The 104734-nt window shown below is 52.1% G+C and carries 97 protein-coding genes, 2 tRNA genes, 1 pseudogene and 1 riboswitch; of the genes and pseudogenes, 19 read left to right on the top strand and 81 right to left on the bottom strand.

Annotated features, from left to right (window positions below):
- The 3 genes from acpS to OEV59_06190 all read left to right on the top strand — a co-directional run.
- On the top strand, nucleotides 1–415 hold a 415-nt coding region (gene acpS / locus OEV59_06180; protein ID MDH4227324.1), incomplete at its 5' end, for a holo-ACP synthase.
- Between the two features lie 85 nt (nucleotides 416–500).
- Nucleotides 501–586, top strand: a riboswitch (cyclic di-GMP riboswitch).
- Between the two features lie 87 nt (nucleotides 587–673).
- Nucleotides 674–1171: a hypothetical protein gene (locus OEV59_06185; GenBank protein ID MDH4227325.1), complete on the top strand. Its 498-nt coding sequence runs from the start codon at nucleotides 674–676 to the stop codon at nucleotides 1169–1171.
- A 163-nt stretch (nucleotides 1172–1334) separates the two neighbouring features.
- Entirely contained in the window at nucleotides 1335–1574 is a 240-nt protein-coding gene (locus OEV59_06190) for an Lrp/AsnC ligand binding domain-containing protein (protein MDH4227326.1), read from the top strand.
- A gap of 263 nt (nucleotides 1575–1837) precedes the next feature.
- Here the strand turns inward: OEV59_06190 and xerD are convergent, their stop codons facing one another.
- The 15 genes from xerD to ispG all read right to left on the bottom strand — a co-directional run bounded on the left by xerD (nucleotide 1838) and on the right by ispG (nucleotide 22901).
- The gene (gene xerD, locus OEV59_06195; GenBank protein MDH4227327.1) at nucleotides 1838–2767 is read right to left on the bottom strand and encodes a site-specific tyrosine recombinase XerD; all 930 of its coding nucleotides are present in this window, start codon (nucleotides 2765–2767) and stop codon (nucleotides 1838–1840) included.
- A gap of 10 nt (nucleotides 2768–2777) precedes the next feature.
- Nucleotides 2778–5411: a [protein-PII] uridylyltransferase gene (gene glnD, locus OEV59_06200; GenBank protein MDH4227328.1), complete on the bottom strand. Its 2634-nt coding sequence runs from the start codon at nucleotides 5409–5411 to the stop codon at nucleotides 2778–2780.
- A 15-nt stretch (nucleotides 5412–5426) separates the two neighbouring features.
- Nucleotides 5427–6722: an N-acetylmuramoyl-L-alanine amidase gene (locus OEV59_06205; protein ID MDH4227329.1), complete on the bottom strand. Its 1296-nt coding sequence runs from the start codon at nucleotides 6720–6722 to the stop codon at nucleotides 5427–5429.
- Between the two features lie 2 nt (nucleotides 6723–6724).
- A complete protein-coding gene (gene mutS, locus OEV59_06210) occupies nucleotides 6725–9316 on the bottom strand; it encodes a DNA mismatch repair protein MutS (protein MDH4227330.1) in 2592 nt (863 codons plus the stop codon).
- Between the two features lie 11 nt (nucleotides 9317–9327).
- The gene (locus OEV59_06215) at nucleotides 9328–11556 is read right to left on the bottom strand and encodes an alpha-amylase/alpha-mannosidase (protein MDH4227331.1); all 2229 of its coding nucleotides are present in this window, start codon (nucleotides 11554–11556) and stop codon (nucleotides 9328–9330) included.
- 4 nt (nucleotides 11557–11560) lie between these two features.
- Nucleotides 11561–12655, bottom strand: a complete 1095-nt coding sequence (locus OEV59_06220; protein MDH4227332.1) for a PQQ-binding-like beta-propeller repeat protein — start codon at nucleotides 12653–12655, stop codon at nucleotides 11561–11563.
- A gap of 145 nt (nucleotides 12656–12800) precedes the next feature.
- A complete protein-coding gene (locus tag OEV59_06225; protein MDH4227333.1) occupies nucleotides 12801–13448 on the bottom strand; it encodes a histidinol phosphate phosphatase domain-containing protein in 648 nt (215 codons plus the stop codon).
- A complete protein-coding gene (locus tag OEV59_06230; GenBank protein MDH4227334.1) occupies nucleotides 13445–15001 on the bottom strand; it encodes a DUF4388 domain-containing protein in 1557 nt (518 codons plus the stop codon). Before OEV59_06230 ends, OEV59_06225 begins: the two co-directional genes overlap by 4 nt.
- Nucleotides 15001–16059, bottom strand: a complete 1059-nt coding sequence (locus OEV59_06235; protein ID MDH4227335.1) for a hypothetical protein — start codon at nucleotides 16057–16059, stop codon at nucleotides 15001–15003. The genes OEV59_06230 and OEV59_06235 overlap by 1 nt, the downstream gene beginning before the upstream one ends.
- 16 nt (nucleotides 16060–16075) lie before the next feature.
- A complete protein-coding gene (locus OEV59_06240; GenBank protein ID MDH4227336.1) occupies nucleotides 16076–16570 on the bottom strand; it encodes a bifunctional nuclease family protein in 495 nt (164 codons plus the stop codon).
- A complete protein-coding gene (miaB, locus tag OEV59_06245; GenBank protein MDH4227337.1) occupies nucleotides 16561–17931 on the bottom strand; it encodes a tRNA (N6-isopentenyl adenosine(37)-C2)-methylthiotransferase MiaB in 1371 nt (456 codons plus the stop codon). Before miaB ends, OEV59_06240 begins: the two co-directional genes overlap by 10 nt.
- A gap of 93 nt (nucleotides 17932–18024) precedes the next feature.
- Complete coding sequence (locus OEV59_06250) at nucleotides 18025–19440, bottom strand: Glu/Leu/Phe/Val dehydrogenase (GenBank protein MDH4227338.1); 1416 nt, start codon at nucleotides 19438–19440, stop codon at nucleotides 18025–18027.
- Between the two features lie 745 nt (nucleotides 19441–20185).
- Nucleotides 20186–20548: a hypothetical protein gene (locus OEV59_06255; protein MDH4227339.1), complete on the bottom strand. Its 363-nt coding sequence runs from the start codon at nucleotides 20546–20548 to the stop codon at nucleotides 20186–20188.
- Nucleotides 20549–21012: 464 nt separating this feature from the next.
- Complete coding sequence (locus OEV59_06260; protein MDH4227340.1) at nucleotides 21013–21738, bottom strand: hypothetical protein; 726 nt, start codon at nucleotides 21736–21738, stop codon at nucleotides 21013–21015.
- 83 nt (nucleotides 21739–21821) lie between these two features.
- Entirely contained in the window at nucleotides 21822–22901 is a 1080-nt protein-coding gene (gene ispG / locus OEV59_06265; protein ID MDH4227341.1) for a flavodoxin-dependent (E)-4-hydroxy-3-methylbut-2-enyl-diphosphate synthase, read from the bottom strand.
- Nucleotides 22902–23051: 150 nt separating this feature from the next.
- On the opposite strand from ispG, the gene OEV59_06270 reads away from it, so the two are divergent.
- Nucleotides 23052–24125, top strand: coding sequence for a sensor domain-containing diguanylate cyclase (locus tag OEV59_06270; GenBank protein MDH4227342.1), 1074 nt, complete (start codon nucleotides 23052–23054; stop codon nucleotides 24123–24125).
- A 130-nt stretch (nucleotides 24126–24255) separates the two neighbouring features.
- Entirely contained in the window at nucleotides 24256–26454 is a 2199-nt protein-coding gene (locus tag OEV59_06275; protein ID MDH4227343.1) for a fused MFS/spermidine synthase, read from the top strand.
- 92 nt (nucleotides 26455–26546) lie between these two features.
- Here the strand turns inward: OEV59_06275 and OEV59_06280 are convergent, their stop codons facing one another.
- The 6 genes from OEV59_06280 to OEV59_06305 form a co-directional block, all read right to left on the bottom strand.
- A complete protein-coding gene (locus OEV59_06280; GenBank protein MDH4227344.1) occupies nucleotides 26547–27029 on the bottom strand; it encodes a cytochrome c in 483 nt (160 codons plus the stop codon).
- A gap of 94 nt (nucleotides 27030–27123) precedes the next feature.
- Nucleotides 27124–27573, bottom strand: coding sequence for a D-aminoacyl-tRNA deacylase (gene dtd, locus OEV59_06285; protein ID MDH4227345.1), 450 nt, complete (start codon nucleotides 27571–27573; stop codon nucleotides 27124–27126).
- A gap of 49 nt (nucleotides 27574–27622) precedes the next feature.
- Complete coding sequence (locus OEV59_06290) at nucleotides 27623–28042, bottom strand: secondary thiamine-phosphate synthase enzyme YjbQ (GenBank protein ID MDH4227346.1); 420 nt, start codon at nucleotides 28040–28042, stop codon at nucleotides 27623–27625.
- 24 nt (nucleotides 28043–28066) lie between these two features.
- Nucleotides 28067–28693, bottom strand: a complete 627-nt coding sequence (locus OEV59_06295) for a hypothetical protein (protein MDH4227347.1) — start codon at nucleotides 28691–28693, stop codon at nucleotides 28067–28069.
- Nucleotides 28694–28766: 73 nt separating this feature from the next.
- Nucleotides 28767–28840: transfer RNA gene (locus tag OEV59_06300), tRNA-Gly, on the bottom strand.
- Between the two features lie 68 nt (nucleotides 28841–28908).
- The gene (locus tag OEV59_06305) at nucleotides 28909–30060 is read right to left on the bottom strand and encodes a hypothetical protein (GenBank protein ID MDH4227348.1); all 1152 of its coding nucleotides are present in this window, start codon (nucleotides 30058–30060) and stop codon (nucleotides 28909–28911) included.
- 195 nt (nucleotides 30061–30255) lie between these two features.
- On the opposite strand from OEV59_06305, the gene OEV59_06310 reads away from it, so the two are divergent.
- The 6 genes from OEV59_06310 to OEV59_06335 all read left to right on the top strand — a co-directional run bounded on the left by OEV59_06310 (nucleotide 30256) and on the right by OEV59_06335 (nucleotide 36085).
- The gene (locus tag OEV59_06310; protein ID MDH4227349.1) at nucleotides 30256–31746 is read left to right on the top strand and encodes an aldehyde dehydrogenase family protein; all 1491 of its coding nucleotides are present in this window, start codon (nucleotides 30256–30258) and stop codon (nucleotides 31744–31746) included.
- Between the two features lie 76 nt (nucleotides 31747–31822).
- Entirely contained in the window at nucleotides 31823–32320 is a 498-nt protein-coding gene (locus OEV59_06315; GenBank protein ID MDH4227350.1) for a ferritin family protein, read from the top strand.
- Between the two features lie 23 nt (nucleotides 32321–32343).
- Nucleotides 32344–32592, top strand: a complete 249-nt coding sequence (locus OEV59_06320) for a hypothetical protein (protein ID MDH4227351.1) — start codon at nucleotides 32344–32346, stop codon at nucleotides 32590–32592.
- A 21-nt stretch (nucleotides 32593–32613) separates the two neighbouring features.
- Nucleotides 32614–33912 carry an aspartate aminotransferase family protein gene (locus tag OEV59_06325; protein MDH4227352.1) on the top strand — a complete coding sequence of 433 codons (1299 nt, stop codon included), beginning with the start codon at nucleotides 32614–32616 and terminating at the stop codon, nucleotides 33910–33912.
- Between the two features lie 30 nt (nucleotides 33913–33942).
- Nucleotides 33943–35238 carry a GTPase gene (locus OEV59_06330; GenBank protein MDH4227353.1) on the top strand — a complete coding sequence of 432 codons (1296 nt, stop codon included), beginning with the start codon at nucleotides 33943–33945 and terminating at the stop codon, nucleotides 35236–35238.
- Nucleotide 35239: 1 nt separating this feature from the next.
- Nucleotides 35240–36085: a proline dehydrogenase family protein gene (locus OEV59_06335; GenBank protein ID MDH4227354.1), complete on the top strand. Its 846-nt coding sequence runs from the start codon at nucleotides 35240–35242 to the stop codon at nucleotides 36083–36085.
- Nucleotides 36086–36087: 2 nt separating this feature from the next.
- On the opposite strand, the gene OEV59_06340 is transcribed toward OEV59_06335, so the two are convergent.
- The 15 genes from OEV59_06340 to OEV59_06410 all read right to left on the bottom strand — a co-directional run bounded on the left by OEV59_06340 (nucleotide 36088) and on the right by OEV59_06410 (nucleotide 49166).
- A complete protein-coding gene (locus OEV59_06340; GenBank protein ID MDH4227355.1) occupies nucleotides 36088–38340 on the bottom strand; it encodes a GAF domain-containing protein in 2253 nt (750 codons plus the stop codon).
- A 4-nt stretch (nucleotides 38341–38344) separates the two neighbouring features.
- Nucleotides 38345–38755 (bottom strand): DUF4388 domain-containing protein, encoded by a 411-nt coding sequence (locus OEV59_06345; GenBank protein ID MDH4227356.1) that lies wholly within the window; start codon nucleotides 38753–38755, stop codon nucleotides 38345–38347.
- 227 nt (nucleotides 38756–38982) lie between these two features.
- The gene (locus OEV59_06350; GenBank protein ID MDH4227357.1) at nucleotides 38983–40239 is read right to left on the bottom strand and encodes a glutamate-5-semialdehyde dehydrogenase; all 1257 of its coding nucleotides are present in this window, start codon (nucleotides 40237–40239) and stop codon (nucleotides 38983–38985) included.
- A gap of 10 nt (nucleotides 40240–40249) precedes the next feature.
- Nucleotides 40250–41413 carry a glutamate 5-kinase gene (proB, locus tag OEV59_06355; GenBank protein MDH4227358.1) on the bottom strand — a complete coding sequence of 388 codons (1164 nt, stop codon included), beginning with the start codon at nucleotides 41411–41413 and terminating at the stop codon, nucleotides 40250–40252.
- 4 nt (nucleotides 41414–41417) lie between these two features.
- The gene (obgE, locus tag OEV59_06360; protein MDH4227359.1) at nucleotides 41418–42431 is read right to left on the bottom strand and encodes a GTPase ObgE; all 1014 of its coding nucleotides are present in this window, start codon (nucleotides 42429–42431) and stop codon (nucleotides 41418–41420) included.
- 110 nt (nucleotides 42432–42541) lie between these two features.
- On the bottom strand, nucleotides 42542–42796 hold the full coding sequence (gene rpmA, locus OEV59_06365) for a 50S ribosomal protein L27 (protein ID MDH4227360.1): 255 nt from the start codon (nucleotides 42794–42796) through the stop codon (nucleotides 42542–42544).
- Between the two features lie 18 nt (nucleotides 42797–42814).
- Nucleotides 42815–43126: a 50S ribosomal protein L21 gene (gene rplU / locus OEV59_06370; protein MDH4227361.1), complete on the bottom strand. Its 312-nt coding sequence runs from the start codon at nucleotides 43124–43126 to the stop codon at nucleotides 42815–42817.
- A gap of 88 nt (nucleotides 43127–43214) precedes the next feature.
- Nucleotides 43215–45311, bottom strand: a complete 2097-nt coding sequence (locus OEV59_06375; GenBank protein ID MDH4227362.1) for an LTA synthase family protein — start codon at nucleotides 45309–45311, stop codon at nucleotides 43215–43217.
- A gap of 35 nt (nucleotides 45312–45346) precedes the next feature.
- Complete coding sequence (locus OEV59_06380) at nucleotides 45347–45742, bottom strand: bacteriohemerythrin (GenBank protein ID MDH4227363.1); 396 nt, start codon at nucleotides 45740–45742, stop codon at nucleotides 45347–45349.
- A 262-nt stretch (nucleotides 45743–46004) separates the two neighbouring features.
- Nucleotides 46005–46388 carry a rhodanese-like domain-containing protein gene (locus OEV59_06385; GenBank protein MDH4227364.1) on the bottom strand — a complete coding sequence of 128 codons (384 nt, stop codon included), beginning with the start codon at nucleotides 46386–46388 and terminating at the stop codon, nucleotides 46005–46007.
- A 212-nt stretch (nucleotides 46389–46600) separates the two neighbouring features.
- On the bottom strand, nucleotides 46601–47143 hold the full coding sequence (locus OEV59_06390) for a ferritin family protein (protein ID MDH4227365.1): 543 nt from the start codon (nucleotides 47141–47143) through the stop codon (nucleotides 46601–46603).
- Between the two features lie 47 nt (nucleotides 47144–47190).
- Nucleotides 47191–47361 (bottom strand): hypothetical protein, encoded by a 171-nt coding sequence (locus OEV59_06395; protein ID MDH4227366.1) that lies wholly within the window; start codon nucleotides 47359–47361, stop codon nucleotides 47191–47193.
- Nucleotides 47362–47451: 90 nt separating this feature from the next.
- On the bottom strand, nucleotides 47452–48591 hold the full coding sequence (locus OEV59_06400) for an SAM-dependent methyltransferase (protein MDH4227367.1): 1140 nt from the start codon (nucleotides 48589–48591) through the stop codon (nucleotides 47452–47454).
- 30 nt (nucleotides 48592–48621) lie between these two features.
- Nucleotides 48622–48741 carry a rubredoxin gene (locus OEV59_06405; GenBank protein ID MDH4227368.1) on the bottom strand — a complete coding sequence of 40 codons (120 nt, stop codon included), beginning with the start codon at nucleotides 48739–48741 and terminating at the stop codon, nucleotides 48622–48624.
- 2 nt (nucleotides 48742–48743) lie between these two features.
- Entirely contained in the window at nucleotides 48744–49166 is a 423-nt protein-coding gene (locus OEV59_06410; protein MDH4227369.1) for a ferritin-like domain-containing protein, read from the bottom strand.
- A 362-nt stretch (nucleotides 49167–49528) separates the two neighbouring features.
- Between OEV59_06410 and OEV59_06415 the strand changes: the two genes are divergently transcribed.
- Complete coding sequence (locus OEV59_06415; protein ID MDH4227370.1) at nucleotides 49529–51163, top strand: sensor domain-containing diguanylate cyclase; 1635 nt, start codon at nucleotides 49529–49531, stop codon at nucleotides 51161–51163.
- Nucleotides 51160–51633, top strand: coding sequence for a hypothetical protein (locus OEV59_06420; protein MDH4227371.1), 474 nt, complete (start codon nucleotides 51160–51162; stop codon nucleotides 51631–51633). Before OEV59_06415 ends, OEV59_06420 begins: the two co-directional genes overlap by 4 nt.
- 126 nt (nucleotides 51634–51759) lie before the next feature.
- Here the strand turns inward: OEV59_06420 and OEV59_06425 are convergent, their stop codons facing one another.
- Entirely contained in the window at nucleotides 51760–52407 is a 648-nt protein-coding gene (locus OEV59_06425) for an HAD-IA family hydrolase (protein ID MDH4227372.1), read from the bottom strand.
- 151 nt (nucleotides 52408–52558) lie between these two features.
- On the opposite strand from OEV59_06425, the gene OEV59_06430 reads away from it, so the two are divergent.
- Nucleotides 52559–55177, top strand: coding sequence for a PBP1A family penicillin-binding protein (locus OEV59_06430; GenBank protein ID MDH4227373.1), 2619 nt, complete (start codon nucleotides 52559–52561; stop codon nucleotides 55175–55177).
- 21 nt (nucleotides 55178–55198) lie between these two features.
- A complete protein-coding gene (locus tag OEV59_06435) occupies nucleotides 55199–55933 on the top strand; it encodes a metallophosphatase family protein (GenBank protein MDH4227374.1) in 735 nt (244 codons plus the stop codon).
- A 36-nt stretch (nucleotides 55934–55969) separates the two neighbouring features.
- On the opposite strand, the gene OEV59_06440 is transcribed toward OEV59_06435, so the two are convergent.
- Nucleotides 55970–56281 carry a hypothetical protein gene (locus OEV59_06440; GenBank protein MDH4227375.1) on the bottom strand — a complete coding sequence of 104 codons (312 nt, stop codon included), beginning with the start codon at nucleotides 56279–56281 and terminating at the stop codon, nucleotides 55970–55972.
- A gap of 95 nt (nucleotides 56282–56376) precedes the next feature.
- Between OEV59_06440 and ccsB the strand changes: the two genes are divergently transcribed.
- From ccsB to OEV59_06455, 3 genes are read left to right on the top strand one after another with little or no spacing between them, the layout of a single operon-like run.
- Entirely contained in the window at nucleotides 56377–57261 is an 885-nt protein-coding gene (gene ccsB / locus OEV59_06445) for a c-type cytochrome biogenesis protein CcsB (GenBank protein ID MDH4227376.1), read from the top strand.
- A 37-nt stretch (nucleotides 57262–57298) separates the two neighbouring features.
- Nucleotides 57299–58726, top strand: coding sequence for a cytochrome c biogenesis protein ResB (locus OEV59_06450; GenBank protein ID MDH4227377.1), 1428 nt, complete (start codon nucleotides 57299–57301; stop codon nucleotides 58724–58726).
- Complete coding sequence (locus OEV59_06455) at nucleotides 58723–60975, top strand: DEAD/DEAH box helicase (GenBank protein ID MDH4227378.1); 2253 nt, start codon at nucleotides 58723–58725, stop codon at nucleotides 60973–60975. Before OEV59_06450 ends, OEV59_06455 begins: the two co-directional genes overlap by 4 nt.
- A gap of 24 nt (nucleotides 60976–60999) precedes the next feature.
- Here the strand turns inward: OEV59_06455 and OEV59_06460 are convergent, their stop codons facing one another.
- The 34 genes and pseudogenes from OEV59_06460 to OEV59_06625 all read right to left on the bottom strand — a co-directional run bounded on the left by OEV59_06460 (nucleotide 61000) and on the right by OEV59_06625 (nucleotide 94336).
- Nucleotides 61000–61488, bottom strand: a complete 489-nt coding sequence (locus OEV59_06460; protein ID MDH4227379.1) for an HIT domain-containing protein — start codon at nucleotides 61486–61488, stop codon at nucleotides 61000–61002.
- Nucleotides 61485–61775 carry an integration host factor subunit beta gene (locus tag OEV59_06465; protein MDH4227380.1) on the bottom strand — a complete coding sequence of 97 codons (291 nt, stop codon included), beginning with the start codon at nucleotides 61773–61775 and terminating at the stop codon, nucleotides 61485–61487. The genes OEV59_06460 and OEV59_06465 overlap by 4 nt, the downstream gene beginning before the upstream one ends.
- A gap of 10 nt (nucleotides 61776–61785) precedes the next feature.
- Nucleotides 61786–62664: a signal peptide peptidase SppA gene (sppA, locus tag OEV59_06470; protein MDH4227381.1), complete on the bottom strand. Its 879-nt coding sequence runs from the start codon at nucleotides 62662–62664 to the stop codon at nucleotides 61786–61788.
- A 71-nt stretch (nucleotides 62665–62735) separates the two neighbouring features.
- Entirely contained in the window at nucleotides 62736–62936 is a 201-nt protein-coding gene (locus tag OEV59_06475) for a hypothetical protein (protein MDH4227382.1), read from the bottom strand.
- A 36-nt stretch (nucleotides 62937–62972) separates the two neighbouring features.
- Nucleotides 62973–64562 carry a 30S ribosomal protein S1 gene (locus tag OEV59_06480; protein MDH4227383.1) on the bottom strand — a complete coding sequence of 530 codons (1590 nt, stop codon included), beginning with the start codon at nucleotides 64560–64562 and terminating at the stop codon, nucleotides 62973–62975.
- A 98-nt stretch (nucleotides 64563–64660) separates the two neighbouring features.
- Nucleotides 64661–65529, bottom strand: a pseudogene (locus OEV59_06485) (4-hydroxy-3-methylbut-2-enyl diphosphate reductase).
- Between the two features lie 2 nt (nucleotides 65530–65531).
- On the bottom strand, nucleotides 65532–66260 hold the full coding sequence (cmk, locus tag OEV59_06490) for a (d)CMP kinase (GenBank protein MDH4227384.1): 729 nt from the start codon (nucleotides 66258–66260) through the stop codon (nucleotides 65532–65534).
- Complete coding sequence (gene aroA / locus OEV59_06495; protein MDH4227385.1) at nucleotides 66203–67492, bottom strand: 3-phosphoshikimate 1-carboxyvinyltransferase; 1290 nt, start codon at nucleotides 67490–67492, stop codon at nucleotides 66203–66205. Before aroA ends, cmk begins: the two co-directional genes overlap by 58 nt.
- 690 nt (nucleotides 67493–68182) lie before the next feature.
- Nucleotides 68183–69055, bottom strand: coding sequence for a prephenate dehydrogenase/arogenate dehydrogenase family protein (locus OEV59_06500; GenBank protein ID MDH4227386.1), 873 nt, complete (start codon nucleotides 69053–69055; stop codon nucleotides 68183–68185).
- Between the two features lie 21 nt (nucleotides 69056–69076).
- Nucleotides 69077–70090 carry a 3-deoxy-7-phosphoheptulonate synthase gene (aroF, locus tag OEV59_06505; protein MDH4227387.1) on the bottom strand — a complete coding sequence of 338 codons (1014 nt, stop codon included), beginning with the start codon at nucleotides 70088–70090 and terminating at the stop codon, nucleotides 69077–69079.
- Between the two features lie 92 nt (nucleotides 70091–70182).
- Nucleotides 70183–71289 (bottom strand): histidinol-phosphate transaminase, encoded by a 1107-nt coding sequence (gene hisC / locus OEV59_06510; protein MDH4227388.1) that lies wholly within the window; start codon nucleotides 71287–71289, stop codon nucleotides 70183–70185.
- 5 nt (nucleotides 71290–71294) lie between these two features.
- A complete protein-coding gene (gene pheA, locus OEV59_06515; GenBank protein MDH4227389.1) occupies nucleotides 71295–72380 on the bottom strand; it encodes a prephenate dehydratase in 1086 nt (361 codons plus the stop codon).
- An 88-nt stretch (nucleotides 72381–72468) separates the two neighbouring features.
- A complete protein-coding gene (locus OEV59_06520; protein ID MDH4227390.1) occupies nucleotides 72469–73425 on the bottom strand; it encodes an acetyl-CoA carboxylase carboxyltransferase subunit alpha in 957 nt (318 codons plus the stop codon).
- An 18-nt stretch (nucleotides 73426–73443) separates the two neighbouring features.
- On the bottom strand, nucleotides 73444–76977 hold the full coding sequence (locus tag OEV59_06525; protein MDH4227391.1) for a DNA polymerase III subunit alpha: 3534 nt from the start codon (nucleotides 76975–76977) through the stop codon (nucleotides 73444–73446).
- 75 nt (nucleotides 76978–77052) lie between these two features.
- Nucleotides 77053–77577, bottom strand: a complete 525-nt coding sequence (locus tag OEV59_06530) for an inorganic diphosphatase (protein MDH4227392.1) — start codon at nucleotides 77575–77577, stop codon at nucleotides 77053–77055.
- Between the two features lie 10 nt (nucleotides 77578–77587).
- Nucleotides 77588–78265 (bottom strand): TIGR04282 family arsenosugar biosynthesis glycosyltransferase, encoded by a 678-nt coding sequence (locus OEV59_06535; protein MDH4227393.1) that lies wholly within the window; start codon nucleotides 78263–78265, stop codon nucleotides 77588–77590.
- 54 nt (nucleotides 78266–78319) lie between these two features.
- Nucleotides 78320–79252, bottom strand: coding sequence for a transglutaminase domain-containing protein (locus OEV59_06540; protein MDH4227394.1), 933 nt, complete (start codon nucleotides 79250–79252; stop codon nucleotides 78320–78322).
- Nucleotides 79253–79362: 110 nt separating this feature from the next.
- Nucleotides 79363–80196: a substrate-binding domain-containing protein gene (locus tag OEV59_06545; protein MDH4227395.1), complete on the bottom strand. Its 834-nt coding sequence runs from the start codon at nucleotides 80194–80196 to the stop codon at nucleotides 79363–79365.
- 92 nt (nucleotides 80197–80288) lie between these two features.
- Nucleotides 80289–81179: a selenium metabolism-associated LysR family transcriptional regulator gene (locus OEV59_06550; protein ID MDH4227396.1), complete on the bottom strand. Its 891-nt coding sequence runs from the start codon at nucleotides 81177–81179 to the stop codon at nucleotides 80289–80291.
- Nucleotides 81169–81426, bottom strand: a complete 258-nt coding sequence (locus tag OEV59_06555) for a DUF3343 domain-containing protein (protein MDH4227397.1) — start codon at nucleotides 81424–81426, stop codon at nucleotides 81169–81171. Before OEV59_06555 ends, OEV59_06550 begins: the two co-directional genes overlap by 11 nt.
- Before the next feature lie 172 nt (nucleotides 81427–81598).
- Nucleotides 81599–82852 carry a serine hydroxymethyltransferase gene (locus tag OEV59_06560; protein MDH4227398.1) on the bottom strand — a complete coding sequence of 418 codons (1254 nt, stop codon included), beginning with the start codon at nucleotides 82850–82852 and terminating at the stop codon, nucleotides 81599–81601.
- A gap of 100 nt (nucleotides 82853–82952) precedes the next feature.
- On the bottom strand, nucleotides 82953–84785 hold the full coding sequence (locus OEV59_06565) for a hypothetical protein (GenBank protein MDH4227399.1): 1833 nt from the start codon (nucleotides 84783–84785) through the stop codon (nucleotides 82953–82955).
- A gap of 27 nt (nucleotides 84786–84812) precedes the next feature.
- Nucleotides 84813–85256: a ribose 5-phosphate isomerase B gene (gene rpiB / locus OEV59_06570; protein MDH4227400.1), complete on the bottom strand. Its 444-nt coding sequence runs from the start codon at nucleotides 85254–85256 to the stop codon at nucleotides 84813–84815.
- 31 nt (nucleotides 85257–85287) lie between these two features.
- Nucleotides 85288–86526 carry a beta-ketoacyl-ACP synthase II gene (gene fabF / locus OEV59_06575; protein ID MDH4227401.1) on the bottom strand — a complete coding sequence of 413 codons (1239 nt, stop codon included), beginning with the start codon at nucleotides 86524–86526 and terminating at the stop codon, nucleotides 85288–85290.
- Between the two features lie 139 nt (nucleotides 86527–86665).
- Nucleotides 86666–86899 (bottom strand): acyl carrier protein, encoded by a 234-nt coding sequence (gene acpP, locus OEV59_06580; GenBank protein ID MDH4227402.1) that lies wholly within the window; start codon nucleotides 86897–86899, stop codon nucleotides 86666–86668.
- Nucleotides 86900–87005: 106 nt separating this feature from the next.
- Nucleotides 87006–87761: a class I SAM-dependent methyltransferase gene (locus tag OEV59_06585; GenBank protein MDH4227403.1), complete on the bottom strand. Its 756-nt coding sequence runs from the start codon at nucleotides 87759–87761 to the stop codon at nucleotides 87006–87008.
- Between the two features lie 26 nt (nucleotides 87762–87787).
- Nucleotides 87788–88621 carry an FkbM family methyltransferase gene (locus tag OEV59_06590; protein MDH4227404.1) on the bottom strand — a complete coding sequence of 278 codons (834 nt, stop codon included), beginning with the start codon at nucleotides 88619–88621 and terminating at the stop codon, nucleotides 87788–87790.
- A gap of 64 nt (nucleotides 88622–88685) precedes the next feature.
- Nucleotides 88686–89621: a glycosyltransferase gene (locus OEV59_06595; GenBank protein ID MDH4227405.1), complete on the bottom strand. Its 936-nt coding sequence runs from the start codon at nucleotides 89619–89621 to the stop codon at nucleotides 88686–88688.
- 68 nt (nucleotides 89622–89689) lie between these two features.
- Complete coding sequence (gene fabG / locus OEV59_06600; GenBank protein ID MDH4227406.1) at nucleotides 89690–90430, bottom strand: 3-oxoacyl-[acyl-carrier-protein] reductase; 741 nt, start codon at nucleotides 90428–90430, stop codon at nucleotides 89690–89692.
- A gap of 45 nt (nucleotides 90431–90475) precedes the next feature.
- Nucleotides 90476–91417 (bottom strand): ACP S-malonyltransferase, encoded by a 942-nt coding sequence (gene fabD / locus OEV59_06605; protein ID MDH4227407.1) that lies wholly within the window; start codon nucleotides 91415–91417, stop codon nucleotides 90476–90478.
- Nucleotides 91418–91450: 33 nt separating this feature from the next.
- Nucleotides 91451–92449 carry a ketoacyl-ACP synthase III gene (locus tag OEV59_06610; GenBank protein ID MDH4227408.1) on the bottom strand — a complete coding sequence of 333 codons (999 nt, stop codon included), beginning with the start codon at nucleotides 92447–92449 and terminating at the stop codon, nucleotides 91451–91453.
- A 67-nt stretch (nucleotides 92450–92516) separates the two neighbouring features.
- Complete coding sequence (gene plsX / locus OEV59_06615; GenBank protein MDH4227409.1) at nucleotides 92517–93539, bottom strand: phosphate acyltransferase PlsX; 1023 nt, start codon at nucleotides 93537–93539, stop codon at nucleotides 92517–92519.
- Nucleotides 93540–93597: 58 nt separating this feature from the next.
- Complete coding sequence (gene rpmF, locus OEV59_06620) at nucleotides 93598–93783, bottom strand: 50S ribosomal protein L32 (GenBank protein ID MDH4227410.1); 186 nt, start codon at nucleotides 93781–93783, stop codon at nucleotides 93598–93600.
- A gap of 25 nt (nucleotides 93784–93808) precedes the next feature.
- Entirely contained in the window at nucleotides 93809–94336 is a 528-nt protein-coding gene (locus OEV59_06625) for a DUF177 domain-containing protein (protein MDH4227411.1), read from the bottom strand.
- 124 nt (nucleotides 94337–94460) lie between these two features.
- On the opposite strand from OEV59_06625, the gene OEV59_06630 reads away from it, so the two are divergent.
- Nucleotides 94461–94534: transfer RNA gene (locus tag OEV59_06630), tRNA-Gln, on the top strand.
- Between the two features lie 67 nt (nucleotides 94535–94601).
- Here OEV59_06630 and OEV59_06635 read toward each other — a convergent pair.
- From OEV59_06635 to OEV59_06675, 9 genes are all read right to left on the bottom strand, one after another.
- A complete protein-coding gene (locus OEV59_06635) occupies nucleotides 94602–95672 on the bottom strand; it encodes a chemotaxis response regulator protein-glutamate methylesterase (GenBank protein ID MDH4227412.1) in 1071 nt (356 codons plus the stop codon).
- Nucleotides 95663–96133 carry a hypothetical protein gene (locus tag OEV59_06640; protein MDH4227413.1) on the bottom strand — a complete coding sequence of 157 codons (471 nt, stop codon included), beginning with the start codon at nucleotides 96131–96133 and terminating at the stop codon, nucleotides 95663–95665. The genes OEV59_06635 and OEV59_06640 overlap by 10 nt, the downstream gene beginning before the upstream one ends.
- Nucleotides 96134–96155: 22 nt before the next feature.
- Nucleotides 96156–98201 carry an ATP-binding protein gene (locus tag OEV59_06645; protein MDH4227414.1) on the bottom strand — a complete coding sequence of 682 codons (2046 nt, stop codon included), beginning with the start codon at nucleotides 98199–98201 and terminating at the stop codon, nucleotides 96156–96158.
- A gap of 6 nt (nucleotides 98202–98207) precedes the next feature.
- Nucleotides 98208–99614, bottom strand: a complete 1407-nt coding sequence (locus OEV59_06650) for a response regulator (GenBank protein ID MDH4227415.1) — start codon at nucleotides 99612–99614, stop codon at nucleotides 98208–98210.
- Between the two features lie 67 nt (nucleotides 99615–99681).
- The gene (locus OEV59_06655; GenBank protein MDH4227416.1) at nucleotides 99682–100161 is read right to left on the bottom strand and encodes a hypothetical protein; all 480 of its coding nucleotides are present in this window, start codon (nucleotides 100159–100161) and stop codon (nucleotides 99682–99684) included.
- Complete coding sequence (locus OEV59_06660; protein MDH4227417.1) at nucleotides 100137–100907, bottom strand: ParA family protein; 771 nt, start codon at nucleotides 100905–100907, stop codon at nucleotides 100137–100139. Before OEV59_06660 ends, OEV59_06655 begins: the two co-directional genes overlap by 25 nt.
- Nucleotides 100907–101668 (bottom strand): chemotaxis protein CheW, encoded by a 762-nt coding sequence (locus tag OEV59_06665; protein ID MDH4227418.1) that lies wholly within the window; start codon nucleotides 101666–101668, stop codon nucleotides 100907–100909. Before OEV59_06665 ends, OEV59_06660 begins: the two co-directional genes overlap by 1 nt.
- A gap of 25 nt (nucleotides 101669–101693) precedes the next feature.
- Complete coding sequence (locus tag OEV59_06670; GenBank protein MDH4227419.1) at nucleotides 101694–103292, bottom strand: methyl-accepting chemotaxis protein; 1599 nt, start codon at nucleotides 103290–103292, stop codon at nucleotides 101694–101696.
- A 41-nt stretch (nucleotides 103293–103333) separates the two neighbouring features.
- Nucleotides 103334–104734 (bottom strand): methyl-accepting chemotaxis protein (locus tag OEV59_06675; GenBank protein MDH4227420.1); only part of this gene is annotated, 1401 nt, incomplete at its 5' end.

Raw genomic sequence — 104734 nt, forward strand, 5'->3', positions numbered from 1 at the left:
CACGAATTACGATACCGCAGCTGCAATTTATCGCCCGGCGGTTCTTTTATATATGGCGTATCATATCGGCCTGGACATAGTGAATATCGAAAGATTTCGCCGCTTAAGCGGTGATACTGCTTTTCTTTCCCGTGTTTTTACCCCGAATGAATTATATTATGCCGAATCAAAGAAGGCGCCTTATAAGCACCTTGCCGGACGTTTTGCCTTAAAGGAAGCCTTTTTAAAGGCCCTTGGTACCGGTATGGCAGAGGGCATATCCTGGCAGGATATAGAGGTAAGAAGAGAGCCGGGCAGGGGGCCGGTGGTCGAGTTCAAGGGCGATTTGAACCGCTACGGAAGCGGCATAACCGCTATAAAGGCATCGCTTGCGTATACCGGCACGGCTGCCCTTGCAAGTGTTGTTCTTGCGTAGGGGCCAAGGGGCGATAAAAAAAATCTTGACAAATATTTTCAGGTATATTATACTTTGAAGCGTAGAGACAATTGAATAGGTAATCATCTGCTCAGAGCAAACCGCGGGAAACTGCGGGACGCAGAGCCCCGAGGCTAAAGCCTAATAAGCCACGCCAGTCGAGCCGCCAGATGTCATGTTGTTTAATGACAATCGTTGGCGGCTATTTCTTTTTTACCCGATAAAGCCGTCCACGACCTACAACGGAGGACGCGCATCATGGACAACTCAACGTATATAAGGCAGGGCATAGAACTTCTCGCAAGCAAGCAGTACAGCGAGGCAATCACTCATTTCGAAAAGCACTTTGCTTTTGCCCAGCATCCGCTGGCAATGTCTTTCTACGGCCTGTGCATAGCAACTGTCGAGGGGCGTATTAATTACGCAAAAACACTATGTCTTATGGCCTTGAAGCGCGATCCCAAGAACCCGGACATGTATTACAACTTTGGCAAGGTGCTGTTTCTCGAAGGTAAAAAGGCCCACGCAATCAAGATATTTTTCAAAGGCCTTAAATACACCAAGGACGGCACGCATCCGCTAATCGACAACGAGCTTATAGCCATAGGCAAGCGGCGCAGGCCCTTTATATCGTCGCTTCCAAGGGCGCATTTTATCAATAAGTACGTAGGCAAAATGACCTACTTTATTTCGAACAAGTTCGGAGCATCTGCGGCGTCCCGCGCCGTAGACGTTCCGTTAACAGCCAAGGGCTGATACACTCCTTCCTATAGAAGGCCCTGGCTCCCGCGAGAGCGTCCGGAGTAGCTGCCTCCGGACGCTTTCTTCCTTTTTAAGCCCCGTAAGCGTCTTTGTTCAAGACATTGATTTAAGCAGGTATTGTGGTATATTGGAAGTACCGCAAAGGAGGCTTTTTCTTATGGCCGTAGACGCTTATATATTCATAGAATGCGAGCACGGCAAGGCGCTCGAGGTCGTTAGCCGCGTAAAGGACATCGGCGGCGTAAAGGACGTAAAGGCAGTTACCGGGCCTTATGACGTCATAGCGCTTGTGTCGGCATCGAACGTGGATGTGCTTGGCGGCGTTGTCATAGGCAAGATCCAGCGCGTTGGCGGCGTAAAGAGGACGCTTACGAACATCGTTGTAGAGAGCGAATAAGATAGTCGTCCGTTTAAGGAAGTCTCAAGTCGCATCAAATAATCTTTAGAGATATAAAATCCGATAAGGCTGCGTGGCATATAACAGCACAGGTGCTAAAGCAGAAGTAAGCACCTTAATAAGCCATCCAGATGGTCTGCGGCACCTGCGAGACCTAACAAGGCACGTGTCGCATAATGTATATTATGTCAAATAGGCTAAATGGTTGAATCACGGCAAAACAGTGTGTATTTAAAGGGTTTTTCCTGCCCTATCCTCTGGGCCTATCCTCTTGGATGGAACTTCTTATGGAGCTTCTTTAGCATCTCGCCGTGGACATGCGTGTATATCTGAGTTGTCGATATATCGGCGTGCCCAAGCATCTGCTGTAAAGAACGAAGGTCTGCGCCGCGCTCGAGAAGATGGGTTGCGAACGAATGCCGTAATATGTGTGGTTTTGTCTTTTTGGATGAAATTCCGGCAAGTTGCGCGTACTTCTTTATAAGAACCCAGAAGTTCTGCCTGGTCATGGGCTTGCCCCCTCTTCCTGTGACAAAGAGATAATTACTTCTATTGGCTTTGAGAAGCACAGGCCGTGAGTGCTCCATGTACTCGCTAATGCAGCGCATTGCCGTCTGCCCAATAGGCACAAGCCGCTCCTTGGAGCCCTTGCCAAAAGCCCTTAGATACCCGGCCTGCAGGTTTACGCTGTTCATATCGAGCCCGGTAAGCTCAGAGACCCTAAGCCCGGTTGCATAGAGGGTTTCGAGCATGGCCTTGTCCCTAAGGCCCATGGGCGTGGATGCGTCGGGAGAACCAAGAAGCGCCTCTACCTCACTAAGGCTCAGGTACTCTGGAAGCTTCCTGCCAATCTTTGGTATGTCGACTATGTCGCACGGAGAGGACTCTATGCGCCCCTTCTTTAAAAGGTGCTTATAGAACCCTCTAAGCGCTACGAGCGTTCTGGCATAACTCCTCGGGCTAAGCCCGTGTACCTTTAGCTCTGCTATGAAGGCCGAGACATCGGAAGAAGCAGCTTCTGTAATGCTTACAGAGCTGCTGCGAAGGAACACAAGATACTTCTTTAAATCACGTGAATACGACAGCAGGCTGTTTTTGGCAAGCCCCTTTTCCGTGACAAGGGAGTTTAAATAGGCGGATACGATGCGCCCATCCGGCGTGGTAAATACATCCAAAGGCGTCGTGTTGTCCATGGCGCGCCCCCTATGCCTCTTCAAGCGCCTTTGTAAGGGTGTCTTCCAGAGCAGCTACCTTTGCCGGATCCAGTATCTTCTGGCCGAATATGTCGCGTATGTAGAGTATATCGGTCGCTGTCTCGCCTTTGGTCGATATCTTTGCTATGTGGATGAACGCTCCGGCCTTCGTAAGTGTAGAGCTTATAGTATAGAGGAGCCCGAGCCTGTCCTGCGTATGAATATCCAGCACAGTGAACGCGTCCGAGACGTCGTTATCTATCTGCACGCGGGTCTTTGCCTTGGGCTTTGCCTTTTTATCGAGAATCGACGGCTTGATGGTTCCAACAAGCTTCTCTATCTTTACGCGTCCGGTGATGACCTCGGTAAGGTCGCTCTCCATCTTCTTTAACTTTACTTCGTTCGTTAGAAGCTCGCCAAGGACGTTGTTTACGTGGAATGTGTCGAGCGCGATGCCGTTTCTAAGCGTATTGATGGAAGCGCCGAGTATGTTTATCGAGTTCGCGAGCATCACGCCCGTTATCATAGAAAAAAGCCCGTGCACGTCGTCGGTAGCAACGGTGATGTCGGTATACTCCCTCTCACCAACCTGCTTTACGAGCACTGCTACGGGTGTTTTCTTTAGCTTCCTTACGAGCTTTATGTGCGAGGCTATGGTCTTCGGATTTGTCGCTAGAAAATAACGCGGCGGCAGCATCTTAAAGTACTGCGTTACCTCGTCCGTTGTTTTTTCCGTCTTTAGCGTCTCAAGCACCTTCAGGCGTATCTTCTCGATTTTCGGCGCCGTGTCCTCGGGCTCGAAGGAGCCTCTCTCTAAAACCGTAAGCACCCTGAAGTAGAGTTCCTGAAAAAGTGTCGCCTTCCACTGGCTCCATACCTCCGGCCCGACCGCCCTTACGTCTGCGAAGGTGAGCAGGTAGAGAAGGTTTAGCCGCTCGATGCTTCCGACCTTTGCCGCGAAGTCCACTATGAGCTTCTCATCATGCATGTCGCGGTACTGCGCTGTATCGGCTATTATAAGATGCCTGGCTACGAGGAACTTGACCGTTGCCGCATCGTCCTCGTTAAGCCCGAGCCTCTTGCATATCCGGGGCACCATCTCCGCGCCCTTCTCGGCATGCCCCTTGCCCTTGGATTTTCCGATGTCGTGAAAAAGTATGCCAAGGAGCAGCACCGCCCTGCTCTTTACCGAATTATAGAGAGTGGATAAAAGCTGGAACTCGCTCTTATATTCTTTTGCGAGTTTCTCCGCCTCGCGTATTGCGAAGAGCGAATGCGCGTCCACGGTATAGACGTGGTACATGTCGTGCTGCGCCCGGCAGGTGATGTCTGCGAACTCGGGAATGTACTTCTCAAGAAGCCCGACCGAATGCATCTCCGTTAACGCGGCGTACGGGGATTTGGATGCGAGTATGGAGAGAAAGGCCTCCGAAGCCTCAGGAGAAGAACGGAAACCGTCGCCGATAAGGTGCAGGCTCGATGCTATGAGGTCCTTGGTATGCTGCCCGATAACGCATTTGCCGTGTCTGGCTGCTTCCTCAAAGGCAAAAAGCATGGCAACGGGCGAGTCCTTAAATACCGTATCCTCGGCAACTTCAAGCACGTTTCTCTTTATAAAGAACCTTCCGTTTACCTTCCGAGCCTGGCCCTTTTTTTCCGTTCTCTCGCCGCTTGTAAGGCGCGATATCATGGCGCTGCTGATGCGCGAGATATCGAGCGCGTGGCGGTAATACCTGTGCGTGAACTTCTCTACCGCTATGGATTCCTTCGAGTCCTTGAGGCCAAGCACCTGCGCTATGCGTTCCTGATTATCGAAGGTCAATTGGTCGTTCTTGCGCTTCGAATGAAAATGAAGGTCGTTCCTTACCCAGTGAAGGAAATCAAGGGCCTTATCGAGGGTCGTCATATCCGTCTCTGTAAGGGAGCCTGTTTCAACGGCATCGGCCTTTAGCCCGTGCTTTGCCTTTAGTAACCAGAAGGCCGTGTGCGCGTCGCGAAGCCCGCCCTCGCCTTCTTTTACGTTAGGTTCGAGTATGTAGACCGAGCCGCCGTACTTCGAGCGTCGTAAGCGCATCTCTTCGGTTTTTTCGTCGAAAAAGCGCGCGAGGTTCGCGCCCGAGAATAGGCACTTCCACGACTCGGCGTAGAATTCGTCGAATAGTGATGCGTCGCCGCAGATAAAGCGCAGATCAAGGAGCGCGGTCTTTGTCTTTGTGTCAGTGTCGGCAAGGGCCATGCACTCCCCGGAAGACCGTATGCTAAATGCTACGTCAAGCCCCGTGTCCCAGAGAACGTAGAGTATTTCCTTTGATAACGCCTCGAGCCCGGGTGAAACCGTTCCCCTGTGAAGGAACATCAAATCGATGTCCGATCTTATGTTGAGCTCCCCTCTTCCGTACCCGCCTATGGCCGTCACGGCAAAGGAGCCCGCATCAGTAGCGTTCTTCGAGAGTTTTTCTATGAGGGCTCTTAATACCGAATCTACGGCCTTCGTGTACTGGCGCGTGATAGAGAGCCCCGATGCCGATTCCTTATGGATAGCCGAAAGGCGCGTTTCTTCTTCCAAGAGATATTTCTTTATTGCCCCGGCAAGCGCGGCGCGCTCGGTTGTGGCGCTTTCCAGAAGTTCTTCTATTGAGTTCATTTCGGCTTGCGGCGTCTATGAGGCCGTATCAAGGTATTTTACGACTGCGTCGTATATGCTATCTGCTATGAGGGAGAGATAGGCATCGCTTTTAAGGCGCTGTTCCTCGACCTGGTTACTTATAAATGAGACCTCGACAAGGATGCTCGGCATGGTCGTGTGCACAAGGACGTAGAACGGAGCGCCCTTTATGCCGTTGCTTTTCACGTCGTTATATTTTGCAGCCAAGTTCTTTGAGAGATTTTCCTGCACGACCGAGGCAAGGCGTATGGACTCGTCCCTGTTGGCCGTGACCGTTAAGTCTCCTAGTATGTACTTTAGCGTGTCGCTCATCTCTGCCTCGGAGGTCTGGTTCTCTCTTGCCGCAATGAGGAGCTCTTCCTTGTTCAGGCCCTCGAGCTTTAGAAAATACGTTTCTACGCCTTTGGCCTTTCTATTAAAGCTCGCGTTCACGTGTATGGAGACGAATATATCGGCTTCCTTGGTGTTGGCGATAGCGGTCCTCTCATCAAGAGGGATGAATACGTCTTTATCACGCGTAAGAACGACCTTGTGGTTCGTCCCGTTCTTTATCTTATCTTTTATAAGACGGGCAATCTTTAAGGTGATGTCCTTTTCCCGGGTTTTTTTCTTTCCTACTGCCCCAGGGTCTTTTCCGCCGTGCCCCGCGTCTATAACGATTAGCCTTGCCTGCTGTGTTGAGGACGGTTTTATTACCGGCGTGGTCGTTACAGGTTCTGGCTTTGGAGCAGCAGTTGTAACAGGAGGCTTTGGTGTCTCTATTGCCGCCGCAGGTACCGAAGGCGCTGTGACAGGCGTAGTAACCGTAGGCGCGGCCTTTGCCTTCTCCCTTGCAGCCTGCGAGAACTTAGAGCCTGTTCCGGTTATGTCTATGACTATTCTGTAGGGGTTTGGAAGGACAAACACCTTGTACGAATCAATGCTCTCGATATCGAGCACTATGCGCGCGGTGTCTGCCGAGAACTGCCCTGCTCTCACCACCTTTAGAAGCGCGTTGTTTATGGGGATGCTTTTTTCAACACCTTTGGCAAGGGTCGAGTTCTTTATGTCCACGAAAAGGCGGCGCGGCTTGTTTATCGTTTCATCCTCTTTTAAAAGGTGGTCTGTGTACTCCCCGGGCTTTGCATTCAAGTCTACTACCACTCGCGTGTAGTTTGGCCCGGACCAGTAGCGTATGCCCTCGACGCGCAGACCGGTCTTTGCGCCTGATAAGACAGGCATAGGTATTGCCACGAAAATGAGAGCGGCAATAACTGCAGATGCGGCTAGTATCTTTTTGGGCATGGTCATTATCAGTCGCCAGCGAGGTCCTTTAATTCGTTTAGTATGTTTAGCGCCTCGATGGGCGTAATCAAGTCTGCGTCCACTGCCTTGAGGCGTTCCTTTAGGGCATCTGTTTTTTTGTATGACAGAGGAAGATTACCCTGCCTTGCGTCGTCCTTGCCGGCAATCCTCGGAGAGCCGGAAGAGTTAAGTTCGCCGTTCTCGATGTTACGAAGTATTTCCTTTGCCCTCGCGATTACCTCTTTTGGCAGCCCCGCAAGCTTCGCTACCTGTATGCCGTAGCTTTTACTGGCCCCTCCCGGGACGACGCGGCGAAGGAAGGTGATCTTGTCGCCCCATTCCTTTATAGCCATATTATAATTTTTGACGCGCTCCTTTGTCAAGGAAAGCTCTGTGAGCTCGTGGTAATGGGTGGCGAAGAGAGTTTTACAGCCAAGAGAGACTGAGTCGTGAAGATGCTCTGCAACCGCCCAGGCGATGCTAAGGCCGTCGAATGTGGCCGTGCCCCGCCCTATCTCGTCGAGGATGACGAGGCTTCTTGGAGTTGCGTTATTTAAGATGTTCGCTGTTTCGTTCATCTCGACCATGAAGGTGGAATGTCCTTTGGAGATGTCATCCGACGCGCCTACGCGGCTAAAGATCCTGTCCACTATGCCGATAGTAGCCTTCTTTGCCGGAACAAAGCAGCCGCACTGCGCAAGTATCGTGATTAACGCGACCTGTCTTATGAAGGTCGATTTGCCTGCCATGTTCGGGCCGGTTAGTATGACGATTTGCGTGGCCACGGTGTCGAGTGCAGTGTCGTTTGGCACGAACTCGGCCCTTATTCCAGCCTCTATGACCGGGTGGCGGCCTTCCTCTATAGTAAGCTCGGTGCCGCTGTTTATCTTAGGCTTTACGTAGTTATTGTCCTCTGATACCGACGCAAACGATATGAGGGAATCAAGTGTAGCCACGGCCTCGGAGGTCTTCTGTATCCTTTCAACATAAGCGGCCACTGTCTTTACGATATCGGAGAAAAGCTCGGCCTCGAGGCTCTTTGCCTTTTCTTCTGACGTTAGTATTTTCGATTCCCACTCTTTAAGCTCAGGAGTTACGAACCTCTCGGCGTTCGCGAGTGTCTGCTTACGCGAGTACTCTGGCGGCAGACAGGCGTTCTTCATCGCGCTCTGTGTTATCTCGATATAGTAGCCAAAAACGCGGTTATACCCGACCTTTAGCGTATTGATGCCGGTTTTTTTTCTTTCCGAGCTCTCGAGCCCGGCTACCCACTCTTTTCCTCCTCCGCCGATCTTTCTAAGTTCGTCTAACTCGGCCGAGTACCCGTCGGCGATAACGCCGCCGTCCTTTAGCGTTGCAGCTGTGTTTTCTCTAACAGATCTTGCGATGAGCCCTGCTGCCTCCGGCACCGCGTCGATAGAACCGGTAATATTTTTTATCAGCGGCGAAGAAAAGTTTTTACTAAGCAGTTCTTTTAGTTCCCCTGCCCTCTCAAGCGATGCCTTTAGCGCCACCATATCGCGCGGCGAGGACATCCTTACCGCAACCTTTGCGCCAAGGCGCTCGAGGTCATAGGTCTTATCCAGGGTGTCGGCAGCCTCTACCCTCGCCCGCCGCGCCTCGATTAATTCGCCCACAGCGTCGAGCCTGGCCTTTACCCCGGCTTCGTCGATAAGCGGGCTGATGAGCCAAGAGCGAAGCGTCCTTGCGCCCATGCTCGTACGCGTTCTGTCAAGGTGGCTAAGGAGCGAGCCTTTTTTGTCGGTTGACCTTGAGTTTTCAATTAGCTCTAGACTTTTCCGCGTTGCCGCGTCCATCATCAATGCGCTGTCGGTTCTAAGACGGACAAGCTTTTTTACGTGCGTAAGCTCTGTCTTCTGCGCGTCTTTAACGTACAAGAGCAGCGCCCCTGCCGCTACGGTAGCCGCGCCTTCTGTATCAAAGCCAAAACCCTCGAGGCTTACGACCCCGAAGTGCTCCTTTAGTGCCTCTATAGCCGCTTTCTTCGAGAACTTATCCGGCGCTGCTATGATAAGCGGCCCTGCCCCGTTATCTTCCGCTCTTGCAACAGCCGCTTTGTCGCCAACGATTATCTCCGAGGGCGTAAGCTTTGCTATCTCGTCCTCGAGCACTGCGGCGCTCTCGAACTCCGAGGCCCGAAACTCCCCTGTTGATACGTCCATGAAGGCAATCCCGTGCGTCTTGCCGCTCACACTTATTGCGGCGATAAAGTTATTCAACTTCGCATCTACTATTTCGTCCTCGAGCGCCGTGCCCGGGGTGACAACCCGCACGACCTTGCGTTCGACAACGCCCTTTGCCTCTGCCGGGTTCTCGGTCTGCTCGCATATTGCGACCTTGTGCCCTGCCTTCACGAGTTTTGCGACATATAAAGCCGCTGCATGATAGGGCACGCCGCACATGGGGATTTTTTTCTCCTTGTCCCTCGATGTAAGCGCTACCCCCATGACCTTCGAGCCCACGAGCGCGTCCTCGTAGAACATTTCGTAGAAGTCACCCATACGAAAGAACACGACCGCGTCCTTGTGCCTCTCCTTTATCTCGAGGTACTGGCGCATCGCAGGGGTTGCGTTTTCGATATCCATAGCCATCACACTATCCAGTGCGTCTGTTCGTAGTCGGTATCAGGAGCCTCTATCGAGAGATACCCTCTTGCCGGCCAGCGCTCGCTTTTTTTGCCGCTCTCGTAAGAGACCTCTATAAAGAGCCTCAGCTCGTCCCTTGCCTTTGCGCCGAATACGGAAAACGGCACTGCCATCTCGACAACGCTTTGCGACTTGATTGTCTCTAACTGCACGGCATCTCCCCATGTATTGGAGCCGACGTCTTTTTGATATATGTTCGCCGAAGAGCTTGCTCCCTCGACATTCACCTCAATTTTAACCTCGCGCGGGCTAAGCGCCGTTATCTCAAAGCTCCAGGGCTTCTCGTACACGCCGTCGCTGTCAGTGAGTTCTTTTTTGTAATCGAACCTGAGAAACAATCTATCGATGCTAAAGCCGTAGAGTATTTTACCCAGCAGCCCGCCCTTTAGTTCCGAGACCTGGTGCATTGCGCCGCCTGTCTTTTGCGCCTCTATAGCTGCGGCAGAGAGCCATTCGAAATAATTTGTGACCTTGCCGTCTATCACAGGTTCCATAAAGGCGTGCGGCAATGCAGAGGGCACGAACCCGCGTTCTTCGGAGATGATGGGTATGTCGAGTGATGAAGGAGGCTCTTCGCCAAGGAGCGCGTAGACCTTTTTAAGATAAGACCGGAAAAGAAGGTCGAACTGTTTGTCGTTCATGGATGCGTGCTCGTCGCCGTACCACCAGAACCAGTCGCTGCCTTCCGCCGCGTAGAGCGCGTTCCACGCGCCTTGGATGTCCTCGTTCTCAGAGCTCGACCGTAAGGCGTGTTTCTTTATCATGTCTCTTGCGCCGCTTATCGCGTCCCACGCCGAGTTATCCTCCTGATGCCCTATCCAGATCTTGAAGTTCCCGTTTATCCACGACCCGCTCGCTATGCGCTCAAGGGGCTCAGCTGAGCCGTAAGAATTAAGGAACTCGGAAACAGTTACCGTGCGAGCGAAATCGGAGTCGGAAAGACGCGAGTAAAGTTCGCGGAAAAAATCGTTACCGTCGTTAGGATAGGACTCCCATGCGTTCTCGCCGTCGAGTATTACCGATACAAGAGAGCGTGCCGGGTCTTTTGTGACAGCGTGTATCTTTTTAATCCGCTCCATGAAATCAGCGGCAGCGTCCTTTGCCCCGAACTTCGAGTAATCGAAGCCGATTCTGTCGGAGATGACGCGGTCGCGAAATATCATGTTCATGCTGGAAGCGCCCTGCCCGACCCTGTAGGGCTTGTATATCATGTCGGTTGTCGGATGTCCGTACTTATCTCTCTCGGCCCTCTGCCTAAGAGAGGCCTCGAGTATCGCCTCGTCGGTAGCTATCCAATTTATCCCTTCCTCTGCCATTATCTTGACGGCCTCCATACTGACCGAGCCTTCGCTTGGCCACATGCCTTTTGGAGCAAAGCCGAATGTGTCCTTGAAAGACTTGATTGCCCTTCTCACGTGCTCTCTTGCGTCCTCTGGCGTCAGCACGCGTGTTTTAGGGAGCGAAACTCCCGGCATTGCTTCCCTTGCGCTGTCGCTATCGCATAGAAGCGGCAGTATCGGATGAAAGTACGGCGAGACGGTAAGCTCGATTTGCCCCTTCTCGGCCATTTCCTTATACTTGGGGATGATGGCTCGCATGATAGCCGTCTGCTTTATAAGGAGCTTTGCCTTGTCGTCTTCGCTAAAGTTCCTGCCCTTTTCAGTCAGGGCTTTTAAGAATTCGTCCTTTTCGCGAAGCATTGGGTCTATCCATGAGAGGAAAAATAGCACTTGCAGATCGCGGTACTCTTCAGTTGAGAAAAACCTTATTGCTGCCTCGGTATCTTCCCTTAGCCACGAGAACCCTCTCTTCACAAGAAGAGACCAGTACCGGCTAAACGGCCTTATGACAGTTTCCCAGTTGGCCTGGAAAAAACTTTCCAGTAAAAAGAACTTGTCGTCGGCGGTAAGCTCTTCCGAGCTCTTCGCAACGACTGCCCGGTATTTGTCGTTTACCGTATCGGACTCGTAATCCCTTATCTGTTCGATGAGAGACGGAACAAGGTTGAAGGTCTGCTTTATGCTTGGGAAGCCCTCGAGCATGGAGGGCATGTCGAGGTAGTCTTTGGTGCCGTGGAGAAGCACCCATGGAAGTATGTACTCGCCGCTAAAAGGGTCTTTGTATATCGGCTGGTGCATATGCCATACAAAGGCTATGTTGAGCCGTTTATCCATGGCGTCATACGGGGGCCTTGAAGACGTAGAGACGCCCTTTTCTGTCGATGAATGCCGCGCCGCCGTTAAACAGCGCCGGCTCCGATAGCATATATGTCCCGAACTTTTTCTCCCACACAACGGTTCCGTCCGTTGCAGAATAGACCGTGATATACGATACGTCCTTTTCGAGCCTCTTTATGCCAAGCGGCCTGTGCTTGGCGTTTCTGAAGACAAATATATGATTGCCGGACATTGCGAGGAAACTTACGGTCGAATCCTTTGGCATATCGGATATCCAGAGCACCTCTCCGGTAGAGGCCGTCATGGCCGTCATTCGCTCGTTGGTTGCCGCGTAGAACACGCCGTCCTTGATGGCAAAGTCCGAGACCCCGGTTATATCATAGCGTATTTTTTTCTCCCCGCTAATAGCGTCGTATGCAGTGACGTACCCGCCGTAGTCTATGGCATAGACCATGGAGCCGCCAAGCAGCGGGGCGTGTCTTGCGCCCCTGTCAGCCAGGTAATTGCCTGTAGAACGCGCTTGCCAGAGTTCTCGCCCTGTCGAAGCGTCAAGCGCTGCCAGGTATCCATCAGAGAACATTACATAGAGACGTCCGTCTGCGTACGCAGGCGAGTTGACGAGGCGCGGCAGCACTGTTTCGCCAGACGGGCTCGAAGCCCCCCAGAGCTTCTTGCCTGTTGCGGCGTCAAGGGCGTAGAGACGGTTATCTTCGGAAAGCATGAAAACGCGACCCTCGGCAATGACCGGGGCCGCAAGTATCTCGGCCTTGGCGTCCATTTTCCAAAGCTCTGCCCCGCTTTTACGGTCAAGGCAGTGAAATACCGTATTGACCGTTCCAAAACATACCTTATCGCCATCGACCGTAGGCGCTCCGTTTACCGGGCTCTTCGGCTTGAACTTCCACACGGTCTTGCCGCTTGTCAGATCAAAGGCGAAAAACCGGTTACCGGGTGAACCGGCGTAGAGGATGTTATCGTAGACAATCGGGCTCGATGACGTATCGGGAACGCTTAGCTTGAAAAAGCGCTGGTAAAACGTCCTGACCGAGCGTTTCCAGGTCTTTTTTAGCGGCACGTCGATGGGGCCGGGATGCATGGAATCCCTCTTATAATCGCTGTGGTGAGTGCCCCATGCCGTTTCTATAGGTGCTGCGCTTTCCGTGTCAGCCTTAGGCGCTACAGCGCCGGCGCAGCCGGATACGAAGAAAATAAAACATAAGACCAGTACTAAATTAAATCGTCTATCCAAGTATTTTCTCAAGCAAAGTTTCGGCATTTTTTCTGGCTATTTTAAACTCCTCTTCCGTCATATTGGCGCCAATGGCAACGCGTCTGGCAGTATCGACCGTTATAAGGTCGCCCGGCGAATGCGTATCGGTATTTACGATAAGACCGACACCGTGCTTTCTTGCGGCTGCCGCCACGTGGCCGTTTGTGAGGCTGTGGCCTTTTCTGGAGGTTATCTCGAAATATACGCCTGCCTTTGCCGCAAGCACAGCGTCTTCGGCGCTAACGAGCCCCGGATGCGCGAGTATGTCCACCCCTGCCCTTATGGCAGCACTGTTGGTTCCGGCCTCCACAGGCTCTACAATTGTCTCTCCGTGGCAAACGACTATTTTTGCGCCAAGCTTACGTGCCCTGGCTGCAAGCGGCCCTATGGCCTCCGGGGCAACGTGCGTTATCTCAACGCCAGGGACGACCTTTACCCTGCCGCCTTTGTATGATGCCGTGAAGCGAAGCGTCTGCTCTATTACTTCTTCCATATTGGATTCATCCACATGGTCGGTGATTGCAAGCGCCCTGTACCCTGCGGCAGCGGCCCTGGCCGCGAGCTCGGAGGCAATGAGCTCGCCGTCCGAGTTAAAGGTGTGCGTGTGAAAATCTATCATGCGCCTCCGCTTGAGGCGAAGTCGGTTGCCGAGATATGGCTCATGAAGGCCTTGAGCACCTTTATGATGCTCTCCTTCTGGTCCGTGCCGCCCTTTAACACGTTTAACTCGTCCGAGGGCTTCATGGCCGCAAGACGCTTGAAGTTCGCAGTCTGTTCGGCCGATATATCGCTGTTTGCGACAGCGACGTTTAATACCGGCACCCGCCTGTTCGTTACGATGCGTTCCTTGAACTTGTTCATGTCACCGAATGTGGCGGTATTCTCGTCCATGAGTATTATCGCGCCGATAAGGTTCGGATAGAACGTTATCATCAGCGGCACCATCGCGAGGTTGCACGGCACGGAGTAAAAGGCGATATCCAAGTCTCCGTAGACCCTTATGGCCCCTATCTCGCCGAGTATGAAGTCCTCTATCTTCGAGCCGCCTTTAAGGTCCAACGGGCTTCTAAAGTCCGGAAGTTTCGAACACGCGGCCACGAAGTCCTTTGCAAGTGCCGGGGACGGAGATGCCACGAACACGCGGCCAAAGTTCACGTTCAGGTTCTCGCCCCACTTGCCTATGACCTGTTCCTTTATCCTCACGGCCTGTGCAGGAGTCACAATGCTAAGCTTGTCGGTATCAGGGCCGCCGGTGTCCTTTACCTCGGATAAGATATTTCTCTGTATAAGATTCCTTATGGTCGTGTATGCGTCGTAATCCGGGAAGGAGCAGTGGTCGACAAGCTCCTTTACCGTCGAGTAGTACTTCGTAAGGAATATTATTTCTGAAATGGCCGGCTTTAGCCCCTTTGGAAGCGTTGCGGTGTCGACGTTAACCTTGATAAGGGAATTATCGCGCGGGAACTTGTCTTTATCCCTCTCGAACTCATCGAAGAGCCTGGCGCCTTCCATTAGAAGGTTTCCTGTCGGCACGTCGATTTTTTGCGGCACGTTAACAGGCTCCGGCACGAACTCAAAGGCCCCTTTGGGCCACATGAAGAAGCGGTAGAGGGCCTTTTCCTTCTCGGCCTCGGCAACGGTAGCGTTAAACACCTGGCCGCCCTTCATGTATATCTTGCCGACGTGCTTGTCGCCCTGTATGGTAAGGACGCCTTCCTTCTGGTTAAAGTGCAATACCTGAAGAAGATCCACAAGCGACATCTGCGCCAGGTCTCCCCTGATGTGCCCTGCCGCGTCCGCGCCGGAAGCTATAAACATGCCCTGCTTTACTACGCCGTAGAGCTCGCCCCAGTGGAATGGACGTACGAGTATCGTGTCAGTGCCAGGACGGTAGCCCTTTACGTCGGTCTGCTTGTCCGCTATGAAGACAAACGGCACGGACGCCGTCTTAGGGTTGCTTTTTACCATCTGAAGGAGCCTGTCTGCGGTAACGCCTGCGATGTTTACGTCGCATATTATGACGCCAGGGGCACGCTTTATGACCTCTTCCATGGTCTTTGCGCCGTCATTCGTAACGACGTGCTCGAGGGCGTTTTCCTTTAGCCCTTTTGTAATGGAGGAGGTATCCTCGTCGTTTTTCAGCGCGAGCAGTATGTATTTGGTCTCGGCCATTAGAGCTGCTCCTGCAGATACATGTCTCTCTGGAACTTGGTGATAAGACCCTCGACGATATACGGGTTAGCAGTGTGGAAACAGTTATACGTCTCCCCCCAGCTCTCTTTGCATATAAGCGCATAAGCCGCGTGCTCGGTAAGGAAGAACGTAAAGAGCATCTCGGTTACTCGCGGGTCGTTTATGGTAATGGCAATGGCATTACGGATGTCGGCGTTCTTGTCGACGTGCTCGCCGACGAGAAAGACTTTTGTAGAGCTCCTGCCCATGTTCTTTATGGTCTTTAGTATCGGCAGGTCTGCGGATATGTTCTTTGCGCCTATGTAAAGCACGCCGCGCCTGTCGGGGTTTCGTATGATCTCTTTTATGATAGCGTCGTTGATGCGGCCGATATAGTCCATGTTAAAATCGCTATTGCCGCCGGCATCGAAGGTCTGGAAGTCGTAGCCCGAGAGGCTCCCGGAGGTAAGAAGCGCAACTACCTCCCAGAAGAGCTTTGTCTTTAGCTGCTTTTGCTCCCAAAACGATGTCTTTATCTCGTGGAGCCTTGTGGTGGCCATGTTAACGAGCTCGCCGTACCCGACCGAATCCTTCGGGAACGTGGACTGCGACACCACGACAGATGCATGCGGGTCGCCCTTGTGCGTGTAGGGCTCGAGCGCCTTGGTGAGCTTCTTTAGCGTTATCAGGGAGCCGAAGTAATCGGTATTGGGAAGCACCATCAGCACGCGCCGCTCATCGAGCTTTCCGGCAACGTCGCAGTTGCGGATTACCTTGATGACGATGTCGGAAACTATCTTCATGAAGGACTCGAGCTCCGCGCCCTCGGCCTTTCTCGCGCCGCTAGCGAAGCTGTCTACCTGAAGAAGTATCACCGAAAACGACATGCCGTAGCGCTCGGCCCTTACGCTCTCTATCTTTCCGTACTCGTTTACGAAGAAAGAGTCGTAGATGCGCCCTTCGATGCTCTTGGTCATTTCCTCGAGCCTCGATGGCTTTGACGCTGCGGCCTCTTCGGCCTCGGAAAGTTTTTCGAAATCTACGAAATTATCGGACATTATTCTCTCTGCCCCGCTACATCTTGTACTTCCCGAAAGATTCGGGAGTAAGGTTCTCAAGCGTTTCACCGCCGGCCTTAGAGCCGTCGGCGGTCTTCGGCGCCTTGGAATAATCCACCGAGCGCGACTTTTCTATTATGGACGCCTCCACGAATATCGGCGACGACATCCGAAGCGCAAGCGCTATGGCATCGCTTGGCCTCGCGTCCACGGCTATGACAGCTCCGGCGTGGTTTAGATGTATTGTCGCGTAGTAGACGTTTTCCCTCAAGTCGTTTACCTCTATCCTCTTTAGCGAGACATCGACCTTATCGAGCACGTTCCTGAAAAGGTCGTGCGTCATCGGGCGCGTAAACTTCATCTTCTCTACCTCCGAGGCTATCGCGCTTGCCTCGAGCACGCCTATCCAGATGGGAAGCGTATTGTCGGAGTTTACGTCCCTAAGTATCACTATCGGCGCATTTGTCATGGGGTCTACGGTAATGCCAGCCACGCGCATCTCTATAAACACGGCACAATCCCCCTTTCATCCTTTGCTTCTACTGTAACGGCCGCTCCGCGTAGCGAATTCGCGTACGCCTTCTCTATTCTCACGCCGACCTCATCCCCTGCCGCTATCCCCTTTGCCTTCGGAAAGTTTACGGCCCTCGAGCACGGAGACCTTCCGGTTAAATCGTCTGCCGAGACCTTGCTTTCGCCCTCGACAAGAACTTTCACAGTTTTACCTTCGAGCGCCCTGCTCTTTTCAAACGATATGGCGCGCTGGAGCGTCTGTATCTCTTCGAGCCGTATTGCCTTCACGTCCTCGTCTACCTGGGCATCAAATGCAGCTGCCTCTGTGCCCGGGCGCGGCGAGTACTTGAAGGAAAATATATTGTCAAAGCGAACGTTCTTTAAGAGCCTTATCGTTGCCGCGTGGTCCTCATCAGTTTCTCCGGGGAATCCGGCTATTATGTCTGTTGTAAGCGCCATGTCCGGGTAAAGGGTCTTTAGCCTCTCGACCTTTGCCATGTAGGACTCGATTGTATACCCGCGCTTCATTGCCTTTAGCACGTTATTGGAGCCCGACTGCGCCGGAAGGTGCAGCGCCCTCTGGAGCTTTTCTTCTTTGCCAAAAAGCTCGATTAATTCATCCGACATGTCCTTGGGGTGCGATGTGACGAACCTTACGCGCTTTATGCCGTCGACATTCGCGACCATGCGTAGCAGCTCGGGAAAGCTCTTTTCCCCTGCGTAGGAGTTGACGTTTTGCCCGACAAGCGTTACCTCTCTTGTGCCCTTGTTGGAGAGTTGTTTGACCTCGTCGATTATCTCGCTAACGCTTCTGCTTGCCTCCCTGCCCCTTACATACGGCACGATGCAATAGGCGCAGAAGTTGTCGCACCCGCGCATGATGCTAACGAATGCCTTTACTCCCGCTTCTTCTGCAACCTCGTACTCGTCTCTGTCGATGCCTTCCTTAAAGTCCGTGTACGCTGCCCTTATGCCTGTTTCAGCGCCTTTTACTATGTCGCCTATCTTGTGGATGTTGTGCGTGCCAACGACCACATCCAGAAACGGCGCCCTCTTTAGAAGCTCCTCGCCAGATTGCTGCGCAACACAGCCGCTAACGCCGATAAGGAGCCCGGGCTTATCCTTCTTCATGAGCTTATAGCGTCCAAGTGTCGAGTACACCTTGTGCTCGGCCTTGTCCCTTATGCTGCAGGTGTTTACGAGGATTAAATCAGCTTTCTCGGCGTCTTCGGTTGGAATGTAGTTATTCCTACGAAGCCGCTCGAGCATCCTTACCGAATCGTCCTCGTTCATCTGGCAGCCGAAGGTCTCTATGTAGACGCATTTGCTTGATTTTTCGGCTTTTTCGACAATGTCCATAAGTCAATAAATTAACCCGAAACAGGGCTATTAGTCAAGGATTGTAAAAGGTATAGAAAACCCGCACAGATAGGTACAGAACCCGGCCCTGCCTCAGTACACACCCATGGCATGGTAAGCGCGTTCTATTTTCTCTATGGCAATGTAATACGCCGCGGTTCTGTAGTCGGTTATGGCAGGGTTTTGCGCCATGACTTCGCGAATTTCCTGCCATGCTGTACGCATCGTATCGTCAAGGCCAGAGTACACGAGGTCAAGCTCGTCAGCTCCGCGAAGCAGTTCCTTATACGCCCATTCAGGGAGCTTCTTACCGGTGATTTCCTCGATTGCCTTTGTGATGTGCTGGCCCCTTAGCTCGTCGAAGCGCCTGCCCATCCTGCCAAACCGTATGTGCCCGATGTTCCTTACCCATTCAAAGTAGCTGACTGTAACGCCGCCGGAGTTAAGGAACGCGTCCGGGATGACTGTGATGCCGCGCTTTCTAAGTATCTCGTCTGCCTCGAATGTGGTCGGGCCGTTTGCAGCCTCGGCAACTATCTTAGCGTTTATCCTTCCCGCGTTCTCTTCGGTGATTACGCCTTCCATCGCAGCTGGCATGAGTATGTCGCATTCAATCGTCATGGCCCCGGCCCTGTCCTCGCCAAATGAGCCGCCTGAGAAGCCTTTTACTCCGCCTGCCTTGATTATGTGCGCCCTCAGGTCGTCTATGTTGATGCCCTTGGGGTTGGTTATAACGCCATCACGCTCGATTACTGCGATGACCTTGACCCCATCTTCCTCTGAAAGGAACTTTGCCGCGTGGTAGCCGACGTTGCCGAGCCCTTGCACGACCATGCGCTTATTGGAAAGGTCTCCGGAGAGGCCGCATTTCTCGACATCATCGATAAACCTAAAGAGCTCGCGAAGCGCGTACTGTATGCCCTTTCCCGTTGCCTCTGTCCTGCCCCTTACACCTCCAAGGTGCACTGGCTTTCCGGTAACGCACGCGATGTAGTTTATGTCCTCTGGATATAAATTCTTATAGGTGTCCATTATCCAGGCCATTTCCCTCGGGCCTGTGCCCATGTCCGGGGCCGGGACGTTTGTTGCGGGGCTTAAAAAGCCGCGGATTGCGAGCTCTCTTGCGTACGCGCGCGTGATTCGCTGAAGCTCGTCGCGTTCGTATTTTAGCGGGTCTACACAGAGCCCGCCCTTTGCGCCGCCAAAGGGCACGTCAACGATTGCGCACTTGTATGTCATTAAGGAAGCAAGCGCCTCGACCTCGTCCTGATTAACGTCGGATGAGTACCTGATGCCGCCCTTTACAGGGAGCATGTGGGAGCTATGTGTTGCGCGATATCCGGTGAACATCTCGGTCTTGCCTTTGATTTCCACCGGGAACTGGACTTTGATAACAGCGTTACACTGCTTAATAGCTGCCGCAAGGCCGGGGCTTAATTTTTTTACAATCATCGCCCTGTCGACCATCAGGTCTACGTTCTCGCGAAAGCTTTTCTTTTTATTTGGCATATGGAAGTGTCCTTTTTAGTTTGCCCCTGCGGGGCGGCTTTGAAGTATTAGACCTGCGAGTCAAAATGACAACTTCTTCGTCATTCCCGGCAGGCCGAGGGCCTGCACCCAAATGTAAAAACAATTCCTCCCACCACGTCATTCCCGCGCTCATTTGGGCGGGAATCCAGCGTCTTACCTTATTTCCTCCCCTTTACAAGGGGCTGGGCTCCCGTTGCGCGAAGCCATTGCAACGGGAAGCGGAGGGGTAAAATCTGTCTGTCATCCTGAACTTGATTCAGGATCCATTTTTAAAAAATCGAGATGCTGAAATGAATTCAGCATGACAAAAAGTTTCGTCATTCCCGCAGAAGCAGAAATCCATTTTTCTAAAAAAACTTTGCGCTGGCCGCGCGGCTTTGGCCGTAAGGTCTGCAAGGCTGCGACCCCGCCGCATAACCACCTCACGTATTGCCCCGCTTAAATCGCTTCGCTCATGCAACCCCGGCAATACGTCCGCCCCTTATGCGGCCCGCTTAAGCCTTGCCTGGCCTCACGGCCGGGGTTTGAAAAGAATCAAGCGCCGTAACCCCTCACCTTTATCCTCTCCCCAATGCGATTGGGGAGAGGAAATTCTTCTGCTGGTTCGGGTTTATAACCCGAACCGAAAAGTTTTGGTTCAAGTTGCAAACTTGAACCAGCGAAATAAAAGATGGGCAATGCCCGCCCTACGCCGAATAGATGGTGGGCCGTGCCACCCTACTAACTACCCATCTTTTACATTCTCAGCTTTCATTCTTTTAATTTTCTCGTCACGCCACGCCTCGTATTCTTCCCGTAATTTTGTCAAAACAACATAAGGGTCTTCGCTATAGTTTATACCTTTCACTATTGAACTTATACTAGCAGTAGTGCCAAAACCTTTTTCTGAAGCAATAAAGTAATTCCAGCCTAAATCAGTTCCAACCGATTCTATATCATTTAAAACAAAAAAAATCAGGTCCAATGTTTGCCACATAGATTCAAGCACCTCAAGAGATCCGTACATTGATCCTCTTTTTTTAGATGCTTCCATGATTCCATCTATAAGCCGTTTTATTTTAACTATTTTTTCTTCTGGCTCGCCCACAAACAACTCCTCTAATAATTACCTTGTCCATTACAACACAGTCTTAACAACTGGGGTGGCACCACCTAAAACTTGGGTAGAAAACTTCTGCTGGTTCGGGTTTATAACCCGAACCGAAAAAGTTTTGGTTCAAGTTGCAAACTTGAACCAGCGAAAAATCGAGATGCTGAAATGAATTCAGCATGACAAAAAGTTTCGTCATTCCCGAGGTATTAATCGGGAATCCAGCGTCTTTGAAGCTTTACCCCTGCGGGGCGGCTTTTGGGTATGAGGCCTGCAAGGCTGCGACCCCGCCGCACGGCCTCCTCGCATCAAACCCTGCCTTAAATCGCTGCGCTCATGCTCCCCCGGTTTGCCGCCCTCCTCCCGTGCGGCCCGCTTAAGCCTTGCATGGCCCCATACCCGGGGATTTGAAAAAATCAAGATGACATGCTTTATAAAACACTTTATGCGCCATGTCTTTTTTACCAAGCCTCGGCATCTTTCAGTCGCTCGACATCATAAGTTAATTGTTTAATCATTTGACGTACATACCAATAAAGACCTTCGACCTTTAGCAATATTGCATAGCCATGCGTTCTTCTGACTTTAATTATTGCGCCAGACATACCTTCAGGACGAATGTCAGTTTCCAATTGTTGGATAGCCAACTCGTCCATGCCTGGAGAGTCCCGATCAATTTTTAATGCAACAATTGCTCTATTACCAGGAAAAATTTCCTTTATTAAGTCAAAATCGAGCTTAGCCGCATTATGTATCAATGGATTCCTAAAAACGTGATAAATTATTCTTGCAGCATACTCTGGTGCTACTCCGCTTTCTTTGGGTCCCCCGTCCCAAGGAAAGTACTCTTTTACTACTTTTTTAAAGTTATCACTAGAATCCTGTTTTTGCTCTTGGTTATAAAAAACTACGGAACATCCTGCTATAACCGAAAAAAGAATTGTAGCAATTGAAAAATTTAATCCTGCTTTAATCCCATGCTCTGGCATTGGAAGTCGCAACATTGCATGTATATCTTTTAAAGAATTGTTCTCTATATTTCCCCTTATGAATTTTCTTAGTTTCTCTGAAATTTCAGGATTAATATTTAACTCCGAATAACTCACTTTCCCTCCACCCCCAAAAACCGCCAAGTTTGCCGTCAGGCGAGGCAGCGGGCGGTTTTGCTCCGCAGGCGTATTCGACAATACGTCGAGGAAGTAAAAACGCCCGCTAACGACGCATCACGGCAAAATCGGCGGTTTCCTTTTGTCCAAAGGTTGCGCTTGCATCAAACCGCCTTCGCCGCCTTCCTCTCCTCAACAAGCGATAAAACTTCTCTTACCATCCTCTCAACAATTTCGTCTTCCTTTATTTTCGCAACCACCTCGCCGCTGCGGTAGATGAGCGCAACACCGTCGCCCCCTGCCATTGCAACGTCGGCTTCTTTTGCCTCTCCGGGGCCGTTCACAACGCACCCCATTACTGCTACTGTGACGGGCTCTTCAACGTGCGAAAGGCGTTTTTCGATTTCAAGCGCGATTTTTTCAGAGTTAAGCCTTATGCGGCCGCATGTGGGGCAGGAAATGATGTTTATGCCGCGCTTTCTGATTTCAAGGGCCTTTAGTATCTCCCACGCAACGCGCACCTCTTCGACCGGGTCTGCTGTAAGAGAGACCCGAAGTGTAGAGCCGATGCCCATATGTAAGAGCACTCCGATGCCGACCGAGGACTTGATTGTGCCGGAGAAAAGTGTTCCTGCCTCGGTGATGCCAAGGTGGAGAGGATAGTCCGATACCTTTGAGAACGCCTCGTACGCTGCTATTGTCGAGTTCACGTTTGAGGACTTAAGGGAGACTTTTATATCGTGGAAGCCTTCATCTTCGAGAAGCTTTATATGGCGTAGCGCGCTCTCGACCATTGCCTCGGGTGTCGGGTGGCCGTACTTTTGGAGAATGTCCTTTTCTAAAGACCCTGAGTTAACGCCTATGCGTATGGGCGCTTTTCTGCTGTTTGCCGCGCGCGCGACCTCTCTAACCCTGTCCTTGCCGCCGATGTTACCGGGGTTAAGCCTTAGTCCGTCTGCGCCTGAATCTAGAGAAAGAAGCGCGAGTTTGTGGTCAAAATGAATGTCCGCGATGAGCGGTATGGAGATGTTCTTCTTTATTTCCTTTATCGCCTTTGCTGCTACCTCATCTGGCACTGCCACGCGCACTATTTCGCACCCTGCCTTTTCGAGCTTTAGGATTTGCTCGATAGTTGCGGCAGTGTTCGAGGTATCGGTGTTTGTCATGGACTGCACGCGCACGGGAGCGCCTCCGCCAACAGTAACCCCGCCTATGGAAATTTGTCTTGTTTTCCTCTTTGCCATGTGCTTAAAAACCCCGAAATCCGTAATATTATTAAGATACTACATAACAAGATAAAGTTAAAGTAAAAAAACGGCTGCGTTTGTGGCTATAACCTCCCTAATTTCAAGGGATTTCTTGCATTTGTGCCGATTATGATGTATATTTTAACAATGGAGAGAACCAAGCCATTTCTCGACGAGGCCACGCGGGAGGCCATCGAGGCAATACGCCATTCCGACCGTATCCTTGAGCTAAAGACCTTTAGCGAAATAGGCAAGGCGCTTACGTCCTCTGTCTCTCTAAACGAGGTCATGGAGGTCGCGCTCGAGCAAATCACAAAACTTCTAAGGGCAAAGTACTGGTCGCTTCTCCTGATAGACGAGGTAGCAGGAGAACTGAAATTCGAGATAGCCGTTGGTGAAGGCGCTGACAAGCTAAAGGAAATGCGGCTAAAGCTTGGCGAAGGAATCGCCGGCTGGGTCGCGGAAAAAGGCGTTCCGCTGCTTGTCCCGGACGTTCGCAGAGACCCGAGGTTTACGAAAAAAGGCGACAATGTGACGAACTTCCAGACGCGCTCAATCATCTGCGTCCCTCTTGTCACAAAGGGCAAAACACTTGGCGTAATAGAGCTTATAAACAAAGTCGAAGAGGACTTCTACGGCGAGCAGGACCTCTTTCTCCTCACCACCATGGCCGACTATACGGCCATAGCAATAGAGAACGCCCTGCTCTTCGACAAGATACAGCAATTGACCGTCACAGACGATTTGACGCAGCTTGGGAACTCGAGGTTCCTGCACACGTTCCTCGACCAGGAAGTCGAGCGCGCAAAGCGCTACGACGAGCACATATCCATGATATTCATCGACATGGACCACTTTAAGCAGATAAACGACGTGCACGGCCATCTCTGCGGCAGCAAGATGCTAACCGAGTTCGCGGGCATATTGAAGCGGGTTTTGAGAAAGGTCGACATCGCGTGCCGCTACGGCGGTGACGAGTTCGTAATAGTTTTACCGGCCACGCCAAAGGACAAGGCAAAAATCGTTGCAGAAAAAATTCTCACCGCGTGCAACGAGCACGTGTTCCTCAAAGAAGAAGGCCTCAATAAAAAAATGACGGCCAGCATCGGGGTCGCTTCCTTTCCAGTGGACGCCAAAAGCAAGCTCGAACTCATACAGCTTGCCGACCATGCCATGTACCGCGTAAAGAACCGATCGAGAAACGCGGTGGAGGTGGCGTAAAGCCTGCCTTAGATACGGAATATTTGCTTGACACAATCACATTAATTCCAAAAAGTAACGTATGCCGCTTATTCATCGGGAAGCGGCAAGTAAAGTATATTGTGTTAAAAAGAGGTCACGAGGAGGAACAGTGAAGTTCAACGTTAAAAGAGCAGTGTTCGTGTTGTTTTTCGTTTCCGGTTTCTGCGGTCTTCTCTATCAGGTAGTCTGGCTGCGCCTTGCCTTCCGTCATTTCGGCATAATAACGCCTGTGATGTCGGTTGTCCTGTCGGTTTTCATGCTGGGCCTTGCAATCGGCAGTTGGAGCGGCGGAAGATGGATAGCTACGTTGCACAAAAAAACCGGGATATCGCCGATAAGTTTCTACGCAATAACGGAACTGCTCATAGGCGTCGGCGCCGTGGCCGTGCCAAAGCTGTTTTTAATCTCGGAATCCTACCTTCTCTCTCTTGGCGATATGAACTCGGCCTCTTACCTGCTCGTATCGGCAATGTTTATGATGGCATGCATACTTCCGTGGTGTGTTTTCATGGGTTTCACCTTCCCGTTCATGATGGCATACCTCAAAAGCATTGATGCCTCCGAACGCACGAGCTTTAGCTTTCTCTACCTTGCAAACGTCATAGGCGCCATGACAGGCACGCTCATAACGGCATTTATCCTGATAGAGGTGCTTGGGTTCAAAAGCACGCTTTACGCAGCAGCAGCCGCGAACGTGGTCGTTGCCGCCGTAGCCTTTACAATAGGACGAAACGCCCCTTCCCCGTACACAAAGGCCGAAGCCGAAGAAGTTCCGGTAACAGCGCAGGCGCAGGCCGGAGAAAAGCCGGCGCTCTTCCCGTTGATACTGTTCATAACCGGCTTTATTTCCATGGCCATCGAAGTAGTCTGGGTCAGGGCCTTCACACCTGTGCTTGCCACAACGGTGTACGCCTTTGCATCCCTTCTCGCGGCATACCTGCTGGCGACCTTTGCCGGTTCGGCCCTGTACCGGCGGCATTCGACACAGGGCAGCGTTTTGACAAACGCCGCTCTCTTCGGAATTCTGGCGATAACGGCCTTCCTTCCTATAGTAATAAACGATCCGAGAATAAACTATAATCCGTTCGTCTTGCTGCTTTCCGTGATGCCGGTATGCGCCGTTATGGGATACCTTACCCCAAAGCTGATTGATGCATACTCGAATGGCGGCGCAAAAAGCGCCGGACGCGCGTATGCCGTCAACATAGCCGGGTGCATTGCAGGTCCGCTCTTCGCATCATACGTCCTGCTTGCTAATTTCGGGGCGCGCCTCTCCATGGTAATTCTCGCGCTGCCTTTCTTGATACTCTATGTCGCGTACCTGCGCAGCGCGTCTATCGGGAAAACGGCAAAGGCTGCGATGTTGTCGCTGTCGGCCGTGCTGCTCGTTGTGACAATATTCGCAAGCGCCTCGTATGACGAAAGAAGCCGGCATGTAAATTACACAAAGGACGCCGCCGTGCTCCACGATTACACGGCTACGGTCATTGCTCACGGCGAAGGTATGAACAAGCAACTGCTTGTAAACGGTAAAGGCATGACAGCGCTGGTGCCTGTGACAAAAATGCTCGCCCACTGGCCAATCCTTTTGCACGACGGCAAGCCCGAGTCGGCACTTATCATATGTTTTGGCATGGGCACAACATACAGGTCACTTCTAAGCTGGCCTGTGGATGTCACGGCCGTCGAGCTTGTTCCGAGCGTGCGCGATCTTTTTTGGTACTTTCATGCCGATACCGAAACGGTGCTGAAAGATCCCCGCGGAAAAATAGTGATCGACGACGGAAGGCGCTTTCTGTCGAGAACCAACAAGAAGTACGACATCATAACCATAGACCCGCCGCCGCCGATGACGGCGGCAGGCACGGGATTCCTGTATTCGCGCGAATTTTTCGAAACGGCCAAGGCGCATCTTAACGATGACGGCCTTCTTCAGCTCTGGATGTGGCCGGAAGAAGCCGATTTATACACTAGCATCGCGATAAACCAATCTATCACCGATGCGTTCCCTTATGTGAAATTATTCAACGCCTTCGACATGAAGAGAGGATTCCTGTATATAGCCTCTATGAAGCCGATAAATGTGCCCACGGTTAACGAGATGCTCAAGAAAATGCCGCAGGCTGCGCAAAAAGACATGGTAGAATGGACGCCCAATCTTTCACCGGCACAGATACTCGAACTGACGCGCAAAAATTCCGCCGATGCTCCCAAAACGCCTCTTACCGCCGCAAACAATATCATGCTAACCGACGACCGCCCTGCAAACGAATACTTCCTGGTGCGGCAAATATTGGGCGGCAAATAAAAATAAATCTTGAAATAAAATATGCCTGCAAGGCCGCTGTGGCCTTGCAGGCATTATATTTTGCCAGCTTGATATACCTTTTGTTCGCGCGCTTAGTGCTTATAGCGCTCGTGGCACGCGTTGCAGCTTTTTGTGAGAGCGGCAAGGGACTTAAGCGCCGCCTCCCTGTCGCCTTTTGCCGCGTTCTCAGAAAGCTCGTCCGCTTTCTTATGGGTATCCATGCCGAGAGTGAAAAGCTCTGCCTCGCCGCTCTTATCCGAAAGTTTTCTGCACATTACCGCTTCTTCTTCGCTCGTGCCGAGGTTTTCCTTGGCTATCTTTGCGGCCTTGTCGAGTTCGTTGGCCGATATGGCAGCCGTTATCTCCGCGAGGCTGTCCATATGCTTTACCATCATTCTCTTTTGCATGGCCTTTAGCTCATGCGGAAGCTTTAGCGTAATGCGCTCATCGGGCGTTGAGATGCCGTGGTGGCCGTGCATGTCGCCGCTCTCAGCGTGATGGCCGCCTTGATGGTGGCAGGCGGCAAAAGTAGCTGCCGCGCCGGCAATAAGTACTGCAGTAAATATCCTTTTCATCCGTGTTACCTCCGTGGTTTTGATTTGATTATTATACCTTGCCAACGCGCGTTTTAAGATGACAAAAATCATGTTCTGCCGTAAACGGCATTCTTTAAAACGCTTTTTTACTGTCCAAAAGTATTGTCACAGGGCCGTCGTTAACAAGAGCAACCTCCATATGCGCGCCAAAGGCCCCTTCTTTGGTATCGATGCCGAGAGAGCGCGTTTCGCTAAGGAGTTCCTCATAAAGACGTTTTGCAGCATCAGGACCTTCCGCATTATCAAATGACGGCCTCCTGCCCTTACGCGCATCGGCAAGGAGCGTGAACTGCGAGACTATTATTACCTTGCCGCCGGCTTCCTTTACATCCAGGTTCATTTTGCCTGAGTTGTCGTAGAATATCCTTAAAGCTGCAAGCTTCGTGGCAATGTACTTGATATCCTCCAAGGTGTCGCCTTTCTCCACCCCTGCAAGAACAAGAAGCCCCTTGCCTATGGAGGAGATTATATTACCTTCGACACTAATACTTGCAGAACTTACCCGCTGGATTACGGCTCTCATACGCTTCTCCTATTAGCGCACATCAAAGATGAAAGTATCATTAAAACCGCTACTCGCCGATTATCTTTACAAGCACCCTTTTCTTTCTTTTGCCGTCGAATTCGCCGTAAAATATTTCTTCCCACGGCCCGAAGTCGAGCTTGGCGCCGGTAACCGCGACAACTACTTCTCTGCCCATGACCGTTCTTTTAAGGTGAGCATCCCCGTTGTCTTCTCCGGTAAGATTGTGCTTATAGTTTGCAGTCGGCTCGTGCGGTGCGAGTTTTTCAAGCCACTTCTCGAAGTCAGCGTGCAGGCCCGACTCGTTGTCGTTTATGAAAACGCTTGCAGTAATGTGCATGGCGTTTACGAGGCAAAGGCCCTCCTTTATGCCGGACTCCTTCAGGCATTTCTCCACCTCGCCGGTAATGCAGACAAAGCCGCGCCTCTCGGGCACATTGAACCAGAGTTCCTTACGAAAGTTCTTCATAGCTCTCCTCGAATAAATTTGTCGTTAATCGCCTGTTGTCTCAGCTTCGAACTTTCCGTCGGTATAATAATGCACTCCCACGGCCCTCTCGTAGACCTCGCTGCCAATAGCGTCCACATTAAGCACCATCCGCGCCACATGTGTCCACTCGCCCCCAGGCTTATCAGGCGCAAGATAATCGAACTCCTTATTTTTGGGGTAAACATGTATAAAGTCGCCTCCGCCCCCGGCCAACTCGTGCTCCTCATACACAGCGTTTTTGTTCCTGATAAAAGCCAGTAATTTACCACCTTGCCTTCCTGAAATACGTATAAGAATTGCATAGTCGTCGTTCTTATTATCTCCGTCGAAGTCGGCACGCAAGACATTGGTGTCATAAAGCTCCCGGCCTGCGTTGTGCATGTCGCCGATTATGTACTTATCTACCGGCTGCGCCTCCCATCCGGTGTATTTTGCGTCGAGTATCTTGATTACGGCCCCCGGAAGCTTATCTGCGGTTATTGCATACTTGCTTCGTTTGGATTTACGCCCTTCTTCGGCAAAAGATTCTGGGCCAGCCATTAAAAGCACTACGCATGTCGCTGCCGCAGCGATAAGCGCGAACGCCTTTTGCAACGGTCCGGCACATACCAGTTCTCTCCAAAGATTCATAAGTCATCTCCTCATACCGGCAAGTAAAAACAAAAGCCCGGCCCTTTTTACAAGGCCGGGCTCGTTATGTTCATGGAGCGGGCGAAGGGAATCGAACCCTCGTATGAAGCTTGGGAAGCTTCCATTCTACCATTGAATTACGCCCGCGCTACCCGTTAATTATATTGCCAATGCGTTTTCCAAGTCAAGCGCATTAAATGCCTGCAAAGAACGTCCTACATCCCTCTCGACTTCATCCACTTCTTGTATTCCGCGCTCTTTACGAAGCCTGAGTACGCCTCTATCTTTGTCAGGTCCTCGAATTCCATCTTGAAGTCCTTTTCGAGCTTCGTTAAAAGAGTAGCCGTTTCCTTATAGTTCTTCTCCTGAAGCGATATGCTCACAAGCGCCCAGTACGCGTCGAGCATGTACGGGTCGGCGGCAATGGCCTTGGTGGCGGAGGCCTTGGCCCCGGCATAATCGCCTGCCACCATGTACACGCTGGAACGCAGATAATAAAGGTACGGGTCTTCGCCAATACGCTTATTCAGGCTGTCTATGGAGGCGATTGCCTCCTTGTATTTCTCTTTAATGGTATAGTAATCTATAAGGAGCAGGTCGCGCGCCGGGTCTCCCGGGTAAAACTTCTCGAAATCAGTGAGCGCCTTCATATACTCCTTCGTATCTTCTGTTGCGGAGGCATACCTGATCCTAAGAAGCATTATGGTCTTGTCTTTTTTAACGGATGCCGGAAGAGCGTAATACTCGGTAAGGGCGCCGTCTATATCGCCGTTGTTGCCAAGTGTCTGCATCTTCTTGATGTCCGGCAGATGTTTAACGAAGTCGGATTCCCAGCCCAAGGTCTTTCCGATGAGGCCCTTCTTTTCCTCGTAGATTATGGGCACAAGAACGCGCCTGAAGGTGTCGCTCGTGCGCTCGCCGTTAGAGAAAACGTACATGTCCTCGATTTTCACGGAATCGCCACCTTCGCCAAGATAGAGCTCGTAGTAATTGACGCCGCCATCATTCGTTATCATCCTGAAGAGCGCCTTATCCTTGGCGCGCATCTTTAAAAAGGTAAAGCTGCCTTTTTCGCCCATCATCGCAATGATGGTTGTTCCGACCGGGTTCGTTTTAAGCCCTTTTGTCATGCTCTCTATCAACGACTTCATCATCTTGTCGTCCACGTCGTAGCCGGAGACCGCCTTCCTGGTCAACCCTTCCATATCCAGGCTCTCGTTGAATAACTCAGGGTCACGCTCGTTCATGGACTGCTCGAGCTTTTCCAGAAATTCCTGAAAACCGGCATTTGCGGCATTGCTCATGTTGACGCTAAGCAGCACGCAAAAAACCGCTATAAGCGCCGTTAAAACAATCTTCGTTCTCATTTCGTAACATTCTCCTTTATTTGATTTAACAGCAATCCACGCAGTGCGTTAGCGAACGTAACTGACATATTCTATATGAACCGGGCTGAAAAATAAAGCGTAAACACAGCCGATTGGCAGCGAAGCTTGCCGCGTAAAAGCTTCTCTGCTATACTGTGTTTATCCGCACCCTGACATTCCTTTGGAGGAAGCAGCATGCCGAAAAAATACAAAAACCTCATAAACGGCAGATGGGCCGATGCCTCAAGCAAAGAAACCATCGAGAGCAGTAACCCGGCAAACGATTCCGACATCGTCGGTATAGTGCCCTCCTCCGGCAAAAAAGACATAGACGCTGCAGTTGACGCCGCGAGAAAGGCGTTTAATTCGTGGCGTCTTGTCCCTGCCCCAAAGCGCGGAGAGATCATATTCAAGGCAGCAGAAGCGCTCGTTAAACGTAAGGCCGAGCTTGGCAAGCTCGTCACTAAAGAAATGGGAAAAGTCCTTAAGGAAGGCCTTGGCGATGTGCAGGAAGCAATCGACATGGCCTACTTTATGGCAGGCGAAGGCCGCCGCTTATCGGGCGAGACCGTGCCCTCGGAACTTTCTAACAAAGACTGTAAGAGTATCCGCGTGCCAAAGGGAGTATTTGGCCTCATAACACCGTGGAACTTCCCTACAGCCATACCAGCGTGGAAGATATTTCCGGCGCTCATTAGCGGCAATACAGTTGTATTCAAGCCTTCGAGCTACACGCCTGTATCCGCAACAGTGCTCGTTGACATTATAAACAGCGCCGGGCTGCCGCCCGGTGTTTTGAACCTTGTACACGGCTTGGGAGAGGCTACGGGCGAATACCTTGCCTCGCATAAGGGGCTTGACGGCGTGTCGTTTACAGGCTCGAGCTCGGTTGGAGCAAAGCTTGCTTCGATATGCGCGCTAAGCGGCACGGAAATCACATGCGAGATGGGAGGGAAAAACCCCATCATAATAATGCACGACGCTGACCTCTCGCTTGCGCTCGAAGGCGCTCTATGGGCAGCATTTGGAACTACTGGGCAGCGCTGCACTGCAGCAAGCCGCATTATCGTGCATGAGAAGGTCTACAATAAGTTCCTCGCGCTCTTCACTGCAAAGGCGAAGAAGCTAAGGCTCGGTGACGGGCTTAAGCCGACGACCGACGTCGGCCCCCTTATAAATGAAGGCCAGATGCAGCGCGTGCTGCGTTATATCGACATCGGCAAAAAAGAAGGCGCAAGGCTCATGTGCGGCGGCAAGAGGGCTGCTGGCGGCGCGCTAAAAAAAGGCTTTTTCATCGAGCCCACGGTATTTGCCGACGTCGCTCCTTCCATGCGCATAGCAAAGGAGGAAATATTTGGCCCTGTAGTGTCGGTAATAAAGGTAAAAAGCCTTAAGGAAGCAATCGACACTGCAAACGGCACTGACTACGGGCTTTCGTCATCCATATACACTCGCGACGTGAACGCATCGGCTGTTGCGGAGCGCGATTTAAATAGCGGCATCGTGTACATAAATGCGCCGACAATCGGCGCGGAGATACAGCTTCCATTTGGCGGCATAAAGAAGAGCGGGCTCGGGCATAAAGAAGCAGGCGGCAGAGGCGGCGCGCTCGATACTTTTACGACCTGGAAGGTCGTGTACAGGGACTTCTCTGGCTCGCTTCAAAAGGCGCAGATAGAGGATTGAAATAGTTTTACTTTTACGGTGATTTTGTTATAATCACCACACACCAAATTTCTCCCTACGGAGGTTTAGTAGACGCATGGATCCGGTACATTTTTCAGCAGAAGAAATACTCGATATGGCCATCCGCATAGAAGAGAACGGGGAAAAGTTCTACGCCGCTGCGGCAAAGAGCGCGAAGAACCCGAAGCTTAAGGAACTCTTCGAGTTCCTCGTGAAAGAAGAACTAAAGCACGCAGCGTACTTCGGAAAACTTAAAAAGCTCGTTGCCGAGTACACCCCGCACGGCGCGGCAGACCCGTACCTCGACGAAGCGTCCATGTACATAAAGGCACTCTCGGATGCAAAGGTCTTCCATAGAGAGACCGACCCTAAAGAGCTTGCCAGAAAGACCGAGAACGAGGAAAAGGCAATTGATTTCGCAATAGAGGCTGAAAAGGAATCGCTCCTCTTCTACTACGAGATACAGAAGTCGATACGCGATAAGGACAGAAAGATAGTAGACGACATCATCATAGAGGAAAAGGACCACCTCCAGCGCCTTACAGCCATTAAGCACGAATTCTACGGCAAATAACTTTTAGCAGAGGAGATACTGCCATGACAGAATACGTAAAAACATACAAGTGTTCCAAGTGCGGCACAATGACCAGCGGCCGCGGGCATCTTTGCCACCCAAACCCCGAGGCAGGCCCGCATAAGTGCGAGTACTGCAAAAAGACCGTAACAGACGTGAGGCACGTGTGTAAGGAGATGCTCGACTCTGTCGAGTACATCTGCAAGAAGTGCGGACGCCTCTCGGCCTACAGCTCGCTTCTTTGCGAGCCCGAGCTCGTATCAGGGGACTAAAAAACTACCAAAGGACGCGGCGTGGCTAAACCAAAGAGCGTCAAAAATATGCGGCGCCACCTGACCCCTGCGCTCTTCTTCCACACGAAGATAACGGCGAAGAAGGCAAAAGGCGCGTGGGTCTATTCAAAAGACGGTAAAAAGTACCTCGACCTCGCGGCCGGGCTCGCCACCTTATCCACCGGCCACTCTCACCCGACCATCATAAAGGCCGCGACAAAGCAAATACAGAACTTCGTCCACTCGGGCTGCATATTCTACTACGACCCGATCATCGAACTTTCAAAGAAACTCGCCTCCATAACGCCTGGCTCCATAGACATGTTCTTTTTCTCGAACTCCGGGGCCGAGGCTGTCGAAGGCGCAATCAAACTCGCCCGCCACTATACCGGGCGCCAGGGCGTCATAGGGTTTACCGGAGGGTTCCACGGCCGCACGTACGGCGCAGCCACACTTACAACGTCTTCTGTGAAGTACAGGCGGCGCTACCATCCGCTCGTTCCGTCCTTTTATCATGCCCCCTACCCGTACTGCTACCGCTGCTTCATGGGCAGGGAGACAAACACCTGTTCGGTCGAATGCTTCACCTACTTCGAGCGTATGCTCGATCACCTCATCGCCTCAGATGAAGTCGCCTGCGTTATCATAGAGCCGGTGCTTGGCGAAGGCGGCTACGCCCCTGCTCCGCTAAAGTATATGAAGAAGCTTGCCGAGTACTGCAAGAAACACGGCATACTAATCGTCTCCGACGAAGTGCAAACGGGGTTTGGCAGAACTGGAAAGTGGTTTGCCATAGAGCACTACGGCATAAAGCCTGACATCATAACCCTTGGCAAGGGAATCGCCTCCGGGTTCCCGCTTAGCGCCGTAGGAGCTTCGAGCCGCATAATGGGCAAGTGGCCGGTTGGCGCGCACGGCACGACTTTTGGAGGAAACCCTGTTTCATGCGCAGCGGCTCTTGCCACTATCGGCGTCATAGAAAAAGAACGTCTTATAGATAACGCGCGCTCCCTTGGCGAGTACGGGCTAAAGCGCCTTCTCGAAATAAAGCGCAAACATCCCGGCACAATCGGCGACGTGCGGGGCCTCGGGCTGATGCTTGGAGCGGAGCTGATTACGGAAAACGAAAAGCCTGACCACGCGCTTACGATGCGCGTTGTCGAAGAGGCCGAGCGTCAAGGCCTAATAATAGTCGAATGCGGCATACACAAAAACATCATCCGCTTCATGCCTCCGCTAAACATCAAACGCGCGGAGATGAGCCTGGCGCTCGATATATTCGAGGCTGCTTTGAAGAAATCCTCGCGCCAAAGGAAATAGGCCGTGGCAAAAAAAAGAAGAATCATCATCATGGGGGCCGCGGGGCGCGACTTTCATAACTTTAACGTCATCTATAAAAACGACCAGACTGTAGAGGTCGTTGCCTTTACCGCAGCGCAAATCCCATACATAAGTAACCGCACGTATCCCCTTGCCGGAGATCTTTACCCGGACGGCATACCGATATACCCCGAAGAACAGCTCCCGGAGCTTATAAAGCGCCTTAAGGCCGATGCCGTTGTGTTCTCGTACTCGGACATCTCGCACATAGACCTGATGCACAAGGCCTCGGCAGTAATCGCGCTCGGCGCTGACTTTATCCTTCTTGGCTCGACAAGGACCATGCTAAAGTCCGTAAAGCCGGTGATATCCGTGTGCGCTGTGAGAACGGGCTCCGGGAAAAGCGGTGTTACGAAGCTTATCGTAAAAAGGCTCTCGACCCTCGGGCTAAAGACCGTGACGGTGCGCCACCCCATGCCCTACGGAGATCTTAGAAAAGAACGCGTGCAGCGCTTTGCAACTACCGCTGATATGACGGAGGCCGGATGCACGCTCGAGGAAATGGAGGAGTACGAGCACCTGATAGAGGCCGGGATAGTCGTCTACGCAGGCGTTGATTACGCGGCCATACTAAAAGAGGCCGAACAAGAAGCTGACGTGATAGTGTGGGACGGCGGCAATAACGACTTTCCGTTCTTCGAGCCGTCATTGGAGATTGTGGTTACTGACCCGCTTCGCCCCGGGCACGAGATAACGTATCATCCGGGCGAGGTAAACCTAAGGCGCGCAGACGTCATTATTATAAACAAGGTGAACACAGCGTTAACTACCGACGCCGAGACCGTAAGAAAAAACGCCGCTACCGTCAACCCGAAGGCCGTTATAATAAGTACCGAGTCAGTCGTGACCGTCGACGGCGCGCTCGACATAGCCGGGAAAAAGGCCGTTATCATCGAGGACGGCCCGACCCTCACCCACGGCGAGATGACCTACGGCGCCGGAATAATTGCGGCAAAGGAAATGAAGGCAGTGCCTGTAGATGCCAGAGAGTACGCCGTCGGCGCGATAAAGGACGTATTCGCGAAGTATCCGGCCCTCGATTCCGTAATACCGGCCATGGGGTACTCGCCGGAACAGGTCAAGGATCTCGAGACAAGCGTAAACAATACGCCTGCCGACATTGTCATGATAGCGACCCCGGTGGACCTATCGAGAATAATAAAGTTCAACAAGCCAGCGGTACGCGTAAGGTACGAGGTAAAGGAAACCTCGGAGCCCGGGCTTGGCGGCATCGTAGCGGACTTTATCGCATCGTTTAAGAGCTAAAATGCTAAAGCGCGTTCTTAACTACTTCGCCAAGCGCTACATTGCCGGAGATACGCGCGAGGATGCCGTTGAGGCCGTGCGCGCGCTAAACGGCCAAAACGTGCTTGGCATAATCGACCATCTTGGCGAAAACGTCACAAAAAAAGAAGACGCTGATAAAAGTGTTGCCGAATATGTCTCGCTTCTTCGAGCAATAGAAAAATCCGGCGTAAAAAGCACTGTATCGCTAAAGCTCACTCACCTCGGGCTCGATATCGGAGACAGCCTTGCCATGGAAAATCTCGAGCTGATCCTTTCGAAGGCCGGGACAAACTTCGTGCGTATTGACATGGAATCATCGGTCTATACTGGACGCACAATCGAGATTTTTCTTAAACTGTGCGAAAGACACCCTAACCTCGGCATTGCCGTGCAAGCATATCTTAAACAGAGCGAGCATGACATCGACATTCTCATAAAGCACAACTCAAGCGTAAGGCTCGTAAAGGGCGCGTACAAGGAGCCTTTGGATATCGCCTTTGCCGATAAAACCGATACCGACAAAAACTTCCTCAAACTGATGAAGAAACTTTTAAAGGCAAAGGGCAGGACGGCAATTGCGACACATGATGAGAAAATAATAACCGAGGCAATAAGGTTTTGCGAAGAAGAAAGCATACCAAAAGACACATTCGACTTCGAGATGCTCCTTGGCATCAAGCGCAAACTGCAAAAGGAACTTGCTTCCCGTGGTTTTAGCGTTCGCGTCTACGTGCCCTACGGAACAGAGTGGCTGCCCTATATGCTAAGGCGCCTTACCGAGAGAAAAGAAAATCTCTGGTTCGTGCTAAAGAATATCGTGGGATAAGCTCATGACGGCTCGGATGCCTCTACAAGCGGCCTTGTAAGCGCCCTCTCAAGAATGTCAGCGTAGGTTTCGCCGTCGCCGGGAAAGCATGCGTACCCGTAGAACATGCCTGCCTTGAACTCGCGTGGCGCATCCGACAATATATCGCGGTTAAAAACATCGACAACGCGCCTGTCGGTTTCAAGAAAAAGTATGCCGACTGTGTCGTCATCGAGCATGGCAACGGAATCGAATATGCGGATCTTGCCTCTTACGTACGTAAGAAGCCTCTTTATAAATTCCTTTTTTGCAAACCCCTTTATGCCGGTGAGCTCTCCGGCCCTTGCCGTAACGAACACAAACTGTTTGCCAAACCTTGCAGCTCTCTTTAGTTCCTCCTCCACCCTTCTCTCGAAGAGCCCGGGGGTTACGATATCCCATGCGTCTTTTGTCTCGGCGCTGTCGCGTATGGCCGCGAGCACGCGCTCGACGTATGCAACGAACCTGGCTATGACTTCGGTGTCGTTTTTGGAGAACGGCTGCGCGTAAGGGCTTTCCTCGTCAAAGCGGTTAAAGAGCGATATAAACCCCTCGACATTCCCGTCGGTAAGGATTGGAAAGGTAAGCATGCCTCTGATTACGGGGTTAGAGTCTTCGGAGAACTCTCTACGAACCGGCTCCTTTCTTCGCTGGACTTCCTTTACGGTCTCGTCCTCGAGCGGCAGAAACGACTCCTTCTTTTTCATGTTCTCGATGCCGAAGGTGGCGACGCGCTCGAACCCCGCGTCAGGCGAACTGCTCTTGATACGCAGCACCGCGCCCTCGGCATTTAGAATGTCCACGGCAGCTATCGTTATCATTGGATAGAGCTTTTCTGTATCGCGTATGGCAATCAGCTTTAACCCGGCCTCGTCGGCTGCGACAAGACGCTTGGATTTTGCCATGTCCTCGTCGTTACGCCTGTTGACGTAGATGCTTTCGGAAAGAAGCGCTGTCATCTCCTTTAAAAACGCCTCATTATATTTCGACAACCCGCGTTTAGATGATATCTCGGCAACGAACACGCCTACGGTCTGTTCCTTTGCTGTCATAGGAATGGCCATCAAAACGCGCTTTAGCCTTTTTTCCGGCAGCCTGTCGACAAGAACCACTTCCTTCATTGCCTCGATTGCCGCGCCTACAACGCCCTCACCGGAGGCAAAGCTCACGTGCCCGGTCGAAGGCGGTGTCTTTGCGCTGGAAGAATAAATAACGAGCCGCTTCATGTCCTCGTTATAAAGGTATATCGTGCACGTAAGCCCGGGGATGAGCTCCGAAAGCTTTCTGCACACGGTATTAAGGCGCGTGTGAAGCGGCTTATGGTCCGACATGCTGAACTCGAGCTTTTTCCAGAGGTCGAACTTCGCCGCCTCTATCCTCATCTTCTCGAACTCTCCGGCGCGGTTTATGACCTCTGCCGCTAGCCCGGAAAGGTTCTTTAGCAGTTCCATGTCGGCATCGGTGAAGGTCTTCTTCGAGCCCGATGAGTTGACGTTCAAAACGCCTATGACGCCGCTTTCTATAGTAAGAGGCACACATATCGCGCTCGATGCGCCGCGCCTTGTGCCGAGGCGGCCAAACTCCTCTTCCTTTGCCCTGCCGTTTATCAGTATGGGCCTGCCGTCCTTGGCGACCTTTCCGGAAACGCCATCGCCGAGCTTTACGTTTACCTTACGGATGATTTCCTCATCCATCCCTCTTGCAACTTCGATCTTGAGTGCCCCCTCGGCCTTGTCAACGAGCATTATGGAACCGGCATCCGCGCCGCTTGTCTCTATTGCAATGTCAAGAAGGCTTCCAAGGAGCTCGTCTCTATCGCTTGTGAGCTTTACGCCGTTCACTATCTCGCGTAGCGGCCCCAGGTAATTTGGCGAGGCATGTCCCGCAACAGCTCCTCTTACACCCCAGAGGAGGCGCGCGCTCAAGGCAGATAGCTTCTCGACATCGTCGAACTCGGAGGAATCGAGGAACTTGGCGGTTGCCGCGTCGTCCACCGCGTTTATGATGACGTCAAGAGAATCTATGGCCTTTATATCCTCGAGCTCATAGGTAACGCTTATGCCAAGCTTCTTCGATATCCTGTAGCCAAGCTCCATGAGCTTATAGAGCATGGCATCGGGGTTCGGGTCGGCAATAAGCACGATGCGGTTACCTTTGTCCTTCAGGAGGTCCGGTAGAAGAGAAAGCGCTTCTTTATTGGCGCCGATGATGGCGATGTTCTTTTTATTCGAAGCCATTGTCTTAGCCTATCCTCTCGAGTATGCCGAGGTCGATTAATTTTCTTATAAGCGCGGCCTTTTCTATATCTGCGGTTTCTATGGCCGCGGCCTGCGTATCCGGCGCTGTAGTCTCGTTAAACCTTCTGGCAGCCTCTTTCATGAGCCAGTCGAAGTCCTCGATGATGGTCTCCTCTTTGGGAAGCTCTCCGGTGGCAACGTCGAATTCGCCTTCCTTCCATCCAAGGAGCCTGGATAGCGCGTCAACGCCCGTGAAGCCGCGGTAATCGGCGTGCACGATGTTGCCATCCTTGAAGTACACGTTACCGTACCCGTGCTCTGACCCAAGATGCACGGCAACGGTCTTGCCTTCGGCATGGAGAATCTGAAAGATGTCCTGAAGATTGAGATCTTTTAAACGTCCCTTTACGCTCATAGGCGCTCCTGTTCCCCGCTATATTCAATTTTACGAACAAAAAAAGAGGCTGTTAAAGCTGCTTAAAGAACGTATAGTTACAGTATAGCAGAGTGCTGCGTATGGTCAAAAGACCGGCAAGGTGAAGTTCGGGTAGTTTTGGTGTTTTTTTAAGTATAGCAAAAATAGGCGGTTATGTCAAAGAAGGGCGGGGATGGCAACGATGTGTCACCATTATCAGGTAGGCCCTATTCCCTTACCTGCCCGTCTCCGTACACGATGAACTTTTGTGTTGTGAGGCCTTCGAGGCCCATGGGGCCGTAGGCGTGTATCTTGGTCGTAGAGATGCCGATTTCAGCGCCAAGGCCAAACTGGTGTCCGTCGCTAAAGCGCGTTGAGGCATTCACCATAACACTCGATGAATTGACGGTATCGATAAAGCGCTGGGCATTGGTATAGTTCTCGGTGATAATGGATTCCGTATGCAAAGACCCGTAATTCTCAATATGTTCGATAGCTTCGTCCATATCCTTAACAATCTTTATAGCTATTATAAGGTCAAGGTACTCTGCTCCCCAGTCCTCTTCCTTTGCAGCGGTGATGTCCCTTAATATCTTCCTCGTAGCCTCGCACCCGCGCATCTCAACGCCTGCTTCTTTGTAGCGGCCGTGTATCAGGGGCAAAAACTCCTTTGCCACCCCCTCGTGCACAAGTAACGTCTCCATGGCATTACACACCCCCGGACGCTGCACCTTGGCGTTGAATGCGATGTTCACGGCCTTGTCCATGTCTGCAGCCTTGTCCACAAACACGTGGCAGACGCCCTTATAGTGCTTTATAACTGGTATCTTAGAGTTCTCGACTGTAAAGCGTATTAGCCCCTCGCCGCCCCTGGGGATAATAAGGTCTATGTATTCCTCGAGCTTTAGCATCGCAAGCACAGCCTCCCGCTCAACCGTTGGGATGACCTGCACTGCAGCCTCCGGCACGCCTGTTAAAGCGCATGCAGCGGAAAGGCATTCTGCTATGGCCCGGTTCGAGTGTATGGCCTCGCTTCCGCCCCTAAGTATTACGGCATTGCCTGACTTAAGGCAAAGTCCTGCCGCATCTGCAGTGACATTTGGCCTTGACTCATAGATTATGCCGATCACTCCGAGCGGAATCCTCATGCGGCCGATTTTAAGGCCGTTTGGCCTCTTCCACATGGATGTCACCTCGCCTATAGGGTCAGGTAGAGCCGCAACCTCTCTTAGTCCGTCGGCCATGCCTTTTATGACCTTATCGGAAAGTGTCAAGCGGTCTATCATTGCCTTTGAAAGACCGTTTTTCTCGGCAGCTTCCAAATCCTTTTGGTTTTCTTTTTTTAAGGTATTGGCTCGTTTTAAAAGCTCATCCGCCATGGCATGAAGCGCCTTGTTCTTTATATCGGTAGAGAGCCTGGCAACGAGCCTTGATGCTGCCCGTGCCTCTCTTGCTATTTTCTTTACGAGTTCGGCTGTGGACATACGAATCCTCCTATAGCACTACCATGTCGTCACGGTGTATGACCTCATCCGAGACCTTGTAGCCAAGGGCCTTCTCTATCTCCGAGGTCTTTAAGCCCTTTATCTTCTCTATCTCAACGGAGCTGTAGTTTACAACACCTCTGGCGAACTCCATGCCCGAGGCATCCACGCAGTGTATTACATCGCCCGAGTCGAATGTGCCGCCGACACTCACAACACCGGAGGGTAGAAGCGACTTGCCGTTTAAGAGTAGCGCATTCTTCGCGCCGTCGTCGATAACCACCTTGCCAGTTGGCCTTGTCGAGTACTTTATCCAGTGTTCTTTGCTTGAAAGGTAACCTTCTTTCACTTTAACAAACGTGCCAACGGAACTCACGGCAATACTTCCAGCAGCAGTGGCCGATTGTTCGAGAGTGTCCAGATCGAACCCTGATGTAATAACCGTCTCGCAGCCGTGATGGGCGGCGATTTTCGCGGCCGTAATCTTCGAGGAAATCCCGCCCGAGCCTGCCGCGCTCGTTGTGGCGCTCTTTTCCGCCAACTCGAATGCGTCTATATCGCTTATCACCTCGATGCGTTTTGCATCTCGGTTGACCTTCGGGTCCTTGTCGAACACGCCGTCTATGTCAGAGAGAATTACGAGCCTGTCGGCGCCGACGAGATTTGCAACAAGCGCGGCGATTTTGTCGTTATCGCCGTACTTGATCTCCTCGACAGCAACCGTGTCGTTCTCATTTATAATGGGAAGTATGCCGCGCCCGAGAAGCTCGGTAAGAGTATTTCTGGCGTTAAGAAAGCGTTTTCTATCGCCCATGTCGTCGTGCGTAATAAGCAGTTGCGCGACATTTACGCCGGTCTTCGAGAACGCCTCGTCATACCTTGCCATAAGACGCGACTGCCCAACCGCCGCAACAGCCTGCCGCCCGGGTATGGTGGAGGGCCGCTCCTTCATACCAAGCTTTTCCATGCCCATTGCGATTGCGCCGGAAGACACAAGAACGCACTTTGTGCCTGCCTTCATAAGAGCGGATATCTCGGTTGCAAGCTTGGAAAATATGTCGCAGCGCTCGCCGCAATCCTTACCGCGTACGCTCCCCTTTACGCCCGTTACAACGGCGCTTCCAACCTTTATAACAACGCGCTCTATCTTATTATTAGAAGTTTCCTTCCCCATACCGTTAAACCGATTTTCTAAGCTTTACTACCTCTTTTCCCACGTAATCCACGAGCTGCTTTAGCCCCTTACCGGAGGCAGCCGATATCTCGAATACCTTTATACCCTTACGCTCGAGAAATTTCAACAGTTTAGCTCCCCGCTCCTTTGCCCCTGTTATGTCGGTCTTATTCAGGGCCACTACCTGCGGTCTTTTCGCGAGCTTTACGTTGAACTTCTTTAGCTCCGCGTTCACTATATCGAAGTCGTCCTTTGGCTCCCTCTCGGTCTCCGGCGAGAGGTCTACTACATGCACGAACATGCTCGTTCTCTCGATGTGCTTTAGAAACCTTGTGCCAAGCCCCTTGCCCTCGTGCGCGCCCTCGATAAGACCCGGTATGTCGGCAACCACGAATCCTCCGTACTCTCCAAACTTAACGACCCCAAGGTTCGGGATAAGGGTTGTAAACGGATAATCAGCGATCTTCGGCTTTGCAGCAGATATGGCAGATATAAGAGTCGATTTCCCGGCGTTTGGAAACCCTATGATGCCAACATCCGCAAGAAGCTTTAGCTCGAGCTTTAACGCGCGCTCTTCTCCCGGCATCCCCGGCTGCGCTCTTCTTGGGGCCTGGTTGGTGGAGCTGGCAAAGCGCGCATTGCCCTTTCCGCCTCTACCGCCCTTTACAACGGTAAAGCGCTGTTCGTTCTCGGTAAGGTCGATGATAACCTCATCGGTCTCAAGGTCTTTTATAAGCGTGCCTGCAGGGACCTTTATCTCAACATTGTGCCCGTTCCTGCCGTGACAGCCGCTGCCCATGCCATGCTCGCCTCTCTCGGCCTCGTAGATGCGCTTGTAGCGAAAGTCTATCAGGCTCGTTAAGTTCGAGTCGGCAACGAAGGTCACGTCCCCGCCGTGGCCGCCGTCTCCGCCGTCAGGGCCGCCCTTAGGCACGTACTTTTCGCGCCTAAAGCTCACGCACCCACGGCCTCCGTCACCGGCCTTTACCGTTATTTTAGCCTCGTCTATGAAGTTCATTTAAGTTCCCCGGAAAATAAAAAGGGCGAAAAAGAGACCAGAGGTTTCTTTTATCGCCCTGAATTTTACGAAACCGGAATATTGCCCGGTCGCAGCATCAAAGGGCCGGCTTACTGCACCGGCGCTACGTTTACGATTTTCTTCGAGCCGCTTTCCTTGAACTCGACAACGCCGCGTACCTTGGAAAATAGCGTATAGTCCTTGCCCATGCCGACGTTTAGGCCGGGATATATCTTCGTGCCTACCTGGCGCACGATTATAGTGCCTGCGTTAATGACCTCGCCGCCGTAGCTCTTTACGCCGCGTCTTTGGCCGTTGCTGTCTCTGCCGTTTCTGGAACTTCCGCCCGCTTTTTTATGTGCCATGGTGTCTAAAACCCTCCCTTAAGCCTTTATTTCCTTTACGCGTATGCCCGTAAGGTTCTGCCTGTGCCCCTGCTTCTTTGCGTAGCCCTTCCTTCTCCTCTTTTTAAAGAGAAGCACCTTCTTGGTCTTTTTCTGCTCGAGGATCTCGCAAACCACACTTGCGTTCTCGACAGTCGGCGCGCCTATCTTTATGTCAGCGCCCTCGCCGATAGCAATAACGTCCTTTATCTCAACTGTTGAGCCCACTGTGCCGTCGAGCTTTTCGACCTTTATCGTGTCGCCCTTGGCCACCTTGTACTGTTTTCCGCCTGTCTTTATAACCGCATACATTTCTTAAGTTCCTCCGGGAATGATAGTAATAGGTAATATTAACCGTTACTTCGCCGATTGTCAAGCATTTTATAAGGGTTTTCTCCTTCTAATGCCCGGCTGCCCCGGCAGGTGTTGCGTGATGCGATTTTGCGTGGTGAACGCCTATTTTACGCTCTTTTAAGGCGTTTAGCCCCTCCTCCACATAGGCCTTAAGCTCCTTTGCCATTTTGCCCCTGCGCTCGGTTTCCTTACCCTCGGGTATGACAACGGACTTTGGCGGGTGCTTTGTGTCGTATTCATAGAGCACGGGCTTTTCCTTGGGTGCAACAATGTATATCCTGTTGTCCTCTACAATAGCGACATTTTCATCCCCGCCCGAATGCTTTATAACGGCAAAGCCCTTATCTTTCAATGCCTGGGAAAATAGATTTCTGCCCCAGCCCTGGTGCGGCGCATCGCTTCCGATGAGAGCAAGAACGCTTGGCCCGATGTCTACATGGCTTGCAACCGTATCGCGTCTTACGCCATGCGCCTTCAAAAGTTTCGGAGAATAGAAAAGAAGCGGCACATGGAGCTTATCGAGGCTCATGTGCGTTATCGGCCACTCGGTACCTATGCCGTGGTCCCCGGTTATGACAAAAAGCGTATTGTCGAAATATTTTTCCTTTGACGCGGCCTTGAAGAACTCGCCAAGGGCCCAGTCCGCGTACTTCATGGCGTTGTATCTATTCTCCATTGCATCGCCGGACTTTATACGCTCAAACGGCAACGGCGGCAGATTAAACGGCGAATGGTTCGTAAGCGTAAGGATTGCGCCGAAAAACGGCTTGTCCTTCGACATGTTCTTGAATTCCTCGTTGGCGCGCATGAAGACGTCGTAATCGGCGACACCCCACACCGGGTCGACGAACGTGGGGTTCACGTAATCGTCCGTGCCAACGAACTTATTTATGCCGTGCTGCCTGAAAAATCCCTCTTTATTGTCCCAGGAGAAAAGCCCGTTATAAAGGAAGATGCTATCGTAGCCTTTTGACGTAAGAATCGTCGGAAGCCCCGAGAACTCCTGGTACGCGTCCATGGTCTTCATTAGATACTCATGCCCTGGAAGGTTCGGAAAAGACGTAAGCGAGGCGAACACGCCCTGGTGCGTATGAGAGCCGTTCGAGAAAGCGCGCTCGAAAAGCACGCCGTCCTTTGCAAGTTTATCGAACGAAGGCGTTATGTTGTGCTCATCTCCAAGCGAGCCAACGAGACGGCCCGAGAAACTCTCCATTAGTATTATGACGACGTTTACGGGCTTCTCCGGCTTTTTCACGAGATACGCATTGGCGGTCTCGGGGCCTTCTTTCCTAAGAAGAGGCAACTCAGCGCTCGCAAGGTCGGTCTCGGTAGTCTGTATAAGCATGTCATGCGTGATTTTTTCCGCGTCCTTTGCCGAATACGTCTTAGTCCAGTAATTCTCCTTTGTCGAAAGCTTTTCAAGAGAACTCCTGCCAAGCGTGAACACGGCATTTAAGGCAAGGTTATTTGCAAATGCCTCGTCCGAAAAATACGCATCCCCCCACCTAAGCGGCTCCTTGTAGAACCCTCCCCGCATGCCAAACACCATGAGCGTGATAACGACAAACGTGCCGGCATACCCTGCTATGCGGTGATTTCTCGTTAGTTCCGGAATGTTGGTCTTTGAGCCAAGTAATTTCTTGTAAAGGACAAATACGGCAAAGGAAAAGAGCGCCATCACCACGGCCCAGAACAAGGCGTACTTCACTACCGGGTAGCCTTCCCACACCATGCCACCTACTATCTCCGGGTGGGTCGCGTACTCGAATATGGCGGAGTTAAAGCGCATCTGAAGTTCGCGGTAGAACTCTACCTCTCCAAGGCAGAGAAAGAACAGGGCCGAGAAAAACGCGGTAAATGCCGCTAGTATGTGCGGCGAGAACCTCCGTGGAACAAAAAGCAAAAGCAATAGAAGCGGTATCAGAAGATACGAACTTATAGCGATATCGAACCTTAGGCCGTAGAAAAAGCTCTTCAAAAGAAGCGTAACCGGCAGGTGCTCGGCCAAACCGTAATTCCTGTAGAGCATGACGGCCCTTGCTGTCTCGAAGACGGCTATGAGCAGCACATACGCGGCGAGCACGAAATACACTTCGCGCCTTATTATATGACCGAGAATCGAGTTTGATTTGGTATTGCCCATGATGTTTGCTTGCGCGCGGAACAGTTCCCAGCGCATCAGGATTTAAGTATGTGCCTGCCGAGCTTCTTGTCCTCTACGCTTATATGGTTGGCCAGCCAGTCAAAGATATGCGTTTTCAAGTGCTCCATATCGAAGTTGCCACCACTTTCAAGACGCTTTCTGATATCCGATATTTCTTCTATAAAGTGATGGTGCTCCTCGGTGTGCGCAACACTTTCGGCAAAAGAGGTATCGCTCATGGCCTTTTCCTCGTCATGAAAATGCACGACAGCGTAGTCGTCTAGAAAATCGAGGAACTTGATTGTCGTTGCCATATCCGCATGCGCCTCTACGGCATTCAGAAGCGCCTCGACCTTTTGAATAAGCTCGAGGTGCTGCTTGTCCTGCCACTGCACGCCTGTTTCCAGGTCCTTGGAGAACTCTATCTTCATGTCTTAAGTGATTAGCCTTTCAAACCGTATAAAAAGAGCCGAAAATTCCATATCCCGAAATGATAACGTCACCGCCCTTGCTATAAAAGGACGGTGACGCCGTTAAAGTGTCCGTACCAGACTGTTATTGCTGCGCTGGCTTTGGCTCGACAGGGCCGTTTGCCTGCAACCATGCCCCGAACCCTCCGAGAAGGGCCTTTACGTTCTTGTAACCGTGTTCGTTAAGGTAGAGCGCCGCACCGGCGCTCGAGTGTTCGTCGGGTCACGTGCAGTACGTGACTATCAGCGTCCTTTTGTCAAAGGGCAGCAGAGAAAGCTTGTTGCCAAGCTCCGTGTACACTATCCTAACATCGCCCTTTATCTTTATCGTGCTGCCTGCGTACGAAGTAGGCGACCTCAAGTCGATTATCGTTACAGGCACGCCTTGCTTCTGGAGCTTTAACACCTCTTCGGCGCCGATACGCGCTACCACCGCAAGATCTTCCTTGGCGTAGACCTTGTAGGGCGCTTCCTGAGAAGCAGCGCCGGGGGCTGCCGAACCAGGCTGCACTACCAGGTTACCGGGGGTATTATCCCCTGCCCAGGACTCATGCGCCAACACAAGAGCCATGGCCGCGGTCAAAGCAAAAGATATCCATTTTCTCATCATCCACCTCGAGCGGTATTTTATCTGTTCCTTACAGGCCCTTTAACGTCATGCCCGGGACAATCCTTGGCAACCCTCGCTACAGTGAGCCACCCTCGGAACCATGAAACGGTTACACATGGCAATCACCTCCTTGGAACATGCGTCACATATATTATTATAACGCAAAAAAAGGCTTTTGGAAAGCCTTTTAGAGGCTAAATGCGCAGCTATTAACGGGACTCCTTCTCGACACTGAACTCCATGAAGTCGCACCAGAAGCCGTCCTTTAAAAGCGCCTCGTGCTCCCACCTTAGAAGCTTAAGGTGCCCCTTCTCCATCTCGAGAAGGTTCGTAAGAAACACCTTTTGTTCCGGGGTTTCGGCCTCGTCCCTTAGCATCCTGTCATAGAAGGCAACGGCGTGCTCCTCGCTCTCTATTGCAACCGCTATCGCGCCTTCGTCAGACGGATTTTTCTTCAACTTCTTTATAAGCTCGTTTTCATCCGGGAATATGGCAAGCGCCTTCGTTCCCCTTACGACCGCCCCTGCCTCCTTTGCTTCCTTATAGCCTTTCCACGTGCCGGAACCTTTAAGAGAAGCGATGATGCCGGTTATGACGTCTATATGCTCGAGTTCCTCGGAAGCAAGATGGTTAAAAACGTTCTTGCCGTGCTCGTCCTTGGTCATCTCTGCCGCGTGCTTATAGAAACCGTATCCGTTCATCTCTGTCTTGTAAGCAATGGAAAGCTCATCCGCCAATTTGTTTTTAGACATTACGCAATGTCTCCTTTCGAAATTTGTATTCCGGTAAGCAGCGCGAGCTACTTTCTGCCGGAATCGGTCTTTCCTGCCTTTTCAACGCCTCTTTTCTGCTCAAAGGCCTCGCCGCGTATCTTTTCCTCGCACGACTGGCATATCACCAGGTCGGATGGCTTGGCGCAGACCGAACAAACGTGCTTTTTCTTTTTCTCGTCCTTTTTTTCTTCTCCCATGACCGTCTACCTCCGCTGTATTTTTTATATCCTAAAAAAGCGCCGAATACCGTTTCATAACGCCTGACGCCGAAAACTCATGCCCAAATATTATAGCATATCCTGCATGTCATTTCCCGTAAAACCGGAAAGCCTCTGCTTCTTGTCAAACCCCTTGGCCTGGGCCAGTACCATCATCGTGTCGCTTATGCCGCCCGGCATGACGAGGTTCTTGACACTCTGATTCGTAAGCACAGTGTCGGCGCTTACCTGCCCCTTTTCCGGCATCTCCGTTAGTTCATCGAGTATGCCAAGAGATAAAAGAAACTGCCTCTGGGTCGTAAACCCGGCTACAGTGAGCCCGGCCGCGCTTCCCGCGTTTTTAAGGGCCGTGAAATCCACGTGCGCGGTTATGTCCTGCTCGCCGATGCGTTCATACGGCATGTTATTTACCGTGTGCTTATAATGGCAGTGAAGTGTAGAGCCCCTGCCGGACGCATACAGCTTCGAAGCCGCTGCTCCGTAGTCTATCGTAACAACAAAGCCCTGGTCAAATGTTTTCGCGGCATTTCCCAGCCAAACAGAACAAAACGGCGACACCTCGAATCCAGAGCCCACAGGCAACCCCTTTGTAACCTCCATAAAACAGCGCCCGAGTTCCTCAAACGAAGGCTCCAGGATAACATCTCCAAAAGAACCGCTTGCCTTATCGAGCCCGACAAAAATCTCCTTTGGGCCCTCAGGCGTTACCACCCCCCTATGAAACGGCAGCGCGTCGAATAGTTCGTTAGAGTAAACGCAGGCATTCATGAAATGCCCTGCTTTCGTAATATCCGAAACCCAAACGGCCTTACTTCCGTGCGCCTGGTTTTCAACGTGCAGGGCCGCGTTTCTCTCGACCAAAACGGCGGTAGATGCCTCGTAAAGGGCCCCGTAGCGCTCCTTCATCACATCGAGCACGCTAAACGTCAGCAGCCCCCTGCCTGCGCCGCCTTCTATAAGCGCAAAGTCCGAAGGGCTATTACAACGCTGCCAGCACTCGTAAATCTGGCGGCAAAGCGCGGCTGCGAAGATCCTTACCCCTGAGTCCAGGGAGGTAAAATAATCGCCTTTTTCGCCCCAGGGCGCGCCGGCCCTGTTGCCCAGGCGCATGTAATACCCGCCTTCTGCGTAAAGCGCGACATCCATAAACTCGGCAAACGGCATGGGGCCGCGCTTACGGATACGCCTCTTTATCTCTTCTACGACCATAGGGCCGCTATCATCGCGCGGTTCACGGCGTTACTCGACCTCGACAAACGCCTCTCTGGTCGCAAAGCACTCGGGGCAGAACTCCGGGGGCTCCGGCCCTTCGTGCACATACCCGCACTCAACGCATCTCCATTTTTTCGCTTCCGCCATAATCAGTCGAGCACCGTCTCCCACTCATCGGCATGCCCTTCCTCGTCCTCGAGGATTGCCTCGAGCATGCATCTCGTAGTAACATCTCCGTGTTTGACGCAAAGTTCTATGTGCTTTTTATATCTCTCGATTGCCTCGTTCTCGGCCTCGAGGTCGTCCTTTATCATGTCCTTTAAGCTTCCGCCGCGCTTGGAGGGCGTGGGCTTTTGCACAGGAACGCCTCCGAGGTAGGCTATTCTCTCGGCCAGCATTTCCGCATGCTTCATTTCGTCTATGGCCGTTTTTTTGAAAATTTCGGCGATTGCCGGGCTCTCCATGCCCGAGCCCTCATAGTGGTGCCCCATGTACTGAATAATGGCGCCGAGCTCGAATGCCCTGTCCAGGTTCAGCGCGTCTATAATCTCTTTGTTAACTTTCTTAGCCATATTTTTCCTCCTGTGTTTTTATTTTACTGCGCAGTATCCAATACAGTATACCTCAAAACAGCGCATTTGCCGCACCGGCCCCGTAATGATAAGGCTATAATCTTATAACAGATTATAGCCGCTTGCAAATAAATTAAAAACAGCATAATCTGCCTTGACAAGACCAATAAACCACTTTAATATAGAGGATAGGTCTTTTGACTCAGGCAAAACCGTCAAAAAGCGCACATCGCAGCCAGACATCCGCTTACTCTGTACATTTTGAACGCGAAGAAGTCTTATACCGGTCCGGAAACAATCGGGCCGTAAGCTTGAATAAGTACAATTTGCGACAAAGGGCGTCGACATTGTCTAGAACCTCCATGACAGAAGCCATACTTAATAAGGTGTACACCTCAACCGGTTTTCTTAAACGGATATTTCTCGTGCTCGCAATCCCGGCAGCGAGAAAGATAGTCTGCTATGCCCGTGAGGCGCACCGCGTGCTGCTGCCCTACTTTACCCCTGCTCTAAATGCTCTCGAGCGGACGGCCAACAAAGTAAGCATCTGGATATCCAGGCTCATAAGAAAAATACGGATAGCCCTTCGCCCGGTTTCAGAGTACCTAAGGGGACGCTTCCTGAAGATGAACATGGCGAAGAAGATGCTGCTGGCGTATTTTCCGCTTGCCGTGCTCCTGATACTTATTTCCGTCTTCACGCTCTTTAGCTTCAAACGCATCAACGCCGTCATGAACTCGATGCTATACGCCGACGTGGCCGTCATAGAAGTTACCAACATGCTTACAGATACGCTCATAGACCAGGAGACCTACGGCCACCGCTACCTGATACTTAAAAACCCCGACATGCTAAAGATATACAAGGAGAAGAGCGAAGAGTTCGCCAACACGGTGAGTGTGATGGCCATGATACCGGACTCATCGAAATTGCCAATCAAAGAACTCAGCACGCTGCACCACGAGTACGACAAGTTTTTCAAGAACATCTTTCACGCGTCTGAAAACGGATTGCCCACGGCAACGTTTGAGAGAAAAGCCGACTTGAAACGCGACGAGCTTGTTGTGCTGCTAAAGAAACTTACCGCCGACACCTTGAAATCCCAGAACGCGAAGATCCAGGGCATTGCCGACTTCGGCTCCAACGCCTTTGTTCTCACCGCAGGCATAGGCATACTCGGCCTTATAATAGGCATCGGCGCTGCGCTCTATATAACCAAGAACATCTCTACGTCCATAGAACAGCTCAAAATCGGCACCAGGAACGTCGCAAACGGCAACTTCCTCGACATTCCCAAGGTCGAGAGCGAGGACGAACTCGGCGACCTTTCGGTCGCGTTCATGGATATGGCCAACCGGCTAAAGCGGCTCGAAGAGATGTACCTCGACGCAAGTCCGCTTACGAGGCTTCCCGGCGGCATAGCCATCGAGAACGTGCTCAAAAAACGCGTTGAAGCGAACCTGCCGGTGGCATTTTGCTTCGCCGACATAGACAACTTCAAGGCCTACAACGACAGGCACGGATACGCAAAAGGAAGCGAACTCATCCTGGCGGTCTCCAAGATAATGAAGGATGTTATACGAGACTTCGGCACAAGCGAGGATTTCCTCGGTCATATAGGCGGCGACGACTTCGTTATGATAACCACGCCGGCGCGCCACGACATGCTTTGCACCAAGATAATAGATAAGTTTGACATGGCAATTCCTTTCTTCTATACTGAAGAGGAAGTGAAACAAGGCTACATAGACGGCAAGTCGCGCCAGGGGCAGAAGATGAAGTTCCCTCTGGCAACGTTATCCATAGCGGTAGTAACCAACAAGCTTCGCCGCATCACAAACCACATCGAGTACGGCGAGATAGCGGCGGAATTGAAGGAATTCGCAAAGAGCATCCCGAAGAGCGCGTACGTCGTCGACAAGCGCACAAACGAAAACATAGGCTACGCGCCGACCGCGCCGCATAACGTCAATTGGCAAAAAGAAAGGACTACATGAAAAAACGCATCGGATTTACAGGGAAATCACTGGTTTGGGCGCTGTTTTTCGCATTCACCTCATACGGATGCGTGCCGCCGCCAGTCCCTCCCCCGCAGCCTGAGGCAAAATGGTTCGACATCGAGACGGTCAAGCCGGAAGAGCACAATGCCTACATAAGCAAGTTCGAGGAACAGAAAAAGAAAACCACGGATAAAAAAGAGGTGGCGAAGCTGAACTACGCTCTCTACGAACTTTATTCGTGCCACATGAACTCGAAGAGGGATTACAAGAAGGCGCTCTCGGCCATGAACGACTATATCGCGTCCAAGAAGCCCGAGAAGCCCTCTTATATGGACATGCAGATGAAGGACCTTCTCGAGATTATTATAAAGCTACAAAGCGAAAATAAGGACTTGAAGGCCGCTATAGAGCAGATAGAAAAGCTCGATAAGCGGATGCACGACATCAAGAAATCCATTTCACGCTAAGCAGAGTCATTACAACGATAAAATTGCCAAAGCCGCGGCCAGGAGTACAAAGGCCGCGGCTTTTTAGTTTATGGCGAAAAACACGCCTGGCACAGCCGCAAGGCTTTGCCAAAGCCTGCTACTCTCTTAAAATATTATCGACTGCAGTTCTTCGAAGCCGTTGATTATTACCTTGCAACCCGCTCCTATAAGCTCATCTTTGCCCCTGAAGCCGTAGGCCGCGCCTATGGCCTCGACATTGGCAGCTCCGGCTGCCTCGATATCTATGGCGCTATCGCCTATGTAAACGGCGCTATCTGCCTCTACGGCGCTATGCGTAAGCACGGCCAGTATTGGCTCCGGGTGCGGCTTCTTGTTGGCAAGAGAATCGCCGCCAAGCACCTTCGAGAAATACCTCTCCAGGCCGTAACTCTTTAGTATCGGCAGCGTCAGGCCCATAGGCTTATTGGTCACTACCGCCATGGTCTTGCCGCGCTCCACAAACGCGTCTAGGGTTTCCATGACGCCCGAGTACAAAGCGCTCTCGACATCGAGGCGGCCCCCGTAAAATTCGAGGAACACGGCCCTTGCCCGGTCCACATCCCCTGCCTTGGCCCCAGGCATGAGGCGTTCGAGAAGCGGCCTTACGCCCCAGCCTATGTTGGCCTTAACCGTATTTGTATCCAGGGGCTCAAGCCCGATTGCCTCGAGCGTCTTGTTCGCAGCCCAGGCGATATCAGGGCTCGAATCGAGAAGCGTGCCGTCAAGGTCGAATATCAGGAGGTCTTTTTTCATATTACGCCGTAAGTAAACCGGTTTATTATAACATACTTTCGCCGTGACAAACAACAACGCACCGGCGGCATTTCGCAGTCCTTGCCAATAAAAGCGTTTTTTGTTATCCTATAACATTAAATAGCCTTACCCCGGAGAAAAGCACTTAAAGATGTTTTACAGACAAAACAACGGTAACCCAGGGCTTCGCGAGCGCTTTTATAACTATATAAAAGAAACCCGCGCCTACAAATACGCCGAGCCGCGTATCCGTAACTCTAAAACACTGCAGGCTGCCTACAAGTGGCTCCAGAGCACAAGGGCATACCAGTACTTCACGACGAAGCTTCCGAAATGGGCGCAGGCCATTTGCCTTGTCTTTGCAGCCGGGTTCTTGTATACATTCCTTCTTTATATCTACTTCATACTTAGCCTTCCCTCGGTATCGGAATTAAGCAACTATTCGCCAAGCCTCGTAACAAAGGTCTATTCCGCGGACAAGGAACTCGTAGCCGAGTTCTTCGAGGAGCGCCGCGTAATGGTCTCCATCTCTCAGGTGCCGCAGCATGTGATAAACACCGTTCTCGCGGCCGAGGACAGGGACTTCTACAAACACGGCGGCATAAAGTACATAAGCATACTCAGGGCCCTCTATGTAAACCTGACCACCAACAGAACAGAGGGCGCAAGCACGATAACGCAGCAGGTCGCTAAGAACATACTGCTCACGCCCGAGCGCACCTACACGCGCAAATTCAAGGAAATGATACTTGCAAAGCGCATAGAGCGGGCATTCACAAAAGACCAGATACTTGAGCTCTATCTTAATCAGATATATTTTGGAAACGGAGCCTACGGCATACAGGCCGCGTGCGAGGCATACTTCGGCAAACACGTAAAGGACATCGACGTAGCCGAGGCCGCCATGCTCATGGGGCTTATCAGTAATCCGACAAAATACTCTCCGTACCAGAACCCGTCCATAGCAAAAGCCAGACAAGAGCGCGTAATAAGGCTCATGTTAGAAAACGGCTTTATAACCGAGGCTGAAGAGAAAAAAGCGGCAACAAAGGTGCTCGACATCAAGCCAAGCCGGCCAAAGACCGTCTGGATAGGCCCCTACTTCACCGAGCACGTAAGGCGCTACCTCGAAGAGAAATACGGAGAACGTCTCTATAAGGAAGGCCTTCGGGTATACACCACCTTGAACGTCAAGTTCCAGGTGGCCGCGAACGAGGCCGTGGAGGCGGGACTTCGAGCCTACGACAAACGTAACGGCTACAGGGGGCCCATTGGCAACCTAAAGGCCGCAAGCGACATGGAAAACTTCAAAATCGAGACGCAAAAACAGCTTGGAAAAAACCCGGTGGCTATCAACAAGATATACCGCGGCATAATCACCGAGATTGACAAGACAAAAAAGACGCTCAAGGCCTATATCGGCACCACGCAGGGCACGATAACGCAGGAAAACTACGCCTGGGTAAAGCACTATAACCCAAAAGACATACCGGACGGCGCATATGACATGAAAAGCCCGCTCGATGTCCTGCATGCGGGAGATATCGTAGACCTCAAGGTGCTCAAGATAAACTACGAGGGAGACAATACTGTTCTTTCCCTTGCCATAGAGCAGGAACCACAGGCAGAGGCAGCGCTTATCGCAATGGAGCCATCTACCGGGTACGTCAGGGCAATGGTTGGCGGCTCGGACTTCTATTCCACGCAGTTCATACGCCCTACCCAATCGAAAAGGCAGCCCGGTTCGGCATTCAAGCCGCTTATATACGCCGCTGCAATAGACAGCGGCAAGTACACGCCTGCGACAACGGTACTCGACTCTCCGATGGTGTTCGCGGAGATAAAAGACGTTGTAAAGGAACACGAAACTGATTCTAAAAACGATTCCTTCGAATGGAAGCCAAGGAACTACGACGGCAAGTTCCTTGGCCCAACTACCATCAGAAAGGCTGTGGCGCTATCTAGAAACGTCATCACAATCAAGGTCCTTCAGGATATCGGCGTTGACCCGGCAATAGAGTACGCCAGAAAATTCGGCATCGAGAGCCCGCTTGCAAAAGACCTTTCCATAGCTCTCGGGTCTTCGGCAGTGACGCTTGAAGAGCTTACCAGAGCCTTCTCGACGATTGCGAACCGCGGCGTCAAGACAAGGCCGATATATGTAACAAAGGTCACGGACAAAAACGGCGTTGTGCTCGAAGAATTCAAGCCGGAAACGGAAGAAGTGCTTAGCCCCCAGAGCGCGTACATCACGACGAGTCTTCTGCAAGGCGTTGTGGAGCACGGCACGGGATGGAGGGCTAAGGCGCTCGGGCGTCCGTCCGCAGGCAAGACAGGCACGACAAACAACTTAAACGACGCATGGTACATCGGCTACACCACCGACATGATAACCGGCGTATGGGTTGGCTACGACAAGGAACGCATGCTCGGGCACGGAGAAACAGGCTCCACCGCCGCCTCCCCCATCTGGGTGGATTTCATGAAGGTGGCAATCGAGGGCACCGCGCCAAAGAGTTTCCCCATCCCCGAGGACATAGAGTTCGTCAAGATAGATTCCGAAACAGGCCTTCTCGCCACCCCTACGACAGTGAAACCTATATTCGAGGTCTTTAGAAAGGGCACTGCCCCAAAAGAGTTCTCTATCAAAAAACAATCAACCGGCTCAAGCGACTTTTTCAGGGAAGACCTCGGCGGAGACTCCCCGCCCCCAACACAAGGCGGCTCGATACCTGACGCAACGAAAAAACCCGTACCAGACGCCCTTTAACAGGCACTCCAGGGCTGCCCCATGCTATACGCCTTTATATCGGACATACACTCGAACCTCGAGGCCCTCTCTGCCGTGCTTACGAAATGCGCGGACATCGGCGCTGATAATATCGTCTGTCTCGGCGACATAGTCGGCTACAACGCAAACCCAAACGAATGCATAGAACTCATACGTAAAAACAACATACGCTCGGTCATGGGCAACCACGACGAGAGGGCCGCAGGACTTTGCGAGCCTGACACCTTCAACGCCGAAGCGCAGGCAGCTATCTACTGGACAAGAGAGGCCATGAGCCGTGAACACAGGGCCTATCTCAAATCTCTACCGCAGCAAGTAGACGAGAAAAACGGTATCTCTGCGGTGCACGGAACGCTTAGAAGCCATGACGAGTACCTATTTAGCGCAGAGGATGCGCCGTTCGAGCTAAAGCTCGTGCAGAAGAGCGCGATAAAAATACTTTTCTTCGGGCACACGCACTCGCCTGCGCTCTACGGCACAAAGACAGTACCCGGAGCCTCGGTGTACTTGCAGCAGGAAACGATACTTGACCCTTCAGGCATTTACCTCGTAAACCCGGGAAGTGTCGGGCAGCCCAGAGACGGCGACCCGAGAGCGGCGTTTTGCACATTTGACAGTGAAAGCGGCGTGCTGAAGTTCCATCGTGTCGAATACGACATAAAAAAAGCCTCTCAAAAGGTTCTGGCAGCTGGGCTGCCCGAATACCTTGGCAAGAGGCTTTTTACCGGAAGATAGATTTTCAAGCCGCGCCGTAGCAAAACGGCGCGCACATCAATGGACAGTGCCCTTGGACTCCTCTACGACCTCTTGTTTCTCTTCAGCCTTGAACGGGTCTTTGGTGAACTTCTCGCGGCAATGCTTGCAAACGAGGTATATGCGCTCCCTGTAGACGTCCTCTTCTATATCCGACTGGTTCATGTGCTCCATGGCGTCGAGAAGCTCGTTCATGCGCTCCTCTATCTCGCCGCCCTCGACGTCCTCGAGATATCCGTCGAAATCAGCGAAACTTCTCACCTCGACCACGTATTTCAAGGCCCCGGCCGCGAGTTCCCTGCCGCAGCCGTGGCATCTCGTTATTTTCATTCGTATAAGCTCCTTCGATAATATCCTACACTGAAATGATACCTTCAATTAAGCCGCTTGTCAAACCAATTGAATCTAAGATAAAATAAGGAAATATGCAGATTGACGAACTTACGCTAAAGACAGCTTCGCTTCTGACATTCGAATACAGGCTCTACTGGATAGTGGCGCTCTCCTACGCCCTTTCCGCCCTGATATACCTAGCGCACGCGCTCTCGGGCTCTAAAAAGGCGGCTTCGAGCGCCAAAGGGCTCCTGATAACGGCCTTCATACTGCATGTCGGCCTGATAGCGGTAAGGACCTACGAGGTGGAAAGAGCGCCGTTCCAGACGCTTTATGAAACGCTCTCGTGGTTCGCGTTCACGGCAGTAGGCACGTATTTGCTGGTATCGAGAAAATGGAAGGACGTTCACCTTCCGGCACTTTTTGTCACTACCCTTGCCGCCGGAGCCTGCGGCTACGCGCTTCTTACGAGGACCCCGGCTGCCGAACCCCTTAGTCCGCCGCTTCAGAGCTACTGGTTTGAGTCCCACGTCATACTGGCGTTTTTCTCCTACGCCGTGTTCATCGTAAGCTCGGCAATAGAGATATCGGCGGCAGTGGCATCGGGCTTTCTAAAGCGCGGCAGACAGTCGTTTCGCGGGTTCGAGGCCTCTGCCATGCACGGCTTCCATGCGACATCCTACAACCTTGTGCTCTTCGGGTTCCCTCTCCTGACCTTCGCGATATTTTCGGGCGCAGCATGGGCAAACGAGGCATGGGGCCGGTACTGGAGCTGGGACCCGAAGGAAACATGGTCGCTCATAACGTGGACAGTGTTCACGATGTATCTCCACTCGGCAAGGGTCCCGGGCTGGAGCGAACGAGTTGCCCCTATCCTTAACATACTCGGCTTCGTATGCATGATGATGACATTTCTTGGCGTAAACTGGCTCGCAAAGCTCCTTGGCATACCGAGCATGCACGTCTACGCCGTATAAAGGACTGCTTCCAATGACCGCGGAACATAAAACCAATTTGGCCGAAAAATCATACGCAGTCCTCACATCGCTTAAGACCTCGGTGTACCTGCTCCTTGTCCTTTGCGTGTTCTTCATGCTCGGAACGATATTTCCACAGGGCACGGAGTACGCTACTTACGAAAGCTCGGGCGGAAGGTTTCTTTTCCTGGTAAAGACCTTCGGCCTTTTAAATATCTTTAACGGCTCGGCCTTCCTTGCCGTATCGGGGCTACTTCTTATAAACCTCGCGTTTTGCTGCTATGAGAATTATTTTCGCGTAAAAGGCAGAAGAAGAAAAGGCTACGCTTCACTAACTTCGCCAGACCTTGTCATCGCGCTAAACTCCAAGCCGGACAAGGCACAAAAAATAATCGAGCGCATGTTTCTCTCGCTCGGGTTCAGGGAAAAGCCGTCATCAGAAAAAAACGTAATTGTATACGAAAAAGGAATCTACTACAGGTGGCTCACGTGGCTCTACCATGCTGCAATAGCAGCTTGCTTTGCCGGATTTGTCTTGTCGGGCCTTTATGTGAAAGAAGGCATGCTTACATTAAAAAAGGATACGCCTGCAAAGATAGAATCCTCCATGATGCCTGAAACGCTTGGATGGATGGCAAGCCCCGAGCCTCCGTCATATACAATCGTACTCGACAAGTTCTCTACCGAGTACGCCGAACACCCAAACCTCGACATGCCAGGTGACAAAATTGCAAGGCTCAAAGTGGCTTCGTGGCAAACTCCCCTTTCCTTTGACTTGTCAAAAGAAGGAATATTTCCAAAAGACTGGTTTTCGAAACTTAGAATCCTCGAGAACAGTTCTACAGCAACGGAGAAGACCATCGAGGTGAACGACCCTTTGAAATACAAGGGCTACACCTTCTACCAGGTCGGGTATGAGCAGGAACTCGAGCTTTCGGTAGAAGGCGCAAAAGAGAAAATCACGGTCACTGCCGGCCGCTCGGTTGATATCAAAGAGCTCGGGGTAAAACTTAAATTCGGAACACTTAGGACAGGCAACCTTTTTCAGAAGGATGGCACGGTGCGCGCAATCGAGCCCTATGTCATGGCAAAAATAGCGCCCGATAAGAACGCAAAGAATAAAAAGCCCGAATCCCGGAAAGAAGAAGCCCCGGTAAAGCTCGTTGTAAGTAAAGCGTCCGTTATTGCCGGGAAAAAGGTAACACTTACCGGGTACGACGAAAGCTCGATGCTAAGTTACCGCTACGACCCAGGTGTGCCGCTACTCTGGTTCTTTGGCTCGCTCGTGTTCATCATAATGACCCTAAGATGCCTGGGCTCGTGGCAGCGCGCCAGGTTTTCCATACGTGCAACGGATACAGGAAGTGTTGCAGAGATAAACGTAAAATGCATGGGGCTTTTCCGCTCAAAGGCCTCGCTTGTCTCGAACCTCGACTACGTGGCAAAGACCCGCATTTCGGAATGACTATCTCCGAGTTCATAGCGGAAATCAAAAAGCGCAAGGACTTAAAGGACGTCGCGTACCACGAGGTATTTCCCATGTGCTCTGCCTCGTACGCCGACAGCGCAAAAAAAACCGACAAACGCATAGAAAAGGCGCTCAACACCCTTGGAATCAAGAAACTCTACACCCATCAGGCCGAGGCAATAAGCTCGATACGTGGCGGTAGCAATACGGTCGTGATGACCCCGACCGCAAGCGGCAAGAGCCTCATATACAACATCCCTGTAATCGAAAACGCGTTAAAGGACAATGCATCGCGCGCCCTGTACTTATTTCCGCTTAAGGGGCTCGAGCAGGACCAGCTAAAGAACCTGAATGCCATGTTCGCGGAAATCGGCGACAAGGGCCTTAGCGCCGCTATTTACGACGGCGACACAACCGATTACAATAGGAAGAAAATAAGATCCAAGCCCCCTACCGTGCTCTTTACCAACCCCGACATGCTGCATCTTGGAATCCTTGCCTTTCACGCGAAGTGGGAGAGTTTTTTCCAAAACCTACGTTACGTCGTTATAGACGAAATACACGCCTACAGAGGAGTGCTCGGCTCCCATGTAGCGCAGCTTCTTCGGCGTCTGCGGCGCATCTGCTCGAAGTACGGCTCTAATCCAGTGTTCATAGCAAGCTCTGCAACCATAGCTAACCCCGGAGAACTTGCAACGATGCTAACCGGGCTGCCTTTTACCGTCACAGACGAGAACGGAGCGCCTTCGGGAAGAAAACATTTTCTCCTGATAGATCCGGCAAAGGACTTAAGCCCCTACACCATCGCAACGAAGATATTTACCGAAAGTATCGAGAACGGGTTCAAGGCAATTTGTTTTACAAAGGCAAGGAAGATAACAGAGCTCATGCACACGTGGGTAAAGGAAGGCTCCCCGAAGCTTAGTCCGCTCATAAGCTCTTACCGCGCAGGATATCTTCCGGAGGAAAGGCGCGAGATAGAACGCCGCCTCTTCTCCGGCGAGCTCTCGGGCGTCATCACCACAAGCGCTCTCGAACTTGGCGTTGATATCGGCGGGTTGGATGTCTGCGTGCTCGCAGGCTACCCAGGCTCCATAAGCTCCACGTGGCAGCGTGCCGGAAGGGTCGGCAGAGGCACAAAGGACTCTCTTGTCGTGATGGTGGCTCTCGAGGACGCGTTGGACAAGTACTTCATGCGTAGCGGCGAGGAGTTCTTCAATAAGAGCGCCGAGGCCGCTACACTCGATGCAGCAAACCCCGTGATACTGAAATCCCACCTTGCCTGCGCAGCCGCAGAAATGCCTGTACGATCGGCCGAGGCCGAATACGCGGAAAACGAGGACTCCGTCGAAACAGCGCTAAGCGAGCTTGTCGCTGAGAAAAAGCTCTGGAAGTCTGCGGTTAAAAGAACTTACAACCCGCGAAGCCGCTACCCTCACCGCGAAGTATCCATACGCGGCACAGGAGCGCCGTTTCGCATACTAAAGGAAATCAACTTAAAACCAATTGCCGAGAGCGGCACTTCGCGCGTAATGAGAGAGCTGCATCCGGGCGCAATCTACATGCACAGGGGCGAGCAGTATCTCATAACTTCCCTGCACCTCTCTGACAAAGAAGCGACCGCCCGGCCCGTGAGCGTGAATTACTATACATCCGCCATAACGGATGAGGAAACCGAGATACTTTCCGAGAAAAAAGTAATGTCCTCGTTTGGCAGCGAGATGTCGATTGGACGGCTGCGTATTACCGAAACGGTCCTTGGCTTTCGGCGTAAAGAGCTCTACACGAGAAAGGTTATCGAGGAATTGGGGCTTGAACTCCCGCCAACCGTATTCACGACAGAGGGCATGTGGTTTATCGTGAGCGATGAGCTGATAAACGCGATATCCGCTAAAAAGTTCAGCATCCCCGGCTCCCTGCACGCGCTCGAACACGCGCTCATCGCGGCCCTTCCCCTGTTCGCGCTTTGCGACAGAAATGACCTTGGCGGCAGAAGCTACACGCTAAACCCGGCGCTCGGGGCGCCTTCTATATTCGTCTACGACGCGCACGAGGGCGGCGTGGGGCTCGCGAAAAAAGGCTTCGAGCTTGCGGAGGACTGGTTCATGTCTACGAGAAAGATGCTATCGGAGTGCCCCTGCGAGGTGTCGTGCCCTTCCTGCACACAGGACCCACACTGCGGCAACAACAACGAGCCGCTCGATAAGCGCGGAGCAATACTTATCCTCAACGCCTTTCTTGGATAAAGGTCAAGACACGGCAAAACAATATTATTCGATGGATGAGAAAAGGGGCTGAAGCTTCTTTTTCGAGGACTCGAGGTGCTCGGGAAGCACCTTTGTCTCGGAGAGTACGGGCATGAAGTTCGTGTCCCCGTGCCACCTCGGCACTACGTGGCAGTGAAGGTGCTCGGCTATGCCCGCGCCTGCGGCAAAACCCAGGTTGAAGCCGACATTGAAGGCGTCTGGTTTATACAGTTCCTTTATTGCCTTTACCGAGTGCCTGATAAGCCGCCAGATGTCGATTGACTCGGCATCGCTTAAATTTTCCATATTCGCCTCGTGGCGCGACGGCGCCACCAGAAGGTGCGCGTTGTTGTAGGGGAATTTATTCAGTATGACTACGCTCGACTTGCCTGCGTAGAGGGTAAGACCATCATTTGACTTTCCTATAGCTGCATCGCAAAAAATACAAGACGGCTTGGGCTCCCTCACGGTATCAACGTATTCCATTCTCCAGGGGGCCCAGAGATTCTTCATGGCTTCTTAACTGTGTCCACCCTTTCCTTGAGTTCCTTGCCGGCCTTGAAAAACGGCACTTTTTTGGCGTCGACCTTTATGCCTTCGCCGGATTTGGGGTTCCTGCCCTGCCTCGAGTTCCGCTGCTTCACCTTGAAGCTGCCGAAACCGCGTATCTCTATTTTCTCGCCTTTTGCGAGGCTGTCGGCTATGCTGTCGAAGACGCTCGTTATGATTATCTCGACGTCCTTCTTGGTGAAGTTCGGCGCCTTCGCAGTTACTTCTTCGATAAGTTCGCTTCTGGTCATTCTCATCCTCCTAATGTTTAACGATACCCGGCATCATATACATTAAGCTAAAGGAAGAGGAAGCTTCGTTGACAAGCGTCCTCGCCCCCTCTTCCATCAATTCCTTGAAAAGCCCTTTCTTTCTCTCCGGATAAAGCACCCTCGGCTCTCCGGATATGCCCGCAAGCTTCCCGGCCTCGGTGATTGCGTCGCTAAGGTTGCCGAGCTTGTCAACGAGCCCGAGCCTCTTGGCCTCCGCCCCGGTGAACACGCGTCCGTTTGCAAGGAGCGCGGCCTCTTCCTTCTTTATCTTTCTTCCTTCCGAAACAGCGTCAACAAACTGGGAATGCGCGTCGTTGATAACGGACTGCAGCAGCGCCCTCTCTTCTTTTGTCATGGGCCTTGACGGAGAGCCCGTGTCCTTGAATTCGCCGCTTTTTATGGTCTCTGTTCTAAGACCGATTGTGCCAAAGAGCTTTTCCATGTTAACGAAGTTCGCAATAACGCCGATACTGCCTGTGATTGTTCCCGGGTTCGCCACTATCATATCGGCCGGAGCAGCTATATAGTAACCGCCAGATGCTGCCACGTTGCCCATGGAGATGACTACTTTTTTCTTCTCCTTTAGCCTCTTTACTTCCGTATATATCTCCTGCGAGGCCCCGACCGCGCCGCCCGGGCTGTTGACCCTCACAACAACGGCCTTGACGTCGTCTCTTCTCGCGTACTCGCGAAGCTTCTTGTTTATGGCGTAGGAATCGGTTATTACGCCTTCTATCTCGAGCACAGCGACCTTATCGCCAAAGCCGCCGCCTTCGTCATTCGAGAATATCGCGGTTATTGCCGATATTACTATCAGCGCCGTAAATACCGCGCCCATTGCCATCAGAAACTTCTTGAACTTTCCCATAATATAGAATCAGCCGCAGGCCGAATTATCCTCGTAAAGAATTAAATTACCGCCGTGCGCCGCCTGCCGCACTAATCCCCGCCGCCGTCTCCACCGCATCCGCCGGAATCGCCGCAGCTGCCGCTATCGGAACCGCCCGAATCACCGCTGCCGCCGTCCCCTCGACTGCCCCTTTTGCCGCTTCTGCTGCCGGACCTGTGCGCCCAGATGGAGAATATCACGACAAGCAAAACAACATTAATTACCAATATCACGAATATTTTGCTTGTCATACCAGTCCCGGTGACGTAGAAACTTTCTGCTGTCTGCTACGCGCCTTCGCCCTCGATTACACGCCTAAGGCTAAGCCCTATTTTCCTGTCATCGGGGTTTACGTTAAGTATCTCGACCTCGACCTTATCGCCGGCCTTTATGCCCGAGCCCTTCTGTTTACTCCTGTTCAACTCGGAAACATGTATAAGCCCCTCAACACCGCTCTCTATTTCTATGAAAGCCCCGAAGTCCGCTGTGCTCGAAACCCTGCCCTCTACGATATTTCCTGGGCTAAAACGCCCGGCAACCCCTGCCCACGGGTCATTCTCCGTAAGCCGTGTTGAGAGTGAGAAACGCTGCGCCGCCTTATCGACGTTCACCACAACGGCCTCGACCTCCTGGCCGCGCTTGAAGAGCTCAGAGGGATGCTTCACCTTTTTCCACGACATGTCTGATACGTGCACAAGGCCGTCGATACCCTCCTCAACGCCTATAAACACGCCGAAGTCCGTGATGTTCTTTACCGTGCCCTTTATCTTAGTGCCCTTGGGATAACGCTCTTCGATAGAATCCCAGGGATTGGCCTCCACCTGCTTTAAGCCAAGCGATATGCGCTTATTTACCGGATCCACGTCGAGTATCATTGCATCGACCATGTCGCCCGGCTTCACCTTCTGCGACGGATGGCGAAGCTTTGTCCACGACATCTCGGAGATATGCACTAGCCCCTCGAGCCCCGGTTCTATCTCCACAAAAGCGCCGTAATCTGTGAGATTGACGACCCTGCCCTTTATCCTCGCCTGCGGCTTGTAGCGGTCGGCTACACTTAGCCAGGGGTCAGAGGTAAGCTGCTTCATGCCAAGAGAAATCTTCTTTGTCTCGGCGTCGTATTTCAGTATTTTGACCTTCACTGCGTCGCCGACCTTCACGACCTGCGAGGGATGCGTAACCTTACCCCACGACATGTCGCTAAGATGCACGAGCCCGTCTATGCCGCCAAGATCAACGAACGCGCCGTAATCGGTGATGTTTTTAACAACCCCTTCAACGGCCTTGCCCTCTTCTATTTTGGAGAGCGTAACGCCCCTTAACGCATCCCTTTCCTCTTCGAGGATGACGCGCCTGGATATTATAAGATTGTTCTTTTTTCTGTTGTACTTGATTACCCTGAACTTGAATGATTTGCCGACGAGTTCGTCCGGGGATTTTACGGGCTTAAGGTCCACCTGAGAGCTTGGAAGGAACGCGGTCACGCCCATGACGCTTACATGGAACCCTCCGTTTACTTTTTTATCTATTTTACCGTCGACCGGAGTTTTGTTGTCGTGTACCAGTATGAGGTCGTCCCACACATGAAGCTGGTCTGCCTTGCCTTTGGAAAGTATAATATATCCGCGGTCATCGTCCCAGCGTAGTATAAGTACAGTAACTTCCTGGCCTTCCTTGACCTCGACCTTGCCGTCAGCGCCTGTAAACTCGGCTATAGGCACTATACCCTCGGCCCTGTACCCGACATCGACAATGACCGAGTCGCTTGTTATCTTCACTACCGTGCCTTTTACAAGCTCTCCTGCATGAGGCTCCTTCATGCTCTTTTCCAAAAGAGCTTCGAATTCGCTCACGCCTTTGTTGTCGAGTTCGTTCATGACCTGTCCCCCGCGCCTTAGTCTAGTTACGAAAATTTACTATATCACAGCCGTAAATAGAGTTCAACCTATTAATTTATATTAGGTTTTGCCCTCTATTAAAGCTCTTTAATGACAGCCCCGTCGAAACTTTCCAACACTCTGTTTACGACCTCTTCGATTATCCAGTCCGGTGTAGACGCCCCTGCCGATATGCCAAGCTTATTGACACCCTTGAACCAGTCAGTTGATATCTCGGAAGCGATCTCGATATGGTGCGTATTGGGCTGTATACCCCTGCAAATCTCGGCCAAACGCCTTGTATTTGGCTGGTTTTTCCGCCAACTACTATCACGCAGTCAACGAGCCTGGATATCTCTACACTGTCTTCCTGCCTGACGCTGGTAGCGCTGCAAATCGTGTTACAAACCTTCACCTCGTCTGCTATGGTGCGGCAGAACTCGGCAATTTCCCTGAACCTGGACTCTGACTGCGTTGTCTGCGCCACTATGCCGATTTTCTTTTTTCTTCCAATGGCTTTGAGCCCCTCGACCCCGGCAACGACCACTATATCCGCGCTCGCGCCGTAGCTTACCATGCCCTGGACCTCGGGGTGCTCCTTTTCGCCAACAACCACCACAAAATAACCGTCCGCAGTCAACTCGGAGACAAGCTCGTGGGTCTTCTTGACGAACGGGCACGTGGCGTCCACGATATTTAGCCCTTTTCTCTTTGCCTCGTTTATCTCCTCGTACTTAACGCCGTGCGACCTGATTATGACCGTGCCGCCCTTTATGTCGTCGAGCGAGTCCTTGGCAGTTATGTTAGCCGTTTTCTCGAGCGTTTCAACGACCTGAGGGTTGTGTATGATGGGCCCAAGCGTATGTATGTCGCCGCCCTTATTGGAGTCGGCGGAGGCAACCGCTATATTTATCGCCCTCTTGACTCCGAAGCAGAACCCGGCCGATTTGGCTATGTATATTTCCATGGTCATTTTTTCTTCTCTACCACTTCGATTATCCTTGCAACAACATCATCGAATCCCATGCCGCTTGTGTCTATATTCACGGCGTCATCCGCCTTTTGAAGCGGCGAGTTCTTTCTCGATGAATCCCTCTCGTCACGCTTTGAGATATCGCATGCCACCTTGCCGATATCCTGCCCCTTCGAGAGCCCGAGCTCGTCAAGCTGGCCAAGCCGCCTCTTTGCCCTGACATCGCCCGAGGCGTCGATAAAGAACTTGAAATCCGCCGAGTCCTTCAATACGACCGTTCCGATGTCTCTACCTTCCATCACAACGCCATGCTTCGCGGCAATGGATTTCTGAAGCCCAACAAGACGCTCTCTTACCGCCTTCTTCGATGAATAGCGCGAGGCAAGCTCCCCTGCCTTCTCCGTTCGTATGACGCCGGTATAGTCCTTGCCGTTTACAGATACTTTGAGGCCGTCCTCGGACAAAACAACATCGGCCTGTCCTGCGTATTCAGAAAGCGCCGCTTCATTATCCGCAGCCACCCCGTTTTCATCTGCTGACACGGCAAAGGCCCTGTACATCGCCCCTGTGTCCACGTACCTTAAGCCGAGCTTCTTTGCAACCGCCTTACTTACACTGGACTTACCTGAACCGGACGGGCCGTCAATTGCTATACGCAGTTCTTTTTTCAGGCCGAGGCCTCCTTTAGTATTTCGAAAAACGACGGGAACGATACGTCCACGCACGCAGGGTCTTCTATGTCTATGCCGTCCTTCGAATTAAGCGCGGCTATGGCAAAGGCCATTGCTATCCTGTGATCACCACGGCTATGAATTTTACCGCCTCTCACTGTAGCGCCACCACTACCCTTTATGACTATGCCGTCCTTTAGCTCCTCTGCATCTACGCCTATTGCAGTAAGAGATTCCTTCATGACCGTAATCCTGTCGCTCTCCTTTACCCTTAGCTCTTCAGCGCCGGTTATCTTAGTAGAACCTTCTGCAAAAGCAGCCGCTATGTTTATAATCGGGAACTCGTCTATTGCAGGCAAAAGCTCATCCCCGTTTATGTCGACACCATTTAGCTTCGACGTTCTTACAAGAAGATCCCCTGTGGGCTCGTCGTCGTCGTTCATGTTAACCACTTCGATAGCCCCGTTCATTTTTAAAAGGATGTCTATAATGCCGCGCCTGGTGGGGTTTAAGCCGACATTTTTAATCAGCAGCTCGGAGCCGGGCGTAATCATGGCTCCTACGATAAAGAACGCGGCAGAGGAAATATCTCCTGGCACTTTTATGTCAGCGGCCTTTAGCGAAGCCGCTCTCTTAACCGTTGCCTTGTTGCCGTCTACCCTTATATCAACGCCAAACTTCTTGAACATGCGCTCGGTATGGTCTCTGCTCTTTGCAGGTTCTTCTACCGAGGTCTCGCCCTCTGCAAAAAGCCCGGCAAGGAGTATAGAGGACTTTACCTGCGCGCTAGCGATTTTACTTTTATACGCAATGCCTTTTAAGGCCTTGCCCTTCACTGTCATGGGCAAAAGCTTATCGTCAAGCGCGCTTATATCAGCGCCCATCATTCTTAGCGGCTCTATTACGCGCTTCATAGGGCGCTTTCTTAGAGAATCATCTCCGTCTATTACCGACGTAAACGATTGTGCCGCAAGTATGCCTGTTAAGAGCCTTGCCGTGGTGCCGGAATTGCCCGCATCTATTACGCCAGATGGGGCCTTTAAGCCGTTTAACCCAACGCCGTGCACGATGAGGCGCGACTTTGACGGGCTCTCTATCTTGACGCCCATTGCCCTGAAAGCGCCGGCTGTGTGCAGGTTATCGTCGCCTTCGAGAAAGTTCGTTACCTCGGTAGTGCCGTCCGCAATGGAACCCAGCATAACGGCCCTGTGCGAGATGGACTTATCGCCGGGAACCTCGATAGAGCCGGAAAGAGATTTTATTGGATTTATTTTTCTTATCTTCAACAATACACCAACCGATATATTAATTATGACCCCTGAATTCTTTCGGCAGACGCGGCCTGTTCCTTACCTTTATTGGCATAAACCAGGTTAATAACGACCAAGGCCAGCACCAACACTGCGTTCAAAACAAGGAAAAAATCTAACGCGCCGCCGTATATCTTTCCCCCGCTTCGCGCTCCGGTAAACTTCATAAGCGCAAGCATCGAATATGGAAATAGGAATATGATAACAACTTGGCAAAAAAGCCACGGCGAAAATCTTTTACGCCACTGCCTGATTATAACCGTAATAAAAAAAACGAAATATAACAGATAAAAACAGACTTCCCACCAGGCAGGGTTGCCACGGCCCGAAAACACAAAATATACCACTAAAGCAAACAACCCCAACGCAATAAAACCAAAAACGCCGTACATGAATACGGCAATGCCGCTTAATATCCTATCGGGTTTGGTTAATGCCGCGTCCTCGTTCATCTTCACGCATACCGTTACATACTGCAGAGAGCTTAGGCCATAACCTGCCGTTTAAATTGATATTTTTTTAGTATAGCATACTAACATATTGAATTTCCAGAGTTTTTTAGAATACAAAAAACTCTCAAAAATACGCGTTACGCTGAATATGTCTATAGTCTAAAAACGCAACAACAAGGCTGGGTTAGAGAATAAAATTAAGGAACGATATTACCTATTTTTTAAGCGCGTCGCGTATGTCCTTGGCCCTCTGAAAGTCTGCCTTTATGGCATCGTACTCCCCTTTGGAGATATGACCCTTTATATTTGTAAGCACGCGCTCGAACTTTTCTATGGTCGAGAGAATGGCTGCTTTATTCATGTCGCAGATATCGGCCCACATCTCGGGCGAGCTTGACGCGATACGCGTAAAGTCCTTAAAGCCTCCGGCAGTGTATTTTAGAATGTCGTGGTCCTTGATTTCCTCGTCAATGTCCTCTATAGCATTGACAAGCGAATAGGCTATTACGTGCGGAAGATGGCTTATGGCAGCAAGCGCGATGTCGTGTGTTTTCGCATCCATTATAACGACCTCCGAGCCCGCAGCCTCCCAGAGCGCCCTTACCTTCTGAAGCGCTTCTTTGTCGGTCTTGTCCGTGGGGGTCAGGATGCATTTACGCTTTACGTAAAGGTCTCGCACCGCAAACTCTGCTCCCGAGTTCTCGGTGCCCGCAATCGGGTGCGCTGCGACAAAATGCGCGCCCTTCGGCATCAAAGGCTCGACCGCCTTCACAACCTCTTCCTTGACGCTTCCAACGTCCGTGACGATAGCGCCTGGCTTCAAATTTCTGGCAAATGAAGAAACAATCGAGGCAATGCTTTTGACAGGAACGCAGACAACTACAAGGTCTGCGTCTTTTACGCCCTCGTTTACGTCATGGGTATAGGAATCGATAAGCCCCATGGACACGGCGGTCTTTAGGTTCTTCTCACCCCTGCCCACGCCGACTATGGTGCCGGCAAGCTTCTTATCCTTTAGCGTATAGCAGAGCGAGCCGCCGATCAGCCCTACCCCTATTATGGCAACCTTTTTAAAAAAGGGTTCCATCAGCCGAGAGCCCCGCCGCTCTTAGAGCGTCCTTCCGATTGCCTTGGCAATTGCGCGAAGCTCGTTCATGAGCACGTCGAACTTCTTGGGCTTTAACGACTGCGCTCCGTCGCATAGCGCGTTCTCGGGGTCAGAGTGGACTTCTATCAAAAGCCCGTCCGCGCCGATAGCGACCGCTGCCTTTGAGAGCGCGGAAACAAAGTTCCATTTTCCTGCCGCGTGGCTCGGGTCTATGAACACGGGTAGATGCGTCTCCTCTTTAAGAACCGGCACGGCGCTAAAGTCGAGCGTGTTCCTTAGCGCTGTTTCGAAGGTCCTTATGCCTCTTTCGCAGAATATGATATTGGAATTGCCCTGCGAAGCAACGTACTCAGCGCTCATCAGGAGCTCTGCGATGGTGTTTGCAAGGCCGCGCTTAAGTAGCACGGGCTTCCCTGCCTTGCCTGCCTCCAGCAGAAGGCGGAAGTTCTGCATATTCCTCGCGCCTATTTGAATGATGTCGACATACTTGCAAAGTAGGTCGATGTCTCTTGGGTCCATAAGTTCGCTAACGAGCGGCAGCCCGGTTGCCTTCTTTGCCTCTGCCATGAGCTTAAGGCCATCTTCGCCAAGCCCCTGGAATGTGTAAGGAGACGTTCTCGGCTTGAATGCGCCGCCGCGAAGCATCGTCGCGCCGCTCTTCTTCACCTTCTCTGCGCAGTCGAGCATAAGCTCTCTTGTCTCAACACTGCACGGGCCTGCGATTACCTGCACCTTCTCGCCGCCTATCTTCACGCCACCAATGTCAAGAACGGTCGTCTCTTTCTTAAACTCACGGCTAACTAGCTTATAAGGCTTTAAGATGGGCATCACGTTCTCGACACCCGGTATTGCAGAGAGCGGAGCCTCCGCAAGCTTTGCCTCGTCTCCGATTGCGCCGATTATCGTTCTCTCTTTGCCCTTGGATATGTGCACCGCGAGCCCGAGCGCCTTTATCCTTTCTACAACGTGCTCGATTTCCTGCTCGGTCGCGTCCTTCTTGAGTACTATTATCATGAATAACCCCCCGGTCTTTGTATAGCCCATACGGCTTTTTTATTTTATCCTGCTCCCCGCGCCTCGATAATCAAGGCCAGCGGTTTTTCAGTCTACTCCATCACCTTAAAGAACGCCTCGAGAAAACGCCTGTTCTCGGCCTCGGTGCCGACTGTTACGCGTATGTACTCCGGAAGAGAGTAGCTCTTCATGGGCCTGACTATCACGCCCTTCTTTAAAAGCTCGTTATACACGACATCTCCCCTTCCGACCTTCACAAGAAAGAAATTCGCCTCGGTCGGAACGCATACAAACCCCTTTCTCTCGAGCTCTGTAAATAGCATCTGTAGCCCGTCGCTGTTGGTTTTCCTGCTCCTCTCGACATGCTCTGTGTCGTCCAGGGCCGCGGTTGCCGCAACCTGGGCAAGGCTATTGACGTTAAATGGCTGCCTCACTCTGTTTAAGTAATCTATGATTTTAGGGCTTGCGATGCCGTAACCAACCCTCAAGCCCGCGAGCCCGTATATCTTCGAAAACGTCCTGAGTATGATAACGGCCTTGCCTGAATCAAGGTACTTGATAGAATCCGGAAAATCCCTGTCAGTCACGTACTCGACATACGCCTCGTCTATTACTATGATCGCGTTCTTCGTGGCCTTTGCTATAAAGGCGTCGAGCTCTTTACCCTTTACTATCGTTCCGGTCGGATTATTCGGGTTCGATATGAACACAAGACGCGTCTTGTCGGTAAGCGCATCTCCGAGCGCCTCCATGTCTATCGTCAGATCATTTAGCGGTGTTTTTACAGACACCCCGCCTGCTGCCTGCGTAACAAGCGGATACACGGCAAAGGACGGGTCTCCCATGAGCACCTCGTCGCCGGGCTTTAAAAAGGTGCGGATTAGAAGCTCGATAATCTCATTCGAGCCGTTGCCGATGATGAGCGAATCCTCAGATACCTTCAAAAACGCCGCAAGCCGCTTCTTTAGATAGTAGCACGAGCCGTCCGGGTAGCGGTTTAGTTTGGTAAGCTCCCTGGCTATCGCCTCGACCGCCTTCTTAGAGGGGCCAAGCGGGTTCTCGTTACTGGCAAGCTTTATCGAACCCTGTATGCCGAGCTCGCGCTCGAGTTCCTCGATAGGCTTACCCGGAGGATACGGAGTAAGAGCTGCAATGCCGTCACTTACGGTTATATTCATCTCTTCCATCGTCTTTGCCATCTTCGCTATGCGCCTATACTCGACTTCGGGTACGAACCAAGCACCTTTATAAATGAGCTAAGCTCGGATACGTCGTGTATCGCGTCCTTTATTTTTTTATCTGTTGCGTGGCCGTCTATGTCAACAAAGAACACATACTGCCATGCCTTTGTCCGAAGCGGCCTTGACTCTATTTTCGTAAGGTTGATGTTACGCCTCGCAAACGCGCCGAGCATCTTAAAGAGCGCTCCCGGCGCGTCCTTTATGGCAAAGAGCACCGAGGTCTTATCATGCCCGGTCTTCTTTGCCTCTTTCTTGCTGATTACGAGAAAGCGCGTTATATTGTTCGGGTTGTCCTCTATCTTTCTCTCAACGGCTTTCAGGTCGTATATCTTTGCCGCTGCCTCGCTAGATATCGCCGCGATGGATGAGTCCATGGAGGCCATCTCCGCTGCCATGGCTGTGCTCGATACATCCATAGTCGAGACATTTGGCATGTGCGTCTTAAGCCACTTCGAGCACTGCGCGAGCCCGTGCGGGTGCGAGCAGACCTTCGCTATTTTCTCCATCTTGCCGCTCTTATTTAAAAGCGACATGGAGATTTCCACCATCACCTCAGCGCATATCTTTAGCGTGGAGGTGACGAACAAATCAAGCGTATGCGTAACTGCGCCCTCTGCCGAGCTTTCTACCGGCACAACACCGTAGTCGGCCATGCCCCTGTCAACCGCATCGAAGACCTCGGAGATGTCTTTTTTCGGGTTAAGCGAGCCCGAGAGCCCAAAGTGCTGCATCGCTGCCTGATGCGTGAACGTGCCAAGAGGGCCGAGAAAGGCAATCTTTAACGGCTTTTCAACGGACAAGGTCGCGCTCATTATCTCGCGATAAATGTTCTTTATGAGCTTTGCGTTAAGTGGGCCTTTACTAAGCGCGCTTACCTTGTTTAACACTTCCCTCTCGCGCTCTGGAACGTAGAACTCCTTACTCTCGGCAAGCTTGGTCTTCCCGACCTCGACCGCTATCGAGGCGCGCTTATTTAGAAGCTTTACGAGCTCGACATCCAAAGAGTCGATACGCTTCCTTAACTGCTTGAGTTTTCCGCTGTTTTTCATGAGTTTATGGCCCTTAAGCCGTAAAAAATCAGCATAGATTATTTCAGGGCCGAAATCAATAGAAATATTAGGTTATTACGGGCTCTGGTTACTTGAATACCCCCATCTTCCGGAATTTATCGTAACGTCCGGAGACAAGGGCATCGGGGGAGAATTTAGATAGCGATTCTATCTCTTCGAGCAGCGCCTGCTTCAGGTTCTCTGAAGCCTCTTTCTGGTCCCTGTGCGCGCCGCCAAGGGGTTCTTTCACGATTTTGTCTATTATGCCAAGTTCGAGGAGCTCGGAAGCCTCCATCTTAAGGGCCTTTGCAGCCTCGTCGGCCTTTGAGCCGTCCTTCCAGAGTATTGCCGCGCAGCCCTCCGGCGATATGACCGAATAGGTCGAGTACTCGAACATCAATACCTTATTAGCCACCCCTATGGCCAGGGCCCCTCCGCTTCCGCCCTCGCCTATGATAGCGCTAACGACCGGCACCCTAAGCTTCGACATCACAAGAAGGTTCCTTGCAATGGCCTCGCTCTGCCCTCTTTCCTCTGCCTCTATGTCAGGGGCAGCGCCGGGGGTGTCAATGAGCGTAACAAGCGGCCTGTTAAACCTGTCGGCAAGCTCCATCAACCGGAGCGCCTTTCTGTAGCCCTCGGGGTGCGGCATGCCGTAGTTCCTTCTTACGCGCTCCTTTGTGGTTCGGCCCTTTTGCTGGCCGATTATCACCACAGCCGTTCCGCCAATCCTTCCGAGCCCGCCGACAATCGCCGGATCGTCCTTATAGAGGCGGTCGCCGTGGAGCTCGATGAACTCATCGGTCATGTTCTCGATGTGATTTAGCGTGTACGGCCGCTGCGGATGCCTGGCAACGAGCGTTACCTGCCAGGGAGTGAGACTTGAGAATATCTTTTTCTTAAGCGCGGCGCTTTCCTTCTCGAGCTTTTTTATCTCAGAGCCGTTGTCAGCGCCCTCTTCGTCCTGCGCCTTCTTGAGCGCGGCTATCTCGGCCTCGATATCGTCTATGGGTTTCTCGAACTCGCGTGAATGAAGCTTTGTCATATCCCTCCGTAAATATCTCTACGAGAACTCTACTACCGTTCCCTCTATTGTTTTCTTTATCTCTGTAACGGCGTCGTCGTCCGGGTTTATCTTGAACTCATCCGAGAGCCCGATAATCACCTCTCTTGAGTCCGGATACAAAAGATGCAAAAACACCGGAGACTTCCCGGGCCTCGATTCGAGCACCTTCCTAAGCGACGGAAGCGCGGCCTCGTTAAGCACGGCAACGGAAGCCTTGATGTGCGTCTTCTTCGGTTTTCTGTCCTTTGCGTCGTCTATGGAGACGATATCCCTTGCTATTATCTTATACTCCTCGGCCTCGACGGTGTCAACAGCGCCGTTATTGGCGGCATTGGCCCTTGCCGCTTCCTTCTCTAACTTTCCGGAAACGACAACAGGCTCATCCGAAGAGACAAGCTCCTTGCATTTGGCATAGAGGTCAGAGAATATCACGACCTCGACAGCGCCGCTTATGTCCTCGACCCTCGCAAATCCCATGCGAGAGCCCTTTTTGGTCGTAGTCTCGCGCATGCTGGTGACGATGCCTGCCACAGACACGTCGTCGCCGCTGGATTTGTCCATAAGAGAGTCGGTCGTGTCGGTTGTGAAAAACGAAAGCTCCTTTAAATAGCGCGAGAGCGGATGCGCCGTTATGTAGAAACCAAGCGTCTCCTTTTCGTACAGAAGAAGCTCCTTTTCCTCCCATTCCTTTGCCCCGGCCGGGATGTCGTCGGTTGAGGCGGACTTCTTACCACCGCCGCCGCCCATCACGTCGAATAATGACGTCTGCCCGGCCTCCCTGTCCCGCTGCACAGCGGCAGCAGCGTCCATGGCCTTGTCAAGGGACTCAAAGAGCGCCTTTCTAGGCTTTTTCGTAAAGTCGAATGCCCCGCACTTTATAAGGCTCTCAACGACCTTCTTGTTCAACTTCCTCGAATCTACGCGCGAGAGAAAATCCGTAAGCGAGAGAAACGGCCCCTCGGCCCTTACTTCGAGAACCGACTCTATCGCGGCAGAGCCGACGTTCTTGACGGCAGCAAGGCCAAAACGTATGGAGTCCTCGCTGACGGTAAAGTCCACTGAGCTCTCATTTAAATCCGGGGGAAGAACTTTAACGCCTGTGTCGCGGCACTCGCCCATGTACTTCATCACCTTGTCGGTGTTGTCCATGTTGATTGAGAGAAGCGCGGCCATGAACTCGACCGGATAGTGCGCCTTAAGATAAGCCGTCTGGTACGCGACCATTGCGTACGCCGCGCTGTGGCTCTTATTAAAGCCGTACCCCGCGAAGTGCGCCATCAAATCGAAAATCTTTTCGGCCTTTTTAGGCGGCACGTTGTTTTTCTTGGCTCCTTCGAGGAACTTCTCCCTCTGCTCGAGCATGACTTCGTGGACCTTTTTGCCCATGGCCTTTCTTAGCACGTCGGCGTCTCCGGGGGTATATCCGGCGAGCACCTTCGATATTTCCATGACCTGTTCCTGATAGACCATGACGCCGTAGGTGTTCTCGAGTATTGGTTTCAATTGCTCGAGCTCGTATACAATGGGCGTCTGTTTGTGCTTACGCTTTATAAAGTCATCTACCATGCCGCTTTGCAGAGGCCCCGGCCTGTAGAGCGCAACGGTTGCTATCATGTCCTCGAAGGTCTCAGGCTTCAATTTACGAAGAAGCTCCTTGATGCCGGTGCTCTCTAGCTGGAAGGTGCCGTTCGTTAGCCCTGCGGCAACGAGCTTGAAGGTTTTTTCATCCGAGAGCGGAAGATTGTCGATGTCGATGTCAACGCCGCGGTTCCTTTTAACGGTCTTCACGGCCCTGTCTATTAGCGTAAGCGTCTTGATGCCGAGGAAATCGAACTTAACGAGCCCGAGTTCCTCGATGTTCTTCATCGCGTACTGCGAGGTAACGAAGTTGTCCTTCTGCCCTTTATAGAGCGGAAGGTACTCGACAAGCGGCGCATTCGAGATGACTACACCTGCGGCATGCGTTGAGGCGTGGCGAGGAAGCCCTTCGAGCCCCTTTGCCACCTCGATAAGCTCGGCAACCCTTGCGTCGGCCTTTATAAGGTCCTTTAGCTTTGCCTCGTCCTCAACTGCCTTTTCTATGGTGATGCCAATCTGGTTTGGCACGAGCTTGGATATCTTGTCAACGTCTGCGTAAGGCATATCGAGCGCCCTGCCGACGTCGCGAATAACGGCCCTGGCCTTCATCTGTCCGAAGGTGATGATTTGCGTCACGTTATCGCTGCCGTACTTTTCCGTAACATACTTTATGACGCTATCGCGCCCCTCGAAGCAGAAATCGATGTCTATATCAGGAAGGCTTATTCTGTCCGGATTTAGAAAACGCTCGAAGAGAAGGTTATAGCGTATGGGGTCGAGGTTGGTGATGCCTATCGCGTATGCAACGAGGCTTCCTGCAGCGCTTCCCCTACCCGGTCCTACGGGGATATTTTTACTTCTCGCGTATTCTATAAAATCGCTCACAATGAGGAAGTACCCGGGAAACCCCATGCGGTTTATGACGGTAAGTTCTTTCTTGAGGCGCTCATAATACTGCCATTTGACCGAATCAGCATCCATGCCCTTTGCGGCCATTGCCTTTAGCCTTACTTCAAGCCCTGCCTCGGCCTTCTTGGCAAGGAACGCGTCGAGCGTTTCGCCCTTGGGAAGCGGAAAATCCGGCAAGTGCGACTCGCCAAACTTTAGCTCCAGGTTGCAACGCTCGGCTATCTCGATTGTATTTTGCACGGCCTCTGGCACGTGACTGAAGGCCCTTATCATCTCTTCCGGGCTTTTTACGTAGAACTCGTCGGTAGTAAACCGCATGCGCGTTGAATCGGACATGGTCTTGCCCGTCTGTATGCAGAGAAGCACCTCGTGCCACCTTGCGTCCTGTTTATTCAAATAATGGCAGTCGTTTGTAGCCACAAGCGGAAGCCCCGTGCGCTTTGCGAGCTCGAGCATGCCCTCGTTAACCTTCTTTTGCTCCTCTATGCCGTTATCCTGGATTTCAAGGTAAAAGCGCCTGTCAGTGAATATCTCGGAGTACTCGCGCGCAACATCTTCCGCGCGTTTGGGGTTACCTTCCATGAGGTTCGAGGCCACCTCCCCATGAAGGCACGCGCTAAGGGCGATTAGCCCTTCGTTATAAGTTCTAAGAAGTTCCTTGTCAACGCGCGGCTTATAGTAAAAGCCGTCGAGGTAGGCCTTGGTAAGGAGCTTGCAGAGGTTATGGTAACCCTTGATGTTCTTAACGAGCAAGACGAGGTGGTGGAAGTTCTCACCATACTCCCCGCCCCTTACTGGTCTTGATCTGTCGTCGTGGCGGCCCTGGGCAACGTAGACCTCGCAGCCGATAATGGGCTTAACGCCGCTCGTCATGCCTTTTCTGTAGAAGTCTATTGCGCCAAAAAGGTTGCCGTGGTCGGTCATCGCGACCGCGGGCATCTTCATTTCCTTTACGCGCTCGAAGAGCCGCTCCGGGCGGATGGCGCCGTCAAGAAGGCTGTACTGCGTATGCAGATGAAGATGTACGAACCCGGCGTGTTTCATACACTGAAAAATACCACACTTGGAGGTATTTTGGTAGAAGAAAACCCGTCAAAAAAGACAGCGGGCAAAATAGCGCTACTTGTCCTTGTTGGCTTTTCTGAACCTTTCATAGGACTTCTCGATAATCTTAAGAGCTGCCTCTTTCTTTTCCCAGCCCTCGATGCCGGTCTTCTTTTCCTCAAGATCCTTGTAAACGGAAAAGAAGTGCTCGATTTCCTTTAAAAGATGCGGCGGCACGTCCTTTAAGCACTTAAGATGGTTCCAGAGCGGGTCTCTTACCGGAACGCAAAGTATCTTTTCATCAGGCCCCTTTTCATCCCACATCTTGAAGAGCCCGACCGGTTTTGTTTCGATAAGACAGCCAGGGAATGTCGGCTCCCACACAAGCACAAGGGCATCCAGCGGGTCTCCGTCCTCTGCAAGGGTATCGGGGATAAAGCCGTAATCGCTTGGATAGTGCACAGCGGAAAAGAGCATGCGGTCGAACTTTATGACCTTTTTTTCCTTGTCGTACTCGTATTTATTCCTGCACCCTTTTGGAATTTCTATCATCACCGGAACGGTGACTTCTTTTGCTCTCTTTCTTGTTTTTATCGGCATGATATGGCCCTCACTTCGTCCTCCAAGACAGTTTATTATCTTTGATATATTTTATGGAATTAACAGCCCGTCCTGTTTTTAGCAGGCGGCCAATGTCCTCAAACGAGTCTACATCATACCATTTTGGAAGGAGTTTTGCATCAATGCCCTCGCGTTTGGCAATCTCTAACGTCTCAGATAACACGGCAGAGGTGCCCCAGTCTACGCCTTTGAAAATAGCCTCCTTCGCCGTGCCAAGCCCTATAAGATAGTACCCGCCGTCTTCGGAAGGGCCGAGAATAAGAGACTCTTTATAGGCCTTTAGCAGAAGAAAGGCTTCGGCTATGTACTCCTTTGGCATGTCCGGAGAATCGCTGCCTATCATGACAACCCGCCTACACCCTGAGGCAAAGGCATCCACAAAGGCCGCATACATCTTTTGGCCTAAATCTCCGTCTTTTTGACATGTTACAGCTACTTTCTCAGGAATAATATCAGATAATTCTGCGTTAGCTTCATGCTTGGCAACGCAGGCTATGACATCGATAGATTGACCAGAGAGTCCTATATTAAGGAATGTATCCTTGATAAGACACGTATAAAACACAGCCGCCTCTTCTTTGGTAAGAGACGGCGTAAGTCTTGTCTTTACAAACCCCGGCCTCGGGGCCTTAAGCATGACTATAATGGCATTGCCGCTATTATTCACCTGACCAGCCCCTCCTCCATGGAATAATAACACATAAGAAAGGGCAAGGACAACCTACAGATACGTTATGCTCCGCTTAAACTCCTTAAACGGCACGCCATCGAGCTCGATGTAGGGATCCGGGCCAAAGTAGTTTAGCGGCTCTCCCTTTTGAGGCGGCGTAAGCACGATGTCTCTGCCGCGGCTAAAGAGCACCCTGTTCTCGTCAATTGAGCCGAAGTAGTACTCCTTCCTCGAAGCATCCTTGGACGCCTCGGATATATCCACCGGCACCCAGCCCTCGCCTTCGACATAGAACCTTGCCCAGCAGTGGTAGCCGCCCTCGACGGTCTCGGGCTTGGATATTCCTGCCTTTAGCGGAAACCCCATCTCGAAGACAACGGGAATGGACTCGACCTGAGAAAGCGAGGCAAAGAAGGAATGAAAGTCCGTGCAATTGCCCGTGCCCTTTTCTCCGCCCGACACAGAGAGGCACACGCGGTTAACATCTCCCCGGCCCCAGCCGGGGATGTTTTTACTGTATTCCATGTTCTTAAGAACAAAGTCGTAAATGCCACTGGCTTTTTCCCTGACCGTTACGGCGCTGCCTGCTGCCCCGCGCGCAAAGGCGCGCACACGGTCGTTATGCACGGCCATCCGCGAAGGCCTTAGATACTTCTCGAACACCCTGGCATCGGCCTTGTCGTTAGAGGTCTTCTTGGAAGCCGGGACCGCGACCTCGCTTCTCTCTATCAAGTATTCTATCGTAAACGTGTACCCCTTATCGGTGCGTGGAGCGCTGAAGTAGAGCATTGCATTGCCCCAATCGGCATCGTAGCGAAGCTCGGCCTTCGAAGGAGATTGCGTTATGCGCGCCTTCAGTACGCGCTGCTCCGCTGTATCGGGCGGGTACGGCACCCATACGCTGGTAGCGCCCTTGCCGGGAGCGACAGTGAAGGAATACTTAAGCTCTATGACGCGCTTCCCTTGCTTCCCCTGGTCTGCCACGCATAGGCCGGCAAAGGAAAACACGGCAACAAAAGCCGCCCCAAAAAGCATATTAGAGTATCTTTTGAAAAACATTTACTCTCTCTCCATGGTAATGTCGATATGCCGCCTTAGTGATGGTGCTTATGCTCCGTCTCCGCAGCAACAAGCACATGACTAAAGCCCTCGATGACCTTTGCGCCTTTTTTACTGAAGGCAAAGTCTATGTACTCCTTTAACACGCCCTTGGGCTCGCCTTTGGTAACGATGTTATAGTCCTGGTAAAAACGGTAGATATCGCCGACATTTTTCGATGTCGGCATCATGCCGTCGACCTTTAGTATCTTCACATCATCGGACTCATACCCGTATATCTGCTGGCCTATGGCAGCCTCGCTCTCCATCACAAGCTTGTTGGTATACTCTACCGGGTTTACCTTACCCTCGGGCCTTAGCTCCTCGACCTCCTTACCATACATCGTGAGCTTCTTATTCACCATGTGCTTTACGCACGGAGCTAACATGACGTTTAAAATCGGCATATCAGCGCCGCCGACGTCCTTCCAGTTCTTTATCGTGCCGTCATATATGCCCTTTAGCTGGTCATAGGTAAGCGCGCTTACGGGGTTGGCCTTATTGACGATGAACACCACAGGCGACTTTGCTATCACAGTCGTGACCGCGTCTTTGGGAAGATTCTCGGAAAGGCCGTTTTGCGTGCTGACGCCTATGTCGGCCTTGCCTTCCGAGGCCTTATACACGCCAAGCGTGCAGCTCGACGGGTCATAGGCAAAGTTTACGCCTTTTTTCATCTTAACAAACTCCTCGGCCAACGCCTTTGCGAGCGGAAGGCTGCACGGGTCCCCGGATATGGTAACGGTATTGTCTTCTGTAAACGCCATTGCAGCCGGAAAGAGGGCCAGCATAAAAACAGCGGCAAAGGCCGCGATGATGCTTCTATTCACCGGTAAAACCTCCAGACAGTATTTATTACTGAAATTGTAAGATAGATGAAAGGAATAAGTCAAATCGATATTTTCAATATATTTTGCATTCCCTATAGAGAAGCGAAGAGCACCTTATCTGTAAATACCTTGCAGGCCGGGGAAAGCGTGCGCGTCCTGTCCGTGATGACGAAAAAGCTCCGCTTTAGCTCAATGCCACGCACCTTCAGAAGTCTGAGGCTTTTGCACCTTACCTCATTCTCGACAGCGTACTTCGAGACAAAGGCCATTCCGAGCCCCTCCATAAGCCCTCTTTTTACCGCCTCTGTGGAGCCAAGCTCGGCCGCGATATCCAGGGCGTCGACATCCACGCCTGCCTTCTTAAGTGCAGCATCGAGTGTTTTTCTCGTTCCAGAGCCGTCCTCTCTTATCACAAGCGGTATGCGGCAAAGGTCTTTTGCGCTAACGGCCTTTACTTCCTTAAAATGCCTTGCCGAAGCCGCAAGGACAAGCTCGTCCTTCAGGAATTCACGCGATATAAACCTCTTGTCAGAAGGCTTTGCCCCTACAACCCCAAGCTCTATGTCCCCGGCCTTTAGCATTGCCTCGATGCCGCGGCTGTCACTTATCTTAAGCGTAACCCTGACCTTTGGGAAAGCGGCCCTGAAGCGGCCGATGTACTTTGGCAAAAGATACTCCCCTGGTATGGTAGAGCCTCCAATCGAGACCGTGCCGCCAAGTTCTCCCTTGAATTCCTTGATTGCCTGAAGCGCCTTGACCCGCGTAAGCGCGATTTCTCTGGCGTGCTTATATAGAAGCGTCCCTGCACGTGTTGGCACGACACTTCTGCCGACCCTGTCAAGGAGCTTTAGCCCGACCTCGTCCTCAAGGGCCTTTATGTGGCTGCTTATCGTCGGCTGCGTAAGAGATAACCTCTCCGCTGCCTTTGAAAAGCTTTTAAGCTCCATCACCGCTATGAACACATCGAGAAATCTAAGCTCCATAATTCCCCTCGGCTTTTTTTAGCTTATCGCCGCTCCGTTCGTATATAGAAACGGGTGAGATACAAGCATTACCAAGAACTTTTATAAGCTCCTTGAGATTACCCTCCTCTGCCGTAATCACAAGCTCACAGCCCTCGGTAAGGCTCTTTGGCGCAGGGTCGAGCCTGAAGGCAACGCCTTTTTCCTTCAAGACCTCCTCGGCCTTAAGCACCGTGTGAGTGGATCCGAATGTAAGAATATAGCTCATGGTTAAAATCTATCAGTTCCAACGGCCAAAGGCAAGCTGCATGGACTTATAATGCAACCGCCCTGTTGATTGAATACTTATGATAAAGATAGTATCAAAAAAGCCCCAAATTAAAAGGCGGCGCGCTATAAGCGTGCCGCCTTTTGTTTTCTAAAATAACAGAAGCTTACTTCTAAAGGTTCTCCACCCTCTCCTTATAGAACGGGAACTTCCTGCAAAGCTCGATGACCTCGTGCTTTACCTTCGTAAGCTCGGCCTCGTTTGCCCTGTTCTTGATGGCTCTGTCTATGAAGGAGCCTATTACCTTCATCTCTGCTTCCTTCATGCCCTTTGTCGTTGCAGCAGGCACGCCTACGCGCACGCCGCTTGTAACAAACGGGCTTCTGGTCTCAAAAGGTACTGTATTCTTATTGACGGTAATACCTGCCTTTCCGAGCGCCTCCTCTGCCTCTTTACCCGTGATATCCTGCTTTGTCAGGTCAATAAGCATCAGGTGGTTATCTGTGCCGCCTGAAACGAGGTTATATCCGAGCTTGGTAAGCTCCTCGGAAAGGGCCTTGGCGTTTTTGAGTATCTGCTGCTGGTAGACCTTGAACGCAGGCTCGAGCGCTTCTTTAAAGGCAACGGCCTTTGCCGCAATGACGTGCATGAGCGGCCCGCCCTGTATGCCAGGGAATATGAGCTTATCAACGCCCTTTGCGAACTCCTCACGGCACATTATCATGCCCGCCCTCGGGCCTCTAAGCGTCTTATGCGTGGTCGTAGTGACGAACTCAGCGTGCGGCACTGGGGAAGGATGAAGCCCTGTTGCCACAAGCCCGGCTATGTGCGCGATATCGACCATGACCTTTGCGCCGACCTCTTTAGCGATGTCCTCGAAGGCCTTGAAGTCTATTATCCTCGGGTACGCGCTCGCGCCGACGACTATCATCTTTGGCGAGTTCTTCTTTGCAAGATCCCTCACCTCGTCCATGTCTATACGCTGGTTGTCTTTCCTCACGCCGTAGGGAACTACCTTATAGAAAATACCGGAAAAATTCACCGGGCTTCCGTGCGTAAGGTGGCCGCCGTGCGAGAGGTTCATGCCAAGTATAGTGTCCCCGGGCTTTAGCACCGACAGATACACAGCCATATTTGCCTGCGAGCCCGAATGCGGCTGCACGTTCACGTGGTCTGCGCCAAAGAGGAACTTCGCCCTCTCTATCGCGAGCCTTTCGGCAACGTCCACGTACTCGCAGCCTCCATAGTAGCGTTTACCAGGATAGCCCTCTGCGTACTTATTCGTCATGACGCTGCCCTGGGCTTCGAGCACTGCCTCGCTGACTATATTCTCCGATGCTATGAGTTCGAGCTTATATTCCTGTCTCTCGGTCTCGTTCTTTATAGCCTCGTAGAGCTCGGGGTCGTAGTTCTTTAGTACCGACATGTTGGTATGCTTCCTTTCTTTTCAAAATACTTATCTTTTTATTATAACATTTCCGGCCCGGTTTCGGCGCGAAAATAAACGCCTCAACCCTTCCGTAAAACTATCTTCCAAACCTTTTGCCGCCCTTTTGCTGCGGCTCTTCTGCGGGGTTTTTATCGGCCTCGCCCTTATCATCTTCCTTTTCTTTATCTTTCTCCCCGTCCTTTTCCTTACCTGAGCCCTCCTCATCGCCGCCGGAAGCAGCAGGAGTTTCGGAAATAGCCGGTGCCGCGGCTGCAGGTGCTGCAGGTGCGCTTACACGGCCCCTTGCGCCAAACCTCGGCCCTGATGTTGCAGGAACTGCCGCAGGCGCAGGTGCTGCCGCAGGAGCTTCTACTACAGGAGCAGGAGCTGCTGCCGGAGCAGGAACTGCTACAGGCGCAGGCGTTGCTACCACAGGCGCTGCAGGTGCAGCAGGAGTTGCCGGGGTTGCCGGTGTTGCCGCAGGCGGCGCGCTCTCTATTCCTCTATTACCAAACCTCGACCCAGGTGCAGCAGGAGTTGCCGGAGTTGCGGGTGTAGCCGCAGGCGGCGCGCTCTCTATGCCTCTATTACCAAATCTCGACCCAGGCGCTGCAGGTGCAGCAGGAGTTGCCGGAGTTGCGGGTGTAGCCGCAGGCGGCGCGCTCTCTATTCCTCTATTACCAAATCTCGACCCAGGTGTTGCAGGTGCAACAGGCGTTGCCGGAGTTGCGGGTGTAGCCGCAGGCGGCGCGCTCTCTATGCCTCTATTGCCAAACCTCGACCCTGGGGTTGCCGGTGCAACAGGCGTTGCAGGAGTTGCGGGTGTAGCCGCAGGCGGCGCGCTCTCTATGCCTCTATTGCCAAACCTCGGCCCTGGTGTTGCAGGTACAGCCGGAGCTGCCGGAGTTGCAGGGGTAGCTGCAGACGGCGCGCGCTCTATGCCTCTACTACCAAACCTCGACCCTGGGGTTGCCGGTGCAGCAGGCGTTGCCGGAGTTGCAGGGGTAGCCGCAGACGGCGTTCTGAACCTGTTTGCGTCATTTCCTCTGTTGTCCACTGGAGCGGCCACTGAACCCCGCCCCGCGCCGGAAGGCGTTGCGGAAGTCTTGGGCGCGAGCGGAGCGTTAAGAAGCGTAATTATACGCGTCTTTCTTTCCTCTTTGCTCCTGGTCCTGCTGTCGTGCTTCTTATTTTTAAACTTCTTGGTCCTGCTTTCCGCATCGTCGGTGATATTGATTGCGGCATCGAGATATTCCTGCGGAACTATGCCCGAATATTTTCTTAGAAACTTATCGCCGTTGGTCCTGGCGCTGTAATACGACCCTTCGTCATAGTCCTCGTAGAGGTCTATGAAATCACGGCCCAGGGCCGAATGCTTGACACCGATGGTGGCATCGTCGTTATTAGAGGAACGGCTTAGCGTTTTGCCTGCGTTCTTATCGCGATGCTCGTACTCGATACGGCCTTTTGATGGGCCGGCGGCAGGCACCTTAAAATCTATGACAGTAATGTCGAAAAAGAGATTCTCCCTGTAGTAGTCGGGGTAGCGGATGTTCGTTTCCATGTAGTTCACATATATTGCCCCGTAATCGCCGGACCTGAACTGGAAGCTGCAAAGCCCCCTGTCGTTTGTAAGCGTATAATACCAGGCGCCCTGGCCCCCCGGAGCTCCTGACTCAACAAGGAACAAGCTCACTGGAACGTATGGCATTGGGGCGCCCCACGCATCCACCGTCATATATACCGCTTCATATGTCTGTACGGGATAAGTTCTTACGGTTGTGGCGCCGCCAGACGACGGCGACCTTCTCTGGGACGGCTCTATGTCTCTCACAGTAACAACACAACCTGCAAGGACAAAAATAACGGCAGACAGCAACAACGCGCGTACGGCATTCCCTGCAAAAGCACCAACGGTCACTTGCCTCATTTCATACCCTCCCTGGTCTTGTTGTTATCAGCTCTCAAGCCCTTTTATCTTGTCGAGCCTCTTTTGATGCCTGCCGCCTTCGAACTTCGCCTCCAGCCACGCCTTCACCATCTCTCTTGCCGTATCCTTTGGCGTGACGCGTCCGCCGATTACAAGTATATTGGCGTCGTTATGCTCTCTCGACATCTTTGCCGTGTACACGTCGCTTGCGAGCGCGGCTCTCACGTTCTTATACTTATTTGCCGCGATGCTCATGCCTATGCCCGTGCCGCAGACAAGTATGCCGCGTTCGATCTCGCCCTCGGAGACCTTCTCGGCGACCTTCATGGCGTAATCCGGGTAATCGACACTTGCGTCCGAGTCGGTGCCCATGTCAACGCCTTCGTAGCCGAGCTCTGCGATGCACTTTTTCAGTTCTTCCTTCATCTCGCGCCCGGCATGGTCGCTTGCTATTGCTATTTTTTTACTCATTGGAAGGACGGCCTCCTGATATCATCCGATATCAGCCATTGAACTTCTTAAAGACAAGCACTGCGTTGGTGCCGCCAAAGCCGAAGGAATTGGAGACCGCTACCCTAAGTTCCTTATCGCGCGCCGCGTTTGGCACGTAATCAAGGTCGCACTCCGGGTCAGGGGTTGTGTAGTTGATGGTCGGCGGAATCTTGGAATGATGCACTGCAAGACTCGTGAACACGGCCTCTATGCCGCCTGCAGCGCCAAGAAGATGCCCTGTCATGCTCTTTGTCGAGCTTATGGCGAGTTTCTTTGCGTGGTCGCCAAAGACGCGTTTAATGGCCATGGTCTCGTAAAAGTCGTTATAGTAGGTGGATGTGCCGTGCGCATTTATATAATCTATGTCTTCGGGATTTACTCCCGCGTCCTTTAAGGCAAGCCCGATGCATTTCGAAGCGCCCACGCCGCCCTCCGAAGGGGTCGTCATGTGGAAGGCGTCCGAGTTCATGCCGTACCCGGCTACCTCTGCGTATATGCGTGCGCCCCTCTTCTTCGCGCTCTCCATTTCTTCAAGCACGAGCACTCCAGCGCCCTCGCCGACTACAAAGCCGTCGCGGTCCTTATCAAACGGCCGGCTCGCGGTCTTCGGCGAATCATTTCGAGTGGAGAGCGCCTTCATTGCGTTAAACCCGGCAACGCAAAGCGGCGTAATGGTAGCCTCGGTGCCTCCGGCAACCATCATGTCGGCATCGCCTCTTTGTATAATCTTATACGCGTCGCCTATGGAATGCGTTCCCGTTGCGCAGGCCGTGACGGCACAGGAGTTAGGCCCCTTTGCGCCGATTTTAATCGACACCTGACCGCTTGCGAGGTTTATGATGACCATGGGGATGAAGAACGGCGTTACCCTGGACGGGCCCTTTTCCTTAAGTACACTGTGCCAGTGCTCTATGGCCGGAAGGCCGCCGATACCGGCGCCGATGTAAACGCCTGCCCTCTCCGCGTTCTCTTCGGTTATCTTATAGCCTGAATCTTCGTAAGCCCTTATTGCCGCGTGGAAGGCGTACTGGATAAAAAGGTCCATCTTCTTGATTTCCTTTTTATCGATAAGCTCCTCGGCATTGAAGTCCTTTACCTCGGCTGCTATCTTTACCGGAAAATCCGCGATATCGAACCTTGTTATATAATCGACGGCACTCGTGCCTTTAAGAGCGTTTGTCCACGCCTTATCGACACCCGTGCCAAGCGGGCTTACTATGCCAAGACCCGTTACAACGACTCTTCTCATAATGATAGGTATGTTTTATCCTGTTAGATGCGTTTGGCCGGCAGTAAAATATCCGGCAAACCATAAAATCGCGCGGGACGGAAATTATGATTTCCGTCCCACGCCTTGAACCGCCAAAACCTTCCGGCAAAATACCGGCCTACTTTACCTTCTTCTCGATGTAGGAAACGACCTCGCCGACGGTCTTTATCTTCTCGACATCCTCATCGGGTATCTCTACCGAGAACTCCTCCTCGAGCGCCATGACCATCTCGACTATGTCGAGGGAATCGGCGCCAAGGTCGTCCATAAAGGACGCGCCCGGCTTTACTTCGTCCTCGGAGACGTTTAGCTGCTCGGCTATTATCTTCTTAACCCTTGTTTCCGTTGCCATTTATACCCTCCCGCTTGGTTGTAAATTACGTGATAAAACAGATTGAAATTTTATACCACCAAACAGCGCCGAAGTCAATCTGATATAGCTAAAACAGAACAAAAACTCAGACTATCTTTTTCCTCATCAAAAACACCAGCCCCTCGCAATACTCGAGCACCTCGGTCTTATCGGCCCCGCCGTGCATTGAGAGCAGGAACTCGCTGTTGCCGCCCATCTCGACTATGTTAAAACCTGTCTTATCGGCTATCAGCTCTATCTCCCAGTACGGTATCGGGTTTATGTGGTAAAAAAGGTTTTTGGGCTGAAACCACTGAAAATACCCCTTCTTGCCAAACATTTGGCGGCTAAAGCCAAGAAGTATGTTCGGCGTCGTGACAAGCAGCATCCCTCCGGGCTTTAGCGCCGCGTGCGCGATCCTGAAAAGCCTCCACGGGTTCTCTATGTGCTCGACAACCTCCTGGCAGAATATGAAATCGAACTCGCCGCCGTTGTAAGGAAACTGCTTCTCCGAATTGAAATCGAAGTTGAAGTTACGCTCGTCGTCCTGTTTTATCTCTATGTCGCAGTTAACCACGTCGAACCCTAGATGCGTAAGCACCGCGCTCATCTGTCCTACGCCGCCGCCGAGGTTCAACACCTTGCGTCCAAGCCCCCCTTTTTCCATATACTTTAGAAGCTTCATCATACCGACCTCTGCCGTGCCGGGCATGGCATGGCACTCGAGGGCGCGCATATGGTATCTCTTCTTGCCGTGGTAAAAACGCCGCTCGGTCAACGTAAATTTCTCTCTTACGATGCCGAGGTCGCGCGTGTACTCTATGAGATCATCTGTCTTGTCTTTTTTAAAAAAACCGAACATAACGCCCTTTGAGGCCTGCGCCTTGACTATATACTCAGGTTCTTTCTTACAGCCAGAAAATTCGTGACCACAACGAACACCTCGTGCAGCTCCCTGTACCTGTCTATGCGTCTCACGCCGTCCTTCAATACCCTGTAAATCTCATAACGCGGCGATAGCATGTCGTAAAAATCCCTGAAGAACGTGCGTGATTCGATATTGGGCTTGCCAAACTCGAACTGTATATAATCAATAGCGTTGGCCTCTAGCATGGAGGCAGCGCCCTTTAGCACCTCGAGTTCGTGCCCCTCGACGTCTATCTTCATGAAATCTATTTTTTTTATCCCGTTATCACGGCAAAACGCGTCGATGGTGGTTATTGTAACCGTCTCGCTAACCTCACCGGCCTGTCCGCTTCTTTTACCGTGAACACTTGCCTGGTCGCTTCCGTCTATGTTGTAATGCAGCGTCAGCGTGCCTTTAATAGAGCCCAACCCTGCATTATGGCATGTGACGGTCGGTAAGTCCTTAACTGCCGCCGTAAGCCTCTCAAAGGTCCTCTTCGAAGGCTCGAATGCGTATATCCTGCTGTCACCAGGAAAATGCGAGACCAGTAGCCTCGAGTACTCGCCTTCGTTGGCGCCGACATCGAAGAGCACGGCGCCGCCTGGCGCCGTAACTTTCGCGGCAACCCGACGTATCACGCCGACCTCGCCGCTGTCGGCAAGGGACGGCCCAAGGCCGATGTTCATGCCCTTTAGCGAAATGCGGTAAAGGTACTCAAACGTCCTTTGCCAGCGCGACTTGCCAAAAAACAGAGAACTCAGCATGCCGCGCTTCTTTTCGTTGACAAAACGGTTTATGTCCCTGAAAAATCCCATTTAAAGTAGTATATGTCCCGTCGAATAATTGCCGTGGCGCGTTTCGTTACCGCTCCCCTTGCCTCTATGCCTGCCTAAGCGCACGACTCCTTAAGATGCGTTTAAGCCCTTTTAGCGGATTTAATAGCCACGCATAGACCTTTACGTTGAACGGCCATATGATGGCGGCCTTTAAAAACTCCTTGTATGCCGAAAAAAACGGCTCTCCGCGCCTAAACCTCTCCTTGCCCCTTATGTAGCAGAGCCCGGAGTCGAACTTCTTTTTTGCCGACATATCGACGCGCCCGCTGTTTAGCGCCATGAACTTCTCGAAACTCTTTTGCGAATAATACAACGCTGCCTCGAAATCGGTTAACGAGAGCCTCACACCATCGTGCCTTCTATACATCAGAAGCGGTTCCCTGATAATAAAGACCTTGCGGTCAAGGGCAAGGTTTAATACAAAGAGCTGGTCTTCAGCCACCTTAAGCTCTGCGTCAAAGCGAAGGGAAAGAAGGCACTCCTTCCTTACAAGAAGCGATTGCACAGGAACAAACCCTGTTCTTCCGCCAAGCAGCGCATCCAGCACGCGCCCGTCGGCCGGTAATTTAGGCACCAATGTATCGAACACGCGTCCGTCATTTCCGATGATGTCAAACCCCGTGCAGCAGACGTCGAAGGCCGGGTTATCACAAAGCGCGCCAATCTGCTTTTCGACCTTCGTCGGCCTCCACATGTCGTCGGAATCGAGAAAGGCAATGAACTCACCTGTTGCCTCTTCTATTCCGCGGTTCCTTGCGCTCGATACGCCGCCGTTTGGCTTTTTTATATAACGTATGCGCGAATCACCGAGCGCAGTAACAACCTCGCCGGTATTGTCTGTCGAGCCGTCGTCTACGATGATGACTTCGAGGTTTACGTAGGTCTGGGCAAGTACGCTTACTACGGCCTCCTTCAGGAGTAGAGCCCTGTTAAAGGTCGGAATGACCACGCTGACCATGCCGCTTTGTCCTGTTGCCATAATGCGTCCCGCCGAATTGATGCAAAAAGATGCGTAAAAACAAACGCCGCGCTCGCGCGGCGTTCATCCTACATGTAGAGCCCGCCGTTTATACTGAGGACGTTACCCGTAACATAGCTTGCAGCGTCGGATGAGAGAAAGAGCACGCCGCTTGCCACGTCGTCGGAAGTACCGAGCCTTGAAAGAGGTATCTGGCTTATAAGCGCTTCCCTTGCCTTCTCTGGCATGGCCTGCGTCATTGCTGTGTCGATGAAGCCCGGGGCAACGGCATTGCAGGTAATCCCTCTTGATGCATACTCCCTTGCAACGGTCTTCGTAAGCCCTATGAGCCCGGCCTTGCTGGCAGAGTAATTGGCCTGCCCGGCATTGCCCATAAGCCCTACAATCGATGCGATGTTGACAATTCTACCGTACTTTGCCTTGCTCATGACCTTCACCGCGCTCTTTATGCAGTTAAACGAGCCCTTCAAATTGACATCCAGCACGGCGTCCCAGTCCTCTTCGCTCATGCGCATGATGAGCTTATCTCTGGTGATGCCGGCGTTGTTTACGAGTATGTGAAGGCCGCCAAGCTCCTTTACCGCTTCATCCACCATTGCCTCGGTCTCTGCCGGGCTTACGACATTGACCTTCATCGAGGCGGCCTTTTGGCCAAGGGCCTTTATATCGGCTACGGTCTTCGCGCTCTCTTCCTCGTTCACGTCTACGATAAACAGGTTCGCACCTTCTTTTGCGAATTTTAGAGCTATCTCTCTGCCTATGCCCCTTGCGCCCCCTGTTATAAGAGCGACCTTATCTTTCAATATCATGGCAACGCCTCCTTGTCGAAATTAATGCTACACCCAAAGCGCCTGTCATGCAAGCGCGGTCTTTATGGTCTCGATATCGCCCGGGCCCTCGAAGTTAAGCGCTGTCATGTCCTTGTCTATTCGCTTAACAAGCCCTGTTAAAACCTTGCCGGAGCCTATCTCGATTACAGCTTCTACACCTTCTTTTCTTAGCCTCTCGATTATCTCTATCCAGCGCACCGGGCTCGTTAGCTGAAGAGCGAGAAGCTCGCGTATCTTTGCCGAATCTATAGTAGGTACAGCCTCGACGTTTGTAACAAGCGGAGGGTTAAGGGACTTAAAGCCAAGCCCCTTCATCTCAGAGATAAGCCTTTCGGCTGCCTTTGCCATCAGAGGCGAATGCGACGGCACGCTCACTGCAAGCGGTATGATTTTCTTAGCGCCTGCTGTCTTTAGAAGCTCTGAGGCCCTTGTAACAGCCTCGCCGTGCCCGGATATTACTATTTGTCCGGGGCTGTTAAGGTTCGCCGCAACGACCTCTTCTCCGGGCTTTGAGGCCTCTTTACACGCAGCGTCTATCTTATCGGTATCGAGCCCGAGTACTGCTGCCATCTTTCCTGTACCCGGAGGCACTGCCTCCTGCATGAACTTGCCGCGAAGGTTAACGAGCTTTACCGCACTCTTAAAGTCCAAACCGTTTGCTGCAACTATGGCAGTGTATTCGCCAAGGCTGTGTCCTGCGACAAACGCAGGGGTAAGCCCGGGAATACCGGCCTTTAAGACCTTTAAGGCGGCTATGGAGGATGTAAGGAGCGCGGGCTGGGTTATCTCGGTCTTATTAAGTTCGTCTAATGGCCCATCAAAGCATATCTTTTTTATATCAAAACCCAGGGCCTCGTTTGCCTCTGTAAACACTGCGGCTGCCTCTGGCAAAGCCTCTAATGCCAGCCTGCCCATTCCAACGCACTGTGACCCCTGTCCAGGAAAAATAAATGCCGTCTTTTTCACTAGTTACAGTCCTTTCTTAATATCAAATATTACCTACCAGCGCACTGCGGCAGAGGCCCACGTCAACCCTCCGCCAAAGGCAACAAAGAGCACAATATCGCCCTTCTTTACCCTGCCCGAAGTAACTGCCTCGGCAAGCGCCAGAGGTATGGAGCCTGCGGATGTATTGCCGTATTTGTCTATGTTGGAGAATACCTTCTCGTCAGGGAGCTTTAACCTGTCCTGCATCGCCGATATAATCCTGATATTGGCCTGATGCGGTATTAATAGGCTCACGTCCTCGGGCTTTAGCCCAGCGCCGTCAAGGGCCTCCTGTATGGCCTTGCCCATGGTTCGCACAGCAAGCTTAAAGACCTCGTTGCCGTTCATCTTTACGCAGTGTTTGGGGTGAGCGCGGTGCTTATGCGCCTCCTTTACGAACGGCACCTTCCCTGCTTCGCCCATTGGCGCGTAGAGCATTTCCCAGTGCCTGCCGTCGGAGTGTATGTAAGACGAAAGAAGGCCGCTGCTGCCTTTAGACGAGCTAAGCACAACTGCCCCTGCGCCGTCGCCAAAAAGAACGCACGTTGACCTGTCCGACCAGTCAAGGAGCCTCGAGAAGAGGTCTACGCCTATGACAAGCGCGTGCTTTACAGAGCCCGACTTGATGTACTTATCGGCAATATCAAGAGCATAAAGAAATCCGGAGCACGCGGCAGATACGTCAAAGGCAGGCACGCCGGAGGGAACTCCAAGGCGCGTCTGCACAAGACACGCAGTCGACGGAAAAGCCATGTCAGGGGTAACAGTGCCTACAACTATCAGGTCTATGTCGGAAGGTGAAAGAGAAGAGGCATCGAGCGCGTCCTTGGCGGCCTTGAAGGCAAGGTCTTCTGCGCTCTCGGTTGTGGCTATTCGGCGTTCACTTATGCCTGTTCTCGTGCTTATCCACTCGTGATTGGTGTCAACGACCTTCTTAAGGTCGTCGTTCGTAACGACCAGCTTCGGCACGCTCGAGCCGCACCCCGATATTTTACCGATAAGTTTTGTCATCGAACCAATTCAGAGATAAAGTGCGCGAACATCGCTTCGCTACCCCAAACGATACGGCAGGCAGGCTTTATACGGCCGCCTCTTCGCCGGCAACTACGAGATCCTTGTTTTCCTCTATCTCTTCGGTAAGGTGCTCGTTTACTTTGCCGTCGACGAACTCCCTTGCCTTGAGGATGGCGTTCTTTATGGCCTTTGCATTCGATGCGCCGTGGCTTATGAAGCATACGCCGTCTATGCCAAGAAGCGGAGCGCCGCCGTACTCGGCGTAATCTATCTTCTTTTTTAATTTCTTGAAAGCGCCTTTGGCAAGCACGTAGCCTATCTTGGCTATGAAGCTCGACATGATTTCCTTCTTAAGCATCGAGACAACGGCCTCGACAAGCCCTTCACTGAGCTTCAAAACGACGTTACCTACAAAACCGTCGGTCACGACCACGTCGATATCGCCCTTGTAGATATCCTTACCTTCGACGTAGCCGATGTAATTTAACGAGGTCTTTTTTAGAAGCTCGTGCGTTGCCCTCGTGAGGTCGTTACCCTTACCCTCCTCCGAGCCGTTGGAGAGAAGCCCTATTCTGGGCTTGGTTTCGTTAAGCACGTACTTGGCGTAGACATCGCCCATGATGGCGAAGTGCACCATGTGTATGGGCTTACAGTCCACGTTTCCGCCTGCATCGAGCACTACAGCCGGGTTCTTCATAGTCGGCATGCAAACGGCTATGGCAGGCCGCTCGACCCCCTCGACCCTCTTCATAAGGAACATTGCAGCGGCCATTGCGGCGCCGCTATTACCGGCACTTACTACGGCAGAGGCAGCGCCTTCCTTCACTGCGTCGAAACACACGCGAAGCGAAGAGTTCTTTTTCTTTCTCACGGCCTGGACAGGGCTCTCCTCCATACCGATTACTTCGGTCGAGTGCCTGACAGTTATATCGAGGCCCGATGTGTCGTGATTCGAGAGTTCGCGGTTAACTGAATCGGTATCACCGGCGAGTATTATGCCAACCCCTTCGCGCGCGGCCTGTACAGCTCCGGCTACGATAGGCTCTGGCCCGTAATCCCCGCCCATGGCATCAACGGCAATCTTCATATAGGCAAATGTAAGCAGCGTTTAAACGGTTCGAAAGCGCGCGTAAGGAGGAAGCCCCTTATACGCTCTCCTCAACCTTTAGCGCCGTCCTTCCCTTATATGAGCCGCACTTCATGCACACGTGATGCGGCCTTCTTGGCTCGCCGCACTGCGGACAGAGGTTGGTGGCGGGGGCTGTCAGAGCGTCGTGGCTTCTCCTTCTTCCCCTCTTGGACCTGGAATGGCGTTTCTTTGGATTTGGCATGTGTATTCTACCTTTCGGATTATAGTTATTTTACCTTGAACCCTTTAAGCTTCTCGAGCCTCGGGTCCGTCTTCTCTTTTTTCAAACAATCGCATTCCTTCGCGTTCAAATCAGCGCCGCAGTAAGGACAAAGCCCCTTGCAAGCGGCCACGCAAAGCGGCTTTACCGGAAGCTCGAGGGAAAGCTGCTCGGCGATAACGTCGAAGGTCTCTATCTCCTCACCCTCGAAGTACGAAACCTCCAGGTCGTCTCCCGTAAGTTCCTTTTCCCTTGCCCCGCCATCGCTGCCATGTATGAGACGGCTACGAAAGACGGCCTTTACGTCAAAGGAATACTTCTTTAGACATCTCGAGCACAAGGCCGCGGCCCCTGTGGTTTCAATTGAGCCGTTAACCTCAATAAGCGGCCCCATGCGCCTTAACTCAAGTGTTGCCTTCAGCGGAACTTGAAGCTCCACGTCCGTTCCCTCGAGCACGGCAGTAAACCTCGACGGCTCGAACGTTTCGTCCAGGACGAGCCCCTCTGCGTTTATGTCCTCGACCTTTATCTTCATAACGGGCAAACCGTAAATTGTTATTATATATCACAAGCTTTGGCCGTGTCAATAAAATTAACTTGACCTAACCAGCGGAAAATGTTAATAAATATAGCTGCGCTTAAGCACGCATAGCAGATACTGGGGGATCGTCTAACGGCAGGACTACGGACTCTGACTCCGTATATCTAGGTTCGAATCCTAGTCCCCCAACCAACTTTCTCTAAAATCAAAGGGCCGGTCTTTAGACCGGCCCTTTTTACGTCAGGCGTACCTCTGCGCTCTATACTCCCTGGCCTCTGGCCTTTACAGCGCTCTCTATCTGGTCGGCTACCATGTTTATAGGCAGCACGATATCGGCCATCCCCTGGTCAACGATGAACTTCGGCATACCGTAGACAACGCACGTTGCCTCGGACTGCGCAATCGAGAGCGCGCCCTTTGCCTTGAGTTCCTTCATCCCGGACGTGCCGTCGTTGCCCATGCCGGTTAGCACTATCGCAAGTGTATTTTTCCCGTACACGGAAGCAACGGAGCGAAACATCACGTCCACACTTGGCCTTAGAAGCTCGTTCTCAGGATGCTTATCCAGGTGTATGCAGACTTCGTCCTTTGCCTTTCTCACTGTCATGTGAAGACCGCCCGGAGCTATGTAGACGTGCGCCGGCTTTAGCACGTCGCCTTCCTCCGCTTCCTTGACAGTCACCATGCTGTCTGAATCCAGGCTCTCGGCAAGGGATTTGGTAAAGAGCGGCGGCATGTGCTGAACAACGAGCACAGGCACCGGAAGCGACATGGATAGCTTGGGTATTATGTTATGAAGGGCCTGTACGCCGCCTGTTGAAGAGCCTATGGCAACGATACTGTTTTTAACGTCCACTAGCCGAAGCGTATCGCGAACCGAGCCCTTCTCCGCAGCGGTCGCCGGAGCCGAGGCAGCGGTCCTGCGCTTGGGCTTTACCTTTGCCGCTATCTTGAGCTTGCCTATAAGCTCGTCCCTTACGGCGCCAAGGTCCATGGATATGGAGCCCGAAGGCTTCTCCATGAAATCAACGGCGCCCTCCTGCAAGGACTTAAGCGTTACCTCCGCGCCCTTTTTCGTATGCGCTGAGAACATGATAACGGGCGTCGGAAAGTCGTCCATTATCTTCTTAAGTGTTGTAAGCCCGTCCATGCCCTCCATCTCGACATCGAGCGTCACGACGTCTGGAGAGAGGTCCTTCAGTTTTTTAAGGCACTCCTCGCCGTTAGAGGCCATGCCAACGACATTGCACATGGGATCGGAGGCGATAAGCTTGCTTAACGCCTTCCTCATGAAATTCGAATCGTCTACTATAAGCACCTTTATTTGCATTCCACACCCGCGGCCTTTATGGCTTCCATTAATTTCTGTTTATGGTCATCTTTTGTCAAATCCTCGAAAATACGGGCAAGCACCGGGGACGTCACCTTGATAAGTCTCGTATACGCTGCTTCTACAAGCGTATGCTCTATCTTGGCAGCCAGGCAAAGCGCGTCGGCACCCGAATACCCGCCCTTTTCAGCGTATGCGAGATGTCCGTCGAGCACGGCGTTGGCGGCCTTTAATTCGTCAAGCTTCACCGAAGTCCCTGCGAAAGCACCCGGGACCCTTTCGAGCATAGAAAGCTCGTTACGAAGGAATGCTGCATGCGCGTCCTCCTCGCCTGCAAGCGTGCGCCACAACTGCTCGTGCTTCTCATCACCTACGAACTTATTATGAAAGACCCTGTATATGCTGGCTACCTTCCTCTCCATCTCTATCGCCGTCTCCAGCACTTCCTTTGCATTAGCCACTGCCGTCTGCTCCCTCTACGCCTTAATTCGAAATTTTATATGGTATGAACACATAGAAAGTCGTGCCCTTTGTCTCTACACTCTCAACCCTTATCCTGCCGTTATGAAGATCAAGGAGCTTACGCACGAGGAAAAGCCCCAGCCCAACACCCTCGTAGAACCTCGCGGAAGAGGAATCTATCTGATAGAAGGCGTCGAATATCTTCGTAAGCCTTTCGGGGCTTATGCCGATACCCTCGTCCTTTATCATCATCTCGATACCGGTAGCGCCGGCACTTGCCTTTACTGTGACCTTGCCGCCCTTGCGGCTAAACTTCACCGCGTTTCTTAGAAGATGCGTCACTATCTCGTAGAGCCGCTTCGGATCTCCGTCGACGTAAAGCGGCGCCGCCCCGAGGTCTTTTTCGACTACTATCTGGTTCTCGTTTGCGTACTTCATTATATCGCTTATCACATCGCCAAGAACGTTCTTCATGTCAACGTGCTGGACGTTCAAGAATATCCTTCCTGCCTGTATTGACGCGGCCTCGAGAAGCTCGTCAAGAACAAGCTGCAAGTTACGGCCGCACATGAACATCTCGTTTATAACGTCCTTTTGCACCTCGCTAAACTCGCCGACATCGCCGTCCCTCATTATCTCGAGGTAGCCGAGGATGGGAGTAAGCGGGCTTCTAAGCTCGTGCGATATGGTCTGGAGGAAATCGCTCTTGAGTCTCTCGAGCCCCTTAAGTTCGGCGTTAACCTTCTCGAGCTCTCTAAACGCCTCTTCAAGCTCGCCCTGATGCTTCTCGAGCTTATCGTACGCCTCCTTGAGCATCGCGCTCGCTTCCAGTGTCTCCTGGTTCGCGGTCCTGAGCTCCTCTGTGCGCATGTCTACCAAAAGCTCCATATTGGTCTTATAAATGGCTATCTGACTTGCCATATCGTTCATTTCCACGGCAAGCTCTGCCATCTCGTCATTGCCTTTGACAGGTATTCGGGTTGAGAAATCCCCGGCTGCAAAGCTCTTGGCAGCGCTAAAGAGCCTTTCTATAGGTGTCGATATGGACACTTTTATCAGCAGCCATACGAGCAGTATGGACACCATGACCGGGAATAACATGGCATAGAGCAGCGTCTTGGCGAGCCCGGCAGTAAGCGCGAGCTTCTTCTTCATATCGCTTACGCCTACGAAAGTTCCCTCGTTTGCGCCGGTCGCAACATTCACTATCGGGAAGCCGTAGCAATAATACTTTTGCCCCTCATCGCCGTCCTTGAGGTATTCGAACGCAGGTTTCTTGGAAAAGACGTCGATGTTCGTTTCCTTGAAGCACTCCTTTAATACCGAGTCTTCCTCAACGCTTCCTTCGCTGCGAAGCTGCGTCGAAACAACGGCATAATGGTCAAGGGTGCTCCATTCGTAGCCCCCGAGGTTCGGCTTATACCCCGTTGCCCAATAATCCTTGTTTATCATCTCCTTGGAAACAGTCACGCCAACGGCGCTGTACTCGGGTATGTTAAGGTGCTTTACAAGCCTTACGATATCGTGGCCAAGCTCGATATAGCCTATGACCTTATCGCCCGCTTTAAGCGGCTTGGCAACGCGGTACGCGTACCCCGACCTGCCAAGCGAAAACCCAGCTGCGGCCTTGCCGGTACGCATCACCTCATCGAAAAACGCGCCATGCGCCTTATCGCCGTGCAATTCCTTATTATGGACGCGCAAAAACACGCGACCATCGGGCTCTATGAAATAAAAAAGAGATATCCCATAACGCCCCTTAATGTCCGTAAAGCCGGAGTTCAGGTACGCATGAAGCCCTGCTCTGTCGCGAGCCTTGAACAACTCGATGGTGCGCTTATCGTGCTCGAGGATATCGAGCGCTACCATAAGCGAGTCGAACACCTCGTGCTGATGATGCTCGAACTCTTTCTTCGTGTCTTCGACATGAGCGAGCAGCGTTGTCCGCGTGGCCTCCATGTAATGGATGCGATAGACTATGTAAATGGCGGAAAACCCGACCAGGAACGCGAGCATGATAATAAAGACCATCTGCTCGCCTATTTTAAAGTTCCGTAGATTAATCATGATGTCCTAGGCGTGCGCCGCCGCCTTTTCTATTATCGCGCGCACGGCATCGCTCCCTATGGCGTTCAAAAGCGCGTCAACCACCACCGGGTCGAACTGCACGCCCTTGAACTTCTGAAGCTGGTCGACCGCGTCATCTATCTTCATCGCCTTTCTGTAAGGCCGCGAAGAAAGCATCGCGTCGAATGCGTCGGCAACCGATATTATCCTTGCTATAAGCGGTATCTCCTCGCCCCTTAACCCGTCGGGATACCCTTTGCCGTCATAACGCTCGTGATGGTGCCTCACTCCCGGGATATAATCCTCAAGAAGCCGTATGGACTTAAGTATGACGGAGCCGAGTTCCGGGTGCCTGGCGACCTGGTTTTTTTCGTCGCTCGTAAGCGCGCCCATCTTGTATAAGTGATGGTCCTCGGTGCCTATCTTGCCTAAATCGTGAAGACGCGCCGAATGGCGGATTGTAGTGAGCAAGTCCTTCGTAAGCCCCATCTCAACGCCTATTATCATGGAATATTCCGTTACGCGCTCGGAATGGCCTTTTGTGTACGGGTCCCTTGCTTCGAGGGCCATAATCAGCGCCTCGACTATTTCCCTCAAAAACTCGGCCCGCTCGGCCTCCTTAAGTTCCTGAAAGAGGAAGTTCTTCTTAAGGCTATCGAAAACGCGCTTTTGTCTGCTAAGCAGAATATCCCCGACAGCCTCTCTTAGCACTTCCTGCGTAAAAGGCTTCTTTATATAATCCGAGGCCCCGCTCTTGACCGCGTCCCTTACCTTCTGCATCTCGTCGGAAGAGGTTATGACCATGACGTCGAGCGTTGGCTGAACGACCTTGCTTCTTTTGAGAAGCTCTATGCCGTCCATATAGGGCATATAGATGTCGCATATCATGACGTCGTAGGAGCAGTTATTTAGTAGCGCCAGCGCGGCATTCGGATCGTTCACGGCCTCGATTGAGCCGATGCCGGAAAGAGCGCTCTTCATGAAGTTCGTAAGGGCCTTGTCGTCGTCGACTATGAGAAGCTTCGCGCCCTGTATCTGCTTATCGTACTCAACGCGCGCGCCGAGAACGCGGTGGACGGAATCAAGAAGCTCCTTCTTCCTAAACGGCTTTTGCAGGTAGTCGGAGGCGCCAAGCTTCATTATCTCGACGGCGAGCTTTTCATTTCCGTGCCCGGTAACGACTATGATGTCGACATCAGGGTGATTGCGCTTGACCTCGCGCATCACGTCGACCCCGGTTGTGCCTGGCATCATGTAATCGAGAATAAGAAGCGCTGGCGGGTCCAGGGCAATCTGCCTTACGGCATCGGCGCCGTTATCAACGGTCATTACGTCATAGCCCTCGGTCTGCAAAATGGTAGCGAGGAGCTTACGCATGTACTTATCGTCGTCTACTACAATAATCTTTCTCATGGCTGAATAATCGCCTGTTGTCGGCGTTCTTTAAAATCTGGCTTCGCCGCTTGTTTGTCTGCTACAATTAATCCAGTTCGAGCCACTCGACAAAATCTGCGAAAGCGCCGAAGGTTATGTTCTTTTCATCGCTCGAGAGTTCCACCTTCGAAACGCTGCCGTGGTATTTCTCGAGTATTTCCTCGCCCGGGACGTCGAAGGGCTCTAACTCTCGCACACTCGCAAAACCTTCCCTGTCGCCGCTAATCGAAAACTCGCGCCCGTCGGCCAGCGTGAACTTCACCTCGAAGTCCGACTCTGCCCCCGATGCCATCAGATTGCCCCATACCCTCTCGGCAATGGTCTTTGGCGAGTACCTGGAGGCCCTGCCCGGCACGGCTGCGGCAATAGCCGAGGTAACCGGCGACGGCATAACCGACGGCGACGCTATCGGCACGGCCGACGGCATTGGCGGCGGTATGAGGGTATCCGACAGTCTCGACCTCATGGCCTTGGCAAGGTCCATTTTCTTGGCCGCGCTGCTTAGCCCGCTCTTCTTTTTGCGCATGCCATTACCTCCTCGGCAAGATTTAAATAATCCTCGGAACCCCTGCCCCTTAAGCTGTGCTCGAATATGCTTTTAAGGTGCCCAGGTGACTCCGCAAGCTTCACGTCGTTTCTTATGACCGTCTTGAAGACCGAATCAGGGAACGACTTTCTCACGGTCTTTAGCACGTCTACCGAGAGCACGTTTCTGTCACTAAATCTCGTCACGAGTATGCCCATCAGCTTAAGCGATGAGTTGATCTCGCGCACGTCCTCTATCCTTGCAAGAAACTGCCGTATCCCTATCAGCGAATAAAAGCCCGTATCGACCGGCACGATTATCCAGTCGCTCGCAACAAGGGCGTTGGTTGTAAGAAGCCCTATATTCGGAGGACAGTCTATAATGACATAATCGTAATCAGCGCGAACCGTGTCTATCTTTCGCCTTAGCCTCTCGACCCGCCCGGTCATGTCGCGAAGCCTGTCCTCGGCGTAATTAAGCGTCGGGTTCGAAGGAGAAAGATGCAGGTTCCCTCTCTTGAATATCGCGTACTTGAAATCCAGGGCATCGTCAAGCAGGATATCCGATATGGACACGGGCAGGTCTTCTATGTTCACTCCGAAAGTTACGGAGGAATTGCCCTGCGGGTCCATGTCGATTAAGAGCACCCGCTTACCAAGTATCGTAAGGGCGGCGGAAAGGTTAACGGACGTAGTGGTCTTGCCGCACCCGCCCTTCTGGTTGCCTATGGCTATGACCTTGGCCACTATACGTCGAACTCTTTAAAGAGCGAGGTCCCGGATATGACAAGGAGCTTGCCGCCGTCCTCTTTAAGAGTCACCTCCTGGCCCTTGAACTTCTTTCCAACAAAATACGTCTTGCCGCGCACTTCTATCATTCCCTCGCCATTTACTACAGCGCTCCTGGTCTGTATCTCTGCCGGGCCTTCTTCTTTTTCCTCTTCGGCTTCCGGCGAAGCGGCCTTGGCCGTTTTCACGGGCCTTGCCTCTTCTTCCTCTTCTTCATCCTCCTGCCCTTCGCCCTCTATGGCGCCAAGCACGAGCTTCTCGGTTGTGGAGAATATTTCATCGAGGTTGAGTATCGTTATAAGGACGTTCTTTACCTCGGCTACTCCCTCTATGTACTCGGTCTTTAATCCCGAGACAAGCGGGGGCGGCGGCTCTATGTCGTCCTCGGAGAGCTTCAATACCTCGAACACCTTGTCCACCTGTATGCCTATCGTAAAATCATGGAGTTCGATTACTATTATCCTTGTATCGGCATCGCGTCCCTTGGATGTAAGAGAAAACCGCTTTCTTAAGTCAACAACCGGGATTATCTCTCCCCTTAGCGATATCATGCCCTCGATGAACTCGGGAGTTTTCGGAAGAGGCACGATGTCGTATCTTGCGATTATCTCTTTAGCACGGCTGACCTCGATGCCGTACTTTTCTTTTCCAAGGCCGAGGGTGACGAACTTCTTTATAACGGCCGATGCCCTTTCCTTTTGCGCCACCTGAATTTTCATAAAACCTCCTTAAAGGTTAAAAAAGCTATATCTTAAACTGGTCTACGAGCCTCTTTAGATTATCCGAGAGCCTCGCGAGCTCATGCGCCGTGTTGGCAATCTGCTCGGACGCAGCAGCGCTTTCCTTTGTAATGGAGCTTATGGTCTCGACCGCTCCTGCGACCTTGTCGCTAACCTGAGCCTGCTGCCTTGCTGCCTCGCTCATGTCTTTGGTGAAGAGCTCTGTTTCCCTCACAGACTCGATTATGCTCTGGAGCGCGTCCCCTGTCTGGTTCGTAAGTGTAGTCCCTGCCTCAACGTCCTTTGTAACGCGGCCCATGGCCTCTGTAGCTGCAAAGGTCTCGTTTCTTATTTCATCTATTATAGCCGTTATCTGCACAGTGCTCTTAGCACTTTGCTCCGCGAGCTTTCTGATTTCCTCTGCAACGACCTCGAACCCCCTGCCGTGCTCTCCGGCCCTTGCGGCCTCGATTGCCGCGTTTAGCGCAAGAAGGTTCGTCTGCGCCGCTATCTCGCTTATCACGTTCACTATCTTGCCGATTTCCTGGGATTTATCCCCAAGCTGCCCCACCTTCTCGGAAGACCCTTGCACAGTGTCCTCGATTTTGCTCATCCCTGCCATCGTGTCCTGAACAACAAGGCCGCCCTTTTCCGCAAGCTCGGTTGCAAGCTTCGAGGACTTAAGCGACTTGGAAGCGTTGTCAAATACCTGCTGCACCGAACTTGCCATTTCCTCCATGGCCGTTGCTGTTTCGGAGGCCTGGCGGTGCTGCCTTTCCGCGCCGTTTGCGAGCTCTTCGGTGGAGGCAGATATTTCCTCGGTTGCGGAGGCAAGGCTCGTTGCGTCGTCCTTTATGCGCTTTAACATCTCGCCAAGTTTCTTTGACATGGCATTGAAGGAATTCCCCATGTCTCCGATCTCATCCGATGTCCTGATATCCACCTTCATCGTCATGTCGCCTGAGGCCATCTTCTCGCTCGCCTTCACGAGATTCTGCACAGGCCCTGTTATGGCCTTTGTAATAACGCTTGCGAGGATCAGCCCAATACCTATGGAACTAAGCGTCACAAGGGCGATTATGATATTAGCGTTTCTTGCGGTCTTTCCCGCCGCATCAAGGTTCTTATCCCCGACGGCCTCGACAGCATCCTCGAGGGTCCTTAGCGCATCGGCAAGACTATCGGTTGAGTTATCGAAGGCGCTCATCAGCCTGTCGCCCTCTGCCCTGTTGCCCGAGGCGTACGCCTTGCTCATTTTATCGCCGGCAGCGACCATGGCATCGTACTTTGCCACTGCGTTCGCTATGCTATTTCTCTCCTCATCGCTCCCTGCCATGGACTTAAGCTTATCCACCCATGACGCAAAATCCGCTTTGAGATTCTTTATCTCTGCCGCGCTCTCAGCGCTTCCGGTAAGCGAATAATCGGTAAAGGCGTTTTGCTGCCTTCTGGCCGATATGCGCGTGTTCATCACCGCGTCGTCATAGCGTCCCGAGAACTTGATAAGTTCCGCGCTGTCAGTAACCCTTCCAAGACTTATCCAGCTCACCACACCTACAAGCAAAAGCAGGATGAGCACTATGATAAACCCGCCAAATATCTTGGTACCAAGCCTTAGCTTCATACCCCCTCTTCATTCCCGGCGGATGGGCCGCCGAATACGGTTTACATCTTAAACCTTCCAACAAGCCTTCTCATGCCGTCTGCAAGTTTCGCAAGCTCCTGAGCTGTGTTGGCTATTTCCTCGGAAGCAGAGGCGCTTTCCTTTGTAATGCTGCTTATGTTCTCAACGGCCTTTGCCACCTGATCACTCACCGTTGCCTGCTGCTTGGAGGCCTCGCTCATGTCCTTTATAAGCGTCGAGGTCTCCTTTATGGAGCCGATTATCTTCTGAAGGGCATCGCCGGTCTGGTTCGAGAGCTTTGTGCCTTCCTCAACCTCGCGCGTAACGCTGCCCATGGAATCAGCTGCCATGTTGGTCTCTTTTTGTATTTCCTCGATGATGTTGGTTATCTGCACAGTGCTCTGCGCGCTCTGCTCGGCGAGCTTTCTGATTTCCTCTGCAACGACCTCGAACCCTCTTCCGTGCTCGCCTGCCCTTGCGGCCTCGATTGCTGCGTTAAGTGCCAGGAGGTTCGTCTGCGCGGCGATTTCGTTTATGACGTTCACTATCTTGCCGATTTCCCTCGACCTTACGCCGAGTTCTTTTACCTTGTACGCCGACTGCTGAACGGTCTCCTCGATCTTGCTCATGCCGTTCATGGTCTGCCTGACTACCCTGCCGCCGTCCTCTGCCTCACGGCTGGTTCTATCCGAGGAGTCAAGAGACTTCTTCGAGTTCTCGAACACAAGGTGCACGGAACTTGCCATCTCTTCCATGGCGCTTGCGGTCTCGGAAGCCTGCTTATGCTGGTTGTCGGCGCCGCTTGCGAGCTGTTCTGTTGCGCTCGATATCTGCTCTGCAGCGCTCGAGAGCTGAATGGCGTTGGAGTTGACATCCTTTATGATGGAATGCAGCCCCTCCAGAAAACGGTTAAAGGCCTTTGAGGTCTCTGCTATCTCGTCCGAGCCCTGCACCGCGAGCCTCTTTGTTAAGTCTCCCTCGCCGCTTGCGAGCTCTTCCATGGACTTATGCAGGAAGCCGACTGCGCCGGTGATGCTCTTCGTTATAAGATAAACAAGAACTATGGTCACAACAAGCGCCGCAAGCGTTATTATAACGGCTACTATAAGGGCGGCACGCGCAGACGAGGCCTTGTCCGCGGTCATTTTATCAAGATCGGTTGAAAGTTTGACGTCAACCTCTCTTAAAAGATTTATCTTTCCCGTCATGGCAGAGAACCAGTCGTTGGCGTCGACCCCGAAGTTGCCGGTCATGCCTTTTTCAAGGGCGATTTTACGATATCTCTCGACCTCGCTTACTGCCTGCCCCTGCATCTTGCTGTTGTAAAAATTCACCTGCTCGGGCCATGCATTGGCAATAAAGACCTTGGTGTAAGTCTCGGTTTCGCTCATCATGGATATAAACTTGTTATACATGCCCGGACCAAAGGCATTCTTGGAAAA

The sequence above is a fragment of the Deltaproteobacteria bacterium genome, assembly GCA_029858205.1.
GTDB lineage: Bacteria > Desulfobacterota > GWC2-55-46 > GWC2-55-46 > DRQE01 > JAOUFM01.

What these genes read in the sequence shown, in the direction of transcription:
- OEV59_06185 (MDH4227325.1), top strand. Translation starts at nt 674, where the DNA reads ATGGACAACTCAACGTATATAAGGCAGGGCATAGAACTTCTCGCAAGC.
- OEV59_06190 (MDH4227326.1), top strand. Translation starts at nt 1,335, where the DNA reads ATGGCCGTAGACGCTTATATATTCATAGAATGCGAGCACGGCAAGGCG.
- xerD (MDH4227327.1), bottom strand. Translation starts at nt 2,767, where the DNA reads ATGGACAACACGACGCCTTTGGATGTATTTACCACGCCGGATGGGCGC.
- glnD (MDH4227328.1), bottom strand. Translation starts at nt 5,411, where the DNA reads ATGAACTCAATAGAAGAACTTCTGGAAAGCGCCACAACCGAGCGCGCC.
- OEV59_06205 (MDH4227329.1), bottom strand. Translation starts at nt 6,722, where the DNA reads ATGACCATGCCCAAAAAGATACTAGCCGCATCTGCAGTTATTGCCGCT.
- OEV59_06215 (MDH4227331.1), bottom strand. Translation starts at nt 11,556, where the DNA reads ATGGATAAACGGCTCAACATAGCCTTTGTATGGCATATGCACCAGCCG.
- OEV59_06220 (MDH4227332.1), bottom strand. Translation starts at nt 12,655, where the DNA reads ATGCATCCCGGCCCCATCGACGTGCCGCTAAAAAAGACCTGGAAACGC.
- OEV59_06225 (MDH4227333.1), bottom strand. Translation starts at nt 13,448, where the DNA reads ATGATAGATTTTCACACGCACACCTTTAACTCGGACGGCGAGCTCATT.
- OEV59_06230 (MDH4227334.1), bottom strand. Translation starts at nt 15,001, where the DNA reads ATGGCCGAGACCAAATACATACTGCTCGCGCTGAAAAACGACGAGGAT.
- OEV59_06235 (MDH4227335.1), bottom strand. Translation starts at nt 16,059, where the DNA reads ATGTCCGATAATTTCGTAGATTTCGAAAAACTTTCCGAGGCCGAAGAG.
- miaB (MDH4227337.1), bottom strand. Translation starts at nt 17,931, where the DNA reads ATGGACATTGTCGAAAAAGCCGAAAAATCAAGCAAATGCGTCTACATA.
- OEV59_06250 (MDH4227338.1), bottom strand. Translation starts at nt 19,440, where the DNA reads ATGCCAAATAAAAAGAAAAGCTTTCGCGAGAACGTAGACCTGATGGTC.
- ispG (MDH4227341.1), bottom strand. Translation starts at nt 22,901, where the DNA reads ATGGCAAAGAGGAAAACAAGACAAATTTCCATAGGCGGGGTTACTGTT.
- OEV59_06270 (MDH4227342.1), top strand. Translation starts at nt 23,052, where the DNA reads ATGGAGAGAACCAAGCCATTTCTCGACGAGGCCACGCGGGAGGCCATC.
- OEV59_06280 (MDH4227344.1), bottom strand. Translation starts at nt 27,029, where the DNA reads ATGAAAAGGATATTTACTGCAGTACTTATTGCCGGCGCGGCAGCTACT.
- dtd (MDH4227345.1), bottom strand. Translation starts at nt 27,573, where the DNA reads ATGAGAGCCGTAATCCAGCGGGTAAGTTCTGCAAGTATTAGTGTCGAA.
- OEV59_06290 (MDH4227346.1), bottom strand. Translation starts at nt 28,042, where the DNA reads ATGAAGAACTTTCGTAAGGAACTCTGGTTCAATGTGCCCGAGAGGCGC.
- OEV59_06295 (MDH4227347.1), bottom strand. Translation starts at nt 28,693, where the DNA reads ATGAATCTTTGGAGAGAACTGGTATGTGCCGGACCGTTGCAAAAGGCG.
- OEV59_06305 (MDH4227348.1), bottom strand. Translation starts at nt 30,060, where the DNA reads ATGAGAACGAAGATTGTTTTAACGGCGCTTATAGCGGTTTTTTGCGTG.
- OEV59_06310 (MDH4227349.1), top strand. Translation starts at nt 30,256, where the DNA reads ATGCCGAAAAAATACAAAAACCTCATAAACGGCAGATGGGCCGATGCC.
- OEV59_06315 (MDH4227350.1), top strand. Translation starts at nt 31,823, where the DNA reads ATGGATCCGGTACATTTTTCAGCAGAAGAAATACTCGATATGGCCATC.
- OEV59_06320 (MDH4227351.1), top strand. Translation starts at nt 32,344, where the DNA reads ATGACAGAATACGTAAAAACATACAAGTGTTCCAAGTGCGGCACAATG.
- OEV59_06330 (MDH4227353.1), top strand. Translation starts at nt 33,943, where the DNA reads ATGGGGGCCGCGGGGCGCGACTTTCATAACTTTAACGTCATCTATAAA.
- OEV59_06335 (MDH4227354.1), top strand. Translation starts at nt 35,240, where the DNA reads ATGCTAAAGCGCGTTCTTAACTACTTCGCCAAGCGCTACATTGCCGGA.
- OEV59_06340 (MDH4227355.1), bottom strand. Translation starts at nt 38,340, where the DNA reads ATGGCTTCGAATAAAAAGAACATCGCCATCATCGGCGCCAATAAAGAA.
- OEV59_06345 (MDH4227356.1), bottom strand. Translation starts at nt 38,755, where the DNA reads ATGAGCGTAAAGGGACGTTTAAAAGATCTCAATCTTCAGGACATCTTT.
- OEV59_06350 (MDH4227357.1), bottom strand. Translation starts at nt 40,239, where the DNA reads ATGTCCACAGCCGAACTCGTAAAGAAAATAGCAAGAGAGGCACGGGCA.
- proB (MDH4227358.1), bottom strand. Translation starts at nt 41,413, where the DNA reads ATGGGGAAGGAAACTTCTAATAATAAGATAGAGCGCGTTGTTATAAAG.
- obgE (MDH4227359.1), bottom strand. Translation starts at nt 42,431, where the DNA reads ATGAACTTCATAGACGAGGCTAAAATAACGGTAAAGGCCGGTGACGGA.
- rpmA (MDH4227360.1), bottom strand. Translation starts at nt 42,796, where the DNA reads ATGGCACATAAAAAAGCGGGCGGAAGTTCCAGAAACGGCAGAGACAGC.
- rplU (MDH4227361.1), bottom strand. Translation starts at nt 43,126, where the DNA reads ATGTATGCGGTTATAAAGACAGGCGGAAAACAGTACAAGGTGGCCAAG.
- OEV59_06375 (MDH4227362.1), bottom strand. Translation starts at nt 45,311, where the DNA reads ATGGGCAATACCAAATCAAACTCGATTCTCGGTCATATAATAAGGCGC.
- OEV59_06380 (MDH4227363.1), bottom strand. Translation starts at nt 45,742, where the DNA reads ATGAAGATAGAGTTCTCCAAGGACCTGGAAACAGGCGTGCAGTGGCAG.
- OEV59_06385 (MDH4227364.1), bottom strand. Translation starts at nt 46,388, where the DNA reads ATGAGAAAATGGATATCTTTTGCTTTGACCGCGGCCATGGCTCTTGTG.
- OEV59_06390 (MDH4227365.1), bottom strand. Translation starts at nt 47,143, where the DNA reads ATGTCTAAAAACAAATTGGCGGATGAGCTTTCCATTGCTTACAAGACA.
- OEV59_06395 (MDH4227366.1), bottom strand. Translation starts at nt 47,361, where the DNA reads ATGGGAGAAGAAAAAAAGGACGAGAAAAAGAAAAAGCACGTTTGTTCG.
- OEV59_06400 (MDH4227367.1), bottom strand. Translation starts at nt 48,591, where the DNA reads ATGGTCGTAGAAGAGATAAAGAGGCGTATCCGTAAGCGCGGCCCCATG.
- OEV59_06405 (MDH4227368.1), bottom strand. Translation starts at nt 48,741, where the DNA reads ATGGCGGAAGCGAAAAAATGGAGATGCGTTGAGTGCGGGTATGTGCAC.
- OEV59_06410 (MDH4227369.1), bottom strand. Translation starts at nt 49,166, where the DNA reads ATGGCTAAGAAAGTTAACAAAGAGATTATAGACGCGCTGAACCTGGAC.
- OEV59_06415 (MDH4227370.1), top strand. Translation starts at nt 49,529, where the DNA reads ATGACAGAAGCCATACTTAATAAGGTGTACACCTCAACCGGTTTTCTT.
- OEV59_06420 (MDH4227371.1), top strand. Translation starts at nt 51,160, where the DNA reads ATGAAAAAACGCATCGGATTTACAGGGAAATCACTGGTTTGGGCGCTG.
- OEV59_06425 (MDH4227372.1), bottom strand. Translation starts at nt 52,407, where the DNA reads ATGAAAAAAGACCTCCTGATATTCGACCTTGACGGCACGCTTCTCGAT.
- OEV59_06430 (MDH4227373.1), top strand. Translation starts at nt 52,559, where the DNA reads ATGTTTTACAGACAAAACAACGGTAACCCAGGGCTTCGCGAGCGCTTT.
- OEV59_06435 (MDH4227374.1), top strand. Translation starts at nt 55,199, where the DNA reads ATGCTATACGCCTTTATATCGGACATACACTCGAACCTCGAGGCCCTC.
- OEV59_06440 (MDH4227375.1), bottom strand. Translation starts at nt 56,281, where the DNA reads ATGAAAATAACGAGATGCCACGGCTGCGGCAGGGAACTCGCGGCCGGG.
- ccsB (MDH4227376.1), top strand. Translation starts at nt 56,377, where the DNA reads ATGCAGATTGACGAACTTACGCTAAAGACAGCTTCGCTTCTGACATTC.
- OEV59_06455 (MDH4227378.1), top strand. Translation starts at nt 58,723, where the DNA reads ATGACTATCTCCGAGTTCATAGCGGAAATCAAAAAGCGCAAGGACTTA.
- OEV59_06460 (MDH4227379.1), bottom strand. Translation starts at nt 61,488, where the DNA reads ATGAAGAATCTCTGGGCCCCCTGGAGAATGGAATACGTTGATACCGTG.
- OEV59_06465 (MDH4227380.1), bottom strand. Translation starts at nt 61,775, where the DNA reads ATGACCAGAAGCGAACTTATCGAAGAAGTAACTGCGAAGGCGCCGAAC.
- sppA (MDH4227381.1), bottom strand. Translation starts at nt 62,664, where the DNA reads ATGGGAAAGTTCAAGAAGTTTCTGATGGCAATGGGCGCGGTATTTACG.
- OEV59_06475 (MDH4227382.1), bottom strand. Translation starts at nt 62,936, where the DNA reads ATGACAAGCAAAATATTCGTGATATTGGTAATTAATGTTGTTTTGCTT.
- OEV59_06480 (MDH4227383.1), bottom strand. Translation starts at nt 64,562, where the DNA reads ATGAACGAACTCGACAACAAAGGCGTGAGCGAATTCGAAGCTCTTTTG.
- OEV59_06500 (MDH4227386.1), bottom strand. Translation starts at nt 69,055, where the DNA reads ATGGAACCCTTTTTTAAAAAGGTTGCCATAATAGGGGTAGGGCTGATC.
- aroF (MDH4227387.1), bottom strand. Translation starts at nt 70,090, where the DNA reads ATGATAATAGTACTCAAGAAGGACGCGACCGAGCAGGAAATCGAGCAC.
- hisC (MDH4227388.1), bottom strand. Translation starts at nt 71,289, where the DNA reads ATGGCAAAGACGATGGAAGAGATGAATATAACCGTAAGTGACGGCATT.
- pheA (MDH4227389.1), bottom strand. Translation starts at nt 72,380, where the DNA reads ATGAAAAACAGCGGAAAACTCAAGCAGTTAAGGAAGCGTATCGACTCT.
- OEV59_06520 (MDH4227390.1), bottom strand. Translation starts at nt 73,425, where the DNA reads ATGACAAAGCTTCATTCACGCGAGTTCGAGAAACCCATAGACGATATC.
- OEV59_06525 (MDH4227391.1), bottom strand. Translation starts at nt 76,977, where the DNA reads ATGAAACACGCCGGGTTCGTACATCTTCATCTGCATACGCAGTACAGC.
- OEV59_06530 (MDH4227392.1), bottom strand. Translation starts at nt 77,577, where the DNA reads ATGCCGATAAAAACAAGAAAGAGAGCAAAAGAAGTCACCGTTCCGGTG.
- OEV59_06550 (MDH4227396.1), bottom strand. Translation starts at nt 81,179, where the DNA reads ATGGAGCTTAGATTTCTCGATGTGTTCATAGCGGTGATGGAGCTTAAA.
- OEV59_06555 (MDH4227397.1), bottom strand. Translation starts at nt 81,426, where the DNA reads ATGAGCTATATTCTTACATTCGGATCCACTCACACGGTGCTTAAGGCC.
- OEV59_06560 (MDH4227398.1), bottom strand. Translation starts at nt 82,852, where the DNA reads ATGTCGGTACTAAAGAACTACGACCCCGAGCTCTACGAGGCTATAAAG.
- OEV59_06565 (MDH4227399.1), bottom strand. Translation starts at nt 84,785, where the DNA reads ATGAGGCAAGTGACCGTTGGTGCTTTTGCAGGGAATGCCGTACGCGCG.
- rpiB (MDH4227400.1), bottom strand. Translation starts at nt 85,256, where the DNA reads ATGAGTAAAAAAATAGCAATAGCAAGCGACCATGCCGGGCGCGAGATG.
- fabF (MDH4227401.1), bottom strand. Translation starts at nt 86,526, where the DNA reads ATGAGAAGAGTCGTTGTAACGGGTCTTGGCATAGTAAGCCCGCTTGGC.
- acpP (MDH4227402.1), bottom strand. Translation starts at nt 86,899, where the DNA reads ATGGCAACGGAAACAAGGGTTAAGAAGATAATAGCCGAGCAGCTAAAC.
- OEV59_06585 (MDH4227403.1), bottom strand. Translation starts at nt 87,761, where the DNA reads ATGTTCGGTTTTTTTAAAAAAGACAAGACAGATGATCTCATAGAGTAC.
- OEV59_06590 (MDH4227404.1), bottom strand. Translation starts at nt 88,621, where the DNA reads ATGGGATTTTTCAGGGACATAAACCGTTTTGTCAACGAAAAGAAGCGC.
- OEV59_06595 (MDH4227405.1), bottom strand. Translation starts at nt 89,621, where the DNA reads ATGGCAACAGGACAAAGCGGCATGGTCAGCGTGGTCATTCCGACCTTT.
- fabG (MDH4227406.1), bottom strand. Translation starts at nt 90,430, where the DNA reads ATGATATTGAAAGATAAGGTCGCTCTTATAACAGGGGGCGCAAGGGGC.
- OEV59_06610 (MDH4227408.1), bottom strand. Translation starts at nt 92,449, where the DNA reads ATGACAAAACTTATCGGTAAAATATCGGGGTGCGGCTCGAGCGTGCCG.
- plsX (MDH4227409.1), bottom strand. Translation starts at nt 93,539, where the DNA reads ATGAAGATTGCCGTTGATGCCATGGGCGGGGATTACGGGCCAGAGCCT.
- rpmF (MDH4227410.1), bottom strand. Translation starts at nt 93,783, where the DNA reads ATGCCAAATCCAAAGAAACGCCATTCCAGGTCCAAGAGGGGAAGAAGG.
- OEV59_06625 (MDH4227411.1), bottom strand. Translation starts at nt 94,336, where the DNA reads ATGAAGATAAAGGTCGAGGACATAAACGCAGAGGGGCTCGTCCTGGAC.
- OEV59_06635 (MDH4227412.1), bottom strand. Translation starts at nt 95,672, where the DNA reads ATGCAAATAAAGGTGCTTATAGTAGACGATTCGAATTTCATGAGGAAG.
- OEV59_06645 (MDH4227414.1), bottom strand. Translation starts at nt 98,201, where the DNA reads ATGATTAATCTACGGAACTTTAAAATAGGCGAGCAGATGGTCTTTATT.
- OEV59_06650 (MDH4227415.1), bottom strand. Translation starts at nt 99,614, where the DNA reads ATGAGAAAGATTATTGTAGTAGACGACGATAAGTACATGCGTAAGCTC.
- OEV59_06655 (MDH4227416.1), bottom strand. Translation starts at nt 100,161, where the DNA reads ATGCGCAAAAAGAAGAGCGGGCTAAGCAGCGCGGCCAAGAAAATGGAC.
- OEV59_06665 (MDH4227418.1), bottom strand. Translation starts at nt 101,668, where the DNA reads ATGAAAATTCAGGTGGCGCAAAAGGAAAGGGCATCGGCCGTTATAAAG.
- OEV59_06670 (MDH4227419.1), bottom strand. Translation starts at nt 103,292, where the DNA reads ATGAAGCTAAGGCTTGGTACCAAGATATTTGGCGGGTTTATCATAGTG.